At 68.3% G+C, this 115,343-nt stretch carries 101 protein-coding genes, 2 tRNA genes and 2 pseudogenes (1 of these 105 only partly in view); 79 read left to right on the top strand and 26 right to left on the bottom strand.

What is annotated here, in order from left to right; genetic code table 11:
* Nucleotides 1-18: 18 nt before the first annotated feature.
* The 6 genes from AC5RVV_RS02635 (at nt 19) to ndk (ending at nt 7,356) form a co-directional block, all read left to right on the top strand.
* Entirely contained in the window at nt 19-330 is a 312-nt protein-coding gene (locus AC5RVV_RS02635; RefSeq protein ID WP_493999874.1) for a hypothetical protein, read from the top strand.
* Nucleotides 331-440: 110 nt separating this feature from the next.
* Complete coding sequence (locus AC5RVV_RS02630; protein ID WP_493999873.1) at nt 441-1,184, top strand: SDR family oxidoreductase; 744 nt, start codon at nt 441-443, stop codon at nt 1,182-1,184.
* Between the two features lie 500 nt (nt 1,185-1,684).
* A complete protein-coding gene (ileS, locus tag AC5RVV_RS02625; RefSeq protein ID WP_493999872.1) occupies nt 1,685-4,966 on the top strand; it encodes an isoleucine--tRNA ligase in 3,282 nt (1,093 codons plus the stop codon).
* Nucleotides 4,967-4,981: 15 nt separating this feature from the next.
* Entirely contained in the window at nt 4,982-6,334 is a 1,353-nt protein-coding gene (locus AC5RVV_RS02620) for a bifunctional folylpolyglutamate synthase/dihydrofolate synthase (protein ID WP_493999871.1), read from the top strand.
* Nucleotides 6,335-6,342: 8 nt separating this feature from the next.
* On the top strand, nt 6,343-6,864 hold the full coding sequence (locus AC5RVV_RS02615; RefSeq protein WP_493999870.1) for a DUF4233 domain-containing protein: 522 nt from the start codon (nt 6,343-6,345) through the stop codon (nt 6,862-6,864).
* A 75-nt stretch (nt 6,865-6,939) separates the two neighbouring features.
* Nucleotides 6,940-7,356: a nucleoside-diphosphate kinase gene (ndk, locus tag AC5RVV_RS02610; RefSeq protein ID WP_493977451.1), complete on the top strand. Its 417-nt coding sequence runs from the start codon at nt 6,940-6,942 to the stop codon at nt 7,354-7,356.
* Nucleotides 7,357-7,482: 126 nt separating this feature from the next.
* Here ndk and AC5RVV_RS02605 read toward each other — a convergent pair whose 3' ends face one another.
* Complete coding sequence (locus AC5RVV_RS02605; RefSeq protein WP_493999869.1) at nt 7,483-8,157, bottom strand: vitamin K epoxide reductase family protein; 675 nt, start codon at nt 8,155-8,157, stop codon at nt 7,483-7,485.
* A gap of 394 nt (nt 8,158-8,551) precedes the next feature.
* Here AC5RVV_RS02605 and AC5RVV_RS02600 point away from each other — a divergent pair, with 394 nt between their 5' ends.
* From AC5RVV_RS02600 to AC5RVV_RS02545, 12 genes and pseudogenes are all read left to right on the top strand, one after another.
* A complete protein-coding gene (locus AC5RVV_RS02600; protein ID WP_493999868.1) occupies nt 8,552-12,340 on the top strand; it encodes an Rne/Rng family ribonuclease in 3,789 nt (1,262 codons plus the stop codon).
* A gap of 483 nt (nt 12,341-12,823) precedes the next feature.
* On the top strand, nt 12,824-13,132 hold the full coding sequence (gene rplU, locus AC5RVV_RS02595; protein ID WP_493977453.1) for a 50S ribosomal protein L21: 309 nt from the start codon (nt 12,824-12,826) through the stop codon (nt 13,130-13,132).
* Nucleotides 13,133-13,187: 55 nt separating this feature from the next.
* Nucleotides 13,188-13,448: a 50S ribosomal protein L27 gene (rpmA, locus tag AC5RVV_RS02590; protein WP_136785451.1), complete on the top strand. Its 261-nt coding sequence runs from the start codon at nt 13,188-13,190 to the stop codon at nt 13,446-13,448.
* Between the two features lie 125 nt (nt 13,449-13,573).
* Nucleotides 13,574-15,088 (top strand): annotated as a pseudogene (obgE, locus tag AC5RVV_RS02585) (GTPase ObgE); the annotation flags it as partial.
* Nucleotides 15,089-15,101: 13 nt separating this feature from the next.
* Nucleotides 15,102-16,247 (top strand): glutamate 5-kinase, encoded by a 1,146-nt coding sequence (gene proB / locus AC5RVV_RS02580; RefSeq protein WP_493999867.1) that lies wholly within the window; start codon nt 15,102-15,104, stop codon nt 16,245-16,247.
* An 82-nt stretch (nt 16,248-16,329) separates the two neighbouring features.
* Complete coding sequence (locus tag AC5RVV_RS02575; RefSeq protein ID WP_493999866.1) at nt 16,330-17,646, top strand: glutamate-5-semialdehyde dehydrogenase; 1,317 nt, start codon at nt 16,330-16,332, stop codon at nt 17,644-17,646.
* A 122-nt stretch (nt 17,647-17,768) separates the two neighbouring features.
* Nucleotides 17,769-18,002, top strand: a complete 234-nt coding sequence (locus AC5RVV_RS02570) for a hypothetical protein (protein ID WP_493999865.1) — start codon at nt 17,769-17,771, stop codon at nt 18,000-18,002.
* A 45-nt stretch (nt 18,003-18,047) separates the two neighbouring features.
* Complete coding sequence (gene nadD, locus AC5RVV_RS02565; RefSeq protein ID WP_494001261.1) at nt 18,048-18,692, top strand: nicotinate-nucleotide adenylyltransferase; 645 nt, start codon at nt 18,048-18,050, stop codon at nt 18,690-18,692.
* A 34-nt stretch (nt 18,693-18,726) separates the two neighbouring features.
* A complete protein-coding gene (locus AC5RVV_RS02560) occupies nt 18,727-20,178 on the top strand; it encodes a hypothetical protein (RefSeq protein WP_493999864.1) in 1,452 nt (483 codons plus the stop codon).
* 40 nt (nt 20,179-20,218) lie between these two features.
* Complete coding sequence (rsfS, locus tag AC5RVV_RS02555) at nt 20,219-20,605, top strand: ribosome silencing factor (RefSeq protein ID WP_493999863.1); 387 nt, start codon at nt 20,219-20,221, stop codon at nt 20,603-20,605.
* 142 nt (nt 20,606-20,747) lie between these two features.
* A tRNA-Ala gene (locus tag AC5RVV_RS02550) sits at nt 20,748-20,820 on the top strand.
* 71 nt (nt 20,821-20,891) lie between these two features.
* Nucleotides 20,892-20,967 (top strand) — tRNA-Ala (locus tag AC5RVV_RS02545).
* A gap of 225 nt (nt 20,968-21,192) precedes the next feature.
* On the opposite strand, the gene AC5RVV_RS02540 is transcribed toward AC5RVV_RS02545, so the two are convergent.
* Nucleotides 21,193-22,116 (bottom strand): LysR family transcriptional regulator, encoded by a 924-nt coding sequence (locus AC5RVV_RS02540; RefSeq protein WP_493999862.1) that lies wholly within the window; start codon nt 22,114-22,116, stop codon nt 21,193-21,195.
* Nucleotides 22,117-22,761: 645 nt separating this feature from the next.
* Between AC5RVV_RS02540 and nrdH the strand changes: the two genes are divergently transcribed.
* The 5 genes from nrdH to AC5RVV_RS02515 all read left to right on the top strand — a co-directional run bounded on the left by nrdH (nt 22,762) and on the right by AC5RVV_RS02515 (nt 27,595).
* On the top strand, nt 22,762-23,004 hold the full coding sequence (gene nrdH / locus AC5RVV_RS02535; protein ID WP_127513743.1) for a glutaredoxin-like protein NrdH: 243 nt from the start codon (nt 22,762-22,764) through the stop codon (nt 23,002-23,004).
* A 31-nt stretch (nt 23,005-23,035) separates the two neighbouring features.
* Nucleotides 23,036-23,518 carry a class Ib ribonucleoside-diphosphate reductase assembly flavoprotein NrdI gene (gene nrdI, locus AC5RVV_RS02530; RefSeq protein WP_493999861.1) on the top strand — a complete coding sequence of 161 codons (483 nt, stop codon included), beginning with the start codon at nt 23,036-23,038 and terminating at the stop codon, nt 23,516-23,518.
* Between the two features lie 17 nt (nt 23,519-23,535).
* Nucleotides 23,536-25,656: a class 1b ribonucleoside-diphosphate reductase subunit alpha gene (gene nrdE, locus AC5RVV_RS02525; RefSeq protein WP_494001260.1), complete on the top strand. Its 2,121-nt coding sequence runs from the start codon at nt 23,536-23,538 to the stop codon at nt 25,654-25,656.
* A gap of 166 nt (nt 25,657-25,822) precedes the next feature.
* Nucleotides 25,823-26,800 carry a class 1b ribonucleoside-diphosphate reductase subunit beta gene (gene nrdF / locus AC5RVV_RS02520; RefSeq protein ID WP_493999860.1) on the top strand — a complete coding sequence of 326 codons (978 nt, stop codon included), beginning with the start codon at nt 25,823-25,825 and terminating at the stop codon, nt 26,798-26,800.
* A 459-nt stretch (nt 26,801-27,259) separates the two neighbouring features.
* On the top strand, nt 27,260-27,595 hold the full coding sequence (locus tag AC5RVV_RS02515; RefSeq protein WP_493999859.1) for a hypothetical protein: 336 nt from the start codon (nt 27,260-27,262) through the stop codon (nt 27,593-27,595).
* A gap of 128 nt (nt 27,596-27,723) precedes the next feature.
* Here AC5RVV_RS02515 and AC5RVV_RS02510 read toward each other — a convergent pair whose 3' ends face one another.
* Nucleotides 27,724-28,146 carry an arsenate reductase ArsC gene (locus AC5RVV_RS02510; RefSeq protein WP_493999858.1) on the bottom strand — a complete coding sequence of 141 codons (423 nt, stop codon included), beginning with the start codon at nt 28,144-28,146 and terminating at the stop codon, nt 27,724-27,726.
* A gap of 158 nt (nt 28,147-28,304) precedes the next feature.
* Complete coding sequence (locus AC5RVV_RS02505; RefSeq protein ID WP_493999857.1) at nt 28,305-28,979, bottom strand: arsenate reductase/protein-tyrosine-phosphatase family protein; 675 nt, start codon at nt 28,977-28,979, stop codon at nt 28,305-28,307.
* 46 nt (nt 28,980-29,025) lie between these two features.
* On the opposite strand from AC5RVV_RS02505, the gene AC5RVV_RS02500 reads away from it, so the two are divergent.
* Both AC5RVV_RS02500 and AC5RVV_RS02495 read left to right on the top strand, forming a co-directional pair.
* Entirely contained in the window at nt 29,026-29,766 is a 741-nt protein-coding gene (locus AC5RVV_RS02500; RefSeq protein WP_493999856.1) for an aquaporin, read from the top strand.
* A gap of 35 nt (nt 29,767-29,801) precedes the next feature.
* Nucleotides 29,802-29,990, top strand: a pseudogene (locus AC5RVV_RS02495) (ArsR/SmtB family transcription factor); the annotation flags it as partial.
* A 28-nt stretch (nt 29,991-30,018) separates the two neighbouring features.
* Here AC5RVV_RS02495 and AC5RVV_RS02490 read toward each other — a convergent pair.
* From AC5RVV_RS02490 to cmtR, 3 genes are read right to left on the bottom strand one after another with little or no spacing between them, the layout of a single operon-like run.
* Nucleotides 30,019-32,274: a PEP/pyruvate-binding domain-containing protein gene (locus AC5RVV_RS02490; RefSeq protein WP_493999855.1), complete on the bottom strand. Its 2,256-nt coding sequence runs from the start codon at nt 32,272-32,274 to the stop codon at nt 30,019-30,021.
* Between the two features lie 29 nt (nt 32,275-32,303).
* Nucleotides 32,304-32,972 carry a cation efflux transmembrane domain-containing protein gene (locus tag AC5RVV_RS02485; RefSeq protein ID WP_493999854.1) on the bottom strand — a complete coding sequence of 223 codons (669 nt, stop codon included), beginning with the start codon at nt 32,970-32,972 and terminating at the stop codon, nt 32,304-32,306.
* Complete coding sequence (gene cmtR, locus AC5RVV_RS02480; RefSeq protein ID WP_493999853.1) at nt 32,969-33,322, bottom strand: Cd(II)/Pb(II)-sensing metalloregulatory transcriptional regulator CmtR; 354 nt, start codon at nt 33,320-33,322, stop codon at nt 32,969-32,971. The genes AC5RVV_RS02485 and cmtR overlap by 4 nt, the downstream gene beginning before the upstream one ends.
* 432 nt (nt 33,323-33,754) lie before the next feature.
* Between cmtR and AC5RVV_RS02475 the strand changes: the two genes are divergently transcribed.
* A complete protein-coding gene (locus tag AC5RVV_RS02475) occupies nt 33,755-34,372 on the top strand; it encodes a hypothetical protein (protein ID WP_493999852.1) in 618 nt (205 codons plus the stop codon).
* 93 nt (nt 34,373-34,465) lie between these two features.
* Here AC5RVV_RS02475 and AC5RVV_RS02470 read toward each other — a convergent pair whose 3' ends face one another.
* Nucleotides 34,466-34,834, bottom strand: a complete 369-nt coding sequence (locus tag AC5RVV_RS02470) for a cupin domain-containing protein (RefSeq protein WP_493999851.1) — start codon at nt 34,832-34,834, stop codon at nt 34,466-34,468.
* A gap of 92 nt (nt 34,835-34,926) precedes the next feature.
* The gene (locus AC5RVV_RS02465) at nt 34,927-36,000 is read right to left on the bottom strand and encodes a DNA polymerase IV (RefSeq protein ID WP_493999850.1); all 1,074 of its coding nucleotides are present in this window, start codon (nt 35,998-36,000) and stop codon (nt 34,927-34,929) included.
* A 252-nt stretch (nt 36,001-36,252) separates the two neighbouring features.
* On the opposite strand from AC5RVV_RS02465, the gene AC5RVV_RS02460 reads away from it, so the two are divergent.
* The gene (locus AC5RVV_RS02460; RefSeq protein ID WP_493999849.1) at nt 36,253-36,438 is read left to right on the top strand and encodes a hypothetical protein; all 186 of its coding nucleotides are present in this window, start codon (nt 36,253-36,255) and stop codon (nt 36,436-36,438) included.
* A 57-nt stretch (nt 36,439-36,495) separates the two neighbouring features.
* On the opposite strand, the gene AC5RVV_RS02455 is transcribed toward AC5RVV_RS02460, so the two are convergent.
* The gene (locus tag AC5RVV_RS02455) at nt 36,496-36,750 is read right to left on the bottom strand and encodes a hypothetical protein (RefSeq protein WP_493999848.1); all 255 of its coding nucleotides are present in this window, start codon (nt 36,748-36,750) and stop codon (nt 36,496-36,498) included.
* A 107-nt stretch (nt 36,751-36,857) separates the two neighbouring features.
* Nucleotides 36,858-37,757, bottom strand: coding sequence for a ribonuclease Z (locus AC5RVV_RS02450; protein WP_493999847.1), 900 nt, complete (start codon nt 37,755-37,757; stop codon nt 36,858-36,860).
* A gap of 194 nt (nt 37,758-37,951) precedes the next feature.
* Here AC5RVV_RS02450 and AC5RVV_RS02445 point away from each other — a divergent pair, with 194 nt between their 5' ends.
* Nucleotides 37,952-38,557: a DnaJ family domain-containing protein gene (locus AC5RVV_RS02445; protein ID WP_493999846.1), complete on the top strand. Its 606-nt coding sequence runs from the start codon at nt 37,952-37,954 to the stop codon at nt 38,555-38,557.
* Nucleotides 38,558-38,564: 7 nt separating this feature from the next.
* Here the strand turns inward: AC5RVV_RS02445 and AC5RVV_RS02440 are convergent, their stop codons facing one another.
* Nucleotides 38,565-39,188: a uridine kinase family protein gene (locus tag AC5RVV_RS02440; protein WP_493999845.1), complete on the bottom strand. Its 624-nt coding sequence runs from the start codon at nt 39,186-39,188 to the stop codon at nt 38,565-38,567.
* A gap of 152 nt (nt 39,189-39,340) precedes the next feature.
* Here AC5RVV_RS02440 and AC5RVV_RS02435 point away from each other — a divergent pair, with 152 nt between their 5' ends.
* Together AC5RVV_RS02435 and moaA are read left to right on the top strand one after the other, a co-directional pair.
* Nucleotides 39,341-40,120 (top strand): lipoate--protein ligase family protein, encoded by a 780-nt coding sequence (locus AC5RVV_RS02435; protein ID WP_493999844.1) that lies wholly within the window; start codon nt 39,341-39,343, stop codon nt 40,118-40,120.
* Between the two features lie 59 nt (nt 40,121-40,179).
* Nucleotides 40,180-41,289: a GTP 3',8-cyclase MoaA gene (gene moaA, locus AC5RVV_RS02430; RefSeq protein ID WP_493999843.1), complete on the top strand. Its 1,110-nt coding sequence runs from the start codon at nt 40,180-40,182 to the stop codon at nt 41,287-41,289.
* A gap of 141 nt (nt 41,290-41,430) precedes the next feature.
* Here moaA and AC5RVV_RS02425 read toward each other — a convergent pair whose 3' ends face one another.
* The 3 genes from AC5RVV_RS02425 to AC5RVV_RS02415 form a co-directional block, all read right to left on the bottom strand.
* Entirely contained in the window at nt 41,431-42,060 is a 630-nt protein-coding gene (locus AC5RVV_RS02425; protein ID WP_493999842.1) for an MBL fold metallo-hydrolase, read from the bottom strand.
* Complete coding sequence (locus AC5RVV_RS02420; protein WP_493999841.1) at nt 42,057-43,145, bottom strand: S-(hydroxymethyl)mycothiol dehydrogenase; 1,089 nt, start codon at nt 43,143-43,145, stop codon at nt 42,057-42,059. The genes AC5RVV_RS02425 and AC5RVV_RS02420 overlap by 4 nt, the downstream gene beginning before the upstream one ends.
* Nucleotides 43,146-43,309: 164 nt before the next feature.
* Complete coding sequence (locus AC5RVV_RS02415; RefSeq protein ID WP_127512700.1) at nt 43,310-43,567, bottom strand: glutaredoxin domain-containing protein; 258 nt, start codon at nt 43,565-43,567, stop codon at nt 43,310-43,312.
* A gap of 169 nt (nt 43,568-43,736) precedes the next feature.
* Here AC5RVV_RS02415 and AC5RVV_RS02410 point away from each other — a divergent pair, with 169 nt between their 5' ends.
* The 8 genes from AC5RVV_RS02410 (at nt 43,737) to pdxS (ending at nt 53,691) form a co-directional block, all read left to right on the top strand.
* On the top strand, nt 43,737-44,444 hold the full coding sequence (locus AC5RVV_RS02410; RefSeq protein WP_493999840.1) for an SOS response-associated peptidase: 708 nt from the start codon (nt 43,737-43,739) through the stop codon (nt 44,442-44,444).
* A 139-nt stretch (nt 44,445-44,583) separates the two neighbouring features.
* Nucleotides 44,584-45,018, top strand: a complete 435-nt coding sequence (locus tag AC5RVV_RS02405) for an SRPBCC domain-containing protein (RefSeq protein ID WP_493999839.1) — start codon at nt 44,584-44,586, stop codon at nt 45,016-45,018.
* A 257-nt stretch (nt 45,019-45,275) separates the two neighbouring features.
* Entirely contained in the window at nt 45,276-45,590 is a 315-nt protein-coding gene (locus AC5RVV_RS02400; RefSeq protein WP_493977563.1) for a DUF6504 family protein, read from the top strand.
* A 99-nt stretch (nt 45,591-45,689) separates the two neighbouring features.
* The gene (locus AC5RVV_RS02395; protein ID WP_493999838.1) at nt 45,690-49,283 is read left to right on the top strand and encodes a DNA polymerase III subunit alpha; all 3,594 of its coding nucleotides are present in this window, start codon (nt 45,690-45,692) and stop codon (nt 49,281-49,283) included.
* A gap of 156 nt (nt 49,284-49,439) precedes the next feature.
* Nucleotides 49,440-51,452, top strand: a complete 2,013-nt coding sequence (thrS, locus tag AC5RVV_RS02390; protein WP_493999837.1) for a threonine--tRNA ligase — start codon at nt 49,440-49,442, stop codon at nt 51,450-51,452.
* 2 nt (nt 51,453-51,454) lie between these two features.
* Complete coding sequence (locus AC5RVV_RS02385) at nt 51,455-52,033, top strand: HIT family protein (RefSeq protein ID WP_493999836.1); 579 nt, start codon at nt 51,455-51,457, stop codon at nt 52,031-52,033.
* A 7-nt stretch (nt 52,034-52,040) separates the two neighbouring features.
* Nucleotides 52,041-52,652 (top strand): phosphatidylinositol phosphate synthase, encoded by a 612-nt coding sequence (pgsA, locus tag AC5RVV_RS02380; RefSeq protein ID WP_493999835.1) that lies wholly within the window; start codon nt 52,041-52,043, stop codon nt 52,650-52,652.
* A gap of 124 nt (nt 52,653-52,776) precedes the next feature.
* Nucleotides 52,777-53,691 carry a pyridoxal 5'-phosphate synthase lyase subunit PdxS gene (pdxS, locus tag AC5RVV_RS02375; RefSeq protein WP_493999834.1) on the top strand — a complete coding sequence of 305 codons (915 nt, stop codon included), beginning with the start codon at nt 52,777-52,779 and terminating at the stop codon, nt 53,689-53,691.
* 88 nt (nt 53,692-53,779) lie between these two features.
* Here pdxS and AC5RVV_RS02370 read toward each other — a convergent pair whose 3' ends face one another.
* A complete protein-coding gene (locus tag AC5RVV_RS02370) occupies nt 53,780-55,828 on the bottom strand; it encodes a M3 family metallopeptidase (RefSeq protein ID WP_493999833.1) in 2,049 nt (682 codons plus the stop codon).
* A gap of 102 nt (nt 55,829-55,930) precedes the next feature.
* Between AC5RVV_RS02370 and AC5RVV_RS02365 the strand changes: the two genes are divergently transcribed.
* On the top strand, nt 55,931-57,304 hold the full coding sequence (locus tag AC5RVV_RS02365; protein WP_493999832.1) for a CapA family protein: 1,374 nt from the start codon (nt 55,931-55,933) through the stop codon (nt 57,302-57,304).
* A 76-nt stretch (nt 57,305-57,380) separates the two neighbouring features.
* On the opposite strand, the gene AC5RVV_RS02360 is transcribed toward AC5RVV_RS02365, so the two are convergent.
* Both AC5RVV_RS02360 and AC5RVV_RS02355 read right to left on the bottom strand, forming a co-directional pair.
* Nucleotides 57,381-58,103 (bottom strand): type 1 glutamine amidotransferase, encoded by a 723-nt coding sequence (locus AC5RVV_RS02360; RefSeq protein ID WP_493999831.1) that lies wholly within the window; start codon nt 58,101-58,103, stop codon nt 57,381-57,383.
* Entirely contained in the window at nt 58,103-59,398 is a 1,296-nt protein-coding gene (locus AC5RVV_RS02355) for a MurT ligase domain-containing protein (RefSeq protein WP_493999830.1), read from the bottom strand. The genes AC5RVV_RS02360 and AC5RVV_RS02355 overlap by 1 nt, the downstream gene beginning before the upstream one ends.
* Nucleotides 59,399-59,571: 173 nt before the next feature.
* On the opposite strand from AC5RVV_RS02355, the gene pdxT reads away from it, so the two are divergent.
* The 9 genes from pdxT to AC5RVV_RS02310 all read left to right on the top strand — a co-directional run bounded on the left by pdxT (nt 59,572) and on the right by AC5RVV_RS02310 (nt 69,371).
* Nucleotides 59,572-60,237, top strand: a complete 666-nt coding sequence (gene pdxT, locus AC5RVV_RS02350) for a pyridoxal 5'-phosphate synthase glutaminase subunit PdxT (protein ID WP_493999829.1) — start codon at nt 59,572-59,574, stop codon at nt 60,235-60,237.
* A gap of 2 nt (nt 60,238-60,239) precedes the next feature.
* Nucleotides 60,240-60,995 (top strand): YebC/PmpR family DNA-binding transcriptional regulator, encoded by a 756-nt coding sequence (locus AC5RVV_RS02345; protein ID WP_493999828.1) that lies wholly within the window; start codon nt 60,240-60,242, stop codon nt 60,993-60,995.
* Nucleotides 60,996-61,021: 26 nt separating this feature from the next.
* Complete coding sequence (gene ruvC, locus AC5RVV_RS02340) at nt 61,022-61,582, top strand: crossover junction endodeoxyribonuclease RuvC (RefSeq protein ID WP_493999827.1); 561 nt, start codon at nt 61,022-61,024, stop codon at nt 61,580-61,582.
* 164 nt (nt 61,583-61,746) lie between these two features.
* Complete coding sequence (gene ruvA / locus AC5RVV_RS02335) at nt 61,747-62,382, top strand: Holliday junction branch migration protein RuvA (RefSeq protein WP_493999826.1); 636 nt, start codon at nt 61,747-61,749, stop codon at nt 62,380-62,382.
* A gap of 1 nt (nt 62,383) precedes the next feature.
* Entirely contained in the window at nt 62,384-63,469 is a 1,086-nt protein-coding gene (gene ruvB, locus AC5RVV_RS02330) for a Holliday junction branch migration DNA helicase RuvB (protein ID WP_493987107.1), read from the top strand.
* 142 nt (nt 63,470-63,611) lie between these two features.
* Nucleotides 63,612-64,055: a preprotein translocase subunit YajC gene (gene yajC, locus AC5RVV_RS02325; RefSeq protein WP_493999825.1), complete on the top strand. Its 444-nt coding sequence runs from the start codon at nt 63,612-63,614 to the stop codon at nt 64,053-64,055.
* A 111-nt stretch (nt 64,056-64,166) separates the two neighbouring features.
* Complete coding sequence (gene secD, locus AC5RVV_RS02320; protein ID WP_493999824.1) at nt 64,167-65,894, top strand: protein translocase subunit SecD; 1,728 nt, start codon at nt 64,167-64,169, stop codon at nt 65,892-65,894.
* On the top strand, nt 65,895-66,890 hold the full coding sequence (gene secF, locus AC5RVV_RS02315; RefSeq protein WP_493999823.1) for a protein translocase subunit SecF: 996 nt from the start codon (nt 65,895-65,897) through the stop codon (nt 66,888-66,890).
* 270 nt (nt 66,891-67,160) lie between these two features.
* On the top strand, nt 67,161-69,371 hold the full coding sequence (locus tag AC5RVV_RS02310; protein ID WP_493999822.1) for a RelA/SpoT family protein: 2,211 nt from the start codon (nt 67,161-67,163) through the stop codon (nt 69,369-69,371).
* A gap of 58 nt (nt 69,372-69,429) precedes the next feature.
* On the opposite strand, the gene AC5RVV_RS02305 is transcribed toward AC5RVV_RS02310, so the two are convergent.
* The 3 genes from AC5RVV_RS02305 to AC5RVV_RS02295 form a co-directional block, all read right to left on the bottom strand.
* A complete protein-coding gene (locus tag AC5RVV_RS02305) occupies nt 69,430-70,041 on the bottom strand; it encodes a type IV toxin-antitoxin system AbiEi family antitoxin (RefSeq protein ID WP_493999821.1) in 612 nt (203 codons plus the stop codon).
* Between the two features lie 98 nt (nt 70,042-70,139).
* On the bottom strand, nt 70,140-71,720 hold the full coding sequence (locus AC5RVV_RS02300; RefSeq protein WP_493999820.1) for a DUF349 domain-containing protein: 1,581 nt from the start codon (nt 71,718-71,720) through the stop codon (nt 70,140-70,142).
* Between the two features lie 63 nt (nt 71,721-71,783).
* On the bottom strand, nt 71,784-72,575 hold the full coding sequence (locus tag AC5RVV_RS02295) for a peptidylprolyl isomerase (RefSeq protein WP_493999819.1): 792 nt from the start codon (nt 72,573-72,575) through the stop codon (nt 71,784-71,786).
* A 195-nt stretch (nt 72,576-72,770) separates the two neighbouring features.
* Here AC5RVV_RS02295 and hisS point away from each other — a divergent pair, with 195 nt between their 5' ends.
* Entirely contained in the window at nt 72,771-74,120 is a 1,350-nt protein-coding gene (gene hisS / locus AC5RVV_RS02290; protein ID WP_493999818.1) for a histidine--tRNA ligase, read from the top strand.
* An 84-nt stretch (nt 74,121-74,204) separates the two neighbouring features.
* On the opposite strand, the gene AC5RVV_RS02285 is transcribed toward hisS, so the two are convergent.
* The gene (locus tag AC5RVV_RS02285) at nt 74,205-75,455 is read right to left on the bottom strand and encodes an APC family permease (protein WP_493999817.1); all 1,251 of its coding nucleotides are present in this window, start codon (nt 75,453-75,455) and stop codon (nt 74,205-74,207) included.
* Between the two features lie 210 nt (nt 75,456-75,665).
* Between AC5RVV_RS02285 and aspS the strand changes: the two genes are divergently transcribed.
* From aspS to AC5RVV_RS02270, 3 genes are all read left to right on the top strand, one after another.
* Nucleotides 75,666-77,462 carry an aspartate--tRNA ligase gene (aspS, locus tag AC5RVV_RS02280; protein ID WP_493999816.1) on the top strand — a complete coding sequence of 599 codons (1,797 nt, stop codon included), beginning with the start codon at nt 75,666-75,668 and terminating at the stop codon, nt 77,460-77,462.
* Between the two features lie 82 nt (nt 77,463-77,544).
* Nucleotides 77,545-78,156, top strand: coding sequence for a GNAT family N-acetyltransferase (locus AC5RVV_RS02275; RefSeq protein WP_493999815.1), 612 nt, complete (start codon nt 77,545-77,547; stop codon nt 78,154-78,156).
* 51 nt (nt 78,157-78,207) lie between these two features.
* Nucleotides 78,208-79,632 (top strand): replication-associated recombination protein A, encoded by a 1,425-nt coding sequence (locus AC5RVV_RS02270; RefSeq protein ID WP_493999814.1) that lies wholly within the window; start codon nt 78,208-78,210, stop codon nt 79,630-79,632.
* A gap of 50 nt (nt 79,633-79,682) precedes the next feature.
* Here AC5RVV_RS02270 and dtd read toward each other — a convergent pair whose 3' ends face one another.
* Nucleotides 79,683-80,135 carry a D-aminoacyl-tRNA deacylase gene (gene dtd / locus AC5RVV_RS02265; RefSeq protein ID WP_493999813.1) on the bottom strand — a complete coding sequence of 151 codons (453 nt, stop codon included), beginning with the start codon at nt 80,133-80,135 and terminating at the stop codon, nt 79,683-79,685.
* 271 nt (nt 80,136-80,406) lie between these two features.
* Between dtd and rpsD the strand changes: the two genes are divergently transcribed.
* From rpsD to AC5RVV_RS02140, 25 genes are all read left to right on the top strand, one after another.
* A complete protein-coding gene (gene rpsD / locus AC5RVV_RS02260; protein WP_493967703.1) occupies nt 80,407-81,033 on the top strand; it encodes a 30S ribosomal protein S4 in 627 nt (208 codons plus the stop codon).
* A gap of 251 nt (nt 81,034-81,284) precedes the next feature.
* Nucleotides 81,285-81,668 carry a DUF948 domain-containing protein gene (locus AC5RVV_RS02255; protein ID WP_493999812.1) on the top strand — a complete coding sequence of 128 codons (384 nt, stop codon included), beginning with the start codon at nt 81,285-81,287 and terminating at the stop codon, nt 81,666-81,668.
* 18 nt (nt 81,669-81,686) lie between these two features.
* On the top strand, nt 81,687-81,920 hold the full coding sequence (locus tag AC5RVV_RS02250) for a DUF6167 family protein (protein ID WP_493999811.1): 234 nt from the start codon (nt 81,687-81,689) through the stop codon (nt 81,918-81,920).
* 76 nt (nt 81,921-81,996) lie between these two features.
* Entirely contained in the window at nt 81,997-84,675 is a 2,679-nt protein-coding gene (gene alaS, locus AC5RVV_RS02245) for an alanine--tRNA ligase (protein WP_493999810.1), read from the top strand.
* Between the two features lie 8 nt (nt 84,676-84,683).
* The gene (ruvX, locus tag AC5RVV_RS02240; RefSeq protein WP_493999809.1) at nt 84,684-85,256 is read left to right on the top strand and encodes a Holliday junction resolvase RuvX; all 573 of its coding nucleotides are present in this window, start codon (nt 84,684-84,686) and stop codon (nt 85,254-85,256) included.
* Nucleotides 85,253-86,812: an endolytic transglycosylase MltG gene (gene mltG, locus AC5RVV_RS02235; protein ID WP_493999808.1), complete on the top strand. Its 1,560-nt coding sequence runs from the start codon at nt 85,253-85,255 to the stop codon at nt 86,810-86,812. The genes ruvX and mltG overlap by 4 nt, the downstream gene beginning before the upstream one ends.
* Entirely contained in the window at nt 86,809-87,723 is a 915-nt protein-coding gene (locus AC5RVV_RS02230) for a shikimate dehydrogenase (protein WP_494001259.1), read from the top strand. The genes mltG and AC5RVV_RS02230 overlap by 4 nt, the downstream gene beginning before the upstream one ends.
* A 32-nt stretch (nt 87,724-87,755) precedes the next feature.
* Nucleotides 87,756-88,955 carry a chorismate synthase gene (gene aroC / locus AC5RVV_RS02225; RefSeq protein WP_493999807.1) on the top strand — a complete coding sequence of 400 codons (1,200 nt, stop codon included), beginning with the start codon at nt 87,756-87,758 and terminating at the stop codon, nt 88,953-88,955.
* The gene (locus tag AC5RVV_RS02220) at nt 88,955-89,497 is read left to right on the top strand and encodes a shikimate kinase (RefSeq protein WP_493999806.1); all 543 of its coding nucleotides are present in this window, start codon (nt 88,955-88,957) and stop codon (nt 89,495-89,497) included. The genes aroC and AC5RVV_RS02220 overlap by 1 nt, the downstream gene beginning before the upstream one ends.
* On the top strand, nt 89,494-90,591 hold the full coding sequence (gene aroB, locus AC5RVV_RS02215) for a 3-dehydroquinate synthase (RefSeq protein ID WP_493999805.1): 1,098 nt from the start codon (nt 89,494-89,496) through the stop codon (nt 90,589-90,591). Before AC5RVV_RS02220 ends, aroB begins: the two co-directional genes overlap by 4 nt.
* 340 nt (nt 90,592-90,931) lie before the next feature.
* Nucleotides 90,932-91,495 (top strand): elongation factor P, encoded by a 564-nt coding sequence (gene efp / locus AC5RVV_RS02210; RefSeq protein ID WP_493977527.1) that lies wholly within the window; start codon nt 90,932-90,934, stop codon nt 91,493-91,495.
* Nucleotides 91,495-91,914 carry a transcription antitermination factor NusB gene (gene nusB / locus AC5RVV_RS02205; RefSeq protein ID WP_493999804.1) on the top strand — a complete coding sequence of 140 codons (420 nt, stop codon included), beginning with the start codon at nt 91,495-91,497 and terminating at the stop codon, nt 91,912-91,914. The genes efp and nusB overlap by 1 nt, the downstream gene beginning before the upstream one ends.
* 232 nt (nt 91,915-92,146) lie before the next feature.
* Entirely contained in the window at nt 92,147-92,740 is a 594-nt protein-coding gene (pyrR, locus tag AC5RVV_RS02200) for a bifunctional pyr operon transcriptional regulator/uracil phosphoribosyltransferase PyrR (RefSeq protein WP_493999803.1), read from the top strand.
* On the top strand, nt 92,737-93,741 hold the full coding sequence (locus tag AC5RVV_RS02195; RefSeq protein ID WP_493999802.1) for an aspartate carbamoyltransferase catalytic subunit: 1,005 nt from the start codon (nt 92,737-92,739) through the stop codon (nt 93,739-93,741). Before pyrR ends, AC5RVV_RS02195 begins: the two co-directional genes overlap by 4 nt.
* A complete protein-coding gene (locus AC5RVV_RS02190; protein ID WP_493999801.1) occupies nt 93,738-95,066 on the top strand; it encodes a dihydroorotase in 1,329 nt (442 codons plus the stop codon). The genes AC5RVV_RS02195 and AC5RVV_RS02190 overlap by 4 nt, the downstream gene beginning before the upstream one ends.
* Nucleotide 95,067: 1 nt before the next feature.
* Nucleotides 95,068-95,568: a PH-like domain-containing protein gene (locus AC5RVV_RS02185; protein ID WP_493999800.1), complete on the top strand. Its 501-nt coding sequence runs from the start codon at nt 95,068-95,070 to the stop codon at nt 95,566-95,568.
* An 8-nt stretch (nt 95,569-95,576) separates the two neighbouring features.
* Complete coding sequence (gene carA / locus AC5RVV_RS02180; RefSeq protein ID WP_493999799.1) at nt 95,577-96,782, top strand: glutamine-hydrolyzing carbamoyl-phosphate synthase small subunit; 1,206 nt, start codon at nt 95,577-95,579, stop codon at nt 96,780-96,782.
* On the top strand, nt 96,782-100,081 hold the full coding sequence (carB, locus tag AC5RVV_RS02175; RefSeq protein ID WP_493999798.1) for a carbamoyl-phosphate synthase large subunit: 3,300 nt from the start codon (nt 96,782-96,784) through the stop codon (nt 100,079-100,081). Before carA ends, carB begins: the two co-directional genes overlap by 1 nt.
* Nucleotides 100,074-100,949, top strand: coding sequence for an orotidine-5'-phosphate decarboxylase (gene pyrF, locus AC5RVV_RS02170; protein ID WP_493999797.1), 876 nt, complete (start codon nt 100,074-100,076; stop codon nt 100,947-100,949). The genes carB and pyrF overlap by 8 nt, the downstream gene beginning before the upstream one ends.
* A 172-nt stretch (nt 100,950-101,121) precedes the next feature.
* Nucleotides 101,122-101,439 carry an integration host factor, actinobacterial type gene (mihF, locus tag AC5RVV_RS02165; RefSeq protein WP_493999796.1) on the top strand — a complete coding sequence of 106 codons (318 nt, stop codon included), beginning with the start codon at nt 101,122-101,124 and terminating at the stop codon, nt 101,437-101,439.
* Nucleotides 101,440-101,451: 12 nt separating this feature from the next.
* Nucleotides 101,452-102,024, top strand: a complete 573-nt coding sequence (gmk, locus tag AC5RVV_RS02160) for a guanylate kinase (RefSeq protein WP_493999795.1) — start codon at nt 101,452-101,454, stop codon at nt 102,022-102,024.
* Between the two features lie 42 nt (nt 102,025-102,066).
* On the top strand, nt 102,067-102,330 hold the full coding sequence (gene rpoZ / locus AC5RVV_RS02155; RefSeq protein WP_493999794.1) for a DNA-directed RNA polymerase subunit omega: 264 nt from the start codon (nt 102,067-102,069) through the stop codon (nt 102,328-102,330).
* 24 nt (nt 102,331-102,354) lie between these two features.
* Nucleotides 102,355-103,635: a bifunctional phosphopantothenoylcysteine decarboxylase/phosphopantothenate synthase gene (locus AC5RVV_RS02150; protein ID WP_493999793.1), complete on the top strand. Its 1,281-nt coding sequence runs from the start codon at nt 102,355-102,357 to the stop codon at nt 103,633-103,635.
* Nucleotides 103,636-103,779: 144 nt separating this feature from the next.
* Complete coding sequence (gene metK, locus AC5RVV_RS02145) at nt 103,780-104,985, top strand: methionine adenosyltransferase (RefSeq protein ID WP_493999792.1); 1,206 nt, start codon at nt 103,780-103,782, stop codon at nt 104,983-104,985.
* Between the two features lie 5 nt (nt 104,986-104,990).
* Nucleotides 104,991-107,072: a primosomal protein N' gene (locus AC5RVV_RS02140; protein WP_493999791.1), complete on the top strand. Its 2,082-nt coding sequence runs from the start codon at nt 104,991-104,993 to the stop codon at nt 107,070-107,072.
* Here the strand turns inward: AC5RVV_RS02140 and AC5RVV_RS02135 are convergent.
* The 3 genes from AC5RVV_RS02135 to AC5RVV_RS02125 form a co-directional block, all read right to left on the bottom strand.
* Entirely contained in the window at nt 106,994-108,517 is a 1,524-nt protein-coding gene (locus AC5RVV_RS02135) for an HNH endonuclease (protein WP_493999790.1), read from the bottom strand. The genes AC5RVV_RS02140 and AC5RVV_RS02135 overlap by 79 nt on opposite strands.
* Before the next feature lie 688 nt (nt 108,518-109,205).
* Nucleotides 109,206-110,291 carry a glycosyltransferase family 4 protein gene (locus tag AC5RVV_RS02130; RefSeq protein ID WP_493999789.1) on the bottom strand — a complete coding sequence of 362 codons (1,086 nt, stop codon included), beginning with the start codon at nt 110,289-110,291 and terminating at the stop codon, nt 109,206-109,208.
* A complete protein-coding gene (locus tag AC5RVV_RS02125; RefSeq protein ID WP_493999788.1) occupies nt 110,288-111,166 on the bottom strand; it encodes an alpha/beta fold hydrolase in 879 nt (292 codons plus the stop codon). The genes AC5RVV_RS02130 and AC5RVV_RS02125 overlap by 4 nt, the downstream gene beginning before the upstream one ends.
* A 312-nt stretch (nt 111,167-111,478) precedes the next feature.
* On the opposite strand from AC5RVV_RS02125, the gene glpK reads away from it, so the two are divergent.
* The gene (glpK, locus tag AC5RVV_RS02120) at nt 111,479-112,993 is read left to right on the top strand and encodes a glycerol kinase GlpK (protein WP_493999787.1); all 1,515 of its coding nucleotides are present in this window, start codon (nt 111,479-111,481) and stop codon (nt 112,991-112,993) included.
* Between the two features lie 164 nt (nt 112,994-113,157).
* Nucleotides 113,158-115,343, top strand: partial view of a leucine--tRNA ligase gene (leuS, locus tag AC5RVV_RS02115; RefSeq protein WP_493999786.1) — the 5' portion only. It continues 304 nt past the right edge of the window; the window shows 2,186 of its 2,490 coding nt (coding positions 1-2,186); it begins with the start codon at nt 113,158-113,160; its stop codon lies beyond the right edge, outside the window.

Here is a 115,343-nt window from a genome sequence, read left to right as displayed (position 1 = left end):
CCGGGGCAAACCGTGGCGGTGTCAGCGCCGGACGCCGACTGTAACCCGCGGTACGGCAGCGACGCCCAGATCGAAGTGATGGTGGCCGACGCTGCCGGCGCAGAAGTCGTCCGCGAAACCGCTGCCATGAACGACGGCGGCGGTTTCACCTACACATTCACGGTCCCCACCGAAATTGCGGCCGGCGAAGCCTCGGTCACGGCGATGCCCTATAACGTCGACTGGTGCGATGACACCGGCCGGAACAACCGCACCGCAGAACCCCCTGTCATCACCCTGGCGCGGGCGTCGTGCGCGGTGCCCGTGAAGCCCCTCATCATCAGCCGCTAGGCCGGACAGGCGAAACGAGGCCCGCCACCGGTCCGGCCCGGCGCTTGCCTAACCTTCGTTCGCCTGAGACGTTCTTCGGCCTCTCTGTGTCTGCCGTTACGCTGGGTTTCATGACCAAGCGCGCAGTAGTAACCGGAGCAAGTTCGGGTATCGGGGCAGCCACCGTAAGGGCGCTTTGTAGCAGTGGCTGGGACGTGGTGGCGGTGGCCCGCCGCGCGGACAGGCTTGCCGCGCTCGCCGAAGAAACCGGTGCTGTTGCGATGCCCGGCGATGTGACCGACCAAGACTCCGTCGACGAGTTGGTGGCCGAGGTGCTCGAGGGCGGCGGGATAGACGCTCTGGTAAACATCGCCGGCGGCGCCTTCGGAGTGGACTCGATCGCCGAGGGCAAGTTCGCTGACTGGGAGAAGATGTACGACGTCAACGTGCTCGGCTCGCTGCGGATGATCCAGGCTTTCCTGCCCGCCTTGCGAGAGAACGGCGAAGGCTCGGTGGTGCTGCTGACATCCACGGCAGGCATCGTGGCCTACGAAGGGGGCGGCGGCTACGTGGCTGCCAAGTTCGCCCAGCATTCCATGGCCGGCACGCTGCGACTGGAAGAAGCCGAACACAATGTGCGGGTGATCGACATCCTGCCGGGCTTGGTGCAGACCGAAGAGTTCTCGCTCAACCGCCTTGGCGGCGACCAGACGGCTGCGGACAAGGTCTATTCCGGCGTGGAGAAGCCGCTGCTCGCCGAGGACGTCGCCGACGTCGTGGCCTATTCGCTCAACCTCCCGCACCACGTGAACCTTGACCAGATTGTCATGCGCCCGGTGGCCCAGGCGGCCGCGCACAAGCTGATTCGGAAGTAGCAAGCGCCAAAGCCTGGCGATTCCCCTTTTTCTGTACCGTGGACGCCTGGCTCAGGCCCGAAGGTGGCGCTGATCCGAAACCTGACGTCGCTTCACGACCGCGCGCATGGGGGGCGCAAAGACACGTCGGCCAACCGCGGGACAAACACGACATCCGCGAACAAAGCCGGCTTTTCGCCCGCGTTTCGACAGCCGCGCCGCCGGGGCCGTAAACTTGAGTCATCAGCGCTGACCCGGCCATCACCGGTGAGCTTCCGGAAGAACAGCCCAGGCCAACATCCTGGGCCCAGTAGAACCGGACGGGTATGCCCGTCACAGCAGCGAATGAGTGGCTGTCCCTTTGCGCCGGTTCCGGCGCATCAGGCCGGCAAGTGAGGTGGTACCGCGGGTTCCGCCCCGGCAGCACGGTGAGGCTTTCCAGCCGCACCGAGGCACCGGAGCAGGGCACGTCCTCGCAGAAGTACCCACACTTGCCGAGCTGTCTTTCCAGGATGACGAACATGCCACAGATCTATCCCAAGGCTTCCACCGCCGGCGCTGCCGCTGCCGAGAGCTCGCCTAAGTTCCCCGAGATCGAGGAGCTGGTGCTCAAATACTGGCAGCAGGACGGCACCTTCCAGGCCTCCGTCGATGCCCGCGACGCCGGCAGCGACGGCAGCAACGAGTTCGTCTTCTACGACGGCCCGCCCTTCGCCAACGGCCTGCCGCACTACGGCCACCTGCTCACCGGGTACGTCAAGGACCTGGTGGCCCGTTACCAGACCCAGCGCGGCCACAAGGTGGAGCGCCGTTTCGGTTGGGACACGCACGGGCTGCCGGCCGAGCTGGAAGCCATGAAGCAGCTTGGCATGACGGACAAGCAGCAGATCCTGTCCATGGGCATCGACAAGTTCAACGACGCCTGCCGCACCTCCGTGATGAAGTACGCCGACGAATGGCAGAACTACGTCACCCGCCAGGCCCGCTGGGTGGATTTCGAGAACGACTACAAGACGCTCAACGTCGAGTACATGGAGTCGGTCCTCTGGGCCTTCAAGCAGCTGCACGAAAAGGGCCTGACCTACCAGGGCTTCCGCGTGCTGCCGTACTGCTGGCGGGACGAGACGCCGCTGTCCAACCACGAGCTGCGGATGGACGACGACGTCTACAAGATGCGCCAGGACCAGACGGTCACGGTCACCTTCCCGATCCGCGCCGACGGGTCGGACAACGCGCTGGCGGCGGAGCTTGCCGGCGTCAACGCGCTCGCCTGGACCACCACGCCGTGGACGCTGCCCACCAACGCAGCCCTCGCCGTCGGGCCGGAGATCAGCTACGCGGTGCTGCCGGCCGGCCCCAACGGGACGCAGGCCGCGGGGGAGAAGTTCCTGGTGGCGGAGGACCTGCTGGGCTCCTACGCCAAGGACCTGGGGTACGACGACGCCGCTGCCGCCACCGAGGCGGTGACGGCCACGTACCTGGGCTCCCAGCTGGCCGGGCTGCGCTACGAGCCGCTCTGGGACCACTACGCCGACGCCGCGAAGTGGGGCATGCAGAACGCCTGGCAGATCGTCGTCGCCGACTACGTGACCACCACCGACGGCACGGGCTTGGTCCACCAGGCGCCGGCGTTCGGCGAAGACGACCAGAAGGTCTGCGAAGACAACGGCATCCCCGTGATCGTCTCCGTGGACGAGGGCGCCAAGTTCCTGCCCTACTTCGCCGAGGGCCCGCTGGCCGAGATCGCCGGCGTGCAGGTGTTCGAGGCGAACAAGCCGATCACCCGGGTGCTGAAGGCCGACGGCCGGCTGGTCCGCCAAGCCAGCTACGAGCACAGCTACCCGCATTGCTGGCGCTGCCGCACGCCGCTGATCTACCGCGCCATCTCCTCCTGGTACGTGGAGGTCACCAAGTTCAAGGACCGCATGGTCGAGCTGAACCAGCAGATCAACTGGATCCCGGAAAACGTCAAGGACGGCCAGTTCGGCAAGTGGCTGGAGAACGCCCGCGACTGGTCCATCAGCCGCAACCGCTTCTGGGGTTCGCCCATCCCGGTGTGGGAATCGGACAACCCGGACTACCCGCGCCGCGAGGTGTACGGCTCGCTGGCCGAGCTGGAGGAAGCGTTCGGCACCCTGCCGCGCAACCACGACGGCGAGGTCGACCTGCACCGCCCGTACATCGATGAGCTGGTCCGGCCCAACCCGGACGACCCGACCGGCCAGTCCATGATGCGCCGCGTGGAGGACGTGCTCGACGTCTGGTTCGACTCCGGTTCGATGCCCTACGCCCAGGTGCACTACCCGATGGAGAACAAGGACTGGTTCGACAGCCACAACCCGGCCGACTTCATCGTGGAGTACATCGGCCAGACCCGTGGCTGGTTCTACACCATGCACGTGCTCGCGACCGCGCTGTTCGACCGCCCGGCCTTCCGCAACGTGATCAGCCACGGCATCGTGCTCGGCTCCGACGGGCAGAAGATGTCCAAGAGCCTGCGCAACTACCCGGACGTGTCCGAGGTCCTGGACCGCGACGGCTCCGACGCCATGCGCTGGTTCCTGATGGCCTCCCCGATCCTGCGCGGCGGCAACCTGATCGTCACCGAGCAGGGCATCCGCGACGGCGTCCGCCAGGTGATGCTGCCGCTGTGGAACGTGTGGCACTTCTTCAAGCTCTACACCAACTCCGCGAACAACGGGGCAGGGCATGAGGCCGTCTCCGTCCTCGGCGATACCGAACGGATCAAGGGCATGGAGTCCCTGGACCAGTTCATCCTGGCCAACACCGGGGACCTGGTCCGCGACATGACGGCCGCGCTCGATGCCTACGACGTCTCCGGCGCCTGCGACGCGCTGCGCGAGTACCTGGACACCCTGACCAACTGGTACGTCCGCCGCTCCCGCCAGCGGTTCTTCGACGAGGACCGCGACGCGTTCGACGTGCTGTACACGGCGCTGGAGGCAGTCTGCCGCGTGGCGGCCCCGCTGCTGCCGCTGGTCACCGAGGAGATCTGGCGCGGGCTGACCGGCGGGCGTTCCGTCCACCTGACCGACCTGCCCGACGCCGGCGAGTTCCCGCAGCTGGCCGAACTCGTGGAACTGATGGACGCCACCCGGCAGATCTGCTCCTCCGGCTCGAGCCTGCGCAAGGCCGCGAACCTGCGCGTGCGGCTGCCGCTGGCCTCGCTGACCGTGGTGGTGCCGGGCGCCGAGCGGCTCTCCGGCCAGTACGCCGTGATGATCCAGGACGAGCTGAACATCAAGTCGGTCCGGCTGATCGACGCCGCCGACGCCGCCCCGGAAGAGTTCGGCATCTCGCAGAAGCTGGTGGTCAACGCCCGTGCGGCCGGCCCGCGGCTGGGCAAGAACGTGCAGCAGGCCATCAAGGCCGCCAAGTCCGGTGACTGGTCGGTGGACGACGCCGGCGCCGTCACCGCCGGGGGACTGCTGCTCGAGCCGTCGGAGTACTCCCTGGAAACCGTCGTGTCCGGGGACGCGGCGGCCGGCGCGGCGGTGACCATGCTGCCCGGCGGCGGGTTCCTGGTGCTGGATACCACCGTGACCGCCGAACTGGAGGCCGAAGGCGTGGCCCGCGACTACGTGCGCACCATCCAGCAGGCCCGCAAGGATGCCGGACTGGTGGTCAGCGACCGCATCCGCACCACGGTGACGGCGGACCAGTCCGTCCTGGACGCGCTGACCCTGCACCAGGGACTGGTCTCGCAGGAAACCCTCACCGTGGACCTGGTCCTGGTGGCCGGGGACGGCGACGCCGTGTCCGTGGAAAAAGCCGGATCCTGAAGGGGGCACCAAACCATGAGTGATGAATTCGGCGTCGAGAGCGTCTACGCGGAACTGCTGGGCCGCGCCCCGGAAAACAAGATGGAACCGCGCATGGAACCGCTGTTCCGGGCGATGGACATCCTCGGCGAACCGAACAAGGCCTTCGCCAGCATCCACCTGACCGGCACGAACGGCAAGACGTCCACGGCCCGGATCATCGAGGCCGGGCTGCGGGCGCACGGACTGCGGACGGGCCGCTACACCAGCCCGCACCTGTCCAAGGTGACCGAACGGATCAGCATCGACGGGGAGCCCGTTGCCGACGAGACGTTCGTGCGGGTCTGGGACGAAATCCGGCCGTACCTGGAAATCGTCGACCAGGAATTGGACGCCGAGGGCGCGCCCCGGTTGACCTACTTCGAGTGCGTGACCATCCTGGCCATCGCCATCTTCGCCGACGAGCCGGTGGAGGTGGCGGTGATCGAGGTTGGCCTGGGCGGCATCACCGACGCCACGAACGTGGTGGACGGCCAGGTCTCGGTGATCACCCCGATCTCGCTGGACCACACCGACCTGCTCGGCGACACCACCGAGGACATTGCCCGGGAGAAGGCCGGGATCATCAAGCGCGGCGGCTACCTGGTCAGCGCGGCCCAGCCACTGGACGCAGCCCAGGTGCTGCTGGAACAGGCGCGGGACCTTCAGGTGCCCTTCCGCTTCGAAGGCGTGGAGTTCGGCGTCGAGTCCCGCAAGGTCGCCGTCGGCGGCCAGCAGCTGACCATCAACGGGCTGGCAGGCCGCTACCAGGACCTGCTGCTGCCCCTGCACGGCGCGCACCAGGCCCAGAACGCGGCGGTCGCCGTGGCCGCGCTGGAAGCGTTCCTCGGCGGCGGCGAAAAGGAACTCAACGTGGAAGTCCTGCGCGAGGCGTTCCTGGAGGTGACCTCGCCGGGCCGGCTGGAAGTAGTGCGCACAGCGCCGACGATCATCGTGGATGCCGCCCACAACCCCGACGGGATGAAGGCCAGCGCGCAGGCCATCCTGGAGGCGTTCAACTTCACGAAGCTCATCCCGGTGGTCGGCGTCCTGCAGGAAAAGGACGCCGTCGGCCTGCTGGCACAGCTGCGCGAGCAGCTCAGCGACCTCACCGACGAAATCTGCGTCACCGAGTCCAACTCGCCGCGGGCCATTCCCGCCGAGCAGTTGGCCGAGGATGCCTTGGCGGCCGGTTTCCCCGAGGACGCCGTGCACATCGCGCCCCGGCTCGACGACGCGATCGAATGGGCCGTCGGCCGGGCCGAAGCCGACAACGACCTCGCCGGCGGCGTGCTGATCACCGGGTCCATCACCCTGGTCGCCGACGCCCGCATCCTGCTAGGAAAGTAACAAGATCCATGGCCAAACTGACCAAAGCCCAGCGCGAGTGGCGTCCGGACATGCCGAAAAAACGGCGCTCGATCAAGACGATGTTCGCCTCCACCGTGCTGCTGCTGGAAGCCTTCGTCGCCTTCTTCGCCACGCTGGTGGTGTTCGGGCTCTACCGGGACGACGTGCCGCCGGCGCTGATCCTCGGGCTCGGGATCGGCCTGAGCGTCCTGCTCGTGCTCTGCTGTGCCCTGCTCCGCCGCCCGTCCGGCTACGCCGTCGGCTGGGCGATGCAGGTGCTCCTGATCGCCACCGGCATCGTCGAACCGGTGATGTTCGTCGTCGGCGTGCTGTTCGCGCTGTCCTGGTGGTACGCCGTGCGCACGGGCGGCCGGTTGGACCGCGAGAACGCGCAGCGCGACGCGGAACAGGCGGAATGGGAACGCCGCCATGGCCCGGAGGCCGGCACCGGGGACGGCACCGGGGCCGGCGCCGCGGAGGGAACCGCCGGTGGCCCGGAGGCCGGCGCTGCGGACGACGCCGGGCGCTGACCTGCGCTGCCAGCGCGTCCCGTTAGGATTGAACGGGGTTTTCGGAGCTAATCGTGAAGCGAATGAGGAGAAATTGTGAGCGTTGAACGCACACTGGTACTGGTCAAGCCCGACGGCGTGTCCCGCGGTCTCACCGGCAGCATCCTGGCCCGCATCGAGGCCAAGGGCTACACGCTGGTCGAACTGAAGCTGGTCAACGCCACCCGCGAACTGCTGGAGCAGCATTACGAAGAGCACGTCGGCAAGCCGTTCTACGAGCCGCTGGTCGAGTTCATGCTCTCCGGCCCGGTCGCCGCCGCCGTGTTCGAGGGGCACCGGGTGATCGAGGGCTTCCGGTCGCTGGCCGGCACCACCGATCCCACCACCGCCGCCCCCGGGACGATCCGCGGCGACTTCGGCCGCGACTGGGGCGTGAAGGTGCAGCAAAACCTCGTGCACGGTTCCGACTCGCCCGAGTCCGCCGCGCGCGAGATCGGGATCTGGTTCTCCTAGACCCCTGAAGCAGCAGAGGCCGCGGCCCCCGACGGGGACGCGGCCTCTGGTTTATCCGGGTGCAGCCCGGGAAGGCAATCGCGGCGAGTCCAAGCTGTCCCGGCCAGCCCGGGAAGACGGTCCCGGTCAGCCCAGGAAGGCGTCGATGAAGGCCAGGAAGATCGTCCCGGCGGTCACGATCCACAGCAGGGCGGTCAGGGTCCAGGCCCAGCTGCCGGCAAAACGGACCACCGCCGCCGGCGCCTTGATCACGCCGTGCGCCAGGTTCCGCGCCGTGGTGTGCACCAGCATCGGGATCATGGCGGCCCACACGCCCATGCAGTACAGGCACAGGATGTGGATGTCGTAGAGCGCCTGGCTCCACAACCAGACGACGAAGACGAAGCCCAGCGTGACGCCGGCCTGCAGTCCCATCCAGTACCACCGGCGGAACCGCGCCCCCGCAAGGATCGCCACCGCCGTCGTGATGGGAACCGCGAAGGCGACGATCCCGATCAGCGGGTTGGGGAAGCCGAAGAGCCCGGCCTGCCAGTGCAGGAACACCTTGCCGCAGGAGACCCACGGGTTGATGTCGCAGCTGGTCACATGGCCCGGATTTTCGTAGGTGGCCAGCCGCTCCAGGACCAGGATGCCGGACATGATCCAGCCGACAACACCGGTGGCCAGCAGCAGCCACGCGAAGGGTTTCTCCCGGGCAACGCCGGGAACCCCGCTGTCCGGGAGTTGGCCGGGCGCTGTCGCGGCCGGGGATGTGGAGGTCTGCGCGTGGGTCTGCACCGTGTTCCTCGGGCTAGGGGGCATGTGGCTCGATTCTACGCCGGAGAGAACGCCCATTACTCACTAAATCGCACCCGGTGTGAGAGAATGATCGTGGCTAACAGCAGCCCCACATGCTGCTGTTGGTCCAGCGACAGGCTTCCAGGTCCGTCGGCGACGCTTCCCGAACAAGGAGCCCATCAATCCGGATGGGCGCTGGGAATCCGCCGGGCGGCCCTGCCGGTGAAGAGAAGGTTACGGCAGACGGAAAAGCGCCGCTGGTCCCCGGGTGTGCCGCGCCCCACGTGATGGCGCGAGCTCGGGTGATACCAAGACGACTTTCGGTGTCGGGCAGCCCAAGGCACCCGGATACCCGGCTACATGCCCCCAAGGGCACCGGGATGTGGCCGGTGCCGCAAGGGTTGGAGCACAACTTTAAATGGACAATGAACAGGTAATTCCCGCTACCTCCTCTCCGGTCGACGCGCCGGAGGTACCAGCCAAGAAACCGCCGCGGCCCCGCCGCAAGCCCACTGTGTCCGCACCGGCGCAGGACCAGTTGGACGTTGAACTGCCCGCAGCGGCACCCACCGGCCCCAACAACGACGGCGATGCCTCCACCGCTTCCCCCGCGGCCACGGCGCCCGACCCCGCGGTAGCCGCCGGGGAACAGCCGGCGGGGGAGCAGCCCGCAGGCCAGGGCCCCGCAGGCGGCCAGCCCGCCGAGGCCGCCCCGGCGACCACCCGGGCCCGCCGGCCCCGCAAGACCGCCGCCCAGAAGGCCGCCGAAGCGGCGGCCGCCCAGGACACTCCGACGGAAGATGCCGCCGCGGCGGAGTCGGGCACCGTCCCGGCAGCCGCCGGTGAACCCGGCGCCGAGCCGGGCGAAGAAGCGCCGCCGGCCAAGACCCGCACGCGCCGGCCGCGCAAGACCGCCGCCGACAAGGCCGCCGAAGCCGCCGAAGCCGCCGCACAGGAAAGCATTCCCCAGGACGGCGCCGAGGCGCAGCCGGCCGCCGAGGCTCAGCCTGCCGTTGAACCCGCCGAAGCCGAAGGCGTCCTGGCCGCCGGAGAAGCGGCCGAGCCCGCCGAACAGCCGGCCGGCCGACGTCGCACCGCCGCCACCCGCACCCGCCGCAGCAGCAAGGCGCAGGCCACCGCAGCGGCAGCCGCCGAACTCACCGTCGCCGAGGGCGAAGCGCCGGCTACGGCCCCCGCCACCACGGCACCCGCCACCACGCAGTCCACCCCGGGAGCGGGCGAGGGGGACGCCGCCGAAGCCGTCACCGGACACACCGCCGGGACGGAAACCGAAGCCGGAACCACGGCAGGGGAGCAGCCCGCAAAGGCGCCCACCCGCCGTCGTCGTTCCACCGCGGCCGCCGCCGCCCCTGCGGCCGAGGACACCGCCGCCGGCGAGCCGGAGCAGGCCGGCGCCGAAGCGGAGCAGGCAGCCGCCGGGGGAGACCCTGCCGAAGAAACCTCCGCAGACGCGGGACTTGGGGCCGACCCGTTCACCATCCCGTCCTCGCCGGTTTCCCTGCTCTTTCACGCCCCGGACCTGTCCGCCGTCGCTGCCAAGCCCGAACCGGCCGCCGCCGCCGGCGAGTCGGACGAGGACGACGAGGACGGCGGGCGTCGCCGCAGCCGGCGCAACCGCCGCGGCCGCACCCGCAACCGCTCCGAGGCCGAAACCGGCAGCGACGAGGCCGGCAGCACCGAAGAAAGCGACGAGGCCGCCGAAGCCGCCGACGAGGGTGCCGCGGGGGAGAAGGACGGCGTGACCTCGCGCCGCCGCCGCCGCCGCCGCCGCGGGGATGCCGATCTTGAACTCACCGGCGGTGCCGACGACGACCCGCCCAACACGGTCACCCGGGTCCGGGCACCGCGGCCGATCACCGAGACCGCCCCCAGCAACAAGGTGGCCTCGGTCAAGGGGTCCACCCGGCTGGAGGCCAAGAAGCAGCGCCGGCGCGAATCGCGCGAGACGGGCCGCCGCCGCCAGGTCATCACCGAGGCCGAGTTCCTGGCCCGCCGCGAATCCGTCGACCGCCAGATGGTGGTCCGCCAGCGCGACGACAGGATCCAGATCGGCGTGCTCGAAGACGGCGTGCTGGCCGAGCACTTCGTGTCCAAGACCCAGCAGGACTCGCTGATCGGCAACGTCTACGTGGGCAAGGTACAGAACGTGCTGCCCAGCATGGAAGCGGCCTTCATCGACATCGGCCGCGGCCGCAACGCCGTGCTCTACGCCGGCGAGGTCAACTGGGACGCCGCACACCTCGACGGGCAGCCGCGCCGGATCGAACTCGCGCTCAAGTCCGGCGACTCGGTCCTGGTGCAGGTCACCAAGGACCCGGTGGGCCACAAGGGCGCCCGCCTGACCAGCCAGATTTCGCTGCCGGGCCGCTTCCTGGTCTACGTCCCCGGCGGCTCCATGACCGGCATTTCCCGGAAACTGCCCGACGTGGAACGCAACCGGCTGAAGAAGATCCTGAAGGAACATGTTCCCGACGGCGCCGGCGTGATCGTCCGCACCGCGGCCGAGGGCGCCAGCGAAGAAGAGCTGATGAACGACATCAACCGGCTGCGCGCGCAGTGGGAAGGCATCGAATCGCGTGCCGGGTCCACCAAGACGCTGGCCCCGGAGCTGCTCTACGCCGAGCCGGACCTGACCATCAAGGTGGTCCGCGACGTGTTCAACGAGGACTTCTCCAAGCTGGTGGTCTCCGGCGAGGAAGCCTGGGACACGATCGAGGCCTACGTGACCTATGTGGCCCCCGACCTGGTGGACCGGTTGGAGAAGTGGACGTCGGAGACGGACATTTTCGCCGCCCAGCGGATCGACGAACAGATCCACAAGGCGCTGGACCGCAAGGTCTTCCTGCCCTCCGGCGGTTCCCTCGTGATCGACCGCACCGAGGCCATGACCGTGGTGGACGTCAACACCGGCAAGTTCACCGGCTCCGGCGGCAACCTGGAAGAAACCGTCACCAAGAACAACCTGGAAGCGGCCGAAGAAGTGGTCCGCCAGCTGCGGCTGCGCGACATCGGCGGCATCATCGTCATCGACTTCATCGACATGGTGCTGGAGTCCAACCGAGACCTGGTGCTGCGCCGGCTGGTGGAATGCCTGGGCCGCGACCGGACCAAGCACCAGGTGGCCGAAGTGACCTCGCTGGGCCTCGTCCAGATGACCCGCAAGCGCATGGGCACCGGGCTGCTGGAAGTCTTCGGCGAGCAGTGCGAGCATTGCGCCGGCCGCGGCGTGATCACCCACGACGAGCCGGTGGAACACCGCCGCCCCGCCGCGGCCACCGAGCACCACCAGGTCCGCATCGAAAAGCGCTCCGAACGGCAGTCGCGCAGCGAGAAGCGCCGCAACCGCGGCCAGGGCGGGCAGGAGACTGCCGCCGAGGCCCCGGCCGCCGTGGGCCATGACGACGACGCCGAGCGCCGGGCCAAGGCCGAGGCCGCCCGCGCGGCACTGGCCACCATCGCCGCCGCCGCGCACGCCGCCCACGAGGCGGAAGAGCACCCGGAGACGGCCAAGGCCAAACAGCAGGGCGGCGAACAACCCGCCGGCGCCGGCAAGCCCGAAGCGGCGGCGGCCGGTACGCCCGCCGGAGCGTCGGGCCAGCCCTCCGGACGCAAGCGCAGGTCGCGCCGCGCCGACGACCCCGGCGTGGCACCCGCCGTGCCCGCGGCCCCGGCCGGCGACGGACCCGAAACCGCCGTGCTGGAGATCAACGGAGAGACGGTGGCCATCCCGCGCGCCGTGCACAGCCCGGCGACCGCCCCGGAAGAGCCGTCGCTGACCTTGGAGAGCCTCACCGAGGCGTTCAACAAGGTTGCTCCGGTGGAGAAACCGGAGCCCAAGGTTGCTCCGGTGGAGAAACCGGAGCCAGCCGCGGCGGAGACATCCGGCGCTGCTGCCGAACCACAGGCCGCGCACGGTGACGCCCGGTCCACGGCGACCGCCGAACCGCAGGCGCCTGCGCCGGCCGCCGTCCGCAAGCCGCGTCGCCGTCGTGCCGCCAGCAGCCCCCAGGGTGCCGCGGACGCTCCCGTCCAGACGGTGGACGCCATCCCGGCCGAGAACGACGGCGGCCACCGCCACGCAGCCACGGCCCCGGCCGCGTCCGCACTGGCCGAAGCGGCAGCGGACAAGAACGAAGCCGCCGCTCCGGTGGTGCTGGGTGTAGGAGTACCGGCCTCGGAACTGTAGGCAGGGTCGTATGCCCGGGCAGGCCGCGGACCGCATCGGTTCCGCGGCCTGCCTGCGTCTGGCGCGGCTGTGCCTGGTTCCGGGTGGCCCGGTGCCCGCCACGGCTGGCCGCCACGGCTGCCCGCCCGGCAGGTGCGGACACCGTCTCCAGCCCACTTCCCGCAGCGGAATCAACGCACGCCGTGTCGCGGCGGCGAAATGCACGTGCCTGGCCGGCTCGGCCGGTAGTATTGTCAGGTGCGCCCGAGCGGATTGCAGTCCGCCCGTGCCAGGAGAAGATGACGCCAGAGCCCGTCCCGGCACCCCCGGAGCCCGCTGGTTTGCGGCTGATAGCCGTAATAGCGTAATCTAGATCTTCGGTGCGTACGCCTTCGAAGGGTTTCCACCCGCAGGCGCGGATGCACAGTGCTTTCCAGGCCGTTATGTCGTGCCTGCGTATTCGAGCAAAAACTGTAATAAACGTCTAGAGAAGTGAGTTCCCAAGTGGTGTACGCGATTGTCCGCGCCGGCGGCCGCCAAGAAAAGGTTTCCGTTGGAGACCTCGTGACCCTTGACCGCGTCCCCGGCGAGGCCGGTAGCACCATCGAGCTGCCTGCTCTGCTCCTGGTCGACGGCGACAAGGTCACCTCTGCTGCCGATGCTTTGGCCAACGTCAAGGTCACCGCCGAGATTGTCGAAAATCTCCGCGGCCCGAAGATCGTTATCCAGAAGTACAAGAACAAGACCGGCTACAAGAAGCGCCAGGGCTACCGTTCTGCACTGACCAAGGTCAAGGTCACCGACATCGCGTAAGCGGTCGGCTGACTTTTAGTAAACGTTCCTTCAGAAACAAAGGTAGGCAAATCAGATGGCACATAAGAAGGGTGCGAGCTCCACTCGCAATGGTCGCGATTCCAACGCACAGCGCCTTGGCGTGAAGCGCTTCGGTGGCCAGGTAGTTTCCGCCGGCGAGATCATCGTCCGCCAGCGCGGCACGCACTTCCACCCCGGCGCCAACGTCGGCCGTGGCGGCGACGACACGCTGTTCGCCCTTGAGGCCGGTGCCGTTGAGTTCGGTACCCGCCGCGGACGCCGCGTCGTGAACATCGTCGCTGCCGCTGCGGAGTAATCCAAGCAGCTAACAGCTTTCCAGTGAGGCGGGCCGTCGGTCCGCCTCACTGGTGTTTTAACCAGACTAGAATCACTGGTGGGCCGTTTCGGTTCGCGCCCACCGGCACAGAGGAGATCGATCACGTGGCAACATTCGTTGACCGGGTAGTCCTGCATGTATCCGGCGGATCCGGTGGCCACGGTTGCGTCTCCGTCAAGCGCGAAAAGTTCAAGCCGCTGGGCGGGCCCGACGGCGGCAACGGCGGCAACGGCGGCGACGTGATCCTTCGCGTGGACCCCCAGACCACCACGCTGCTGGACTACCACCACGCCCCGCACCGGCACGCCACCAACGGCGGCCCGGGGATGGGGGACTGGCGCGGCGGCAAGAACGGCGCCACGCTGGTGCTGCCCGTCCCCGACGGCACCGTGGTCAAGACCAAGAACGGTGATGTTCTCGCCGACCTCGTGGGCGATGGCGCCGAGTTCGTCGCCGCCGCCGGCGGCCAGGGCGGGCTGGGCAACGCCGCGCTGGCATCGGCCAAGCGCAAGGCACCCGGATTCGCCTTGCTGGGCATTCCGGGCGACGAGCGGGACATCGTCCTGGAGCTGAAGTCCATCGCCGATGTGGCGCTGGTCGGCTTCCCGTCCGCGGGCAAATCGAGCCTGATCGCGGCCATGTCCGCCGCCCGCCCCAAGATCGCCGAGTACCCGTTCACCACGCTGGTGCCGAACCTGGGCGTGGTCCAGGCGGGCGATATCCGTTTCACCATCGCCGACGTGCCGGGCCTGATCGAGGGCGCCAGCGAAGGCAAGGGACTGGGCCACAACTTCCTGCGCCACGTGGAGCGCTGCGCCGCACTGGTGCATGTGCTGGACTGCGCGGCGCTGGAAGCCGACCGCAACCCCCTCTCCGACCTCGAGATCATTGAGCGGGAACTGGAACAGTACACCGTGGACATGAGCTACGCCGGCGCCGACGGGGACGTGGTCCCGCTGAACCAGCGGCCCAAGCTGGTGGTGCTGAACAAGGTGGACGTGCCCGACGGCCGCGACATGGCCGAATTCGTGCGCCCCGAACTGGAAAAGCGCGGCTACCAGGTGTTCGAAGTCTCCGCCGCCACCCACGAGGGGCTGCGCCAGCTCGGCTTTGCCATGGCCGGGATTGTCGCCGCCGCCCGCGCCGAAGCGAAGGCCGCCCCGCCGAAGGTGGCCCCCGCCGTCCTGCGCCCGCGCTCGGTGAACGAGCGGGGCTTCATCATCCGGCGCGAGGAAAAGAACCTGGAACCGCTGTTCCGGGTGCTCGGAGACAAGCCGGAACGCTGGGTCAAGCAAACCGACTTCAACAACGACGAAGCCGTGGGCTACCTCTCCGACCGGCTGGCCAAGCTGGGCGTCGAGGACCAGCTGTTCAAGTCCGGCGCCCGCCCCGGCGACACCGTGGTGATCGGCGAAGACGACGCCGTGGTCTTCGACTGGGAGCCCACCATGGCCGCCGGCGCCGAACTGCTGTCTTCCCCCCGCGGCACGGACCTGCGCCTGATGGAGTACATCCGGCCCACCCGCGAAGAGAAGCGCGAGCAGTACCAGGAGCGGAAGGAGGCCAGGGCCGCCACCCGCGCTGAGCTCGAGGCCGAACGCAAGTCCGGCATCTGGACCGCAGAGGAAGACAATGACGACGACGATGCGCGCTGAGCCGGCCACGGCGGCCGACCGGACCCTGCTGGCCACGGCCGGACGCCTGGTGGTCAAGGTCGGCTCGTCGTCGTTGACCTCGGTGGCGGGAGGCATCTCCGAAGAGGCCCTGCTGTCCCTGGTGCAGGTGCTGGCCGCCCGCCGGAACGCCGGCACCGAAGTCATCCTGGTGTCCTCGGGCGCCATCTCCGCCGGACTGGCCCCGCTGGGCCTGGCCCGCCGGCCGCGGGACCTGGCGACCCAGCAGGCCGCCGCCAGCGTGGGCCAAGGCCTGCTGATGGCCCGCTACACCCAGGCCTTCGGCGCCCGCGGCATCACCGTCAGCCAGGTGCTCCTGACCGCCGAGGACCTGATGCGGCGCCAGCACTACGCCAACGCCTACCGCGCGCTGCACCGGTTGCTGCACCTCGGCGTCGTCCCCGTGGTAAACGAGAACGACACCGTAGCCACCCACGAAATCCGCTTCGGCGACAACGACCGGCTGGCCGCCCTGGTGGCCCACCTGGTCAAGGCCGACGCGCTGGTGCTGCTCTCGGACGTGGACGCGCTCTACGACGGCCCCCCCAAGGACGGCGCCCGGCGGATCCCGCTGGTGGCCCGGCTCCAGGACCTGGACGGCGTGAACATCGGCCGCACCGGCGCCGCGGGCGTGGGCACCGGCGGCATGGTCACCAAGGTGGAGGCCGCCGGCATCGCCGCCGGCTCGGGCATCCCGGCCCTGGTCACCTCCACGCCGAACGCGGCGCGGGCCCTGGCCGGCGAGGACGTGGGCACGTGGTTCGCCGCCAGCGGCACCCGCCGGCCCCCGCGGCTGCTCTGGCTGGCACATCTGGCCTCCGTGCAGGGCAGGCTGGTGCTGGACGACGGCGCCGTGCAGGCCGTGCGAGAGAAGCACCGGTCGCTGCTGCCGGCCGGCGTCGTCTCGGTGAAGGGCGACTTCGAACCGGGGGATCCGGTGGAGCTGGCCGACGGCGACGGCCGCGTGGTCGCCCGCGGCCTCGTCAACTTCTCATCCTATGAGCTCCCGCGCATGCTTGGCCGCTCCACCCGGGAACTGGCCGCGTCGCTCGGCCGGCAGTACGAGCGCGAAGTCATCCACGTCGACGACCTCGTCCTGCTCTGAACCACCGCGCCGACCCGCTGCGGCAGCGTAACGTGACCTCCGTCGTCGTGCTGTGCCGCACCCACGGGCTAAAATCGAGGGTATGACCCAGACAGCCTCTTCCCAGTCCCCGGCCGACGAGCTCGAAGACGGCCGGAAACCGGACGCCGCCGCGGCCGTCGCGGCGATCGCCGGACGGTCCAGGACCGCGGCGCGCCGCATGGCTCGCGCCAACCGGGCATGGAAGGACAAGGCGCTGCAGGAGATCGCCGACTCGCTGATCACCCGGCGCGACCTGGTGCTGCAGGCCAACCGCCAGGACCTGGACGAGGGCAAGTCGAACGGCACCAGCGCCGCACTGCTGGACCGGCTGACCCTGGACACCAAGCGCATCGACGGCTTGGCCGCTGCCCTGCAGAACCTGGCCGCGCTGCCGGACCCGGTGGGCACCGTCATGCGCGGGCAGACCCTGCCGAACGGGTTGCGGCTGCGCCAGGTCCACGTGCCCATGGGCGTGGTCGCCGCCATTTACGAGGCGCGCCCGAACGTCACCGTCGACATTGCCGGCCTGGCCCTCAAGAGCGGCAACGCCGTGATCCTGCGCGGCGGCAGCGCGGCGCGTCACACCAACGTGGCGCTGCTGGGCATCATCCGCGACGCGTTGGACCGGGTGGGCCTGCCCTCCGACGCGGTGCAGAGCGTGGACGACTACGGCCGCGACGGCGCCACCGCGCTGATGCAGGCGCGCGGCCTCGTGGACGTGCTCATTCCGCGCGGCGGCCGCGAGCTGATCCAGTCCGTGGTGAACAACGCGAAGGTGCCGGTGATCGAGACCGGTGAGGGCAACGTTCACATCTACCTGGACGAATCGGCCGGCACGGAGATGGCCGTGGACATCCTGCTCAACGCCAAGACCCAGCGGCCGTCGGTCTGCAACACCGTCGAGACCCTGCTGGTGCACCGCGACGCGGCCGCCTCGGCCGACGTGCTCGCGGCGCTGGCCGGCGCCGGCGTGCGGCTGCATGTGGACCAGCGGGTGGCCGGCATCCTGCCGTCCGGCGTCGAGGCCCAGACCGCGACCGACGAGGACTGGGGCCGCGAGTACATGGACCTGGACCTGGCGGTGGCAATGGTGGACTCCGTTGACGATGCGGTCAAGCACATCCGCACCTGGACGACCGGCCACACCGAGGCCATCATCACCAACGACCTGCGCAACGCCGAGAAGTTCATCGCCGAGATCGACTCCGCGGCAGTGATCGTCAACGCCTCCACCCGGTTCACCGACGGCGGGGAGCTGGGCCTGGGCGCGGAGGTGGGCATCTCCACGCAGAAGATGCACGCCCGCGGGCCGATGGGGCTGCGCGAACTCACCACCACGAAGTGGATCGTCCAGGGCGACGGCCAGGTCCGCGACTAGGCATGTGCCGGCCGGCCCGTCCGGCCGAATCACGGTTCCGCGCCCGGAACGCGTACCATGAGTAGGAAGCCATATCCCGTCCGCCTGCGCGCGGCCGGGCTGAAGAACCGCAAGGGAGAATCATGCTGTCTCAGGTCCTCGACGCCGCACTCGTGGCCAGCGAAGCCGCCCACGTCGAACTACCGGTCCCCGCCTGGGCGATCGGCGCCGGTTTCATGGCCGCCTTCCTGATCATGATGTTCGCCACCATCGCGTTCACCAGCGTCGGACAGCGCCACTCGGCGGTCGAGGAGCACGTTGACCCGCACCGCCAGCATCCGAACAAGCACGATCACGGCCAGGCCGCGCGCCGCTAGCCGTTCGTGTCCGCGCTGCCCGTCAAAGCCCCGCACGCCGGAGACCTGCACCTCACTTACCCGGGGCGCAAGCTCCGGCTGGGCGTCATGGGCGGAACGTTTGACCCGATCCACCACGGGCACCTCGTGGCGGCCAGCGAAGTGGCGTCGGTCTTCGGCCTGGACGAGGTGGTCTTCGTGCCCACCGGCCAGCCCTGGCAGAAGAGCGGACGCGAGGTCAGTCCGGCCGAGCACCGCTACCTGATGACGGTGATCGCCACCGCATCGAATCCGCAGTTCACGGTGAGCCGGGTGGACATTGAACGCCCGGGTCTGACCTACACCATCGACACGCTGCGGGACCTGCGCGCGAGGCGTCCCGACGCGGAACTGTTCTTCATCACCGGCGCGGACGCGCTGGCGCAGATCATGTCCTGGAAGGACATTGACGAGCTGTGGTCGTTGGCGCACTTCGTCGGAGTGACCCGGCCGGGCCACGAGCTGCACGATTTGGGCCGCAAGGATGTGAGCCTGCTGGAGGTTCCGGCGATGGCCATTTCCTCCACGGACTGCCGGGAGCGCGTGGCCGAGAACCAGCCTGTCTGGTACTTGGTGCCGGACGGCGTAGTACAGTACATAGCCAAGTATGGTCTCTACCGGCGCGCGCCGGACGGCGCCGTCGCCCTGAGCCAACTGCAACCAAGCCAATGAAATCAGTCGTTTACTTCTGGGTGATCAGCAAAGCATGAGCAATCAATCCCAGCCGCCGCCCAGCCGCCGGGACATCCGGCGGCAGCGCGACGGCGCCGGTACGGGTCCGGAGAACGCCTCCGGGGATGTCTCCCAGACACCGGATGACCAGGCAGGTGCCACGGTCGATGGCGGGGGAGAAGTTGCCCAGGCGCCGTCCGGCGACAGCCGGACGGAGTCTCGCGAACGCCAGGGCGAGCGGTCTTCGCAGACCCGCGCCCGCGAGCGTGAGGCCCGCCGTGCGCTCAAGACCCTGACCGAGGCGCTGCCCAAGATCCCGGCGCCCGAGCAGGAACAGATTCCCACCCGGCGCCAGCTGCGCCAACAGCAGTTGGAGCGCGAGAACCGCCTCCCCACGTCCGGCGCCCCGACCGGGGACCGGCCCGGGAACCCCAACGGCCCCGCCGCCACGGCGGGCAGCCGCGCGCGCACGTCGGGCGCTCCCGCCGGCGCGCGGGCCCGGACATCCGGTGCCCCGGCCGCCCCGGCAGACGCGCGCGCCCGGACCTCGGACGCGCCGGCGGATGTCCCGTATGAGCCGCAGCGACCGCCGATCGAGGGCGGGCGACGGGCCCGGCGCAGCGGGGACACCGGCCGGCATCCGGTCCAGTCTCCGGCCGCCGCGCCGGACAAGCCGCTCTCGGAGGCCGCGCGCGAGGCCGTCGACGCCGGCGAGATGACCGTTGAGCAGGCGCTGGCCGCCCGCGATCTGCTGATGGGCCAGGCCAAGAACATGGTGGCCATGATGGAATCCCGGCAGGAGCAGGACCCGCATGACGTGGACCTGGAACTGCTGGCCCAGCAAAAGGCCCTCGCCGAGCGTGCCGCCGTCCTGAACCGCAGGGCCGCGGACAAGAAGCGGCTCAGCGACGAAAACGAACAGCGCCGGCACACGGCCATGGAGCGGCCGGCGGCGGACATTGCCTCCGCACCGATGGAATTCGTGGCCGTCCCGGGGACCGACCGGCACGTGCTCCGGCCGTCGTCGACATCCTACGTTCCGGTGGTGACGACGCCGGCTCCAAACCAAGCACCGTCCGCTCCGGCGCAGGCCCCGCCCGGCCGGCAGCAGGTGCCCGCCCGCCGGAAGCCGGCACCCGAAACGGTCAAGCCGCAACCGCCGGCGGCGACCCAGGCTGTGCCGGCAGGATCAGGGAAGCCGGCGGGGCAGGACCGGAAACCCGTTCCGACGCCGGTGGACACGGCCGCGTCGGCACCGCCGCGATCGAAGATCCTGGCCCAGGCCGAAGCGCTGGCCGAAGGGCGCGGTGCCACCATCCATCCGCTCAAGGCCAGCAGCGCCTACGGGCTGGACCCCCTCGACGCCCGGACGGCAGGGCTCGACCGGGTCCGCCGGGTGAGGCTCGCAGTCGGTGGTGCGCTGGTGCTCGGCGCCGCTGCGTTCGCGGCGGGTATCGCCATGATGCTCGGTATTTTTGGCGGCTAACGCCGCCGCTCAATCGCTGGTTCACATTCCAAGGAGACACATGACCGCACCCGAGAGCTCAATCGCCATTGCGCGCACTGCCGCGAAGGCAGCCAGCGACAAAATCGCCGAAGACATCGTCGCCATCGATGTCAGCGAACGGCTGGCGATCACCGACGTGTTCCTCATCGCCTCGGCACCCACCGAGCGGCAGGTCAATGCCATCGTCGACGGCATCGAAGAGGAGCTGCACAAGCAGGACCTGCGACCGGTCCGCCGCGAAGGCCGGTCCGAGGGGCGCTGGGTGCTGCTCGACTACGCAGGCGTGGTCATCCACGTCCAGCATCAGGAAGACCGCGTCTTCTATGCCCTGGAGCGTCTGTGGAAGGATTGCCCGTTCATCGACTTGCAGCTGGACGCGAAGGCCGCATCGACGGACACGGAGTAGCCGGGGCGGATGGGTACTGCCGGCCGGAACCGATCCTCCGCCGGCCGCCCGGAACCATCCGCTGATTTGGAATCCGTGCGAGTCTCTGCATAGAATATTCAAGTTGCTTCGAAGGAAGCGGCGCGGAATCCGCGAGGATAACGGGGCTGTGGCGCAGCTGGTAGCGCACCTGCATGGCATGCAGGGGGTCAGGGGTTCGAGTCCCCTCAGCTCCACTCCGTGAAGCACCATCGGTGATATTCACGCAGCGGAATATATTGCCGTTTTGGCGAATCATTCCATTCCAGGGGCTGTGGCGCAGCTGGTAGCGCACCTGCATGGCATGCAGGGGGTCAGGGGTTCGAGTCCCCTCAGCTCCACCAATCAGCGAAGGTCCGGTGCAAACAGACTGTTTGCACCGGACCTTTTTGTATCCGCCAAGCGCCACAACTCCTTCAAACCCCGGTACTTCAAGGCGAAAGCGCTGTGCTCCTGCCTTTCCTCTGCGGATCTGCGCACAGATTCAGCTGTGGGCGAACGCGCCGTTGCTCCGGTTGGGAAAGAAACAACCTGTGGCGGGACCGGCGGCGCCTGCCCTGGCGAAGCCCTCAGGTGCGCCTGGTCGTGATGCTCATGTCGCGCAGGATCACTGACAGCTGATCCATGAACAGGCCGAGCTGGGCGTTCTGCCGGTCGTTGATCAGCAGCGCAAAGATATTCCGTGCCAGCCGGATTTCCGGGACGTCCAGCACCACGATGCCGTCGGGCCCGTTGTGCATCGCGAGCTCCGGAACCAGCGCGGCGCCCAGACCCGCGGCGGCCATGGCGAGGCTGGCGTTGAAGTCGTCGCAGTAGGCGACCACCCGCGGGTGGAGGTTGCAGCTGGCGAAGAGGCGCTCGATCACGGTGGCGTCCGCCGTGCCGGGATGGTGCATGATCCAGGGCATCTCCGCCAACTGGGAGGCCGTCACCGAAGCCCCGGGCCGAATGCCCCATGATTCGGGCAGTACCACCCTGAAATTGTCGTCGCCGATCCATTGCCGGCTCACCGTGTTGGGCCAGGCCAGCCCGCCCTGGCCGACCTGGAACACCAGAGCGACGTCGAGTCCGCCGCCGGCCCGCAACCCTTGGATCGTCTGGCCCGGCTCGGCGACGGATACCTTGAGGTTGATCCCCAGGCCCGGCCATCCGGGGGCCTGCAGCAACCGGGGGAGTACGTAGGTGGCCAGGCTGGGAAAGATCCCGAGCCTGACCTCCTGCGTGCTGGTGTCCTGGCTGCGGGCGGTGGCAGCCAGCAGCGCATCGATGTCCGTGAGGACCTTGGCCGCGTGCCGGGACATCACCATCGCCGTTTCGGTCGGCTGCACGCTGCGCGCCGAGCGCTCGAACAGCTTGGCGCCCGTCTCGCGCTCCAGCGCGGACATCTGCTGCGAAACGGCCGAGGCCGTATAGCCCAGGTTGGCCGCGGCCGCGGCAAACGACCCGCGCCGGGTCACTTCGAGCAAGGTGCGCAGGTGCACCGTGTTGACCATCAGCCCTCCTGTGGCTCATTCACCCTTGCGCTAAGCCTACCTTGGGCTCTGCGAGAGCCGCGGGCCGCACTTGGAGGAATCCCGCGGGCCGCCACAGCGTTGTGTTAAGGGTGCCGCATTCACGCGAGGGGGAGTGGTTCGAAGCCCGGACGTGCTGCACTGGCAGTCAGGGGGTGAAAGCCGCCCGACCACGGAGCATGGAGCCGCCCGAATGGTCCGGCCGTATCGTCCGGCCGATTGTCCGAGGTGGCCGCTAAGGTCCCGAGCACGGGAGCGGCAGCAGAAAAAACGACGGACGCCGGGACCACAACATCTAGTGGTGCCGGCACTAGGGGCGACACGCCGACGAAACGGCGACACGAGACTTTCCGAAGTTGTGGGCAGCCCATCCACAGGCTGTGGATGGCGCCCTGGAAAGGCCGGAATATCAACTGTTTAACCCCCGAAAATATCCCCATGGGCTGTGGACGAAGGTGGGCACGGAATGACATACTTGTAATACATCATCTTGGGGTTCCGAACGGTTGAGTCCACTAGATGTAGTATTGGAACCGCTGGCGGGCAGCGAGCGCGGGTTCTTCTCAGGGACAGCCGCACAGCCAGAAATCAGCAGAACGCCGTACCGAGAATTAGGGGAGAAGGACCATGACTGTAACGGTTTACACCAAGCCAGCATGCGTGCAGTGCAATGCCACGTACCGGGCTCTGGACAAGAAGGGCATCGCCTACCAGAGCGTTGACCTGTCCCAGGATCCGGAAGCGCTGGAGCGTGTCCGTTCCCTTGGTTACATGCAGGCGCCCGTCGTCGTCACCGAGCAGGACCACTGGTCCGGGTTCCGCCCGGACAAGATCGAGGAGCTGGCCCAGGCCGCTGCCTCGGTAGCCTGAGCGGATTCGTTCGGAACCAGAACCAAACGCCATGACCGAGCTGCTGATGAGTGAGGCCGCCAGGCGTGAGGCGGGTCCGGCAACCGGCGGGACCGCCGAGACGGACCTGATCTATTTCTCCTCCGCCTCCGGCTACACCGACCGCTTCATGCAGAAGCTGGGGCTGCCGGCGGCACGGATCCCGCTGCGCACCCAGCAGGAGACGCTGCACGCGCTCCGGCCGTTCGTCCTGGTACTGCCGACGTACGGCGGCGAATCCGGCCGGAATTCGATTCCGCCACAGGTCATCAAATTCCTCAACCTCGAGGAGAACCGGCGCCTGCTCCGTGGAGTGATCGGCTCCGGCAACACGAACTTCGGCACAACGTACTGCCTGGCGGCGGAGAAGATCGCCGCAAAGTGCCAGGTGCCGCTTCTCTATCGATTCGAACTCATGGGCACGTCCGAGGACGTCGACCGGGTCAAGCAAGGATTGGAACACTTTTGGAAACGACAGTTGCACCCGCAGCCGTAGCCGATGCCAAGGCAGAACTGCCGGCGGCATTTAAGGGACTGGGCTACCACGAACTCAATGCCATGCTCAACCTTTACGGTCCGGACGGGAAGATCCAGTTCGAGGCCGACCGCGAGGCTGCGCGCCAGTACTTCCTGCAGCACGTTAACAACAACACCGTGTTCTTCCATGACCTGGAAGAAAAACTCGACTACCTGATCAAGAACGACTACTACGAGCGCGAGACGCTCGACCAGTACACGATGAACTTTGTCCGGTCGCTCTACGACCGGGCCTACAAGAAGAAGTTCCGCTTCGAGACGTTCCTGGGCGCGTTCAAGTTCTACACGTCCTACACGCTCAAGACGTTCGACGGCAAGCGTTTCCTGGAGCGCTACGAAGACCGCGTCTGCATGGTGGCCCTGCACCTGGCCAGGGGCGACGAGGAACTGGCGAACCGGCTGGTGGACGAGATCATCGACGGCCGCTTCCAGCCGGCCACGCCCACGTTCCTGAACGCCGGCAAGAAGCAGCGCGGCGAGCTGGTCTCCTGCTTCCTGCTGCGCATCGAAGACAACATGGAGTCGATCGCCCGCGGCATCAACTCCGCCCTGCAGCTGTCCAAGCGCGGCGGCGGCGTCGCGCTGTCGCTGACCAACATCCGCGAGCACGGCGCGCCGATCAAGCAGATCGAGAACCAGTCCTCCGGCGTCATCCCCGTCATGAAGCTGCTCGAAGACAGCTTCTCCTACGCCAACCAGCTCGGCGCCCGCCAGGGTGCCGGCGCGGTGTACCTGCATGCCCACCACCCGGACATCTACCGCTTCCTGGACACCAAGCGCGAGAACGCCGACGAGAAGATCCGGATCAAGACGCTCTCGCTGGGCGTTGTCGTCCCGGACATCACGTTCGAGCTGGCGAAGAAGAACGAGGACATGTACCTGTTCTCCCCGTACGACGTCGAACGCGTCTACGGGGTGCCGTTCTCGGACATCTCCGTCTCGGAGAAGTACTACGAGATGGTCGACGACAGCCGGATCAAGAAGACCAAGATCAGCGCCCGCGAGTTCTTCCAGACGCTGGCCGAGATCCAGTTCGAATCGGGCTACCCGTACATCATGTTCGAGGACACGGTGAACCGCGCCAACCCGATCCACGGCAAGATCATCATGTCCAACCTCTGCTCGGAGATCCTGCAGGTTTCCTCGCCGTCGCTGTACAACGAGGACCTCACCTACGCCGAAATCGGCAAGGACATTTCCTGCAACCTCGGCTCGATGAACATCGCCAAGACCATGGACTCGCCCGACTTCGGCACCTCCATCGAGACCGCCATCCGCGCGCTCACCGCGGTGTCGGACATGTCCTACATCAACTCGGTGCCCTCGATCGCCGAAGGCAACCTGCAGTCGCACGCCATCGGCCTGGGCCAGATGAACCTGCACGGCTACCTGGCCCGCGAGCGGGTCCATTACGGTTCCGAGGAAGGCCTGGACTTCACCAACATCTACTTCTACACGGTGCTGTTCCACGCGCTGCGTGCCTCGAACAAGCTCGCGATCGAACACCGTCAGACCTTCGGCGGGTTCGAGAAGTCCAAGTACGCCTCGGGCGAGTTCTTCGACAAGTACACCGAGCAGGAGTGGGTGCCGCAGACCGACCGGGTCAAGGAGCTCTTCGCGCATGTGGAGATCCCCACCCAGGCCGACTGGCGGGAGCTGAAGGCCTCCGTCATGGAGCACGGGATCTATAACCAGAACCTGCAGGCCGTCCCGCCCACTGGTTCGATCTCCTACATCAACAACTCCACGTCCTCGATCCACCCGGTGGCCTCCAAGATTGAGATCCGCAAGGAAGGCAAGCTGGGCCGCGTGTACTACCCGGCCCCGTACCTGACCAACGACAACCTGGAGTACTACCAGGACGCGTACGAAATCGGCTACGAGAAGATCATCGACACCTACGCCGCGGCCACCCAGCACGTGGACCAGGGCCTGTCGCTGACGCTGTTCTTCAAGGACACCGCCACCACCCGCGACATCAACAAGGCGCAGATCTACGCCTGGCGCAAGGGCATCAAGACCATCTACTACATCCGGCTCCGCCAGCTCGCGCTGGAGGGGACCGAGGTAGAGGGCTGCGTCAGCTGCATGCTGTAGCAGACCCGGACAACTGAAAAGTACGACGGCGGGTGCCCGCCCGCCGTCGTACGGGCGCCGACGGGAAGCCGGACATCCGGCCACCACCCGCTGGCCCAGCCGGCCGCACCGCGGCCGGCATTCGGGCACTATGGAACAAGACAGACTTTGGGAAGAAGGGGACGCGATGTCAGCCGAGAAGGTCAAGCTTCTGCACCACGTGGAAGCGATCAACTGGAACCGGATCGAGGACGAGAAGGACGTTGAGGTCTGGAACCGGCTCTGCAACAACTTCTGGCTGCCCGAAAAGGTCCCGCTGTCCAATGATGTGCAGTCCTGGGGCACGTTGACCGAAGACGAAAAGCTGCTCACCATGCGCGTCTTCACCGGCCTGACCCTGCTGGACACGCTCCAGGGAACAGTCGGCGCCGTCAGCCTGATCCCGGATGCGCTGACTCCGCATGAGGAAGCCGTCTACACGAACATCGCGTTCATGGAGTCGGTGCATGCCAAGAGCTATTCGTCGATCTTCTCCACCTTGTGCTCCACCAAGGAGATCGACGAGGCGTTCCGGTGGTCCACCGAGAACGAGAACCTGCAGAAGAAGGCCCGGATCATCGAGGGCTACTACTACGGCGATGACCCGCTCAAGCGCAAGGTCGCCTCCACGCTGCTGGAGTCCTTCCTGTTCTACTCAGGCTTCTACCTGCCGATGTACTGGTCCTCACGGGCCAAGCTGACCAACACCGCGGACCTGATCCGGCTGATCATCCGCGACGAGGCGGTGCACGGTTACTACATCGGCTACAAGTTCCAGAAGGGCGTCGAGGGGGAGTCCGAGGCGCGCAAGCAGGAGCTGAAGGACTACACCTTCGAGCTGCTCTACGAGCTGTACGAGAACGAGGTGCAGTACACCCACGACCTCTACGACGCCGTCGGCCTGTCCGAGGACGTCAAGAAGTTCCTGAACTACAACGCCAACAAGGCGCTGATGAACCTGGGCTACGAGGCCATGTTCCCGTCCACCGTGACCGACGTGAACCCGGCCATCCTCTCCGCCCTGAGCCCCAACGCGGACGAGAACCACGACTTCTTCTCCGGCTCCGGCTCCTCCTACGTGATCGGCAAGGCCGTCAACACCGAAGACGAAGACTGGGACTTCTAGGTCCTCCTCCCTCCCTCTTTCTTCCATTGGGGGATCGCGGCCGTCCCAGCAAGATGGTCGCCTCCGGGTAATATGAACGGCCTATCTGAGCAACGCTCAGGTAGGCCGTTCCTTTAGCTGCCTTCGGGAACGGCCGGAAGTGACTGGGACAGGCGCGCTTGTAACCGGAACAACCATCGATTCCAACTGTGAGGGGCGGAGAATATCTTGGATCTCTTGGGCGGGATGAGCCGCGACGAACTCCGCGTCTTTTCCTGGTGTGCGGCCGCCGTCTTTGCGCTAGTGGCCGGCGCGTGGCGTCCCCGCAGGCTTCATTGGACTGTTCTTGGTTCCGTCCTCCTCTTCGCGGCCCTTAATGCGGTTGCCGGGATCTACGTCCTGAACCATTTCCGTGATTCACGCTGGTCCACAGGGGGAGAACCGCCGCTGAGCGCTCCGTCGCTTTCCGGGACGCCTGTCGTGGGGGAGTTTCTGGGCCCGCTGGACACCGCTCTTGATGGAGTCGTCGGTGGCGTGAACGAGTTCCTGGCCTTCAGGCATGCGCTTCCCGTAGCGCTCGAGTTCCTTGCCGCGTCCGGCTGGGCCCTGATGGTGGCGTTCCCGCTGGGCATCCTCGCGGCCGGCATCAGTTACTCCGTGGCCAGGCGCCGGACGGCGCAGTTCGACCAGTATCGCGTCACCGTTGACCTGCTCAAAGATGAGCTCGAGCAGATCAAGCGGCAAATATCGGCAGGGGCATCGGTCGACACGGTACGCCCTGCCGGGGACGGGGTCACTGACGTGCGGCCTGGCTAACCCTCTGCTTGTGCTTGAGTCCGCAACGGCCCGTCCGGCACCCCTTCCGGACTCGAGACGAGTGCTCTTCGGCTAATGGCGGTGGCCCGGCTGGCGGTCCGCAGGGGGCCGGCGACATACGGGTTGGACTAGTTGGCGGCCGGGATCAGGGATTCGATCAATCCCTCGATGCGGGTCTTGATCTCGTCGCGGATGGGGCGGACAGCGTCCACACCCTGCCCGGCCGGGTCATCCAGGACCCAGTCCTCATAGCGCTTGCCGGGGAAATAGGGGCATTCGTCGCCGCAGCCCATGGTGATCACGACGTCCGACTCCTTGACGGCCTCGGCGGTGAGGACCTTCGGGATCTCGGCGGACATGTCGATGCCGAGTTCGGCCATGGCCTCCACTGCGGCCGGGTTGACCTTGTCAGCGGGCTGGGAGCCGGCCGAGCGGACTTCGATGGCGCCTTCGGAGAAGGTGGTCAGGAATGCCGCCGCCATCTGCGAACGCCCTGCGTTGTGGACGCAGACGAAGAGGACGGAAGGCTTTTTGATGGTACCGGTGCTCACGGGTTTCTCCAGTGGTTCGAACGGTGGTGGTTTTGCTTGGGTGTACAGCCGCTCCATCGCTGCACCGACTCCGCATTGATGCCTGTCGATGTGGGCAGCATCCGGCCCCCATATTGATGATTGTCGATATTTGCAATGCGCTTGTTCTGCCCGGCTGGTCAGGCGGCGCGCAGGCGTGGCGCGAGATCGCTGATGCGGTTGGAGATGTCGAGGAAGGCGTGTTCGAAAGCGTCGTTGGTGTTCGATCGGACGGGGTCCGGAACGGACCAGTGAATTCCTTCCAGGCTCGGCAGTTCCTCGTGCGCGTTGTCGCACACGGTGACGATAAAGTCGTCGCTGGTTGCAACGTCAGTCAGTTGGCGCGGACTTGCGTTCCCGAGATTGACGCCGTGACGTTGCGCGATATCGATGGCCCCCTGGGCGACGCGGTCTGCCGGCTGCGTGCCCGCCGACGTCGCCGGAATTTTACTCACGCGCCGCCATAGGGCAGTCGCCAGCTGAGACCGTGCGCTGTTGCGCGTGCAGACGAAGAGGACGCGGCGCACGCCGTGTTCACGCCGGGGCGACAGCCCCTCCAGCGCCCCGGAGGTGAGTCTGATGTAGCTGCGCCGCTTATCCGCCTCCGAGCGGCGGCGGGTCGCGAGGCCGGCAGCTTCCAAGGTGCGCAGGTGGTGGGACAGCAGGTTGGAGGGGATGCCGAGCTCCGCCTGAAGCTCCGTCGGTGAGTAGTCTCCGAGCGTCAGCAGATCGACAATCCGCAGGCGGGCAGGGTCTGCGAGGGCGGCATGTTTTGCAACTCGCGCCTGAAAGTCCCCGTTTAGCTCAATAGTCATTGATTCAATTTTGACTGAGTTAATTTATTCGGTCAAGCTGGATCTCATGACTTCACACCTGCCGCCCTTGTGGCGCCGCGCTGTCGCCGAGCTGCTCGGTACGGCACTGCTTGTTTGCATCGTCGTCGGCTCGGGCATTGCCGCGCAGCAACTTTCCCCGAACGATGTGGGACTGCAGCTGCTGCAGAACAGCACCGCCACGGTGCTGGGCCTCACGGTTCTGATCCTCATGTTTGGACCGGTCAGCGGCGCTCACTTCAATCCCATGGTGTCGCTCGCGGACTGGCTTCTGGGCAGGCGCAGCCGCACCGGCTTGACCCTTCCGGAATTGGGCACGTATCTGGTGGCGCAGATGGTCGGTGGGATCGGCGGCAGCGTACTCGCCAACGCCATGTTTGAAGTGGGTACGACCGTCTCGACCAAGGATCGAGCAACTTCGGGAACGCTGCTGGGCGAGGTGGTTGCGACGGCCGGGCTCATTCTGCTGATCTTCTCCCTGGCTGCCACTCGAAGGGGTATCCTTGCGGCTCCCGCTGTGGGTGCGTACATTGGCGCGGCGTACTGGTTCACGTCCTCGACGTCTTTCGCCAACCCTGCGGTAACGGTCGGCCGAATCTTCAGCGACACGTTTGCCGGCATCGCTCCGAGCTCCGTCCCCGGATTCGTGTTGGCGCAGATCATCGGTGCGGCATTGGGTATCGGCCTCCTTGTGCTCCTCTTCCCTGCGGCGTCGCGCATGGCCGACGACGTTGTTGTCCCGCACTCTTCCCAGAAGGACGGATCCTGACCCTCAGAGCATGAGTTGCGCGCCCGCCGGAATCGGCCTCCGGCGAATCGTGCGTTTGCGATCTCACCGAACCCTTGGACCTCGGCCAGCCCACCGTCTCCCACCACCTGAAAATCCTGGTGGATGCCGGCCTGCTAAACCGCGAAAAGCGGGGCATCTGGGCCTACTACTCGCTGGCACCCGGAGCCTCGGACAAAGCCGCGGGTATCCTGCCCGACCTCTGAGTGCCACAGTAGCGTGCCCACGGCTGGGTCAGGGGTCCGTCTGAATCGGCAGGACGATGCCGGCACCGCCGTCGACGGTGACGCGTTGTCCTGTCCGAAGCTGGAGGGTCGCGTCTCCCGTTCCGACGACAGCCGGTATGCCGAATTCCCGGGCGACCAGAGAGGCGTGAGCCGCCAGGGTGCCGCCGTCCGTGACGACCGCTGCCGCACGGGCGAAGAGGGGTGTCCACGCGGGCGCCGTCGACTTAGCGACCAGTACCTCACCGTCGAGGAAGGTGTCGAAGTCCTCCGGCCCATGCATGACACGGACGATAGCTGTGATCCGGCCAATGCTCGCCGGCTGGCCTAGGATGGCCCCTTCCGGCAGGTGAGGAGAACTTCTTGCTGCTTCCACTGCGCGGGCGATCGGATCGCCGATGAACTTGCCGGGATCGCCCAAGGTCAGCGGTGCAACGAGTTTCCGCTGCCGTTGCCAAGCGCCGCGTCGGCTGGCCACGGGCGGCCGCGCACCCGCAGACGGTCGGGTGACCTCATCCAACCTCAGGAAATGCAGGTACGATGCGTCTTCGATGATTCGGCTGGCGACCGACAGTTCGCCGAGGCGGCGGGCGCAGCGGCGTAGCACCGGCCAGCCCAGGCTTAGGTCGCGAGACTGTTCTTCCCGCAGAACCGCGTAGTGTTGGGCCACTTCAACGAGGGCATTGAAACGTGCGAGTACTTTTGGTTGATCCTGGAGTGCCTTGCGTGCCGTTGCTTCGGTCTGGGCACGCTGAACGCGAAGAGCTTTGGTCTTCCCGGTAGCCGGCAGTTGTTCAACGCTCCGGTGCTGGGGCATTGCTTCTCCGGCGGTGGGGTGGTACCAGTCCAGGGAGTAGACCGCGTGGGGAACCTGTGCTGGTGCGGTCCCCGCCAGACCGCGAAGGAGCGCCTGATGTCCGGTTTCTCCTGCCGCCGTTCCGTGCAGAGGCGCGGCCAGATGCTTCTGCCAGAACCGGGCGAGTGCGGTTTCCATCTTCCAAGCAGATCCGCCGACGACGGCAAGTGACCAAAGATAGATTCCGGCCCGGCGGCACAGGGCATCCACGAGTTCGACAATCCCGGCTCGGGATGCTGAATCGACCTCCTGTTCAGCTTTCCGCACGAGCTCGCGGTAATCGGGCAGCAGCTGGTTGCGCCACCGCAGTTCCAAGCCATGGAGAACTGCGTGATGCGCTGCGGCAGGATTGGTGGAGACGCGGATGAGAGTGTTGAACAGGAACCAGGGTGCCCGGCCGTGGCTGTCGAAAATTGCTTGTGCGAGAAGCCTTAGCGACGGCACCGGCGGGGAGTTGTAGTACCACCCGTTGACGGAGGCATATCGGAAAGGCACCCGCACGCGGGCGTCGGCCTGCATGCCGTCAAGGTATCCGGACTCAATCCGGGGCAGGAGCCAGTCCTGGAACAGCGGCGTCATCGGTTCCGGCAGCCATTCACCGAGGCGGAAGTTTCGTGACCACAGGCCTTTGCCTGGCGCCACCCAATCGACAACCTCCGGCATGGCCGTCATGGGGCGGGCCTGCAGAAGGAACAGCACGCCCGCCGGGTCGATGGCCCATTCAATGTCCTGCGGGACTCCGGCACGGGCCGCGACATTGCGGGCCAGCTCCGCTACTTCCCGTGCCTGAACTCGAGTGAGGGTGCCGGCGTTCCGCGTACAGACGGCGTCCTGAGCCCGGACAGTCCATTGTTCCCCGACGGCGTCGCCGGCCACGAGGGATTCCCCGAGTCCTTGGACGGCAGTGATGATGGTTTCGTCTCTCTCCCCGGTGAGGGGATTGGAGGTGAATGCGACGCCGGCGGCCAGCGGCTGGACCATCTGTTGAACGAGCACCGCCATGGAAGCGGCCGCCGGTTGTGGCTGACCTGACGCTCCGCGTGCTGACTCATATGCCGCCACCCGATAGTGCGCAGCGGACGCCAGGCAGCGCCTGATTGCACCCTCGAGATCATCCCGTGCGACGTTAAGGTACGTCTCGTAAAGGCCCGCATACGAGGCGCCGGGCAGGTCCTCGGCAGGCGCGGAGGACCTGACCGCAAAGGGCCCCGGACCAATCAGGTCGGCGGCGTCCTGCAAGGCGTTGGCGATGTCGTTCCGGTCGGAGGCCTCTGAGGTAACCACGAAGCCCGGCGGAACATTGAATCCCTCCGCCGAGAGGGCATCGAGCACGGCCGCTTTGGTGCCCAGCACTGCCGGCCCCGCGCTGACTGCACCAAGCCGCGGAAACGTTTCGTTGATCCCCATCATCGGCCTTCTCCATGAGCCCCTCATCCTGGTTATTCTCGGTCTGCTTCTTCGTCGTCGCGGAGTTCTTCGAAGACCTCGAATGGCGACTCGACATCTCCCCTCCATGCCTCGATGCCTTCGCGGACGGCAAGGGCTGCAACCACGAGAGCCGCGATCGAATCTGCCCAGGTCCACCCGAACAAGGTGTTCAGAAGTAGACCAATCAGCACAGTCCCGGACAAGTAGATGCAGAGCAATAGTTGTTTGGCATCTGCCTGAACGCTCTTCGAGTTCAACTCACGCCCGGTCCGGAACTCGAACCACGCGAGCACGGGCATCACGATGAGACTCAGTGAAGCGATACCGATGCCGAGGGGGCTGTGCTCGACCTTTTCAATGCCCGAGAGAGCCAGTACTGCGTCTATGGTGACGTAGGCCGCTAAGGCGAAAAAGGCAATCCCGATTGCGCGGACAGTCACTTTCTCCCAACGTTCGGGATCTTTGCGTGTGAACTGCCAGGCGACCGCTGCCGCGGAGAGAACCTCGATGATGGAATCGAGGCCGAAGCCGATGAGCGCGGCAGACGAAGCCATGGAGCCGGCCCAGATCGCGACAATGGCTTCGATCAGGTTGTACGTGATGGTGGAAGCGACAATGAGTCGCACACGGCGGTGCAGTACTAAACGCCGCTCGGCAGAGAGCGCAGTTGGTGCTGTCATCGGGACCCCTCGCAGCACCCGGGCAGCGGGCATGCAGGGTCGGCGCAGGGTTTGTTTTCGTCCACCATCAGTGTCACTTCAACGAGGGCCCGTAGAGCGTTCGCCAGGTGGGGGTCGGCGATCTCGTACCGGGTTTGCCGACCTTCAGGTTCGGCAATGACGATGCCGCAATCACGAAGGCACGTCAGGTGATTGGAAACATTCGAACGCGTCAAGTTCAGGCTGCGCGCGAGGACGGCAGGGTAGCTTGGCCCCTTGAGCAGGGTCATGAGGATGGATGCTCGGCTTGAATCGGCCATGGCCCGCCCTAGGCGATTCATGACATCCAGCCTCGAAGTTATAGTCAGCATGGACTGACTATACAGTTGTTGCTGAACTATCGCACAACCAAAAGGGGTGCCTCTGCTCGGATGGGCAATAACTCGAAGAATCTGGTGCGGGAAATAACCTTAATTCGGGCATCGACATCGCTTCCGCCCCTAATGCTCACCTTTGGATGTGACGTTATCGCCTGCCTCCTGATATCCCATTCGCAACTGGGAGAAACGGTGCATTTCTTTTTGCACGGTTTTATACACCCTTAATGAGAGAGGGTAGTGGGACTGCGTCAGAACTCGTTGACAGTCGCAGAACCGCAGGCGTAGGTTGACCGCACTGTGCGCCTGGCTGGGGGAGGAACGCAGGGACCGTGGTTCACTCAACGGACCTGTCGCCACTACGGCATCCAACGCATCTCCCTGCAGGATGAGCGAGAAGCCTCCTGCCCGCCCAGGAGCCCCATCATGATCACCAAGAAGACACTGCGCCTGCCCATTTTCATTGCTCTTGCCCTCGCCGCGGGGACCGCGCCGGCCATTGCAACGCCCCAGGAGGAAACCCCCGCCCCTTGGCCGCCCGAGGACACTGGGGGGCACTACCTGCCCGTCCCCGACGATTACTACGCTCCAATAGAGATTGAGGTGTGCGGCACGACCGTCACCCTGGAAGCTGGAGACGTCCGGGATGTCCACTACAAGGCCTGGGTAAAAGAGAACGGGTCAACGGTGGTGAAGTTCCGGGGCGGGTCCACCGTGGACCTGACGCGCGCCTCGGACGATGCCTTCATCGATGAACTCGACGTCTCCGGTCGTATGGTTCAACATTTCTCGGCCGATCGGCTGACCGTCACGGATTCACTCAGGGGTCCCTCGATTATTTACCCCTTAAGCGACGTTGACGCCGCGGCTCTGGCCGAAGAAGGCTTCCCGGAGTTTTTCTATTATGACCGGGGGTGGCTGAGTATTCAGGCCCACCTGTCCGAGGACCCCGAAGAAGAGCCAACATCGGTGGATATCCTGCTGAACACCACGCGGCACGTGCACGATCTGTGCGAAATGCTCGACGAGGCGGCCGGGAAGTAATACGTTCTCCTCCCCGGGCCGGGGAGGAGGAACCGAGGATGGCGCCTTAGAGGGCGTCAGTCGTGCCAGCTGCGGGGACGCGAGGCGGCGCTCTTAGTCCTGTCGCTTGGCGTAGTCACTGTATCCGTGCCAATCAAGGACCACGCACTGCTCATCGCCTACGACCCAGGCATCGTGACCGGGCGGAACCGACATAAGGTCGCCGACAGCGAACTCGTTTTCCTCGCCGTCGTCCATGACGATCTTGAGTCGTCCGGACAACACATAGCCGGTATGGGCCACCTGACAGCTGTCCGTCTTAGCGATGGGTTTCACGTGCTTGGACCACTGCCAACCGGGTTCGAAAACCGCTCGCCCGACGGGGCCTGACTCGAGATTGATCAGATCCAGCTTCCCCTTACCGTCCTCGAAAGGCCGGGTTTCTTCGGGCTCGTCCAGACTCTTGCGGATCATGGGTGACATGAGGGTCTCCTTTGAACCAACCTGCCCTGCACACACAAGTGTGGCAGCACGCCGGGAACAGGGTCAACGCGTGTCGGCATGGCCAGGGGCCGTCACCAACCGCCGCGCGTCGGCGTATGTCCCTGTCGGGCGTCATCGGGCATCGCCATTTCGGCACGCAGGCCCAAGAGCCGGATGGGACGACCCCCTTCGATTCCGGCTGCGAGGTCCAGGGCCCGCGCGAGGATTTCGTTCCGGTCGAATGTCTCGGGAATCTTCCTAGCGTGGGTCTTGGTGAAGAAGGGTGCGTACCGGACCTTCAGCGTCAGCCCGACAACGGGCCGTCCCTCGGCCACAACGTCCTCAAGGACCCGCGCTGTCAGCTCCCTGACGGCGCCGTCGACCTCGGCGGGCTCAGTCAGGTCCCGCTGGAAGGTGGTCTCCCGGCTGTGCCCCCGGGCAACCCACGGGGTGTCGTCCACGACGCTGGCGCCGTCCCCGCGTCCGAGTTCCGCGTACCAGGGCCCCATCTTAGGGCCGAACTCCGGCACCAGCTCTTGGGGGTCGGACGCGGCGAGCTCGGCAACGGTGTTAATGCCGAGCTTGGCCAGCCGGCCCGACACCTTGGTGCCGACGCCCCACAGGTCCTTGGTGGGCCGGCCGCCCATGACGTCAAGCCAGTTCCCGGCGGTGAGACGAAAGACGCCGGCCGGCTTGCCGAAACCGGTGGCGACCTTGGCGCGGACCAGAGTGTCGCCGATGCCCACGCTGCAATGCAGCTGCGTTCGCTCCAGTACGGCGGCCTGCACCTGCCGGGCGTAGGCTTCCGGATTCTCTGTCTCGACGCCGACAAAGGCTTCATCCCAGCCCAGCACCTGCACGGTGGCGCCTGGCTGCGCTCGCAGCGTATTCATCACCGCTTCTGACGCCGCGAGGTACGCCTCGTGATCGACGGGGAGGATGACGGCGTCGGGCACTTTCCGTGCCGCCGTGCGCAAGGGCATTCCGGAACCGACGCCGAACGCCCGGGCTTCGTAGGATGCGGTCGACACCACAGCCCGTTCCGTGGGGTCGCCCCGGCCGCCGACAATGATCGGTTTGCCCGCAAGCTCCGGCCGTCGGAGCACTTCGACCGCAGCGATGAACTGGTCGAGATCGACGTGCAGCACCCACGGGATTCCGCTCACGCCACCAGTCTGCCCTAAACGCCCTTGGCAAGCATCGGCCTGCCACCGGTATGGCCGTCTCCTTGGCCTTCTCCCTTGTCATCGGTTACGGCGCCCCAGCAATCTTCAGCCCGCCCAAAGTCCTCGACGTCATCGTCGAATTGCGATGACGGAGGGCGGACCCTCAGCGTGCATGAATCCGCGCGAAAACGGCCCTTGGCATCCGCCGCTGACCGGAGGACGATTAAAGGACCGACACGAAGGAGGTTCGTGATGTGCTACGCCTCGAATAGGGACTCCCGCTGGGGCTTCCGCAAGGAAGCCGCGACCACGCCGGAAACCCGCCGCGAAGACAAGGACACCGGGCGCGAAACCTGGACGAAGACTGATGACTCCGAAGTGATTGCCTTCCTTGACAAGTCAACAGTGGAAGAGCCAGCCAGCGACCGAACCACGTAGCCGAAACCGTACGGGACATGTGAAGCCCCGCAGTAACTCTGCGGGGCTTCACTGCGCCTACTGGCTCGGCGATTCATCCGGGTCGAAGTCCTCCAGCGGGGCTCCCAACCGGTCGTCCGCCATGCCGCCCTCGAGCGGATCGGACAGGGTTTCGTCCACGGGACGCTCGGAGTCCGTATCGATCCCGGCGTCCACCAGTTCCGGCGGCACCGCGTCGGCGCCCTCATCCGGGATGACTGGGTCTTCACCTTGGACGTTCAGTTCGGGATCCGGCAGGTTCTGTTCGTCCTCCGGGCGGTTCTGCTCGCTCATTGCAGCCTCCTTCGATCGTGATCCACCTTGCGTTGAGATTGCCACCGTAACCCGGACGAGCCCTGAGGGAAACAGGCAGGGCAGCCGGAAAAGCGGCCGGTGCGTGCTTACCGCCCGAAGCCGGACCGCCGGCGTTGCGGAAACGGGATCAGGTCCAGGTCCCGGGCGGCAACCACCTCGGCCCCTCCTGCCCGCGCCCTGGCCTGTTCCTCGAGCGGGGCCAGGTTGGGATAGCGCGAGGAGAAATGGGTCAGCACCAGCGTGCCCACACCGCCGCCGGCGGCGAGTCCGCCGGCCTGACCGGCGGTGAGGTGGCGGTGCCGGACGGCAAGAGCCCCGTCGTCGTCGCTGAAGGTGGACTCGGCCACGAGCAGGTCGGCGCCGTCGGCCAGTTCCTCCGCCCCGGCGCAGACCGCGGTGTCCATTACGAAGGCGAAGCGCTGTCCCGGGCGGGCCACGCTGACATCCTGCAGCCGCACCCCCTTCCAGGTTTCTTCCCGCTGCAGGCGGCCCACGTCGGGGCCGGAAATCCCGGCGGCAGCCAGCCGGTCGGGCAGCAGGGTGCGGCCGTCGGGTTCGACCAGCCGGTAGCCGTAGGCCTCGATCCGGTGGTCCAGGGGTCGCACCTCGAGGCCGTCCGCGATGGCCCCGGCGCCGCCGTGCGGGTGCAGGCGCAGGTCAAGTCCCGGGGAGGCGAGTGAGACCAGGGCCCGGACCACGTCCCCGCCGGAGGCCGGGTAGTGCAGATGAACCGGATGCTCAACGCCGTCCAGGACCATGCGCGAGAGCACGCCGGGCAATCCGTAGCAGTGGTCGCCGTGCACATGCGTCAGACAGATACGCGTGATCCGGCTGGCCGAAACTCCGGCGAGGATCATTTGCCGCTGCGTTCCCTCACCCGGGTCGAACAGCACTCCCTCGCCGTCCCAGCGCAGCAGGTAGCCGTTGTGGTTGCGGCTCCGGGTAGGAACCTGCGAGGCGGTGCCCAGGACGACAAATTCGCGCATGCGGCCGAGTCTGCCATCGCGGATGCGCCGGCGGCCACCGCTGAAGCGCGCCGGCGCGGCCGGACGGGGAACCTGCGATCGGCGCATGAACGACGGCGACGCATTGCTGGCTCGCAACGGGGCTGGGAAAATGTCAGGAAAAGCCCGGTGGCCGAGCATCGGGCCCAAGTCGTACCGGAGGCGGTGTCTGACGAGTGAACAGCAGGGCAGCGGGTGACAACGGCCGGCGGCTGGAACGCGCCGCGGAGCTGCGGGCGTCACGCGAACGCGGGCCGGCCGACGCGGAGGAAGAGGAGCGGGCGGAGGCCGAAGAGGAGAAGCACCGGAAAATCCGGGAGCTGGACACCTCCCGGCGCGCGGACTACCTGATCCGGGATGCCATGGCCCGCGGGGATTTCGATGACCTGAAATACGCCGGAAAACCGATACCCAACCTGGGCAACGGGTATGACCCCGACTGGTGGCTTAAGGGGCTGATCGAGCGCGAGAACCTTACGGGGCTGGGCCCCGAAGCCCTGCTGCTGCGGACCGAGGACGCCGAGCTGGACGGACGCCTGGACCAGCAGATCTCTGACCGGCGGGTGCGCGAAATCCTGGAGGACTTCAACGCCCGGGTGGTCAACGCGCGGCGACAGTTACAGGGCGGCCCGCCGGTGATCACCAAGACCCGGGACGTGGAGTATGAACTGGAACGCTGGCGGGAACGCCGGGCGGCCAGGGCGGCCGCGGCGGCACGCGAGGAACCGGAGCCCGAGCCCAAGCGGCCATGGTGGCGCCGGATGTGGGACGTGACCGAATAGCCGGGCGCTACTTCCGCTGGGCGGCCGGTGTCCGGCGCAGGGCGGCCAGCTCCCTCTTCACCTGCCGCTTGGCGACAGGGCGAAATCCCGCCGCCACATAACGGTCGCGCACGGCGCGCTCGGAACGGAAGATTGCCCAGCCCCGCTTGAGCAGGAACGGCAGTGGCTTGCGGTGCTCCCGCAGGTCGCGCACCAGGCGGCGCACCGCCGTCGTGATGGGGGAGACCCTTATGAAGATGGGGTCAACCTCCGCCCCGAGGCCGCGCAGCCGACCGAGCACGGCGTCGGCGAAGATCCCCTCGGCAATTACCGGCCCCTCCGCGAGTTCCACGGTGCGGTGCCCGCTGTAGCTGGAGGTGGCGATGGAGTAGTTGGGGATCCGGGTGCTGCCAGTCTCCAGCAGGTCCATTATGGCGCCGGCCGCGGCGCCGCTGTTCCAGGTGTCGGCATGGTCCCAGTCGATTTCCCCGTACGGGGTGAGCGGCATGGGGGACGCGCCGGTGTGCTCGCTGATCTCCCGGTAAAACGCGTCGAGCTCCACATGCGGACGGCCGAACCGCGCTGCCAGGTAGGACTTACCGGAGCCGGAGACGCCGCCGAGCAGCACGAGCGGTGTTTGGGGAGAAGTCACATGGCTATTATTCCGTGTCCGGCACGGTGGCAAGGTCCCCGAATGCCCGGACCCGGAACGGACGGCACTTTATGGCCCCGGGCCGTAAAATGGCAGGGGCATCCGCCGCGACCGGCGGCGCGGATCAGCAAGTTCAGGAAGCAGGCGACATTTTGGAGCACTCAGCGCAGGGCCCTGGCGGGCTCGACTGGGTCCGCCAGCCGGAGTCGTTCGGCGCGGAGGCGGACCTGCAGTTTGGACTGGAACTGCTGGCCGCGGCCAAGCAGGGACGGCTCGGCGCTACCGTGCGCCTGTACCGTCCGGCACCCACGGTGGCGTTCGGGCAGCGGGACGCTCATCTGCCCGGCTTTCAGGAGGCGGCCCGCCGCTGCCGCGAACGTGGATTCGAACCGCTGGTGCGCAAGGCGGGCGGCCGCGCGGCCGCATACCACGAAGGCTGCCTGGTGCTGGACCATGTGGAGCCGCTGGCCGATGCCATTGCCGGCGCGAAAAAGCGTTTCGGCCGGTTCGGGGAGCTCATCGCCGGCGGCTTGCGGGCCACCGGGCTGGAGGCAGGCGTGGGCGAAATCCCCGGGGAGTATTGCCCGGGCGAGTTCAGCATCCACGGCGCGTACCCGGTCGAGCCCCAGCGCCGGATCAAGCTGGTGGGCACCGCGCAGCGGGTCGTCGCCGGTGCCTGGCTGTTTTCCTCCGTCGTGGTGGTCGAGGATGCGGCGCCGCTGCGCGAGGTGCTCACGGCCAGTTATGACGCACTCGGCCTGGACTGGGATCCGGCAACGGCCGGCGCGGCCGAGGACCTGCTGCCCGGCCTCGGCGTGGACTCGGTGGAGCGGGCGCTGCGCACGGCGTACGCCGGCTACGCCGACGTGGCGGAGGGGTCTTTTGCCGACCTGCTGGCCCGCGTGCAGGTCCCGGAACCGGCCCCGTTGTAGTCGACGCCCGGCCCGCCTAGTCTGGAGGGGACTTCGAGTCCCGGCAGCGGAGGCACACCATGGACGGGCCAGCGCAGCACGGTCCGGATACCCTCGACGACGCACTGGGCCGGCCCCTGCGGGATCTGCGGATCTCCGTCACCGACCGGTGCAACTTCCGCTGCGTCTACTGCATGCCCAGGGAAGTATTCGGCCGCGACTTCGTGTTCCTGCCCAAGGACCAGCTGCTGACCTTCGACGAAATCGTCCGGGTGGCCCGGATCGCCGCCGCCGAAGGGGTGGAAAAGCTGCGGCTGACCGGCGGCGAACCGCTGCTGCGGCGGGGAATCGAGGACCTGGTCACCGGGCTGGCCGGGCTCCGCACGCCCGAAGGCCGTCCGCTGGACCTGGCGATGACGACCAACGGCTCGGCGTTGGCCCGCAAGGCCGAGGCGCTCAAGGCGGCCGGGCTGTCCCGGGTGACCGTCTCGCTGGATTCGGTTGACGACGCCACCTTCCGCGCGATGAACGACGTCGACTATCCCGTCGCCGCGGTGCTGGAGGCCATCGAGGCCGCGGCCGCGGTCGGGCTGGGCCCGGTCAAGGTCAACATGGTGGTCAAGCGCGGCCAGAACGACGGCGGCGTCCCGGCCATGGCGCGCCACTTCCACGGCACGCCCCACATCGTCCGGTTCATCGAATACATGGATGTGGGCACGACCAACGGCTGGAACCTGGCGCAGGTCGTCCCGTCGGCCGAGATCGTGCGGCGGATCGATGCCGACCTGCCGCTGGAACCGCTGGCCCCCCGGTACCCCGGCGAGACGGCCACACGCTTCAGATACCGCGACGGCGGCGGCGAAATCGGGACCATCTCCAGCGTCACGCAGGCGTTCTGCCACGGCTGCACCCGCGCCCGGCTGAGCACCGACGGGAAGCTTTTCACCTGCCTGTTCGGCACCGGCGGGACGGATCTGCGCGCCCTGCTGCGCGGCGGCGCGGACGACGGCGAACTGACGCGCGTGCTCTCCGGCGTCTGGCGGGGCCGCTCGGACCGCTACTCGGAACTGCGCAGCGCCGAGACCGCGGGCGTGGCCGCCGGAAACGGGACCGGTCGGGCGCCGCGCGAGGCGCCCCCGGCCACCGGCTGGCCAGGGCAAAGGGTCGAGATGCACTACATCGGCGGCTGATCGGACGGCCGCACCGCAGCCGCGCGTGGAACCGATGGCGCCACCGCCGGCAAGCCGGATCCGGCCCCGGACAGCACACCGCCCGCACCCGAACCGGAATACGGTCGGACGCGGGCGGTGCGGGACTGGGCCCGGACTTACTCAGTGGCCGCGGGCAATCCACTCGTCGAGCTGCGGCGCTTCGGCGCCGATGCTGGTGGAATCGCCGTGACCGGTCTTCACCGTGGTCTCGGGCGGCAGCGTCAGCAGCCTGCCCTTGATCGACTCGATGATCGTTTCGAAGCTGGAATAGCTGCGGCCGGTGGCTCCCGGACCGCCGTTGAACAACGTGTCCCCGCTGAACAGCACGTTCTGCGATGCCAGGTGGAAGCAGACCGATCCGGGGGAGTGGCCCGGAGTGTGGATGGCCTGCAGCCGCGCTCCCGCGATCTCGAAGGTGTCGCCGTCCTCGATTGCGTGGTCGGGTGCGCTGTCCGGGAAGACCGCGTCCCAGAGCATCCGGTCGGCGTCGTGCAGGTAAACAGGTGCCTTCACCAGGTCCCGGAATGCACCGACGGCGCGGATGTGGTCGTCGTGACCGTGCGTGAGCAGGATGGCCTTCACGCTCCGGGAGCCGACGGCGTTGGCAATGGCCTGCGGATCATGTGCCGGATCGATGACGATGACCTCGGTGGCATCGCCGACGATCCACACATTGTTGTCCACGTCCCAGGTGCCGCCGTCCAGCGAGAACGTGCCCGAGGTGACCAGGTTTTCGATTGCGGCGCTCATGCGACCTCCACCACCGAACGCAGCACCTTGCCCTCGTGCATCTTGTCGAACGCGGCCTCAACCTCGTCGAGCTTGATCCGCTCGGTGACGAAGGCGTCCAGGTCCAGGTTGCCCTGCTTGTAGTGGCTGACCAGCATCGGGAAGTCGCGGGACGGCAGGCAATCGCCGTACCAGGAGGACTTCAGCGAGCCGCCGCGACCGAACACGTCCAGCAGCGGCAGTTCGATCTTCATGTCCGGCGTCGGGACTCCCACCAGGACCACGCGCCCGGCCAGGTCGCGGGCGTAGAACGCCTGCTTGTAGGTTTCCGGACGTCCGACCGCTTCAATCACGACGTCGGCGCCGTTGCCGCCGGTGAGCGCCCGGATGGCCTCCACCGGGTCCTGTTGCTTCGAGTTGATCCCGTGCGTGGCACCCAGCGACTTGGCCAGCTCCACCTTGTTGTCATCGATGTCGACGGCGATGATCGTGGTGGCGCCGGCCAGCTTTGCGCCGGCGATGGCGGCGATGCCCACGCCGCCGCAGCCGATCACGGCCACGGATTCGCCGCGCTTGACCTCGCCGGTGTTGATCGCCGCGCCGATGCCGGCCATGACGCCGCAGCCGAGCAGTCCGACCGCCGCCGGGTCGACGTCGTCGTCCACCTTGGTGCACTGGCCGGCGGCCACCAGGGTCTTCTCGGCAAAGGCACCGATGCCCAGGGCGGGGGAGAGCTCGGTGCCGTCCTCGAGGGTCATCTTCTGGGTGGCGTTGTGCGTGTTGAAGCAGTACTGGGCTTCACCGCGCCGGCAGGCCCGGCACTCGCCGCACACTGCGCGCCAGTTCAGGATGACGCGGTCGCCGGGCTCAAGATCGGTCACGTCGGGGCCGACGGCGCTGACCACGCCGGTGGCTTCGTGGCCGAGCAGGAACGGGAAGTCGTCGTTGATCCCGCCCTGCTTGTAGTGCAGATCGGTATGGCAGACGCCGCAGGTGAGGATGTCCACCAGCGCCTCGCCCGGGCCCGGATCGGGAACCAGGATGGTTTCGATGGAGACCGGAGCATTCTTTTCCAGGGCCACTACTGCCCGAACCTTGTGAACCATGCGGGAGTGATTCCTTCCTAGCGAAGTCTGGCGAGGCCGTCGTCGGCCGTCCTGCCCCATCCTAGGAACAAAACAGGGGCGCCACAATTTCCAAAACGATTGTTATGGAAACTGCGGCGCCCCGTGGCCTGCGGTCCGGATTCCGCCGGTGGAGCCTGCCGCTGCTAGACGCCCAGGCGTTCCTTGACCAGGGAGAGCGGCGGGTTCGTGGCGCTGCTGCCATCCGGGAAGAGCAGGGTGGGAACCGTCTGGTTTCCGTCGTTGAGCTTCTCGACGAGCTCCGCGGTGCCGGGGACCTCTTCGATATTAATCTCGGTGTAGCCGATGCCCTGCGCATCGAACTGGGTCTTCAGGCGGCGGCAGTACCCGCACCAGGTGGTGGAGAACATGGTGACGGTTCCGGCAGCAGGTGTGTAATCCAAGATGGCTCCTTCTGGTCTGAAAGCTTGTGTACATGTCAACGTCTCACCGGGCGCGGTCATTCCCGGCGCCGGCCGCGGCGGCTGCCGGGCGGGGAGTACCGCCGGGGTGCGAGGCCGTTTAAGGGCCGCGCGCCGGGCTTCCGCCGCGCGGCTGGACCATAATGGAGGCATGTGCGGCAGATACGTCATGGCCCGGAGCACCGGCGACCTCGTGGCTTCCTTCGACGTCGATGAGTCCTATGTCGAAGAGATCCAGCCTTCCTACAACGTGGCTCCGACCGACAAGGTCCCCTTGATCATCGACCGCAAGCAGGCCGACGGCGAGGGAGTGTCCAGGAAACTCATCCTGGCCCGGTGGGGCCTCGTGCCGCCGTGGGCCAAGGACCCCCGCTCCGGCGCCCGCCTGATCAACGCGCGGATGGAGACCGTGACGGAGAAACCCTCGTTCCGCAAGGCGGCGGCCAGGAAGCGCGGATTGCTTGTTGCCGACGGGTATTTCGAATGGCAGAAGACCGAGGGCGGCAAGATCCCGACCTACCTGCACGGCGAAGGCGACGAGGCGCTGGCTTTCGCGGCTTTGTTCGAGAACTGGCCCGACCCGGCCCTGCCCGAAGACCACCCGGAGAAGTGGCTGCGCACCTGCACCATCATCACCACCCAGGCGGCCGATGCGCTCGGGCATATCCACGACCGGACACCGCTGATCGTTCCACCCGGCCTCTATGCGGACTGGCTGGATCCGGAAACAACATCCGAGGCCGACGTGCGGCAGCTGCTGGAGGCCATGCCCGAACCGCATCTTGTCCCGCGGCGGGTCAGTTCGAAGGTCAACAACGTGCGCAACAACGGGCCCGACCTCATCGACGAGGCAGCATGAGCGCCGCCGGGCGCCCCGGAATCGGGATCGTTCCCTGAGCGGCATCCCCGCAGCCATTGTGCGCCGGCCCCGGCTGCCGGAAGCTGGGATGGAGTAACCGCGCCCGCGCCGCCACGGCGGGAACCAGGGGAGGAAGCCAATGTCCGGACGGTACGTGGCCAGTTCGACGGCGACCATTGCGGCGCCGCCGGACCGTGTCTGGTCCGTGATCACGGACCCCGAGGCCATCAGGGGATTCATGTTCGGCACCGAGGTGCAGACCGATTGGAGCGTTGGCGGGCCCATCCGATGGCGGGGCGAGTGGGAGGGCGAGGCGTACGAGGACAAGGGCCAGGTGCTGGAGTTCGAACCCGGACGGCGGCTGGTCGTCACCCACTTCAGCCCGCTGTCCGGCCGGGAGGACGTGCCCGAGAACTACCACCGTCTCGTCTGGACGCTGGAGGAAGTTCCGGGCGGCACGGAGTTCACGCTGTCGCAGGACAACAACGAGACCGCCGAGGCGGCGGAACACTCCAAGCTGATGTGGGACAAGCTGGTCCACGACGTGAAGTACCTCGCCGAGCACGACGGCTAGGCTCCTTGGCCGCCGCACGGCGCGCGCCTGGCCGTCCTACTGCAGTAGGCAGTGCTGCTGCGCTTGGCCGCCGTACGCTGCACGCTGAGCCGACGTCGGCGGGCGGCCCGATTTTGTCAGTGCCCGAACCTAGGCTTGATCTTGGATTCGAATACATATTCGAATAGAATAAGAGGGTCAAGTTCTTCGGCGGGCGTGTTGGCAGGGGCGCTCGCCAGGGATTATGACCCGTTGTCCAGATGAAAGGCGACTGGGACATGGGTGTTTTCAGCGAAGCAGTTGACGTTGTGTGTTCCCCTGCCGGACAGCCGCTCCGGCTGCGCTGGCAGGGCAGGAGCTACCGCATCGTCGCGGAACCGGTGCGTTGGTACGAACGCCGCAAATGGTGGGCGGAGGAACTGCGTGCGGAACGGGGCCGGGGCGCGGGACTGGTGGACCATGAGATCTGGCGGGTGCAGGCGCGGCTGAATGGCCGGTCGCAGATCCGCACCTTGGACCTTTCCCATCAGGTGGACACCGGACGCTGGCGCCTGATCCGCGTCCATGATGCCGTCCGGGAGCTGAGCGCCTGACCGCGCCACGGTTCCCGCCGGCCTTTCTGTCAGCCCCCGGTTCGCCCCGGCAGTCCGCCGGATGCCGATCCCGAGACCCGACCGTTGTTTGGAATGTCCATGAGCTTTACCCACCTGCACGTATCCACGGCGTACAGTGCCCACTACGGTGTCTCCTGGCCGGAGGAACTGGCCGCAGCGGCCGCTTCCTTCGGAGCCGACGCCTTGGCCTGCACCGACCGGGACGGTCTCTACGGCACGGTCAAGCACCTGAAGGCATGCCTGGCGACGGGGATGGATCCGATAGTCGGCGTGGACCTGGCCGTCCAAGACGGCGGCGGCCGGGACACCGGACGCGTTGTGGTGCTGGCCCATGGAGGGAACCAGGGCAGCGGCTACCATGCGCTCTGCCGCCTGGTCTCGGAAGCCCACGCCGGCACGGCTGCCCGCGGGCGTTCCGCCAGCCGCCGGACGCCCGGCGTGACGGTGGATCAACTCGCCCGGCATGCGGGCACCTCGGACGGCGGACCGGCCCTGACGGTGCTGGTGGGTCCTTTTTCCGACGTCGGACAGGCGCTGCGCCGCCGCAGCTACGCCGAAGCCCGCCGGCTGGCCGGACGCTGGCGCAGCGGACTGCCGGCCGGGGCGCTCGCAGTGGAAATCGTCTCCCACCTGAGTGCCCCGGGGGAGAACCTCAGTACCGCCCACGCGGTGCGGATGCTTAACCTGGCCGGGGAGTTGAATCTTCCCGCAGTGCTGACCAACGCCGTGCGCTACTGCGAAGAGGACGGCGCCGCCACTGCAGATGTGCTGGACTCGGCGAGGGCGCTGACAGCCTTGTCCAAGCTGCCGGATCTGCAGCCGAGCGCCCAGGGCTGGTTGAAATCCCCCGACCGGATGCAGGCCCTGGCGCGGGAAATCGTGCAGGCAGCCGGCGGCGGAAGCAAGGACGTCATCCGCCTGCTGGCCACGACGGAAGCGGTGGCCGACCGGTGCCGCATGGATCCTTACCGGGACATGGGGTTCAAGCGCCCGGTGGTCCCCGAAGCCTCCGTCATCGGGATCGACGGGGATCCCGTGGCCGAGCTGGTCCAGCGCTGCGAAACCGGCATCGCCGAACGGTTTGGCGGAATGTCCGGACGGGCGGAAAAGGAACTGCGGGACCGGCTGGCCCATGAGCTGGGCATCATCTCGCGGCTGGGCTTCGCCTCCTACTTCCTGACGGTGGCCGAAGTGTCGCGCATGATCACCGGGATGGGCGTGCGCGCCGCGGCCCGGGGGTCGGGTGCCTCGAGCCTGGTGAACTATCTGCTCTACATCAGCCACGTGAACCCCCTGGACCACGGGCTGATCTTCGAGCGCTTCCTCTCCCAGGACCGTTCCACCCTGCCGGACATCGACATCGATGTGGAAAGTGCAGAGCGGCACAACGTCTACCAAAAAATCTTCGACCGTTTCGGCAGCCAGCGGGTCACCCTGATGAGCATGCAGAACGGTTACCGTGCCCGCGGGGCGGTCCGCGACGCCGGCTTGGCGCTGGGCCTGCCGGAGGAGGAGATTTCGGGCATCGCCAAACAGCTCTGGCGGTTCTCCGCGCGCCAGTTCCGTGAGGCGATGGCGGAGAAGCCGGAGCTGCGCGCGTTTTCCGCGCAGGTGGAGCAGAACCAGCAGCTGGACCTGCTGGTGGATTTGACCGAACGGCTGGACCGGCTGCCCCGGCATATCTCCATGCACCCCTGCGGCGTGATCCTGGGCGACAGCTCGCTGTTGGACCGCACCCCTACCCAGCCAAGCGGGCTGGGTCTGCCGATGAGCCAGTTCGACAAACACGACATGGACCCGATGGGCATGCTCAAGCTGGACGTGCTGGGCGTGCGGATGCAGAGTTCCATCGCCTACGCGCTCAAGGAAATAGCCCGCATCCATCCGGGCAAGGACGCCGTGACGGCAGCGGGCCGGCATCCGGTGGGCGAGGACGGAACCGGGCCCGACTACATTGCCGCGGACGGGACCATCAACCTGGAACAGGTCCCGCTGGACGACGAGCCGACCTATGAGCTGATCCGCAGCACCCACACCCTGGGATGCTTCCAGATCGAATCGCCGGGCCAGCGCGAGCTGGTGGGCAAGATGGCTCCGCGGGACTTCAACGACCTGATTATCGACATTTCGCTGTTCCGGCCGGGGCCGATGCAATCGGATATGGTCCGGCCGTTTTTGGAACACCGCCATGGCTGGGCGCCGGAGCGCTTCCCGCACCCCGATTTGATTCCGGTCCTCAAGGAAACCCACGGCGTCACGATCTTCCACGAACAGGTCCTGCGGACCTTCGACGTATTCACCGGTTGCGGACTGGCCAAGGCGGATGAATTCCGCCGGCTGCTGGGCAACGAGGAAGCCGAACCCGCGGTGGAGGAATACTTCCGCAGCGCCTCGCTGGACCGGGGGTATCCGCCGGAGGTGGTCGAGACGGTGTGGGGCACGCTGAAGTCCTTCGGCAGCTTTGGCTTCTGCAAAGCCCACGGGGCCGCCTTCGCGGTGCCCACCTACCAGACGGCCTGGCTGAAGGCCCACCACCCCGAGGCGTTCCTGGCCGGGTTGTGGCAGCACGATCCGGGAATGTACCCGCTGCGCCTGCTGGTGGCCGAAGCGCGGCGGCTGGGCATCCCGATCCTGCCGCTGGACATCAACCGCAGCACCGACCGCTACCAGGTGGAACGCGTTCCCTCCGGCAGCGGCGAAAAGCTGGGGATCCGGCTGAGCCTGACCGGCATCTACGGGCTCTCGGCGGCCGAGCTCAAACGCATCGTCGCCGGCCAGCCGTACGAATCGCTGGCCGACCTGCGCGCGCGGGCCAAGGTCGGCAAACCAGCGCTCAAACGCCTGGCCCAGCTGGGCGCCTTCGACGAACTGAACCGCAGGACCGGCCAACGCGGCGGCCGGGCGGCCAGCCGGACGGATCTGGTCTACCATCTGGACCAGCCGGACACCCGCCCGGTTCCCCAGCGCTACCAGCCCACCGAGGGCCAGCTGTCCCTGCCGCTGGGGGACCTGGAGCTGCGCCATCTGGTTCCGGTCTTCCCGGAACCGACCACGGTGGACAAGGTGCGCACCGAACTGGATCTGCTCTCGATCGACGCCAGCTCCCACCTGATGGAGAGCTACGCTCCGCTGCTGGCCCAACTCGGAGTCACCCAGGCCAAGGACCTGCTGCAGATGCGCAACGGGAGCGAAGTAATGGTGGCCGGCATCCGTGTGGCCACCCAGACACCGCCCATGCGCGGCGGCCGTCGGGTGGTTTTCATCAGCGTGGACGACGGCACCGGCTGCGTGGACGCCACCTTCTTCCAGGAAGCCCAGGAACGATCCGGCCCGTTGCTGTTCGGCACCGAGATGCTGCTCATCCGCGGCCTCACCCGGCGGACCGGCCCCAGGGGAATCGGGCTTCAGGCGCTGGAGGCGTGGGACCTTTCGGACACCGCCAGCCTGCCGCTGTCGGGGCACCCTGTTCCTTCCGGGGCCGCTGCAGGACGGGGGCCGGCAACACCGGCGGCAGGACGAGGGCCGGCAACACCGGCGGCCGGCAGGACCGCCGCCCGCCAGGAAAAGCCTGGAACTGGCGAACTTGCCCGCCGCATGGCAGCCGAAGGACTGGATCACCGCGTTCCGGCCGGGTCCTGGCTGGCCGGTAGCCACGGGAACCGGGCAGGATGATGCGCGGCCAGAAGCGGCTCGCCGGCCCCAGCGGGCGCGCAGCCCCGCCGCGGCGGTGTTGGTCGGGCTTCGCGTCAGCGGATACGATCGTAGAGGCTTGCAGCGCCCAAGTATGTCGCTGCAGTAACGGCTTACATCCACCATAAGGAGACCTCTGTGTCAGCGCCCCAGAACATCACCCTCATCGTCGACGGCGAAGAGAACCAGGTGACCGAGGGCACGACGGGAGCCGACCTTTACGGCGCCCGGCGGGAGGTCGTCGTCGTCCGCGTCGACGGCGAACTGAAGGACCTGGACCAGCCGATCCCGGCCGGGGCCAAGGTCGAAGCCGTGACTATCGACTCTCCCGACGGGCTCAACGTGCTGCGCCACTCCACCGCGCACGTCATGGCCCAGGCGGTCCAGCAGCTGCGGAAGGACTCCAAGCTCGGGATCGGCCCGTACATCACCGACGGTTTCTACTTCGACTTCGACGTCGATGAGCCCTTCACCCCGGAGGACCTGAAGCAGCTGGAGAAGATGATGCTCAAGATCGTCAACTCCAACCAGCGCTTCGTCCGCCGCACCGTCTCCGAGACCGAAGCGCTCGCCGAGATGGCGGGGGAGCCGTACAAGGAAGAGCTGATCGGGCTCAAGGGCCACTCCGACGAGGCCGGCGAGGGCGCCAGCATCGAAGTGGGCGCCGGCGAACTGACCATCTACGACAACGTGGACGCCAAGAGCGGCGAAGTGGTCTGGAAGGACCTCTGCCGCGGGCCGCACCTGCCCAACACCAAGCTGATTTCCAACGCCTATGCGCTGACCCGCTCGGCCGCCGCCTACTGGCGGGGCAACGAAAAGAACAAGCAGCTGCAGCGCATCTACGGCACCGCCTGGCCCACCAAGGAAGACCTGAAGGCCTATCAGGAGCGGCTGGCCGAGGCAGAGCGCCGCGACCACCGCCGGGTGGGCGCCGAACTGGACCTGTTCTCCTTCCCGGATGAACTCGGCTCCGGCCTGCCCGTCTTCCACCCGAAGGGCGGCATCGTCCGCAAGGCGATGGAGGACTACTCGCGGCAGCGGCACACCGAGGCGGGCTACGAGTTCGTCTACACCCCGCACATCACCAAGAGCAACCTGTACGAGGTCTCCGGCCACCTGGACTGGTACCGGGACGGGATGTTCCCTCCCATGCATGTGGACGAGACCCGCGACCCCGAAACCAACGAGGTCGTCAAGCCCGGCCAGGACTACTACCTGAAGCCGATGAACTGCCCGATGCACAACCTGATTTTCCGCTCGCGCGGCCGGTCCTACCGCGAGCTGCCGCTCCGGATGTTCGAATTCGGCTCCGTCTACCGCTACGAAAAGTCCGGCGTAGTCCACGGCCTGACCCGAGTGCGCGGCATGACCCAGGACGACGCCCATATCTACTGCACCCGCGAGCAGATGAAGGACGAGCTGACCACCACGCTCAACTTCGTGCTGGACCTGCTCAAGGACTACGGGCTCGACGACTTCTTCCTGGAGCTCTCCACCAAGGACCCGGAGAAGTACGTGGGCGCCGATGAGGTCTGGGACGAGGCCACCCGCACCCTGGCCGAGGTCGCCGAGGCATCCGGCCTGGAACTGGTGCCGGACCCGGGCGGAGCGGCCTTCTACGGCCCCAAGATTTCGGTACAGGCCCGCGACGCGATCGGCCGCAGCTGGCAGATGTCCACCATCCAGCTGGACTTCAACCTGCCCGAACGGTTCGAACTCGAATACCAGGCAGCCGACGGCAGCCGCCAGCGCCCGGTCATGATCCACCGCGCCCTGTTCGGGTCGGTAGAGCGCTTCATGGGCCTGCTGATCGAACATTACGCCGGCGCCTTCCCGGCGTGGCTCGCCCCGGTCCAGGTGGTCGGCATCCCGGTGGCGGAGGCGTTCAACGACTACATGCTGGAGATCGTGGCCAAGCTGCGCGCTCAGGGCATCCGCGCCGAGGCCGACCTGGGTTCGGACCGCTTCCCGAAGAAGATCCGGACCGCCAGCAAGGACAAGGTTCCGTTCGTGCTGATCGCAGGCGGCGAGGACGCCGAGGCCGGAGCCGTCTCCTTCCGCTTCCGCGACGGCAGCCAGGACAACGGCATCCCGGTGGACGAGGCCGTGTCCCGGATCGTGCAGGCCGCCGCCAGGCGCGGCAACTGACGATGGCCGAGACGACCGAAGCCATGACCGACCGGACCGGCGACGAGGTGACGGACGGCTTTGAGCTGCCCGGCGTGCCGGATGCCTTCCAGCGGCTCTGGACGCCGCACCGCATGGCCTACGTCAAGGGCGGCCAGGGCCAGTTCAAGAACAAGGACGAGTGCCCGTTCTGTGTGGCTCCGGCCCGCCCCGACGAGGAATCGCTGATCGTCCACCGCGGCGAGTTCGCCTACGTGGTGCTCAACCTGTTTCCTTACAACCCCGGGCACCTGCTGGTCTGCCCGTACCGCCACGTGCCCGACTACACCGACATCACCGCGGAGGAGACCGCCGAGTTCGCCGAGCTGACCCAGACGGCGATGCGGGTCCTGCGGAAGGTGGCCAACCCCAGCGGCTTCAACCTGGGCATGAACCAGGGCGAAGCCGGGGGCGCCGGGGTGGCGGCGCACCTGCACCAGCACGTGGTGCCCCGGTGGGGCGGCGACGGGAACTTCTTCCCGATCATCGCCCAGACCAAGGCGATCACCGAGACCCTGGACGAGGTCCGCAAGCAGGTATCCCAAGCCTGGCCGGCACGGTAGCGCGGCGATGCTCAACAAGTACGCGCGCGGGTTCTTCGGAAAGCTGTTCTCGCCGCTGGCCCGTGCCCTGATCCGGATGGGCGTCTCGCCCGACGCCGTCACCATCGTGGGCACCCTCGGGGTCTCCGTGGGGGCGCTCGTGTTCTACCCGCTGGGGGAGCTGTTCTGGGGAACGGTCTTCATCACGGCGTTCGTCTTCTCCGACATGGTGGACGGCTTGATGGCGCGCATGCTGGAGCGCAACAGCCGCTGGGGCAACTTCCTGGATTCCACCCTCGACCGGCTGGCCGACGGCGCGGTGTTCGCCGGCGTGGCCATCTGGTTCTTCACCGGCGGAGAGAACACCGCCATCGCCGTCTCCGCGCTCGTATGCCTGCTGCTCGGGTCGTTGGTCTCCTATGCCAGGGCCAAGGCCGAGTCGCTGGGCTGCACCGCCGCGGTGGGCCTGGCCGAACGCTCCGAGCGCCTGGTTTCCGTCCTGGTTTTCACCGGCCTGACCGGACTGGGCCTGCCGGAGGTGGTCCTGCTGGTGGTCCTGGTGCTGCTGGCCGCCGCCAGCCTGCTGACCGTGGCCCAGCGGATCATGGCCGTCTACCGTCAGACACAGCAAACCGCCTGATCCGCCCCGGACCGCCCAGGCCCCCGGTTGGGGCCCCGAGGAAGGTTACGTCATCGGTGACCCAGCGCACCGGGCCGGACGTATGATGAGGTGTACGTTTCCTACCGACTCCTAGGGGCTTCTAGTGTCCAGCAGTGAAGAAACTTCAACTCACGCGCCCGTGACCGGCAGCAGCCGCGTCAAGCGGGGCATGGCCGAGATGTTGAAGGGCGGCGTCATCATGGACGTCGTGACTCCCGACCAGGCCCGCATCGCCGAAGACGCCGGTGCGGTGGCCGTGATGGCCCTTGAACGCGTTCCGGCGGATATCCGCGCCCAGGGCGGCGTGTCCCGGATGAGCGATCCGGACATGGTGGACGGCATCATCGACGCCGTCTCCATCCCGGTGATGGCCAAGGCCCGCATCGGCCACTTCGTCGAGGCGCAGGTGCTGCAGTCCCTCGGCGTGGATTACATCGACGAGTCCGAGGTGCTGACCCCGGCCGACTACACCAACCACATCGACAAGTGGAACTTCACCGTTCCCTTCGTCTGCGGCGCCACCAACCTGGGCGAGGCCCTGCGCCGCATCAACGAGGGCGCGGCCATGATCCGTTCCAAGGGCGAAGCCGGCACCGGCGACGTCTCCAACGCCACCGGCCACATGCGCCAGATCCGCTCCGAGATCAAGCGCCTGTCGGCAATGCCCGAAGACGAACTGTACGTGGCCGCGAAGGAACTGCAGGCCCCGTACGAGCTGGTCAAGGAAATCGCCGCCACCGGCAAGCTGCCCGTGGTGCTGTTTACCGCCGGCGGCATCGCCACCCCGGCCGACGCCGCGATGATGATGCAACTGGGCGCCGACGGCGTGTTCGTCGGCTCCGGCATCTTCAAGTCCGGCAACCCGGCCGAGCGCGCCGCCGCGATCGTCAAGGCCACCACCTTCCACGACGACCCGGACGTCATCGCCAAGGTCTCGCGCGGGCTGGGCGAGGCCATGGTCGGCATCAACGTGGACGAAATCCCGCAGCCGCACCGCCTCGCCGAGCGCGGCTGGTAAATACCGACGACGGCGAACGCCCGGTCCCGCACGACAGTGGAGTACCGGGCGTTCGCCGTTTCCGGGGGCTGCCCTTACGGGGCCGCCGTTACCGGACGTCCCCGCGGCCGGCCGGGGCGCTGTCGTCCCGGTCGAGGCCGCGCCGGGCCAGCAGCGGCGCCAGGTCGGCGTCCCGGCCGCGGAAGCTCCGGTAGGCCTGCAGCGGGTCGATGCTGTTGCCCCGTGAGAGCAGCTCGCGGCGGAAACGGTCTCCGTTGCCGCGCCGCAGTCTGCCGTTTTCGCCGAACCAGGCGACCGTGTCGGCGTCGAGGATTTCGCTCCACAGGTAGGAGTAATAGCCCGCTGCGTAGCCGCCGGCGAAGATGTGCTTGAAGTAGCCGGTGCGGTAGCGCGGCGGGACCAGGGGCAGGTCGATGCCGGCGTCGGCCAGTGCCTGCCGTTCGAAGGCCAGCGGGTCCTCGACCCGCTGCCCGGCGGCCAGGCTGTGCCAGGCCAGGTCCAGCACACACGCGGCCAGGTACTCGGTGGTGGCAAAGCCTTCGCCCCACAGCTGCGCAGCCTTAATGCGGTCCACCACCTCCCGGGGCAGCGGTTCGCCGGTCAGGTGGTGCCTGGCGTAGTTGCCGGCGACCTCCGGCTCCAGCATCCACATCTCGTTGACCTGCGACGGGTATTCCACGAAGTCCCGGGGCACGTTGGTGCCCGAGAGGCCGGGGTACTCCACCCGGGACAGCAGGCCGTGCAGCGCATGGCCGAACTCGTGGAAAAGCGTCACCACGTTGTCGTAGCTGAGCAGGGCCGGCTCGCCGGGAGCGGGCTGCGGGATGTTCAGGTTGTTCATCACGACGGCGCGCTGTCCCAGCAAGCGGGACTGCTCGACCAGCGAATCCATCCAGGCACCGCCGTTCTTCGTGTCCCGGGTATGGAAGTCGCCGATGAACAGACCCAGCCCGGCACCGTCGTCGTCCGTCACTTCCCAGATCCGGGCCTGCGGATGGTAGGCGGCGAGGTCCGGCCGGGCCTCGAACCGCAGCCCGTACAACCGGTTGGCGGCGAAGAACACGCCGTCGGTGAGCACACGTTCGAGCTCGAAATACTGCCGCAGCCCGGCCAGGTCCACGCTGTAGTCGCGGCGGCGCACAATTTCCGCGTAGAAGGCCCAGTCCCACGGCTCGAGGGGGTGGCCGGCCGCCTCGGCGAGGATCTCCGCCTCGGCGCGGGCGTTGGCGACGGCCGGCGGGACCAGCCGCGCCAGCATGTCCTGGACGGCCGCGAGCGAGGGCGCCGTCTGCCCGTCCAGCACATACTCGGCATGATTGGCGAAGCCGAGCAGCGCGGCCCGCTCGGCCCGCAGCTCCGCCGTGCGGGCCGCCAGCTCCAGCGTCCGGTGGCCCGCTTCGCCGCGGCCCACCGATGCCTCATGCAGGCGGCGGCGGGTGCCGCGGTCGGCAAGGGTCTCCAGCGCCGGCTGGGCGGTCGGCAGGGTCAGGGCCAGCAGCCATCCATCGTCGTAACCGGCGTCCCGCGCCGCCAGTTCGGCGGCGGCCAGATCGTCGTCGGCGAGCCCGGCCAGTTGTCCGCGGTCGGTGACATGTACCGCGGCGGCATTGCCGGCGGCCAGCAGTTCCCGCGAGTACTCCGCGTCCAGCTCCGACAGCTCCACGTTCATGGCGCGCAGCCGCTCCTGGTCCGCCGGGGGGAGCTGGGCGCCGGCCCGGCGGAACTTCTTGCGCAGCTCGGTGAGCAGGCGCAGGTCTTCGCCCTCGAGCCCTTCGGCGGCTTCGTCGACCGCCGAGACCCGCCGGTAGAGCGCCGCATGCAGGTAGATGTTGTCCCGGTGGGCGGCCCGCTGCGGGGCCATCTGCTGCTGCAGCTCCATCACGTCGTCGGTGGCGTCGGCGGCGGCGAAGTTGTCCAGCACGGCGCTCACCCGGTACAGCGTGCGGCCGGACCGTTCGAAGGCGACGGCGGTGTTCTCGAACGTCGCCGGTGCCGGATTGGCCGCGATCGCCTCGATTTCCGCCAGTTGCTCGCGGAACCCGGCCTCGAACGCTTCCGGATAGTGTTCAAGTCGGATCGCGGCGAAATCGGGCAGCTCATAGGGGAGGACACTGGGTTCCAGGAAGGGGTTGGCCATGCCACCACTTTGCCATGGGTACCCGGCGTCCCCGCCGTACCTGCCGGGGGCACGCCGCCGCGCCACCGTGGTGCAGGGCACAGCCGGACTTACACTGGCGGCATGAACAGGCAGCCGCCCGACGGGCCGGCCGGTTCCCCGGTGCGGGAAGCGGGCCGATGCATACACCGGGCAGCGGTGGCGCGGACTCCCGCACCGGCGGCGGCGTTGGCCATCGCGGCCCTGCTGCTGGCCGGCTGCGGCCCGGGGCCGGAGGCCGCCGGACCGCCCGGCACCGCACCGGCCGCGACTAAGCCGGCGGCTGCGCCCTCCGGATCCGGCCCACCGGGGAGCGGCGGCGCGGGGGAGGCGCCGCCGTCGACCTCCGCACCGGAGCCCGCCCCGGAGCCGGCGGCGACGGCCGGCGCGGGCCCGACGTGCCCGGGAATCCGCTGCGCCACCGTGGCCCTCACCGGCGACCTGCTGCTGCACGAGCCGCTCTGGGAGCAGGCGGCCGCCGACGCCCGGCGGACCGGGAAAGGGGCCCTGGACTTCGAGCCGATGTTGGCGGCCCAGGGGCAATACCTGGACACCGCCGACCTCGCCGTCTGCCAGCTGGAAACCCCGCTGGCCGGCGACGACGGACCGTACTCCGGCTACCCAGCGTTCAACGCGCCGCCGCAGATCCTCGACGCCGCCGCCGCCGTGGGCTACGACGCCTGCACCACCGCCAGCAACCACGCGTTCGACCACGGCACCGCCGGCCTGGAACGGACCCTGCAGGCGCTGGACGCGCGCGGCCTGGAACACACCGGCACCTACGCCAGCGCGGCCGAGGCCGAGGAGGTATTGGTTTTGGACACGCCGGCCGCGCGGATCGCGGTCATCACCGGCACCTTCTCGCTGAACGGGCTGGAGCCGGACCGGCCCTGGCAGGTGGACGTGCTGGATCCCCCGGCGATGATCGCCAAGGCCAGGAAGGCCCGGGCGCAGGGCGCGGACATCGTCTTGGGAGCGGTGCATGCCGGGGACGAATACACCGCCTACGCCAGCCCGCAACAGCAGGAGGTTGCCCACGCGTTGGCCGACAGCGGCGAGTTCTCCTTGGTGTACGGGCACCACAGCCACTCCGTCCAGCCGATTGAGCGCTACGACGGCACCTGGATCGTCTACGGGCTGGGCAACACCCTCGCCGCGCATGCAACCCCGAACATCCTCAACACCGAGGGGTTGATGGTTCGGGCCAGGTTCAGCCAGGCCGGCGACTACGGCGCCTGGGAGGTGGCGGGGCTGGACTGGCTGCCGGCCACGTTCGACGGACCCGGGCACCGCTGGTGCCCGGTGGCAGCGGATGCGCTGGCGGCAGCCGCGAAGTCCGGGGACTGGTGCGTGTCCGAACAGGCGGACGCGGCCAGCCGGCTACGGACCAAGGCGACCGTCGAGTCCATGGGAGCCCCGACGGACGTCGCCCGCGAGTGGCTGCTCAGCGGCGATTGACGCCGCGGGCCGTCGTCCGAACTGGCTTAGCGACGGCCTGGCCTCAGTGGCTGCCAAGCGTCAGCGTCCGCCGGCGTCAGCGCGGACGGGCGGCCGCGTCGGCGCGGGCTTCGGCCTCATGCGGAATGTCCAGCGGCACGTCGTTGAAGCTGCCGTAGCGCCGCTCGACGGCGTGGCGGATCAGGTAGTCGGCCACGGCCGGGTTCTTGGGCAGCAGGGAACCGTGCAGGTAGGTGGCAATGACGTTCCGGTAGCGGGCTCCCTCGGTGCCGTCGGTGCCGTTGTTGCCCTGGCCCTTGGTGACCCGTCCCAACGGCCGGACATCGCTGCCGAGGGTGGTCAGTCCGCTGTGGTTCTCGTACCCGATAACCGTGCCGAACTCGCCGCTTTCGAGCACGGTGTTGCCGATCAACCGGGTGGGCCCGCCCACGGTTTCGGCATCGAGCAGCCCGATGCCGGTGATGACCTCGCCGGTGTGGGTGGTGAACCGGTGGCCGAACAGCTGGTAGAGGCCGCAGACCGCCAGCATCGGCAGGCCGTCCTCGGCCAGCTCCCGCAGCCGGCCGCCCTGGGCCAGCAGGTCGGCCTGGATCTTGTTCTGGCCGGAGTCCTGGCCGCCGCCGCCCACGATCAGGTCCACCTGCTCGGGGAACGCGTCGCCGGGGTTGTACTCGTGCAGCCGGACGTCGTAGCCGCGCAGCTCCAGGCGCTTGCGCAGCACCAGGACATTCCCCCAGTCGCCGTAGATGTTCATGTCCCGCGGGTAGAGCTGGAGCAGGTCGATAACAGGAGCGTCCATCAGGAGACCACTTCCACTTCGGTCAGTTTGCCGAGCTCGCGGCGCAGCGCCAGCATGGCGGTGTAGGTGCAGTAGATGCGCTTCGGCGTCTCCGGACCGCCCGCAATGAACCGCTGCAGCGAGGCATTGAGGTCGGTGTCCACCCGGTCCACCGGAACGTCCTCGTAGAAGAGGCGCAGCCCCATGTCGCGTGCCCGGACCCCGGAGACCTCGGCCACGCCGGTGTCCCGCAGCGAATCGAAGTCGACGTCCCACAGCCAGGACATGTCCCGCCCGTCCGCGTAGTTGTCGTTAATGGCGATCATGGTCCGGTAGCCGGCGGCGGGGAAGGACTTCAGTGCCAGCCGGAAGCCGGCCGGGTTCTTCACCAGCACCAGGTCCAGCGGCTGGCCGTTGACGGTCAGCGATTCGCCGCGGCCGAAGGCCGGCGTCACGTTCTCCAGCGACGCCAGCAGTTCCGGCTCGTCCACCGCGGGGCCCAACACGGTCCGCGCCAGCACCAACGCCGCGGCGGCGTTGAACACGTTGTAAACGCCGGTCAGCTTCAGCTCGACCTCGAGCTCGCGGCCGTCCAGCTGGAAGGTTGCGGCGGGCCCCTCACAGGCTGAGAGCACGACGTCGGCGCTCGGCCGGCCGGAGTCGGCGGCGGTGGCGCCGGAGGGGTCGGCGGAGGCGGCGGACCGCATTTCGTCGTCATGCGGAAACATGTGGCGCAGCTGCGGCGCCAGGCCGAAGTATTCGACCCGCGGCGCGGCCACGGCGCCCGCCAGCGCCGCGATGCGCGGGTCTTCCCGGTTCAGTACCACTGCCTCGGTCGTCGCCGCGGCGATCTGCCGGAGGAAACCCGCGGTCGTTTCGATTTCGCCAAAGCGGTCCAGCTGGTCGCGCATGACGTTGAGCAGCAGGCTGTAGCGCGGGGCCACCAGTTTGACGAAGTGAACCGCGTGGGCCTCGTCCAGCTCCAACACGGCAATGTCCGCGTCAAGCCGGCCCCGGGCGTCGGAGTCGCCCAGCACGGCAGCGACCACGCCGCGGGTGAAGTTGCTGCCCGTCCGGTTCGTGAACACCTTCAGGCCCTGCCCCTGCAGCAGCTCCACCACCATCTTGGTGGTAGTGGTTTTGCCGTTCGTCCCGCTGATCACCACGACGCCGCGCGGCAGCTCGCCGAGCGTGCGCGGCAGGAACTGCGGATCGATTTTTTCGGCCACCAGGCCGGGCAGTGCGGAACCGCCGCCGCGGAGCCTGGCTACCGCCTTTACGGCCTTTCCGGCAACGGTCGCAAGGAGGTGTCGCATGAGTAGAGACTATACAAGCCGCCGTGCCCCGGCGCCGTCGGCCCGGGCCGAACAGTGTCGGTCACCACAGGGGAGGGGGCACCGTTTAACACCGCCGGACCGGTTGGCACTACTGTTTTTCCGTACGGCCGCCACTGAGGCGGCCCCGATGCGAACTCCGAGGAACCGTCACCGTGGTCACGATTGGTGTGCTTGCCCTGCAGGGCGATGTCCGCGAACATCTATCCGTCCTGCAGCACAGCGGCGCCGCGGCGGTGCCGGTGCGCCGGCCGGCGGAGCTGGCGGCCGTGGACGGCCTGGTCATCCCCGGCGGTGAATCCACGACGATCGACAAGCTCACGCGCATCTTTGAGCTGGCCGACCCGCTGAAGGGGCGGATCGAGGCGGGCATGCCGGTCTACGGTTCGTGCGCGGGCATGATCATGCTGGCCCGGGAGATTGCAGACCCCGCCACCGACCTGAAGGGCGAACCGCAGCAGACACTGGGCGGCCTGGATATAACGGTGCGTCGGAACGCCTTCGGCCGACAGCGCGAATCGTTCGAGTCCGACCTGGACTTCCGGGGCCTGGAGTTCAGCGCGGCGTCTCCCGGCCAGGACCCGGCGCCGGTCCACGCCGTGTTCATCCGTGCGCCCTGGGTGGAACGCGTGGGCAAGGGCGTGGAGGTCCTGGCTGCCGTCCAGCCGGAGGAGGCCTCCCACACCGACACTTTGCACGGGACAGCTAGAATAGTGGCAGTGCGTTCGCGGCATCTGCTGGCGACATCCTTCCACCCGGAGATTACGGGGGAGCGCCGCATCCACGAACTTTTCATCCGCATCGTCAGAGGAGAGGCGTAAGCATGGCCGGACACTCCAAGTGGGCAACCACCAAGCACAAGAAGGCCGTGATCGACGCCAGGCGTGCCAAGTCGTTCGCGAAGCTGATCAAGAACATTGAGGTAGCGGCGCGCAACGGGGGAGCGGACATGTCCGGCAACCCCGCGCTGGAACTGGCCGTCCAAAAGGCCAAGAAGACCTCGGTTCCCAACGACAACATCGACCGCGCGGTCAAGCGCGGTGCCGGCCTGACCGGCGAAACGGTGGACTACAGCGAAATCATCTACGAGGCCCGCGGGCCGCAGGGCTCCGCTGTGCTGATCGAGTGCCTCACCGACAACAAGAACCGGGCCGCCTCGGAGGTTCGCCTGGCCATCACCCGCAACGGCGGCACCATTGCCGACCCGGGGTCGGTGTCCTACATGTTCTCCCGCAAGGGCGTGGTGTCCCTGCCCAGGAACGAACTCACGGAAGACGACCTTCTGATGGCGGTGCTCGAAGCCGGCGCGGAGGAAGTCAAGGAGCAGGGCGACAACTTCGAGGTCCACGCCGATCCCACGGACCTGCGCGCCGTCGTGGCCGCACTGGAAGAGGCCGGCATCGAATACGAAACCGACGAGATCGAGTTCGTGTCCTCGATGGCCGTGGAGCTCGACGCGGACGCGGCCCGGAAGTTTATGAAGCTGGTGGATGCTCTCGAGGACCTGGACGACGTCCAGAACGTCTATTCCAACGCCGACATCAGCGCGGACGTCCTCGCCGAAATCGAGAACGACTGACACCGGTCCGGCCGTCGGCGCCCGCCATGCGCGTGCTGGGAGTGGACCCGGGCCTGACCCGCTGCGGCCTGGGCGTGGTCGATGTTGAACCGAACCGGCGCTCCTCCCTCGTGGACGTCGGTGTGGTGGGGACCACCCCGGACATGGCGCTGGAGCTGCGCCTGCTGAAGATTGCCGACGCGATCGACGAATGGCTCGACGCGCACACCCCGGACGTGCTCGCCGTCGAACGCGTCTTCAGCCAGACGAATGTCAGTACCGTGATGGGCACCGCGCAGGCGTCCGGGGTGGTCATCGCGGCGGCGGCACGGCGCGGGATCGCCGTCGCGCTGCACACGCCCACCGAGGTGAAAGCGGCGGTCACCGGCAACGGGCAGGCGGACAAAGCCGCCGTGACCAAGATGGTGACCCGGATCCTTCGGCTGGACACCCCGCCGCGCCCGGCCGATGCCGCGGACGCCCTGGCGCTGGCGATCACCCATGCCTGGCGCGGCGGAGCTGCGAGACCGGCTGCCGGCGGTGGGATGACGACGGCGCAGCGGCTCTGGGCGGAGGCCGAAGCGAAGGCCAAGCGCACCCGCCGCTGACGTGGGGCCGGCGGCGGCCGCCGGAACCGGTGCCACGGTGTGGCGGTGGCCGGCAATGTCCGTGCTGCCCCGTAAGCTATTCGTAGATATGTTCGGACAATCCGCCGCCGTGCTGCCCGCGGGGCGGACTCCGGGCCGCAGTGCCGGAATTGGGAGTTGAGTTCATGATTAGCTCGTTGCGCGGCGTCGTCGCCCACGTGGGATTGCAATCGGCCGTGATCGACGTCAACGGATTCGGCATGCTCGTCCAGGCGACGCCGCAGACCCTGGGTACGCTGTTCGTGGGGCGGGAGGCCGAACTGGCCACCACCATGATTGTGCGCGAAGACTCCATGACGCTGTTCGGCTTCGAGGACGCAGCGCAACGGGAAGTTTTTGAGACCCTCATCTCGGTCAGCGGGGTCGGCCCGAGGCTGGGCCTGGCGGCGCTGTCGGTGCACTCGCCCGAGGCGCTGAGGGTTGCCGCCGCGGAGGGGGACAGCAAGGCGTTCACCAAGGTTCCGGGTATCGGGCAGAAGCTCGCCGGCCGGATCGTGCTCGAGCTGGCCGGGAAGTTGATCCCCACCGGCGAGCAGGCCCCCCAGCAGAAGGGCGGCTGGAAGGGACAGGTGCAGGAGGCCCTGGCCGGCCTGGGCTGGTCCGAGAAGGACGCCGCCGCGGCGGTGGACACCACCGCCGAGGAAAATCGGGAGGCGGCAGCGGCAGGCAACGTGGGCGACTTGCTGCGGCTGACCCTCCGCAGGCTCGGCCAGGACGGCGCCCGGACCGGCGCGTCCCGGCGGACCGCGGGAGTGAACTAGCGTGGCGGAGGATTCCGAGAACAACCGGCTGGTCGCCAACACGTCGGAAACCGAAGAACGGGCGATCGAATCGGCGCTGCGGCCCAAGAACCTGGACGATTTCGTGGGCCAGGCCCGGGTCCGCCAGCAGCTGTCGCTGGTGCTGGAGGCGTCCCGGATCCGCGAACGGACAGCCGACCATGTCCTGCTGTCCGGCCCGCCCGGACTGGGCAAGACCACGCTGGCCATGATCATCGCCGCGGAAATGAACGCGCCGCTGCGGATCAGCTCCGGACCGGCGATCCAGCACGCGGGCGACCTGGCGGCGATCCTGTCGTCGCTGACCGAAGGGGAGATCTTCTTCCTGGATGAGATCCACCGGATGTCGCGGCCGGCAGAGGAAATGCTCTACATGGCGATGGAGGACTTCCGGGTGGACATCGTGGTGGGCAAGGGCGCCGGCGCCACCGCCATCCCGCTCGACCTGCCGCCGTTCACCCTCGTCGGGGCCACGACCCGGGCCGGGCTGCTGCCGGGGCCGCTGCGCGACCGGTTCGGCTTCACCGGGCACTTGGAGTTCTACGCCGTCGCGGAGCTTGAGCTGGTGCTCCGCCGCTCGGCCATGCTGCTGGACCTCAAGGTCAGTTCGGCCGGTTTCGCCGAGATCGCCGGGCGCTCCCGCGGCACGCCCCGCATCGCCAACCGTCTGCTGCGCCGGGTGCGGGACTGGGCCCTTGTGCACAAGATCGAGGAGATCGATGCGCGTGCGGCAGCCGCGGCGCTCGATATGTACGAAGTCGACGAACGGGGACTGGACCGGCTGGACCGGGCGGTGCTGACCGCCCTGATCACCAAGTTCGGCGGAGGGCCCGTCGGTTTATCCACCCTGGCCATAGCCGTCGGCGAGGAAACCGAGACGGTGGAGACGGTGGCCGAGCCCTACTTGGTCCGCGAAGGGCTGCTCGGCCGGACGCCGCGCGGACGGATCGCCACCGCCGCGGCCTGGCAACACCTGGGGCTGGCGGTGCCGGATCACCTGGCCGCGGGACAGACCGAAGACCTGCTCTCGGAACTGCTGGAGCCGGACACGGATTTCGCCGAAAACTGAAGCTTGACCGTGTCAGGGCGGTCACCGCGTAGAATGGTAGGAACGTGCGGAGTGCGCCGTCCCTCACGGGACGCGGCAGGCTGCGTACACGGTCCGGATTTTCCTACCGGTCCGCTCCAGACTTCTAGGACGGAACTTCCCTGTGTTCGTAAATCTCTTCACCGGCACCACTCCCCAGCAGCAGTCGGGCGGCATCGACGTGATGACCATCGCCCTGTTCGCCGTTTTCGCGCTGATGATCTTCTTCATGTTCCGCAAGCAGAAGAAGGTCCAGGCGCAGATGCGCGAAAAGGCCGAGCGCATCAAGGAGCAGATGGTGCCGGGCACCGAAGTGATGACTCAGTTCGGCCTCTTCGGCACCGTCGTTTCCCTCGACCCCGACAACAACAAGGTGGTCCTTGAACTGTCGCCGGGCAACACCGCCACCGTGCACACCCAGGCGGTGAACGAAGTCGTGACGCCGGAGGCCCCCGAGGTTCCCGACGACGCCTCGTCCCTCACCGCGGAAAGCGCTACCCGCCCGGAGGAATCCGCCGAGGACACCCTTAAGCGGCTCAACGAAGAGCAGAACAAAGACACCAAGTAGGCCAGCGACGGCTTAGCCGTATAGGCGTGCAGTGGCGGGGCATGCCCCGCCACTTCGCCATGTACCGGCCGGTTCCTCCGGCCGACTGAGCCGATGAGAGAAAGATCTTCCATGGCACGATCCGGTTCCACCAGCATTGCGCGGCGGACACTTATCTGGCTCGGTGTGCTCCTGGCCGCCGGCACCGTCATCCTGGGCAGCGGTGTATTCACCGGCCAGGCAAGCTGGGCGCCCAAGTTGGCGCTCGACCTTGAGGGCGGCACCCAGATGATCCTGGCTCCGCAGGTCCAGGGCGGCGGAGGCGAGATCACCGCCGAGCAGCTCAACCAGGCCGTGGAGATCATCCGCCAGCGCGTCGACGGCTCCGGCGTGGCGGAGGCCGAGATCACCACGCAGTCCGGCCGCAACGTGGTGGTCAGCCTGCCCGGTGTCCCGGACCAGCGGACCCGCGAACTGATCCAGGCGTCAGCCGCCATGGAATTCCGCCCGGTGCTCACCGTTGCACCGGGTTCCGCCGTTCCGGAGGAGGAGCGGACGCCCGAAGCGGACCTTCCGAAACCGGCGGCCGAACCGAAGAACGCCAGCGACCTGAACTGGATCACCCCGGAGCTCTACCAGGAGTTCGAGGCGCTGGAGTGCCTTGACCCGGCCGCGGCCGCAGAGGAGACCGAGCCGGCCGACCCGGCCAAGCCGACGGTCGCCTGCGAACCGGATACCGGCATGAAGTACATCCTGGGCCCGGTGGAGGTGCCCGGCACCGACATCGCCGACTCCAGCTTTGGCCAGGTGCGCGGCACCCAGGGACAGACGCTGAACCAGTGGGCGGTGAACATCGAGTTCAACAGCGAGGGAACCGCAACCTTCAAGGAAGTGACCGAACGGCTGTTCGGACTCTCCGGCGCCCAGAACCAGTTCGCCATCGTGCTGGACGGCGAGGTGATTTCCGCTCCCACGACCAACGCGGTCATCCCCGACGGCAAGCCGCAGATCACCGGCAACTTCACGGAAGAATCGGCCCGTGTGCTCTCCGAGCAGCTGAAGTACGGCGCGCTGCCTATCAGCTTCGAGATCCAGAGCGAGCAGCAGATTTCCGCCACCCTGGGCGCCGACCAGTTGCGGATGGGCCTGATCGCCGGACTCATCGGCCTGGCGCTGGTCGCCGCCTACTCGATCTTCCAGTACCGCATGCTCGGCCTGGTGACCATCGCGTCGCTGGTGGTGGCCGGCATTTTGACCTATCTGGCGATCGCGATCCTGGGCTGGACCGAAAACTACCGGCTGTCGTTGGCCGGGGTCGCCGGCCTGATCGTGGCGATCGGCCAGACCGCCGACTCCTTCATCGTCTACTTCGAACGCATCCGCGACGAACTGCGCGAGGGCCGGGGCCTGGTCTCGGCCGTGGACAACGGCTGGAAGCGTGCACGGCAAACCGTGCTGGCTTCCAAGGCGGTCAACCTGCTGGCCGCCGTCGTGCTCTACTTCGTGGCGGTGGGCAACGTGCGCGGTTTTGCCTTCACGCTGGGCCTGACCGCGGTGGCCGACCTCCTGGTGGTCTTCATGTTCACGCACCCAACCATGCAGCTGCTGGCACGCACCAAGTTCTTCGGCGAGGGCCACCGCTTCTCCGGCCTGGATCCGCGCCTGCTGGACGCGGTGCCGCTGTACCGCGGGGCGGGCCGGATCCGCCAGCCCGGCGAACGCAAGGTGCCGGTGCGGGCCAAGAACGCCGCGGCGGCTGCCGAAGCCGACCGCCGCCAGACCATCGCCGAACGCCGGGCGGCCGAGAAGCAGCGCGCCACCAGCGGCGCGGGCCGCGGGTCCGACAAGGAGAGCAACTAAATGGCCAACTTTGCTAAGTGGGGCAACGATCTCTACACCGGCAAGCGCTCCTACGACTTTGTCTCCAAGTACAGGCTCTGGTTCGGCATTGCCGCCGCCGCGATCCTCCTGTCCATCGTGGTGCCGTTCGTCAAGGGCGGGTTCAACCTGGGCATCGACTTCCGCGGCGGCTCCGAGTTCACCGTGTCCAACGTGGAAAACACCGACGTCGGTCCCGGCGAGGCGGCCGTGGCCCAAGTCGCGGCGGATGCCGATCCCCGGGTGACGAACATCGCCCCGGGGACCATGCGGATCCAGACCGAGCGCCTGGACGACGACCAGACCCTGGAACTGCGCGACGCCCTCGTCGAAGCCTACGACGTCGAGTCAGACGAGGTGACGTCCTCGTACGTCGGTCCCACCTGGGGTGCCGACGTGACCCGGCAGGCGATCTGGGGCCTGGTGGTGTTCGTTGTCCTGGCGGCGATCATGATGGCGCTGTACTTCCGGACCTGGAAGATGTCCGTCGCCGCGCTCAGCGGCCTGGTGGTGGTGCTCATCGTGACCGCCGGCATCTATTCGCTGAGCGACTTCGAGGTGACGCCCTCGGCGATCATCGGCTTCCTGACCATTTTGGGGTACTCGCTGTACGACACCGTGGTGGTCTTCGACAAGATCCGCGAGAACACGGAAGACCTGGACAAGTCCACCAGGAGGACCTTCGCGGAGGAGGTCAATCTCGCCGTGAACCAGACCCTGGTCCGGTCCATCAACACCTCCGTGGTCGCCGTCCTGCCGGTCGCCGCCATCTTGTTCATCGGCGCGTTCCTGCTCGGCGCCGGCACGTTGAAGGACGTGTCCCTGGCACTGTTCATCGGCATCGTCATCGGCACCGCCACCACAATCTTCATTGCGGCGCCGATGTATGCGCGGCTCCGGGCCAAGGAACCGGCGCTGCTCAAGCAGGCCAAGAAGGTGGAAGAACGGCGCCGCGCCGAGGCCGCCCCCGTCGGGTGACGCCGCACCGGAACGCCCGGGCCGCCGGACGAGCATAGAATGGTTTGCGGAACAGTGCTGGGCTGTGCGCCGCTGCCTTGCGGGCTGTAGCGTCGGTTCCAGGACTCATCGGGAAGGCGGGAAGGATTGGCCGAACACCTCAGGTCGACAGACCAGGCCAGTGACGCCGGTGTGACACCGGATCCTGGTCCTTCTGTTGTGCCCGCGGCCGCCGAAGTCCCGGGCAACGCACCGGTCCGCCATGCCTTCCCGGGGCGCCGGGAACGGACGATGTCCCGGCTTGCCCGGCTGGCCGGCCGGGGCGGGACCAGCTACTCGCCCATCCTGGAGCCGCTGCTGCGCACCGTCCGGGCCAACAACCCGCGCGAGGACTTCGACCTGATCCACCGCGCCTTCGTGGTGGCCGAGCGCAGCCACCGCGGGCAGAAACGCAAGAGCGGCGACCCGTACATCACCCACCCGGTGGCTGTGGCCACGATCCTCGCGGAACTGGGCATGACGGGCACGACGCTGGCCGCCGCGCTGCTGCACGACACCGTCGAAGACACCGAGTACACGCTCGCCGACCTGAAGGCGGAGTTCGGTCCGGAGATTGCGATGCTGGTGGACGGCGTCACCAAGCTGGACAAGGTGCAGTTCGGCGACGCGGCCCAGTCCGAGACCGTGCGCAAGATGGTCGTGGCGATGGCCAAGGACATCCGCGTCCTGGTGATCAAGCTGGCCGACCGGTTGCACAACGCCCGGACCTGGCGCTTTGTCTCGCCGGAGTCGTCGGCGAAGAAGGCGCGCGAAACCCTGGAGATCTTCGCCCCGCTGGCGCACCGGCTGGGCATGAACACCATCAAGTGGGAGCTGGAAGATCTTTCCTTCGCGGCCCTGCACCCGAAGGTCTACGAAGAGATCGTGCGGATGGTGGGGGAGCGCACCCCCGAACGGGAGAAGTACCTGACGACGCTGCGCACCAAGATCGGCGACGACCTGCGCGCGGTGAAGATCAAGGCCACGATCACCGGCCGGCCCAAGCACTACTACTCCATCTACCAGAAGATGATCGTGCGGGGTAAGGACTTCGACGACATTCACGACCTGATGGGCATCCGGGTACTGGTAGACACGGTCCGCGACTGCTACGCGGCACTCGGTGCCCTGCATGCGCGCTGGAACCCGCTGCCCGGCCGGTTCAAAGACTACATCGCCATGCCCAAGTTCAACATGTACCAGTCGCTGCACACCACGGTGATCGGCCCGGGCGGCAAGCCGGTGGAAATCCAGATCCGCACCCACGAGATGCACCGCCGCGCCGAGTACGGCGTCGCGGCCCACTGGAAGTACAAGGACATCGCCCGCGGCGGGACGGCCGACGGCGGCGACATGGGCTGGCTGCGCAGCCTGGTCGACTGGCAGCAGGAGACCAGTGACCCCGCCGAGTTCCTGGACTCCCTCCGGTTCGAAATCAACGCCAAGGAAGTCTTCGTCTTCACGCCCAAGGGCGAAGTCATGGCGCTGCCGGCAGGATCAACGCCGGTGGACTTCGCCTATGCCGTGCACACCGAGGTCGGCCACCGCACCATCGGTGCGCGGGTCAACGGCAAGCTGGTCCCGCTGAACAGCGAACTCAGCCACGGCGACTGGGTGGAGATCTTCACCTCCAAGGCGGAGGGCGCCGGTCCCAGCCAGGACTGGCAGGGCTTCGTCAAGAGCCCGCGGGCACGGAACAAGATCCGCCAATGGTTCACCAAGGAGCGCCGCGAAGAGGCGATCGAAAAGGGCAAGGACCAGCTCACCCGCGCCATGCGGAAGCAGAACCTGCCGCTGCAGAAGATGATGACGCACGACGCGTTGATGTCGGTGGCACAGGAACTTCACCATGCCGACGTGTCGGCGCTGTACGCTGCCGTGGGCGACGGCCATACGTCCGCCCAGAACGTGATCGAGCATTTGGTCGGCCTGCTCGGCGGACGCGAGGCGGTCGAGGAGGCCGAGCCGTCGCTCCCGACGACAGTCAGGCGGCCGAAGCATCCGGACTCCGGCGTCACCGTCGTGGGGGTCGGCGACGTCTGGGTCAAGCTGGCCCGGTGCTGTACCCCGGTCCCGCCGGATCCCATCATCGGATTCGTTACCCGGGGCTCGGGCGTCTCGGTGCACCGGTCCGACTGCCGCAACGTGGCGGAACTGCGCGAAAGCCCCGACCGGATCGTCGATGTCGCGTGGGCGCCCACCCAGTCCAGCGTGTTCCTGGTGGAGATCCAGGTCGAGGCGCTGGACCGCAAGAGCCTGCTCTCCGACGTCACCCGGGTGCTCGCCGAGAACCATGTCAATATCCTCTCCGCCACGGTGCATACCTCGAGCGACCGGCTCGCGATCTCGCGGTTCTCCTTCGAGATGGGCGACCCGAAGTACCTCAGCCATGTGCTCAGCGCGGTCCGGCGCATCGACGGCGTCTACGACGTGTACCGCACCTCGGGGTCCCAGCGCCCCTGATCCGCCCGCCCGCGGGGAAACGCCACTCCGCGGCCGCCGCGCAGGAACGTTTCCGCCGTCAGGCCGTACCCGTCGCCGAGTCCAGGCGCTGCAGGGCCCGGGCCTTGCCCGGCAGCCTCGGCCTCGCCTCGACCGCCTGCCGGACGGCGTCCAGCGGGCAGCCGAGCCCGCTGGCCCCGGCCAGCGCCCGCAACACGGGGATGGCCTCTTGGTCCGGAACGTGCAGGGCCACGTCCAGCGCGGTCCTCAGCGGCGTGCTCACCGGGACCCCGCCGATGGTCACGGTATCGAGGGGGCCAAGTGTCACTTCGTGGATCAGGGCAAGGCGGTACCGGCCCTGCGACGTGGTCCTGTGCCGGTGGTCCAGCAGCACCGAGAGTTTCTGCGGGGCCGGCGCGCAGCCGTAGACCCATGCCGCCGTCATCCTCCCCAGCACCACTTTCCGGCGGACATGCCCGGGCAGGCTGAAGTACGCCGCTGCCGCACGGTGTCGGGGCGTGATCGGCTCCCATGGCAAGGCAAACCCCGGACCGTAGACGTTGACTAAGAGGCCCTCCAGGCGCATGCACTCAAGTTCGCTGCGGCTGAACGGATGCCCCGGCCGCAGTACCGCCGGCGCGGCCTGGGCGGTACGTTCAGCCGCCATGGCGGCGGGATGTAGACGGGCCATGCAGACAGCATGCCAAACGGGCCGGGACAGCCGAAGGGCCCCCGAACGCCTTGTGGAAAGCCGTTCGGGGGCCCTCGGGTTGTGTAGGGCTTAGTCCTCTAGGAGAAGTCCTCCGCTGAGCGCTGCAGCGTGTCGAGCCACTGGCGGCGCGCCTCCAAGGCCTCCCGGGCCTTGGCGATCCGCCGCTGGTCGCCGGCCTTTTCGGCCTGAGCCAGGTCATCCTCGAGCCCGGCGATGGCCGACTCGAGCTGGGACAGGGCACTGTTGGTGCGGGCCTTGGTCTCCGGATTCGTCCGGCGCCAGTGATCGTCCTCCGCGGCCTTGACCGCATCCTCGACCTTGCGCAGGCCGGCATCGATCCGCTGCATGTCGCCGCGCGGAACCTTGCCGGCTTCCTCCCAACGATCACGGATGGACTGCAGGGCCTTCTTGGCTGCGGACAGGTCGGTCACTGGCAGCAGCGCCTGCGCCTCGGCGACCAGCGCTTCCTTGACCACCAGGTTGGCGGCGAACTCCTGGTCGATTGCCTCGTTGGCGGCCTGGCGTGCCGCGAAGAACCTGTCCTGCGCCGCCCGGAACCTGGCCCAGAGCGCGTCGTCGTCCTTGCGGCTGGCGCGCTTGGATGCCTTCCAATCGTCCATCAGCTTCCGGTACTCGGCCGCGGTGTGGCCCCAGTCCGTGGAGGTGGAAAGCTCTTCGGCCCGGGCGATCAGGGCTTCCTTGGCGGCCTTTGCCGCGGCGTTGTCGCTGTCCAGTTGGCTGAAGAACGCGCGGCGGTGCCGATCAAAGACCGTCCGTGCCGAGCGGAAGCGTTTCCACAGTGCGTCCTCGGTGCTGCGGCCCAGCCGGATGCCGTTCTTCTGGGCGGCCTTCCACGCGTCGAAGAGTTCGTTCATGCGGGCGCTGCTGGTTTTCCACTGCACCGACGACGGGTCCTTGCCGGCGATCTCCTCGGCTTCGGCGACGATGGCTTCGCGGGCCGCCAGTTCTGCGGCTCGCTGGGCTTCCTGGTTTGCCTTCTCGGCCTTCTGCAGTTCGCTGATGGCTGAGCCAAGTTTCGCCAGCCGGGACTCGAGCGCGGGCACGTCGCCCACCATGTGCCGCTCGGCCACCTGGGCCTTCAGATGCTCAAGGGTCTTGTGCATGTCGTTGGAGGGAGCCTTGGCTTCGACCCGCTGTTCCAGCAGGGCAGCCTGGGCCGCCACGTCGTCATACTTGCGCACGAAGTAGGCCAGCGCCTCGTCCTTGCTGGCGTCCGGGTACTGTCCGACCGGATGTTCCTGCCCGTCGACCAGCAGGAAGACGTGGCCGTCGTCGGTGACGCGGGCCCACTTGGACGCCTCGGACAGCGGTGTGGAGGCGACCGCCGGAACAGGGATGACGTGCTGTGCGGGGGCGGCGGCAGCAATCTTTCCCGGCATGGCCGCCGGCGTGGGCTTGCGGCCCGGGGCGGGCTTCGGGGCCGGTTTGCCTGCCGGCTTCGGGGCACTGGGGGAGGGCGCGGCCGGGGCCTGCTCGGTTGCCGGCTCAGCGGGTGCCGCCTCTGCGGCAGGCGACTGGCCGGCTGCCGAGCCGTTTGCCGTTTGGTTGGTCGGAACCTGTTCCGCTGCCAAACCGTTTGCGGCTTGTTCGGTCTCGGCGGTCTGGGCTGCTTCGTCGGATTGCTGACTGGGTGTCACCGCTAGAACTCTTTCGCTTGTGCCTGGGGCCGCGTATTCAGCGGCACCATCGTGGTGGGGTGCTCACTGGAGGGTGAACGACTCTATTGTTACCGGTATCTTAGGCGGGCCGTCCTGGCTGTCGGCATCCTCGACGCCTCCGGCCGCGATCTGCTCGATGACGTCCAGCCCTTCGGTTACCTTACCCATAATCGTGTAGCCGCCGGTATCTTGCGGGATGGTGGAATCTTTCCACGCAATGAAGAACTGCGTCCCGTTGCTGTAGGTATCGGCACCGCGGGCGACGGCGATTGTGCCGGCCGGATACACGCCGTCTTCGGGGGTGTTCTCCACCGGGCCCCACTGGTATGCGGGATCGCCGCCGCCGGCCCCGTCCACGGAACCGCACTGCAGCACGCCCATGCTGGCGGCGGTGGTGAGCCGGTGGCAGTTCTTGCCCTCGAAGAAACCGTCCCGGGCCAAGGTGCTGAAAACCGCTGCCGCCTGCGGCGCCACGTTGCCGTCCAGTTCCACACCGATGTCGCCCTCGTTCGTGGCGATGGTGCCGTTGAAGACCTTTCCCTCGGCGATCTCCGGCGACGGGATGCCGGCCGCGTTCGCGGAGGGCGGCGGCGAGGCGACGCCTTGCGGGTCTTCGAGGCCTCGGCGGACCTGTTCCACCTCGGACGGAGTGGGGTTCGAGGCGAACACGGTCATCTGCACGATCACGCCGCCGGCTACCAGTGCCGCCAAGGCTGCGCCGCCGATGATGTTGTCGCGCTTGCGCCGCGCCGCCTGCTGCCGGCGCAGGTCGCGTTTGGCCTCCATCCGGGCAATGCGGCGCCGGGTTTCGCGGTCGTGACGGCTCCGGGCCAAAGCTCCTCCTGGTCGTTGCGCTGAACGGCTCCGCCCGGCGCCGGGGCGGCGCCCGGCAGCTCGTTTGGTTCCGCTGCCGTGGCAGGCCTTAAACTGGTCCAGCAGCCAGTCTAGCGATCCAGTGCCGCAGCACTGCCGCCGGCTTCAATGCACCCGCCTCATCCTTACCCCTCATCTACTAGGAGATACGTCCGTATGGCACGCAAGGCCTCCCTGTCAGGCTTCCCGGAATGGCTTCCGCAGGAGAGGCTTGTGGAGCTGCATGTTCTGGATTCCCTGCGCCGGACGTTTGAGCTGCACGGTTTCTCCTCCATCGAGACCCGCGCCGTCGAAACCGTGGCCCAGCTGCTGCGCAAGGGCGAGATCGACAAAGAGGTTTACGGCCTGCACCGCCTGCAGGCCGACGAATCCGAGGGCAAGTCCGAGGACAAGCTGGCCCTGCACTTCGACCTTACGGTCCCGTTCGCCCGCTACGTCGTGGAGAACGCCGGCCACCTGGCCTTCCCGTTCCGCCGGTACCAGATCCAGAAGGTCTGGCGGGGCGAGCGTCCGCAGGAGGGCCGGGCCCGCGAGTTCACCCAGGCAGACATCGACGTGGTGGGCGACGGCGAGCTGCCCTTCCGCTACGACGTGGAGCTGGCGCTGGTCATCGTCGAGGCCCTCAGCGCGCTGCCCATCCCCGAGTTCAAGCTGCGCGTGAACAACCGGAAGCTGGCCGAAGGCTTCTACCGCGGGATCGGGCTGACCGACACCGCCGGGGTACTGCGCAGCATCGACAAGCTGGAGAAGATCGGTCCCGAGAAGGTTGCCGCGCTGCTGCAGGAAGAACTGGGCGCCACCGACGCACAGGCGCAGGCCGCGCTGAAGCTGGCATCCATCCGCACCGAGGACACCTCCTTCGTAGACCAGGTGCGGGCGCTCGGAGTCCGGCACGAGCTGCTGGAGACCGGCCTGGCCGAGTTGGAGGAAGTCATCGGCGAGGCGCACCGGCGCGCCCCGGGCAAGGTGCTGGCCGACCTGAGCATCGCCCGCGGCCTGGACTATTACACCGGCACGGTCTACGAAACCGTCCTCGTGGGCCACGAGCAGCTGGGATCCATCTGCTCCGGAGGCCGTTACGACGCGCTGGCGGCCAAGGGCAACCGGACCTTCCCCGGCGTCGGCCTCTCCATCGGCGTGACCCGGCTGGTCATGCGGATCCTGGGACAGGAGTTCGCCGTGGCGTCCCGGCAGGTGCCGACCACCGTGCTGGTCGCACTGGCCAACGAGGACAGCTGGTCGCAGGCCCAGGACGTGGCGGGGGTGCTGCGTTCACGCGGCATCAGCGTGGAGGTGGCCGCGAAGGCAGACAAGTTCGGCAAGCAGATCAAGTACGCGGACCGCCGCGGCATCCCCTACGTCTGGTTCACCTCGGTGGCCGACGACGGCAGCCTCAGCCACGAGGTCAAGGACATCCGCTCCGGCGACCAGGCCGCCGCGGATCCGGCGGTCTGGACCCCTCCGGCGGAGGATCTGGCCCCGCAGATCACCGCGGCCGCCAACTAAGGGCGGCCGCGGTCGGGCGGCCCTGCTCAGCGGCCGCGGTTGGCGGCAACCCCACTCAGCGGCCGCGGTTGGCGGCAACCCCGCTCAGCCGCCCGGACGGCGGCGGACCGGCGCCAGCGCCGCGCGGCCGACCACGCCCGCGCCGAGCACGGCCAGCATCATCACCACGGACGTGACCGGCAGGGTGAAGGCCAGCAGCAGGCAGCCGAGGAGCCCTGCGACATTCAGCAGTTTCGGCGCGTGCCAGGGCCGCTCGTCGAGGGTGAGGGCGGCCGCATTCGTGACGCTGTAGTAAATCAGCACGCCGAAGCTCGAGAGCCCCACCACGGCGAGCACATCCTGGGTGAGCAGCAGGAAAATGACGACGGCGGCCACCACCAGGTCCGCCGCCCACGGAACCTTGAACCGGGTGCCCACCGTGGCGAAGACGCGCGGCAGGTCGCCTTCCCGGGCCATGGCGAACGTGGTCCGGCCGACACCGGCGATCAGCGCCAGCAGGGCGCCCAGGCTGGCGAGGGCGACTGCGATGCCCATGGCCGTGGTGCCCACGCCGCCGCCGACCTCCTCCATGACGGCGCGCAGCGGGGCGTCGCTCTCCGCCAGCAGCTCGGGTCCCAGGTAGCGCAGCAGTCCCAGGCCGATCAGCACGTAGAGCACGAAGGTGATCAGCAGCGCGGAGAAGATAGCGAGCGGAATCAGCTTCTTCGGTTCCCGGATCTCTTCGCCCATGGTGGCGATCCTGGCGTAGCCGGCGAAGGCGAAGAAGAACAGCCCCGCGGCCTGCAGCACACCATATGGGGACGTGGCGATCTGCCCGCCCGGGACCCCGACCGGATCGGCGTCGAAGGCCACAACGACCGCGAACACCAGCACGGCGGCCACGAACGACACGATCCACCGGGTCACCCAAGCGGTCCGGGTGATGCCCAGCAGGTTGATCGACGTCAGCACGACGACGGCGGCCACGGCAGCGGCCGTGGCATACTCCGGGAAAACGTAGAGGCCGAAGGTCAGGGCCATGGCCGCGCAGGAGGCAATCTTGCCGGTCACGAAGCTCCAGCCGGCCAGGAAGCCGGGCCATTCGCCCAGCCGCTTCCGTCCGTAAATGTACGTGCCGCCGCTGGTGGGGTAGAGGGCGGCCAGTTGCGCAGTCGCCGCCGCGTTGCAATAGGCCACGAACGCCGCGATGCCCAGCGCCAGCGGCAGCCACGAACCGGCCGCGGCGGCCGCGGGACCAAACACCACGAAGACGCCGGCACCGATCATGGATCCGACGCCCACGGTGGTCGCGTCGACCCCGCCGAGGCGGCGTTCCAGCGACGATTCACTACTCACAGTTGCTCCAGCTCCTTGCCCGCTGCGCCCCGCGCCGGCCGGCCGGTCCGGGCCATTTCCCCTCGCGCGGCGGCAGCCGAGGTCCGGGGCGCAGCTTGATCAACGGTAAACTCGTCTACATCTCCACTCACCATAGCCGTACCCGCCGCCGCACCAGGTAAACAGCGGGCGGCGAACAGATGAGCGAATCGTTCTACCGGAAGGACTGTTGTGCTGCGCACACACGACCTCGGCACCCTCAGGGCCGAGCACATCGGACAAACCGTTACCCTCGCCGGCTGGGTGGCCCGCCGCCGCGACCACGGTGGTGTGGCGTTCCTGGACCTGCGCGACGCCTCCGGTGTGGCGCAGGTAGTAGTCCGCGAGGAGGACGTGTTCCATTCGCTCCGCAATGAATACGTGCTGCAGATCAAGGGCACCGTGGAGAGGCGCCCGGAGGGCAATGAGAACCCGGCCCTCGCCACCGGTGAGGTGGAGGTCATGGCCGAGGACGTCGTCGTCCTCAACACCGCCGACCCGCTGCCGTTCCAGGTGGACGAGCATGTGGAGGTGGGCGAGGAGGCCCGCCTCAAGCACCGCTACCTGGACCTGCGCCGGCCGGGCCCCTCGAAGGCGCTGCGGCTTCGCTCGGAAGCCAACCGGGTGGCGCGCGAGCTCCTGCACGGCGACGGATTCGTGGAGATCGAGACCCCGACGCTGACCCGCTCGACGCCCGAAGGCGCCCGCGACTTCCTGGTCCCGGCGCGCCTGGCCCCGGGGGCCTGGTACGCGCTGCCGCAGTCCCCGCAGCTGTTCAAGCAGTTGCTGCAGGTGGGCGGCTTCGAGAAGTACTACCAGATTGCCCGCTGCTACCGCGACGAGGACTTCCGCGCCGACCGCCAGCCGGAGTTCACCCAGCTGGACATCGAGGCCAGCTTCGTGGACCAGGACGACATCATCGCCCTGGGCGAGCGGATCGTGCAGGCCCTGTGGCGGCTGATCGGCGTCGAAATCAGCACCCCGATCCCGCGGATGACCTACGCCGAGGCGATGGACAAGTACGGTTCGGACAAGCCGGACCTGCGGTTTGGCCAGGAACTGACCGAGCTGACCGAATTCTTCAAGGACACCACGTTCCGAGTCTTCCAAGCGCCCTACGTGGGTGCGGTGGTGATGCCCGGCGGGGCCTCGCAGGCCCGCCGCACCCTGGACGCCTGGCAGGAGTGGGCCAAGCAGCGCGGCGCCAAGGGCCTCGCCTACGTGCTGGTCCAGGAGGACGGGGAGCTGACCGGCCCGGTGGCCAAGAACCTCACCGACTTCGAGCGCGAGAACCTCGCGGGCACCGTAGGCGCCAACCCCGGCGACTGCATTTTCTTCGCGGCCGGCGACCGTGCCGCCTCCCGTGCGCTGCTGGGTGCGGCGCGCGTGGAGATCGGCCACCGCACCGGCCTGATCAACGAGGGCGACTGGGCGTTTGTCTGGGTAGTCGACGCGCCCATGTTCGAGCCTGCCGAGGCGGCCGTCGCCTCCGGCGACGTGGCCGTGGGCGGCGGCAAGTGGACGGCCGTGCACCACGCCTTCACCTCGCCTAAGCCGGAGTTCATGGACACGTTCGACACCGACCCGGAGTCGGCGCTGTCCTACGCCTACGACATCGTTTGCAACGGCAACGAAATCGGGGGAGGCTCCATCCGTATCCACCAGCGTGACATGCAGGAACGCGTGTTCAAGGTGATGGGGCTGGACAAGGAGTCCGCGCAGACCAAGTTCGGCTTCCTGCTGGAGGGCTTCAAGTACGGCGCCCCGCCGCACGGCGGCATCGCCTTCGGCTGGGACCGCGTGGTCGCCCTGATGGCCGGCGAGGAGTCCATCCGCGAGGTCATCGCCTTCCCGAAGACCGGCGGCGGCTACGACCCGCTGACCGCGGCGCCGGCACCGATCACGCCGCAGCAGCGCAAGGAAGCCGGCGTCGACGCCAAGCCGCAGCCCAAGGACGCGGCCAAGGAGGCCGGGGCCAAGGCGGAGTAGCCGGGCACTGATCCGTCCCTGACGTACGACGGCGGGCGCGCACCCCTTGCGGTGCGTGCCCGCCGTGCTGTCTGCTGGGAGCATGCAGACAGCTACCGGCGCCGGCGTCGCCGTCGTCCCGGCAAACCAAGCCTCCTGGGAGGACCTGCAGGCAGTCTTCGGCACCCGCGGCGAAGCGGCGCGTTGCCAATGCCAGTGGTTCCAGACCCCGGCGGCCCGGTGGCGGGAGGAGCTGGTCGAGGAACGGGCTTTCCGGCTCCGGGCCGAAACCCGATGCGGTGATCCAGAGGCCGGTTCCACCAGCGGCTTGGTGGCCTACCTGGACGGCGAACCGGCCGGCTGGTGCGCCGTGGAACCCCGGACGGCCTACCGGCGCCTGCGCACCAGCAGGGTGGTGTGGGCCGGACGTGACGAAGACCCCGACGACGGGACGGTGTGGGCGGCGGTGTGCTTCACCACCAGGACCGGCTTCCGGCGCCGCGGCATCAGCCGGGCCCTGGCTTCCGCGGCCGCCGCTTGGGCGAAGGAGAACGGCGCCCGCGCCATCGAGGGCTACCCGCTCATTCCCAAGCCCGGGCAGCGGCTGACGTGGGGCGAACTGTACGTGGGCAGCCACAGCATCTTCAGCGCGGCGGGTTTCCGCGAGGTCACCCGCCCGACGCCCCGCCGCGCCGTGATGCGCATCGACTTTTAGGAATGGCGCGGCCGGTCCCCGGGCGTCAGGGTGCAACGATAGCCTTGACGTGTGAGTGACTTGTTCAGTGCCGCCGCGGGCGACGATGAAGACTACGACGGCGACGGCCGGGGACCGGATTCCAACGGCGAGGCCGACGCCGGATCCGGGCGTCCGCGCAGCCCGCTGGCGGTCCGGATGCGGCCGCGCACGCTGGACGACGTGGTCGGCCAGCAGCACCTGCTCCAGTCGGGATCGCCGCTGCGGCTGCTGGCCGCCGGCGGTGCGGCCACCGGACCGGCGGGACCGTCCTCGGTGATCCTGTGGGGCCCGCCGGGCACCGGCAAGACCACCCTGGCGCACGTGATCGCCCGCGGTCCCGGCCGCAAGTTCGTGGAGCTTTCCGCCATCACCGCCGGCGTCAAGGACGTGCGCCGGGTGATGGACGAGGCCCTGACCGCCCGCGACCTGCACCGGATTACCACCGTGCTGTTTCTGGACGAGATCCACCGCTTCAACAAGGCGCAGCAGGACGCGCTGCTGCCCGGCGTCGAGAACCGCTGGGTGGTGCTGGTCGCCGCGACCACCGAGAACCCGTCGTTCTCCGTGGTCTCGCCGCTGCTGTCCCGCTCGCTGCTGCTGACGCTGCAGCCGCTGACCGCCGCCGACATCGAGGCCCTGCTGGTGCGCGCCGTCGGGGACGAGCGCGGGCTGGCCGGGCGGGTTGCCCTGAGCGACGAGGCACTGGAACACCTCGTGCGGCTGGCCGCCGGTGACGCGCGCCGCGGCCTGACCGCGCTGGAAGCCGCCGCCGGAGTGGCCTGGGGCGAGTCCGGCGGAACCGGCGAGGACGGCGCCCCGGTCCTCGTCGAGCTCGCCCATGCCGAGCGTGCCATGGACCGTGCCGCGCTGCGCTACGACCGGGCCGGCGACCAGCACTACGACATCACCAGCGCCTTCATCAAGTCGATGCGCGGCTCCGACGTGGACGCGGCGCTGCACTACATGGCCCGGATGCTGGAGGCGGGGGAGGACCCGCGGTTCGTGGCCCGCCGGATCGTCATCCATGCGTCCGAAGACGTCGGCATGGCCGACCCCACCGCGCTGCAGACGGCCGTCGCCGCCGCCCAGGCCGTGCAGCTGATCGGCATGCCCGAGGCCCGGCTGGTGTTGGCCCAGGCCGTGGTCCACATCGCCACCGCACCGAAGTCGCCGGCCTGCTACCTGGCGATCAACGCGGCAGTGGCGGACGTGCGCGCCGGCCGCGGCCAGGGAGTTCCCGTGCACCTGCGCGACTCCCACTACGCCGGCGCCAAGGGGATGGGCCACGGGAAGGGCTACGTGTACTCGCACGATGCCCCGCACGGGATCGCCACCCAGCAGTACGCACCCGACGACCTGGTGGGCCGGAACTACTACGAACCGACCACCAACGGCGCCGAGCGGGAGATCTCCGCCCGGGTGGACCGGCTGCGGAAGATCATCCGCGGCCAATAACGACGGCGGTGCCCGGCCTCCAACGACGGCGCTGCCCGGCGCGGCACACGCTAATCGCGGCGCGGCTTGCCGAAGTCCTCCGTGTCCAGGCTGACGGTGAACGGGCCCGAATTCACCAGCTCCAGCTCCATCATCGCGCCGAACACGCCGGTTTCGACCTGCGCGCCGAGCACCCGCAGCGCCGCCACGAAGTCCTCCACCAAGGGTTCGCCGACCGCCGCCGGGGCGGCCGCCGACCAGGACGGCCGCCGGCCGCGACGGGTATCGGCGTACAGGGTGAACTGGCTGACCACCAGCAGCGGGGCGCCGGCAGTGGCACACGACTGCTCGCCGTCGAGGATCCGCAGCTGCCAGGTCTTCTGCGCCAGCGCCACGGCGTCGTCAGGGGTGTCGGTGTGGGTGGCGCCGACCAGCACCACCAGCCCGGGACCGGGCAGGGCGCCCACCACGGCGCCGTCGACACTGACGCTGGCGCGGCTGGCGCGCTGCAAAATGGCTCGCATGGACCCAGCCTAGGCAAAAGCCGCCGCTGCACACGAATGGCGGCGGCCGGAAGCCGGCACCCGGACGCGTGCGGCAGCAACCCGAGCTGCTGCTAGAATGGTTGGCTGACTGGCAAGCCGTTCTTCACGCGCCGTCAAACCCCGGATCACATCAGAGGTGGGGCCAGACGCGTGCCGCGAACGGACTGTAGCTGAAGGTAGCGGTTGACCAACGCTCTCCGATACATGGAGGCCAGCAAACCATTGCACCGCACATAACTGGAAGGACATCGTGGCTAACAACACACGAGCCCGCCGCAAGGTCCGCATTTCGCGTGCCCTTGGCATTGCCCTGACGCCCAAGGCTGAGAAGTACATGGAGCGTCGCCCGTACGGCCCCGGCCAGCACGGACGCGCCCGCCGCAAGCAGGACAGTGACTACGCCGTACGTCTGCGCGAGAAGCAGCGTCTGCGTGCCCAGTACGGCATCCGCGAAGCACAGATGACCCGTGTCTTCGAGGAAGCCCGCAACACCGCCGGCCTGACCGGTGAAAACCTGATCGAGCTGCTGGAAATGCGTCTTGACGCCCTGGTGCTGCGTGCCGGCTTTGCCCGCACGATTGCCCAGGCCCGCCAGCTGGTGGTGCACCGCCACATCATGGTTGACGGCAAGCGCGTGGACCGCCCGTCCTTCCGCGTTTCCGAAGGCCAGCTGATCCACGTCCACGAGCGCTCCGAGAAGATGCCCCCGTTCCAGGTGGCAGCTGCCGGCGCTCACCGCGACGTGCTCCCCAACGTTCCGGCGTACCTGGATGTCGCTTTGGAGAAGCTGCAGGCCCGCCTGGTCCGCCGCCCCAAGCGCTCCGAGGTCCCCGTGACCTGCGAAGAGCAGCTGGTGGTCGAATACTACGCTCGCTAGGCCCGTTGTCCCGGGCGTGAAACCCCGGGACAGCACCTGCGAGATGCCGTCCCCGTGCGCGGGGTCGGCGCAGAACAGCCCGCGGCATCGCCGCGGGCTGTTCAGTAGGTAAGGTGTTGTCAGTGGCGGTACGGTGCCTGCGTCCAGGTGCGCCCCGCCGTCGTTAGCCGGAACCCGCAGCCGATGGCCCGCCCATGCCGCGCGCGGAACCGGAGTACGCCAAGAACCAACAAATAGGAGCGTTTGAGCCCATGTCAGGTGGAGATATCGCCGGTCTGATCGCCGCGGGCGTGTTCGCGGTGCTGGTGGCCCTGCTGGCCATACCGGTCTGGAAGCTCGGCAAGGTGTTTGACGAACTGCGCCAGGCAATCCGGGACATCAGCGACGGCACTACGCCGCTGATCGGCGAAGTCACCACCACGGTGAGCACCACCAACGAACAGCTCAGGAAGGTCGACGGGATCTCCAACCACGTCTCGGACGCCTCCGCCAACCTGTCGGCCCTGACCTCGCTGGTCTCCGCGACCCTGGGCTCGCCCCTGATCAAGGTGGCCGCCTTCTCCTACGGCGTGCGCAGCGCCTTCAATTCCGCCGGCAAGGGCGCGCCCGAGGGCAAGCGCCGCCGCGGCCGCTGACCGGAAAGAGGAACCGACATGAAGCGAATGATCTGGATGGCCGCCGGCGTGGCGATCGGCGTGCTCGCGGTACGCAAGGTGTCCCAAACGCGTGACGCCTTGGGCCCGGCGGGACTGAACCGCGCCCTGGCGCAGGTGGCCGATTCCGTGGCCACCTTCGCCGACGCGGTCCGCGACGGCATGCAGGAACGTGAAACCGACCTGCGCCTGGCCCTGGGCATCGATTCCGCCGACGACGTCCGCAAGCGATAAGTTTTTTTACGGTCACCGAAGCCGCAGCCCGGCGCCCACAACCGTATTGCACCCCGGAAGGTAAGACACAGGCACCATGAAATCCCATGAGATTGTCCGCCGCTGGCTCGACTTCTTCGAGAAGAAGGGCCATTCCGTGGTCCCCTCCGCGTCCCTCGTGTCGCCGGATCCCTCGCTGCTGTTCACCGTGGCCGGCATGGTGCCGTTCATCCCGTACCTGACCGCCCGCGAGACGCCGCCGTACCCGCGCGCCACCAGCGTGCAGAAATGCATCCGCACCGCGGACATCGAAGAGGTCGGCAAGACCGTCCGGCACGGCACGTTCTTCCAGATGTGCGGCAACTTCTCCTTCGGCGACTACTTCAAGGAACAGGCCATCGCGATGGCCTGGGAACTGCTGACCAGCCCGGTGGAGCAGGGCGGTTACGGCCTGCCGCCGGAGAAGCTCTGGATCACTGTGTACGAAGAGGACGAGGAAGCACTGGCCATCTGGCGCGACCAGGTGGGCGTTCCGGCCGAGCGGATCCAGAAGTCCGGCAAGAAGGACAACTACTGGTCCACCGGCCAGCCCGGCCCGGCTGGCCCCTGCTCGGAAATCTTCTACGACCGCGGCCCGGAGTACGGGATCGAGGGCGGTCCGATCGCCGACGAGACCCGCTACATCGAAATCTGGAACCTGGTCTTCATGCAGTACCAGCGCGGCGCCGGCATCGGCAAGGAAGACTTCGAAATCCTGGGCGAATTGCCGCAGAAGAACATCGACACCGGCCTTGGCATGGAACGCCTCGCGATGATCCTGCAGGGCGTGGAGAACATGTACGAGACGGACCAGGTCCGCCCCGTGCTGGACAAGGCCGCGGAGATCTCCGGCAAGGAGTACACCAGCGCCGAGTCCGACGACGATCCGCACCACGGCGACGACGTGCGAATGCGCGTGGTGGCCGACCACATCCGCTCCGCCCTGATGCTGATCTCCGACGGCGTGACCCCCTCCAACGAAGGCCGCGGCTACGTGCTGCGCCGGCTGATCCGCCGCGCGGTGCGCGCCATGCGCCTGCTCGGTGTGGAACGCGCCTGCCTGCCGGACCTGCTGCCGGTCTCCCGGGATGCGATGAAGGGCACCTACCCGGAAGTGGCCGAGGACTTCGAGCGCATCAGCCGGATTGCCTACGCCGAGGAGAAGGCGTTCCTGCGCACCATTGCCTCCGGCACCGCGCGGCTCGAAGAGGCCGTGAAGGAATCCAAGGCCGCCGCCAAGCCGATCTCCGGCGAGGACGCCTTCACCCTGCACGACACCTACGGCTTCCCGATCGACCTGACCCTCGAGATGGCCGAGGAAGCCGGCCTGCAGGTGGACGAGGCCGGATTCCGCACGCTGATGGCCGAACAGCGCGAGCGCGCCCAGGCCGACGCCCGCGGCAAGAAGCTGGGCCACGCCGACGTGACCGTCTTCCGCGAGATGCTCGCCGATGGCGAGACCGTCTTCACCGGCTACGACGAACTCACCACCGAATCCACGGTGCGAGGCATCGTCCGCGGCGGCGAAGTGCGCGGCTTCGCCGGCCAGGGCGAGGAAATCGAACTGGTGCTCGACGCCACCCCGTTCTACGCCGAGGCCGGCGGGCAGGCCGCGGACGTCGGGCTGATCACCGGCGACGGGTTCGTGGTCGAGGTGCTCGACGTGCAGAAGCCCGTCAAGGGCCTGAGCGTGCACAAGGCCGTGGTGCGCGAGGGCGAACTGCCCTCCGGCGCCACGGTGCAGGCCGCCGTCGACGCCCAGCGCCGCCAGGCCGGCGAGCAGGCGCACACCGGCACGCACATCATCCATGCGGCCCTGCACCAGATCCTGGGCCCGGAGGCGCTGCAGCGCGGTTCCTTCAACAAGGCCGGCTACCTTCGCTTCGACTTCTCCTGGGGCGAGGGCCTCTCCGACGCCGCCAAGTCGGAGGTCGAAGAGGTCTCGAACCTGGCCATCCGCAACAACTTCGAGGTCCAGACCCGCGTCATGCCGCTGGCCCAGGCCCGCGAGCTGGGCGCCATGGCGCTGTTCGGCGAGGCCTACGGGGACACCGTGCGCGTGGTGGAGATCGACGGCGCGTGGTCCCGCGAACTTTGCGGCGGCACCCATGTGGAGGCCACCTCGCAGATCGGTTCGCTGACCCTGCTGGGCGAGGCATCGGTGGGTTCGGGCAACCGGCGCGTGGAGGCGTTCGTGGGCATGGAGGCCTTCCGCCACATGGCCGCCGAGCGCGCCCTGGTGAACGAACTCTCCGAAATGCTGAAGGTGCCGGGGGCGCAGCTGCCGGAGCGGATTTCCGCCACCCTGGCCAAGCTCAAGTCCGTGGAGAAGGAGTTGGACAAGCTCCGCAAGGAACAGCTCGCCGCCTCGGCCGCCTCGCTGGTGGCCCAGACCCAGGACGTGGCGGGGGTCCGGCTGCTGGCGCACCATGCCGGCGAACTCAGCGGCGCGGACGACCTGCGCAGCCTGGCCCTGGACCTGCGGACGCGGCTGGGCTCCGACCCGGTCACCGTGGCGATGACGGGGGTGGCCAACGGCCGACCCCTGATCCTGGTGGCCACCAACGAAGCCGCCCGTGCCGCCGGTGTCAAGGCCGGCGCCCTGGTCAAGACCGCCGCCGGAGTACTGGGCGGCGGAGGCGGCGGCAAGGACGACGTCGCGCAGGGCGGCGGGTCCGATGCCACCAAGATCGACGAGGCACTGGCCGCCGTGACGGCCGCGGTCGCCAACCGCTAGGGCATCCGGTGTCTGTTCCCGATTATCCGCACGGCACCAAGCTTGGTGTCGACGTCGGCGCGGTGCGCGTGGGCGTGGCCAGCTGCGATCCGGACGGGATCCTGGCCACCCCGGTGCGCACCCTGAAGCGCGACGCCAAGAAAGACAGCGACGTCAGGGTCCTGGTGCGGGAGGCCGCCGAGCGGGACGCCGTGCAGGTGTTCGTTGGGCTGCCGCGCACCCTCTCCGGCGGCGACTCGGCGTCCACGGACATGGCCCGCGACTACGCCCGGAAGCTGGCCGCAGCGCTGGCCGGGGCGGGGTCAGCCGCCCGGGTCAACCTGATCGACGAGCGCCTGACGACCGTGGCGGCGCACCGCGGACTGCGGGAGGCTGGTATGGATACACGTCAACATCGTAAAGTAGTTGATCAGGTAGCCGCAGTGGGTATACTGCAGCAGGCTATTGACATGCAACGGGCCCAAGGGCAGGACGTGGGGACACCTGTCGCACCGCCCGCCGGCAGCCATGTGCCGGCTGCCAGCCATGAGGAGCCGACGATTTCGCACGGACATGACCGAAGCGGGGACCCCGGGACATGAGCAAGCACCCCGACGACTGGAACAACCTGCCGTCCCGGCGCGCCGCACGCGGCCGCCAGGCCGCTGACCCGCGCTTCGACGACACCGTCCCGCCGTATTGGGACGACGACGCCGTACCCGAATGGGAGGAAGCGCCCGCGGACGAGGCATGGCCTCCTCCGCCCGCCCACCCCGCCGCGCCCGCGGCCCCCGTCGCCGCGGCTCGGTACGAGCCGGAACCCGGCGTCGGGGACGCACCGGTTGCGGCCGGCTGGGACGAGCCGGAACCCATCCTCGAGGACGAACGGTCCGCCGCCTGGCATGAACCGGAGCCGGCCACCGTCGTCCAGCAGCAGGTTCCCGCCGAGGAAGGCGAAGCGGAGCAAAACTGGGACGTGGCCGACGACGCCGTCGTGTACCAGGACGACGGACAGGTCTACCACGACGGCCGGCTGGACTTTTTCGAGGACGAGCCGGCGCCCGGCCGCAAGGGCCCGCCCCGCAGCAAGCAGCGGGCCCGCCGCCGGCGCAACACGATCATGCTGGTGGTGTTCGGGGTCTTCGCCGCCGGCCTGGTCGGCGTCGTGCTGTTCCTGCAGAACCTGCTCGGCATGGGCGGCGGCCCCGAAGACTACGCCGGCCCCGGGGAGGGGCAGGTGACCTTCACCGTGGAACAAGGCGCCGGCCCGCTGGCCATCGCCAGTTCCCTCGTGGAGCAGGACATCGTCTCCAACAGCGAAATATTCCTCGGCGAGCTGGCCAGCCAGGCCAACGGCCGGGAGGTCCAGCCCGGCGATTACGAGATGCAGTACAAGCTGCCCGCCGCCGACGCGGCCGCCATCCTGCTCGCGGACGTGGGGGAGAAGGTTTCCTACGTTGCCATCAACCGCACGTGGCGGCAGAACGAGGTGTTCGACGCCCTGAGCAAGGGCACGAAGATCCCGGCCTCCGAGTTCGCGGAGCTGGCCAAGAATCCGCAGCAGTTCGATTTGCCCAAGGACGCACGGAACCTGGAAGGGTACCTGTTCCCCGGAGAATACCGCTGGCCGCTGGACGCCACCGCGGAGGACATCATCTCCGAACTGGTCGCCAACACCAAGGAGCGGCTGACCGCGGACGGCATCACCGATCCGCAGGAACAGTTCCGGGTGCTGACCATCGCGAGCATCATCGAAGCCGAGGCCGGCGAGGCCGACTACGCCAAGGTCGCCGGGGCCATCCAGAACCGGCTCAAGCCCGACAACACCGAAACGAACGGCCTGATCCAGTCCGACGCCACGGTCACCTACGGGCTGGGCCGGAAGGGCTACGACATCACGCCCGAGGAGAAGGCCGACAAGTCCAATCCGTACAACACGTACGCGCACACCGGACTGCCGGCCGGGCCGATCAACTCACCCGGCGGGCCTGCCATTGACGCGGCCGCCAACCCGGCCGACGTCCCCTACTACTACTGGGTGACGGTCAACCTGGACACCGGCGAGACCAAGTTCGCCGAGACACTGGCGGAGCACAACGCGTACACCAAGGAATACCAGCAGTGGTGCAGCGAGCAGGAAGAGGGCCGGTGCAGTTGACCGCCCGTCCCGCGGACGGCGTGCCGGCCGGCACGCCGCCCGCTTCCCGGCAGTACCAGGCGGCGGTGCTCGGCCATCCGATCGACCACTCCCGGTCGCCGGCCCTGCACCGCGCGGCCTATGAGTTGATCGGCTTCGACTGCAGCTACCGGGTTATCGATCTCACGGCGGACCGGGTGCCGCAGTTCGTCCGGGACCTGCGCGCGGAGCGGGACTGGGCCGGGCTGTCGGTGACCATGCCGCTGAAGGCCGCCATGGTCGGCCAGATGGACCGGGTCAGCGAACTGGTGGACGTGCTGGGGGTGCTCAACACTGTGGTTCCCGAGTACGACGGCGGGGGAGGCGTGACGCTCTCCGGCCACAACACCGACGTGGCCGGCATCGTCGGCGCGCTGCGCCACGGCGGCGTCGCAGAGGGCGAGCCCGCGGTGATCCTCGGCGGCGGCGGCACCGCCGCCGCGGCCGCCGCCGCGCTGGGGGACCTGAAACCGTCCGAGGTGACCCTGTGCCTGCGGAATCCGGCCAACGCCGGGGGCGTGCAAGGCATCGCCCGCCGCCTCGGCCTGCCGCTGCGGGTGGCCGGGTGGGACCAGGCGGCCGCCGCGCTGCGGCAGGCCGGGACGGTGGTCTGCACGCTGCCGCCGCGCGCCGCCGATTCCCTGGCCGCGGAGCTGGCGGCGGAGGCCGGAACGGACCGGAGGGGACGAGTGCTGCTCGACGTCGCCTACGATCCCTGGCCCAGCGACCTGGCAGCAGTGTGGCAGCGTCAGGGCGGCTCGGTGGTCCACGGTTTGGAAATGCTCATCTACCAGGCCGTGGAGCAGGTGCGCTTGTTCGCCGGTGATCGCTTCACCGACGCCGCCGAAGTCACAAATGTGATGTGTGACGCGGTAGGTGCACCGCGGCGCTAAACAGCCCGCCGATGCATGGCAGTATTGAATCCATGTTGCGTTGGTTAACCGCCGGTGAATCCCATGGTCCGGCCCTGGTAGGCATTATCGAAGGCGTCCCTGCCGGCGTCGAACTGACCGCGGCCGAGGTCCAGGATGCCCTGGCCCGGCGGCGTCTCGGCTACGGCCGCGGCGCCCGGATGAAGTTCGAAAAGGACCAGGTCACCCTGGTGGGCGGCGTCCGCCACGGCCTGACCCAGGGCGGCCCGGTGGCCATCGAGGTGGCCAACACCGAATGGCCCAAGTGGGAAACCGTCATGTCCGCCGACCCGGTGGATCCGGCGGCCCTGGCGGACCTGGCCCGCAACGCCCCGCTCACCCGGCCCCGGCCGGGCCATGCCGACTTCACGGGCATGCAGAAGTACGGCTTCGACGAAGCCCGCCCCGTGCTGGAACGGGCCAGCGCCCGGGAGACCGCGGCCCGCGTGGCCCTGGGAACCGTGGCCGCGAAATTCCTCGCCGCGCTGGGCATCCGACTGGTCAGCCACACCACCGCGGTGGGCCGGGTCTCCGTGCCCGAAGGCTGCCCGCTTCCCGGGCCGGGCGATGTCCTGGCCCTGGACGAAGATCCGCTGCGCTGCTTCGACGCCGAGACGTCCGAGGCCATGGTGCTGGAAGTGGACCAGGCGCACAAGGACGGCGAAACCCTGGGCGGCGTGGTCGAGGTGCTGGCCTACGGCCTGCCGCCGGGACTGGGCAGCTACGTGCACTGGGACCGCCGGCTGGACGCCCGCCTGGCCGCCGCCTTGATGGGAATCCAGGCCATCAAGGGCGTGGAGGTCGGCGACGGCTTCCTCACCGCCGCCCGCCGCGGATCGGAAGCCCATGACGAGATCGTCCGCGACGAAGACGGCACCATCGTGCGGGCCAGCAACCGGGCCGGCGGCATCGAGGGCGGCATGAGCATTGGGGAGACCCTGCGCGTCCGGGCGGCCATGAAACCGATCGCCACGGTGCCCCGCGCGCTGTCCACCATCGACGTCACCACCGGAGAGCCCGCCAAGGCCCACCACCAGCGTTCGGACGTCTGCGCGGTGCCGGCATCCGGCGTCGTCGCAGAAGCGATGGTGGCCCTGGTCCTCGCCGAGGCCGTGACCGAGAAGTTCGGCGGCGACTCCGTGAGCGAGACGGCACGCAACCTCCGGTCCTACCTGGCGGCGATCCCGGAGTCGCTGGATTCGATCGGCCGCTAATGGCAGCCGGGCAGCCGCTCAAGCTGCGGCGCCACCTGGTCCTGATCGGCCCGATGGCGTCCGGCAAGTCGACGCTGGGCAGCCAGTTCGCCAGCCGGCACGGCCTCGCCTTCGCCGACAGCGACAAGCGGCTCGTCGAACGCCACGGTCCGATCACCGCGATCTTCGCCTCGATGGGCGAGCACGCCTTCCGCGAGCTCGAGGCCCGCGAAGTGGCCGCACTGCTGGCCGCCGGCCGGCCGCCCGCCGTGGTCTCGCTGGGCGGCGGCGCCATCCTGGACACCGGCACCCAGCAACTGCTGGCCGACTGCACCGTGGTTTTCCTGGACATCGACGTGGATACCGTGCGGCCGCGCATCATCAAGGACACCGGCCGGCCGCTGCTGGCCGGCGACCCCGTGGGCCGCTGGATCGAGACCTTCGGACAACGCCGGCCGGTCTACGAGCGGCTGGCGGACCTGGTGCTGGACACCCGCGGCAAATCCCAGCAGCAACTGCTGGCCGAACTGAGACAACTGCTTGATGAAAGGCACGAACAGTGAGCAACACCGCCGAGGCAACCACCATCCCGGTCACCGGGAACACGCCCCAGGAGGCGTACGACGTCGTCGTCGGCCACGCGCTGCTGGGCCGCCTGCCGCAGGTACTGGGGGAGCGGGTCCGCAAGGTCCTGGTGATCCACCCGCGCGCGCTGCGTGCCACCGGCGACGCGGTGCGCGAGGACCTGGCCGCCAACGGGCTGGAGGCGCTGACCGCCGAAATTCCGGACGCCGAGGAGGGCAAGCACATCCAGGTGGCCTCGTTCTGCTGGCAGGTGCTGGGACAGAACGACTTCACCCGCTCGGACGCCATCGTGGCCGTGGGCGGCGGCGCGGTCACCGACGTGGCCGGCTTCGTGGCCGCCACCTGGCTGCGCGGCGTCAAGGTGGTGCACATCCCCACCAGCCTGCTGGGCATGGTGGACGCCGCGGTGGGCGGCAAGACCGGCATCAACACCGCCGAGGGCAAGAACCTGGTCGGTGCGTTCCACCCGCCGGCCGCGGTGCTGGCCGACCTGGACGCGCTGCAGACGCTGCCGCCCAACGAACTGGTCACCGGCCTGGCCGAAGCCGTCAAGTGCGGCTTCATCGCCGACCCGGCCATCCTGGAGGTGATCGAAGCGGACCCCAAGGCCGCCAGCACCGCCGGCACGCCGCAGCTGCGTGAGATCATCGAGCGGTCCATCCGGGTCAAGGCCGGGATAGTCTCTTCCGACCTGCGCGAATCGGGCCGCCGGGAGTTCCTGAATTACGGGCACACCCTCGGCCACGCGATCGAGCTGGCCGAGCGCTACCAGATGCGCCACGGCGCGGCCGTTTCGATCGGCCTGGCCTTTGCCGCCGAGCTGTCCCGGATGGTGGGCCGGCTGGACGACGCCACCGCCGACCGGCACCAGGCGATCCTGACGTCGCTCGGGCTGCCCGTGACCTACCGCCGCGACCGCTGGGCCGCGCTGCTGGACGGGATGAAGCGCGACAAGAAGGCCCGCGGCGACCTGCTGCGGTTCGTGGTGCTCGACGGCCTCGCCAAGCCCGGGATCCTGGAGGTGCCGGACACCTCGCTGCTGTTCGCCGCCTACCAGGAGATCGCCGAGTAGCCCCGACGCCGGCGCCGGAGGTGGCGCAGGGGTCCGGCGCGCCTTGGATCCGCTCCCACGTTTGGCTGGGCGGCCCATACATCGCCGCACGTCAGGGCCCTTCACGCTGCCAAGACGTGGGCAGTTAGGGCCAAACGTGGGACTCAACCGCCCACCCTGTCCGCGGCAGCGGCTGGCGTTGCCGGCCGCCAGGGCCGCTCCGGGCCAAGGCGCGGCCAGCCCGTCCGCAGGGCCCGTCTTCGGGCGGCAACCCGCCAGCAGGTAGAATGTCTGCTGGACTTCGCTCCGGGCCGGGCGGACTTTCCGCCCGCGGCCCGCCATCATCGACGAAAGTGAAACTGTGGCCACGACCAACGACATCAAGAACGGCACCGTGCTGAAGCTGGACGGCCAGCTGTGGAACGTCATTGAGTTCCAGCACGTGAAGCCGGGCAAGGGCGGCGCGTTCGTGCGCACCAAGATCAAGAATGTCGTCAGCGGCAAGATCCAGGACAAGACGTTCAACGCCGGCCTGAAGATCGAGACCGCCACGGTTGACCGCCGCGATTACACCTACCTGTACAAGGACGGCGACGACTTCGTCTTCATGGACGTGCAGGACTACGACCAGGTCACCGTTCCCGGCCCGGTGGTCGGCGACGACGAGAACTTCCTGCTGGAAAACATCAAGGTCAACATCGCCATGCACGACGGCATCCCGCTCTACATCGAGCTGCCCGCCTCCGTGGTCATGGAGATCACGTACACCGAGCCCGGCCTGCAGGGCGACCGTTCCACCGGCGGCACCAAGCCCGCCACCGTGGAGACCGGCTACCAGATCCAGGTTCCGCTGTTCCTGGAGACCGGCACCAAGGTCAAGGTCGACACCCGCACCGGCGACTACCTGGGACGAGTCAACGACTAGTGAGTGCTCCCACTTCTGCCCGCGGCAAAGCCCGCCGCAGGGCCGTCGACGTCCTCTTTGAAGCCGAACAGCGCGGCGTGTCCCCGGCCGATGCGCTGGCCGGTCGCGGCAACACCGACCAGGTGATCAACCCCTACACCGCCCAGATTGTGGAGGGGGTCGCCGCCCTGCAGCCGACCATCGACGAGTTCCTGGCCACCTACGCCCAGGGCTGGACGCTGGAACGGATGCCCGCGGTGGACCGGATTATCCTGCGGGTCGGCTCCTGGGAACTGCTCTACAACGACGACGTCCCCGACGGCGTCGCGGTCAGCGAGGCCGTCGAGCTGGCCAAAACGCTCTCGACCGACGAGTCGCCGTCCTTCGTCAACGGGCTGCTGGGCCGGCTGCAGCAGCTCAAGCCCACGCTCCTGGCCTGACCCGGCCCGCAGCCACCATCCCCACGCGCGACGGCGGGTGCCCGCATTCCGGGCACCCGCCGTCGCCGCGTCCGGCACCTCCGCACCGCGCAGGTGAGCTTGCGCACATCGTCCGCGCATCGCCGTCGCACAGCCGTCACGAACGGCAGGAGCGGAGGCGGGCATGGTAATTTTGAGGGCGCAAGCAACCTTTAAATTCCGTCCAGTGAGGCGGGGAAGGAGGCGGCAACAGATGAACACGGACCACCCGGCGCAGCCGGCATCGTCGCGCGTTGTACTTGCCGAAGCGGACATCAACCGCGCATTGACCCGTATTGCCCACGAGATCCTCGAGGCGAACAAAGGCTCCCAGGACCTGGTCCTGCTGGGCATCCCGCGCCGCGGTTATCCGTTGGCCCGGCGGCTGGCCGCCAAGATCGCCGCCGCCGACCCCTCGGTTGCCGCCGACAAGATCATCGGCCAGCTCGACGTGACCATGTTCCGCGACGACCTGCGCCGGCATCCCACGCGTTCGCCGCTGCCCACCCAGCTGCCGGCCGAGGGCATCGACGACAAGGTCGTGGTGCTGGTCGACGACGTGCTCTATTCCGGGCGCACCATCCGCGCCGCCCTGGACGCCCTGGTGGATCTGGGCCGGCCACGGATCGTGCGGCTGGCCGTGCTGGTGGACCGCGGGCACCGCGAGCTGCCGATCCGCGCCGACCACGTCGGCAAAAACCTTCCCACCTCCTCCAAGGAGAAGGTCCGGGTCCGGCTGGCCGAGACCGACACCAACAACGGCGCACCGGCGGCCGACGAAGTAGTAATCGAGGACGTCAGCGCATGAAACACCTGCTCTCCACCGCGGACCTGGCCAAGCAGGACGCGGTGCAGATCCTCGACACTGCCGAGGAGATGTCCGCGGTCTCCCAGCGCGAGGTCAAGAAACTGCCCGTGCTGCGCGGCCGCACCGTGGTCAACCTCTTCTTCGAGGACTCCACCCGCACCCGCATTTCCTTCGAAGCCGCCGCCAAGCGGCTCTCCGCCGACGTCATCAACTTCGCGGCCAAGGGATCCTCGGTCTCCAAGGGCGAATCGCTCAAGGACACCGCCCAGACCCTGGAGGCGATGGGCGCCGACGCCGTCGTCATCCGGCACTGGGCCTCCGGGGCACCGGCGCGGCTGGCCGGGTCGGGCTGGATCGACGCCGCCGTGGTGAACGCCGGCGACGGCACCCACGAACACCCCACCCAGGCGCTGTTGGACGCTTTCACGCTGCGGCGCACCTGGGCCAGGCTCACGGGCACCGCCTCGGCCGGGAGCGACCTGGCCGGCATGAAGGTGGCCATCGTCGGGGACATCCTGCACTCCCGGGTGGCACGCTCCAACCTGTGGCTGCTGCGCACGCTCGGCGCCGAGGTCACCATGGTCGCCCCGCCGACGCTGCTGCCTGTGGGCAGCCGCCAGTGGCCGTGCACGATCAGCTACGACCTGGACGCCACGCTGGCCGAGGGCACCGACGCCGTCATGATGCTGCGCGTGCAGGGGGAGCGGATGAACGCCGCCTACTTCCCGTCCACGCAGGAGTATTCGCGCCGCTGGGGGTTCGACGACCGCCGCCTGGCGGCGCTGGACGCCTCCGGCCGCGCCGGCACCATCATCATGCACCCCGGCCCGATGAACCGCGGGCTGGAAATTTCGTCGGCGGCAGCCGACTCGCCGCGGTCCACCGTGCTGGACCAGGTACGCAACGGTGTTGCCGTGCGGATGGCCGCGCTCTACCTGTTGCTCTCCGGCGGCACCGAATCCGCCGCCCCCGCTCCCACCGCCACCCAGGAGGCCAAGTGACCGAGTCCAGCGAAACCACCTACCTGATCCGCGGGGCTTCGCTGACCGGCGGCGAGCGTGCCGACCTGCTGCTCCGCGGCGGGAGAATCGCGGAGGCGGGCACCGGCCTGAGCGCGGCCGGCGCCGTCGACATCGATGCCGACGGGCTGATCGCGCTGCCGGGCATGGTCGACCTGCACACGCACCTGCGCGAGCCGGGCCGCGAGGATGCGGAGACGGTGGAGACCGGCACCCGGGCCGCGGCCCTGGGCGGCTTCACGGCCGTGCACGCGATGGCCAACTCGACGCCGGTCGCCGACACCGCCGGCGTGGTCGAGCAGGTATACACGCTGGGCCGGACCGCCGGCTGGGCCGATGTCCGCCCGGTGGGCGCCGTGACCGTGGGCCTGGCCGGCGAACGGCTCGCCGAACTCGGCGCGATGGCCGACTCCCGGGCCCGGGTCCGGGTCTTTTCCGACGACGGGATCTGCGTGTCCGACCCGGTGCTGATGCGCCGCGCGCTGGAGTACGTCAAGGCGTTCGACGGCGTGATCGCCCAGCACGCCCAGGAGCCCCGGCTGACCGACGGGGCGCAGATGAACGAGGGAACCGTCTCGGCGGTGCTGGGCATGACCGGTTGGCCGGCCGTCGCGGAAGAGAGCATCATCGCCCGCGACGTGCTGCTGGCCCAGCACGTGGACTCCCGCCTGCACGTCTGCCACGTCTCCACGGCCGGATCGGTGGAACTCATCCGCTGGGCCAAGGCCCGCGGGATCAAGGTCACCGCCGAGGTCACGCCGCACCACCTGTGGCTGACCGACGAACTGGTCCGCAGCTACGACCCGGTCTACAAGGTCAACCCGCCGCTGCGCACGGACGAAGACGTGCAGGCCCTGCGCGCCGGCCTGGCCGACGGCACCATCGACGTCATCGGCACCGACCACGCACCGCACCCCTCCGAGGCGAAGGAGTGCGAATGGGCGCAGGCAGCCATGGGCATGACCGGGCTGGAAACCGCACTGTCCGTCGTGCAGCACACCATGATCGAATCCGGCCTGATCGGCTGGGCCGACTTCGCCCGAATCACCTCCGCCATGCCGGCCCGGATCGGCCGGCTGCCCGGCCAGGGCCAGCCGCTGGCCGCAGGATCGGCCGCCAACATCACCCTGGTGGACCCGGCGGCCCGTTGGACGGTGGACCCCTCGGCCATGGCCACCAAGGGCAGGAACTCGCCGTTCGCCGGCCGGGAGCTGCCCGGCCGCGTGGTTGCCACGTTCCTCAACGGACACCCCACGGTGCTGGACGGCGCCCTGAACACGCCGGCACGCCCGGCAGGGGAGGCCTGAGATGAACCAGATGCAAGCGGGCCTGGTGATGCTCGCCGTCGCCGTCGTGCTCATGGTGCTGGTGGGCGTCGGCTGGCGCAACCGGGTCAAACGGCAGCGGGACATCGCGCCGTTGCCGCAGGTCCCGGCGGACACCGCCAACCCGACCGGCTACTACGAAGGCATGTACGTGGTCACGACGACGGCGGGGGACTGGCTGGACCGCGTCGCCGTCCACGGCCTCGGCATCCGGACCAAGGCGGCCCTGCGGACCTATCCGCATGGCGTGCTGATCGAGCGGCCCGGTTCCACGGACCTCTACATTCCGGCCGAAAGCATCTCCGACGTCCGCACCGAGAGCGGCATGGTGGGCAAGTTCGTGGAGTCCGAGGGCCTGGCCGTGATCACGTGGAAGCTGGGGGAGCGCGAGGTCGACACGGCCTTCCGCACCCGGCAGGCCGCCGACAAACACCCGCTGCTGGCGCAGCTGCAGACATACCTACCCGCCGTACAGGAAGACTAGGACCTATCGTGAGCGCAGAAACAACTTACCTCTCCGCACCGGCGCTGCTGGTGCTCGAAGACGGCCGGACCTTCCGCGGCCGCAGCTACGGCGCGCAGGGCACCGCGCTGGGCGAGGCGGTCTTTTCCACCGGCATGACCGGCTACCAGGAGACCATCACCGATCCGTCCTACGCCCGCCAGCTGGTGGTGCAGACCGCACCCCACATCGGCAACACCGGCGTGAACGACGACGACGCGGAATCCCGCAAGATCTGGGTAGCCGGCTACGTGGTCCGCGACCCGGCCCGCCGTCCCTCCAACTGGCGCTCCGAGCGCAGCTTGGACGACGAACTGGTCAACCAGGGCATCGTGGGCATCCAGGGAGTGGACACCCGCGCCCTGACCCGCCACCTGCGCGAACGCGGCGCCATGAAGGCCGGCATCTTCTCCGGCGACGCGGCCGCCCGCCCCGCGGCGGAGCTGCTGGCCGAGGTCACCGCGCAGCCGGCGATGGAAGGCGCCCGGCTCGCCGAAGAGGTCAGCGTCACCGAGGCCTACACCGTAGACCCGGCCGACCACGGCTGGGACGGGGAGCCGCGGTTCACCGTCGCCGCCCTCGACCTGGGCATCAAGGCCATGACCCCCGTCCGGTTCGCCGAGCGCGGGATCCGGGTGCACGTGCTGCCCGCCACTGCCAGCTTCGAGGACATCCAGGCCGTCGCGCCCGACGGCATGTTCATGTCCAACGGGCCCGGCGACCCCGCCACGGCCGACCGCCAGGTGCTGCTGCTGCGCAAGGTGCTCGACGCCGGCCTGCCGTTCTTCGGCATCTGCTTCGGCAACCAGATCCTGGGCCGCGCCCTGGGGTTCGGCACCTACAAGCTGCGCTACGGCCACCGCGGCATCAACGTGCCGGTCATGGACCGGAGCACCGGAAAGGTCGAAATCACCTCGCAGAACCACGGCTTCGCCGTCGACGCCCCGCTGGACGGGCCCACCCTGGCCCCGGAGGAGCGCTTCGGCCGGGTCGAAGTCAGCCACGTCTGCCTCAACGACGACGTCGTCGAGGGCCTGAACTGCCTGGACATCCCCGCCTTCTCCGTCCAGTACCACCCGGAGGCGGCCGCCGGACCGCACGATGCGGCGCCCCTGTTCGACCGCTTCACCGACCTGATGAACTCCCGCCGTAACCAGACCGGGACCGCTTCCGAGACCATGAAGGAAAGCAAGTAATGCCCAAGAGAGAAGATCTGAAGTCCGTCCTGGTCATCGGTTCCGGTCCCATCGTGATCGGACAGGCGGCCGAGTTCGACTATTCCGGCACGCAGGCGCTGCGGGTGCTGAAGGAGGAGGGCCTGCGGGTCATCCTGGTCAACTCCAATCCCGCCACGATCATGACGGACCCCGAGTTTGCCGACGCCACCTACGTGGAGCCGATCACCCCGGAGGTGGTCGAAAAGATCATCGCCAAGGAGCGCCCGGACGCCGTGCTGCCCACGCTGGGCGGCCAGACCGCCCTGAACACCGCCATCGCGCTGGACAAGAACGGTGTGCTGGACAAGTACAACGTGGAGCTGATCGGCGCCAACATCGCCGCCATCGAACTCGGCGAAGACCGGGAGAAGTTCAAGGGCGTGGTGGAGCGCTGCGGCGCCGAGTCCGCCAAGTCCGTGATCGTGCACTCGATGGACGAGGCCTTCGCCGCGGCCGAGGAACTGGGCTACCCGATGGTGGTGCGCCCGTCCTTCACCATGGGCGGCCTCGGCTCCGGGATGGCCTACAACGCGGATGACCTGCGCCGGATCGCCGGGGCCGGCATCCAGTACAGCCCCACCAGCGAGGTGCTGCTCGAAGAGAGCATCCTGGGCTGGAAGGAATACGAGCTCGAGATGATGCGCGACAAGAACGACAACGTCGTCGTCGTCTGCTCGATCGAGAACTTCGATCCGGTGGGCGTGCACACCGGCGACTCCATCACGGTCGCCCCCGCCATGACGCTGACCGACCGCGAGTTCCAGAAGCTGCGCGACATCTCCATCGCGGTGATCCGCGAAGTCGGCGTCGACACCGGCGGCTGCAACATCCAGTTCGCCATCGAACCCGACACCGGCCGCGTCGTCGTAATCGAGATGAACCCGCGCGTCTCCCGGTCCTCCGCGCTGGCCTCCAAGGCCACCGGTTTCGCGATCGCCAAGATCGCCACCAAGCTGTCGCTCGGGTACACGCTGGACGAGATCCCCAACGACATCACCCAGCAGACCCCGGCCGCCTTCGAACCGACGCTGGACTACGTCGTCGTCAAGGTTCCGCGTTTCGCGTTCGAGAAATTCCCGGCCGCCGACCCGACGCTGACCACCACCATGAAGTCCGTCGGCGAGGCGATGGCCATCGGCCGCAACTTCACCGAAGCGCTGCAGAAGGCGCTGCGATCGCTGGAGCAGAAGGGGTCGCAGCTCGAGTTCGACCCGGTCAACGACTACGATGTGCCCGAACTGCTGGCCAAGTCCAGGGTCGGGTCCACCGAGCGGCTCTCGATGGTGCAGCGGGCGCTGCTCGGCGGTGCCACCGTCGAGCAGGTCTTCGAAGCCACGTCGATCGACCCGTGGTTCCTGGACCAGCTGCAGCTGATCAACGAAGTGGCCACCGAAATCCGCCGGGCGCCGGCACTGACCGAGGACATCCTGCGGCTGGCCAAGCGGCACGGCTTCTCCGATGAACAGATCGGCAAGCTCAGCCACACCAGCGAGGCAGTGGTCCGCGGGGTCCGTCACGCGCTGGGCATCCGTCCGGTGTTCAAGACGGTGGACACCTGCGCCGCCGAATTCGCCGCCTACACCCCGTACCACTACTCGTCCTACGACGAGGAGGACGAGGTCGAGCTGCACGCGAAGCCGTCGGTGATCATCCTCGGTTCCGGCCCCAACCGGATCGGCCAGGGCATCGAGTTCGACTACTCCTGCGTCCACGCCACCATGGCGCTGCGCAAAGCCGGGCACGAGACGGTCATGATCAACTGCAACCCGGAGACCGTCTCCACCGACTACGACATCTCCAACCGCCTGTACTTCGAGCCGCTCACGCTCGAGGACGTGCTGGAGGTCATCGCGGCGGAGGAGCGCACCGGCGGCGTGCTCGGCGTGTTCGTGCAGCTGGGCGGCCAGACGCCGCTGAAGCTGGCGCAGGCGCTGGCCGACGCCGGCATCCCGATCCTCGGCACCTCGCCGGAGGCCATCGACCTGGCCGAGCACCGCGGCGCCTTCCAGCGGGTGCTGGATTCGGCCGGGCTGGTAGCCCCGAAGAACGGCACGGCCGTTTCCTTCGAGGAGGCGAAGAAGATCGCCGACGAGATCGGTTACCCCGTGCTGGTCCGCCCGTCGTACGTGCTGGGCGGGCGCGGCATGGAGATCGTCTACGACGAGGCCAACCTGTCGCGCTACATCGCCAACGCCACCGAGATCACGCCGGACCATCCGGTGCTGGTGGACCGCTTCCTGGAAGACGCCATCGAGATCGACGTCGACGCCCTCTACGACGGCAAGGACCTCTACGTCGGCGGCATCATGGAACACATCGAGGAGGCCGGGATCCACTCCGGCGACTCCGCCTGCGTGCTGCCGCCGATCACCCTGGGCGCCGACGTGCTGGATCGGGTGCGCAGGGCCACCGCCGCCATCGCCGAGGGCGTGGGGGTGCGCGGCCTGATCAACATCCAGTTCGCGCTGGCCGCCGACGTGCTCTATGTGATCGAGGCCAACCCGCGCGCTTCCCGCACCGTCCCGTTCGTGTCCAAGGCCACCGGCGTGCAGTTGGCCAAGGCCGCGGCGCTGATCGGTACCGGCGTGGACATCGACATGCTGCGCAGCGTCTACAAGGTGCTGCCCGAAACCGGCGACGGTTCCCGGCTGCCGCTGGAGGCACCGGTGGCGGTGAAGGAAGCGGTGCTCCCGTTCAGCCGCTTCCGCACGCCGGAGGGCACCGTGGTCGACTCCCTGCTCGGCCCTGAAATGCGCTCCACCGGCGAGGTGATGGGCATCGACAAGTACTTCGACACTGCGTTCGCCAAGAGTCAGGCCGCGGCCGGCAGCGCCCTGCCCACGTCTGGCAAGGTCTTCGTCTCGGTGGCCAACCGCGACAAGCGCTCCATCATCATGCCGGTGAAGCTGCTGGTGGACCTGGGCTTCGAGATCCTCTCCACCGGCGGCACGGCCGAGGTGCTGCGCCGCAACGGCATCCAGTCCACCACGGTGCGGAAGGTCGCCGAGGGACGGTCCGACGACGGCGAGGGCACCATCGTCGACCTGATCACCGAAGGCCAGATCGGACTCGTCCTCAACACCCCCTCCGGCGGCCAGGCCCGCGGCGACGGCTACGAGATCCGCGCGGCGGCGACGTCGGTGGGCACGCCGATCATCACCACGGTGTCCGAGTTCGGCGCCGCCATCCAGGCCATCGAAGCGATGCGCCAGTACGAGTGGGACGTCACCAGCCTGCAGGAGCACGCGGAGAACCTGAAGGCCGCCTTCCATGCCTGAGCCGCACGCCCGGCCGCAGCGCGCCGCCTTCGGGCAGCGGCTGCGGACGGCGATGGAGGCCCGCGGGCCGCTGTGCGTGGGGATCGACCCGCACCCGTCGCTGCTCTCCGCCTGGGGACTGAACGACGACGCCGGAGGGCTGGAACGCTTCTCCCTCACCGTGTTGGACGCGGTGGGGGAGCAGGCTGCCGCCCTCAAGCCCCAGGTGGCCCTGTATGAACGGCATGGTTCGGCCGGCCTGGCGGTGCTGGAGAAGCTGCTGGCGGCCGCGGCCCAGGCCGGTGCCCTGACCATCGCCGACGCGAAGCGCGGCGACATCGGCTCCACCATGGCCGCCTACGCGGACGCGTGGCTGCGGGACGGCTCGGCGCTGGCGGCCGACGCCGTGACGCTCAGCCCCTACCTTGGGTACGAATCGCTGCGGCCGGCGCTGGACCTGGCGTCGGCAACCGGCCGCGGGGTGTTCGTGCTCGCGCTGACCTCCAACCCGGAGGGCGCCAGCGTGCAGCACGTCGGCGGCGCCGAGTCCGTGGCCGCCCGGATCGCGGACGCGGCCGCGGCGGACAACGCCGAGGCCGGGCGCGTCGGCGAGCTGGGCTCCGTGGGCCTGGTGGTTGGCGCCACGGTCCGTGCCGAGGTGATGGAACGGCTCGGGCTGGACCTCGCCGCGGTCAACGGGCCGCTGCTGGCCCCGGGGCTGGGCGCCCAGGGTGCCACCGGGGCGGACATCGCGGCGGCCTTCGGCTCCGCCGTCGGGAACGTCCTGGCCACCTCCAGCCGGGACATCCTCCGGGCGGGCCCGGACACCGCCGGCTTGCGCGCCGCCGCGGACCGCACCTTGGCCGGCCTGGCGGGCCTCTCGGGTTGAGCAGCCGGCCGGGCAGCCGGCCCTCGTGCGGGCCGGCACGAGGCTGCCCGGTCCACACCTCCTGCGCCGGGCAGCGGCCTCAGCCGCGGTGGTGCCGTTCTGGTAAGTTCAATTCATGCCCAATATGCCCGCCCGGCATCTTGTCCGACGGGCCGGATTGTCTGGAGGAGCTGTGGGTCTTCGACCGCTGACGGAGAGCGAACGCACCACCGCCCGGCTGAAAGCGACGGCCGCCCGGGTCGAGCGCGCGGAAATCAAGGCCAAAGTGAAATCCGGCGCCATGACCGTCGCCGAGGTAATCGAGGCGGCCGGGTCGATGGAATCGGTCGGCCGGCTGCGCGTGGCCGACCTGCTCGAATCGTTGCCGGGCATCGGACCGGTCCGCGCCGCCGCCATTATGGAGGCGGTCCGCATCGCGCCCAGCCGCCGGCTGCGCGGGCTCGGCATCCACCAGCGGCGAGCCCTGATAGACCACTTGGAATCCCAGTAACAGATGGAAGATATGTCCGACAAACCCCGCCTGACCGTTCTCGCCGGCCCCACCGCCGTCGGCAAGGGCACCGTTTCCACCTATATCCGCGACAACTACCCCGACGTCTGGCTTTCCGTATCCGCCACCACCCGGGAACCGCGGCCCGGCGAGCAGGACGGCGTCCACTACTTTTTCGTCGGCCCCGAAGAGTTCGACCGCCTGGTGGCGGCCGGCGACATGCTGGAATGGGCCCTGGTGCACGGCCGGAACCGCTACGGCACGCTGCGGCGCACCGTGGAAGAGGCCATGGCAGACGGAAAGTCCGTGCTCTTGGAGATCGACCTCCAGGGCGCCCGGCAGGTCAAGCAGTCCATGCCCGATGCCACGTTCGTGTTTCTGGCCCCGCCCAGCTGGGAGGAAATGGTCCGCCGGCTGGTGGGGCGCGGCACGGAAACACCCGAGGAACAGCAGCGCCGGCTGGAAACCGCTAAACTGGAACTTGCTGCCGAGCCCGAGTTCGATTTCACCGTCGTGAATGACGATGTCAAGCGGGCGGCAGACGAGCTCGTTTCATTGATGGGACTTGTTCCGCACCCGCGCTGAGCGGGCCCCGAAGAACACGTCCCGGAACCCATTGGAGATTTTGTGTCGACCAACCTCGAAGGCATCATCAACCCGCCGATCGACTCCCTGCTGGAAGCAACGGATTCGAAGTACGCGCTGGTGATTTACGGTGCCAAGCGTGCCCGCCAGATCAACGCCTACTACTCGCAGCTGCACGAAGGCCTGTTCGAGTATGTAGGCCCGCTGGTGGACACCAAGCTGAACGAGAAGCCGCTGTCCATCGCACTGCGCGAAATCAACGAGGGCCTGCTGGTCAGCAAGCCCGTCGAAAAGGTTGCAGAGTAACCAGCGTCTAACACCGGGGCAGGCATGCGGATCATTTTGGGCGTAGGCGGCGGGATCGCCGCCTACAAGTCGGCATCCCTGCTTCGGTTGTTTAAGGAAGCCGGCCACGAGGTGACGGTCATCCCGACCGACGCCGCCGAGAAGTTCGTTGGCCGCGCCACCTGGGAGGCCCTCTCCGGCAACCCGGTGAGCAACAGCGTGTTCGATGCCGTCGAGTCGGTCAACCACGTCCGCCTCGGCCAGGAAGCCGACCTCGTGGTGGTATGCCCGGCCACAGCGGACCTGTTGGCGCGCGCCGCCGCCGGCCTGGCCGGCGACCTGCTCACCAACACCCTGCTGGTGGCCACCGCGCCGGTGGTCTTTGTGCCGGCCATGCACACCGAAATGTGGCAGCACCCGGCCACCGTGGCGAACGTGGCAACGCTGCGCGGCCGCGGCACCACGGTGATGGACCCGGCCATCGGGCGGCTCACCGGCAAGGACACCGGCCCCGGCCGGCTGCCCGAACCGGCGGACATCTACGACTTCATCACCGCAGCCCTCGCAGACGGGACTTTGCAACCGCGGACGACGGCGGAGGCCGGCTGGCCGACGGACGCGTCCGCGCGGGTCCTCGCGGCTCCGGAACCCGGTCCGCTGGCCGGCAAGCGGGTCCTGGTCACCGCCGGCGGTACCCGCGAACCGCTGGACCCCGTACGCTTCCTGGGCAACCGGTCCTCCGGCAAGCAGGGCGTGGCACTGGCCCGCGCCGCTGCGGCCGCGGGAGCGGAGGTTGAACTGATCGCCGCCCACCTTGAGGTGGATATCCCGGACGGGATCAAGTCCAGCTCGGTGGAAACCGCCCTGGACCTGCGCGAGGCGACGCTCGAAGCGGCGGCGCGCTCCGACGTCGTCATCATGGCAGCCGCCGTGGCGGATTTTCGTCCGGCTGAAGTGACCGACACCAAGATCAAGAAGCGCGACGACGCCGACGACCCTGTGATCACGCTGGTGCGGAATCCGGACATCCTGGTGGAGGTCGTGCAGCAGCGCGGCTCCGGCGATGTGCCGCTGATCGTCGGTTTCGCCGCGGAGACCGGCGACGACCGCGGCGACGTGCTCGACTACGCGCGCAGCAAGCTCGAGCGAAAGGGCTGCGACCTGCTGGTGCTCAACCGCGTGGGCCGCGACCTGGTGTTCGGGCAGGATGACACCGAGATCACGGTGCTGGCGCGCAGCGGCGTCGAACTGCAGACCCACCGCGGCAGCAAAGACAGCGCGGCGGCCGTGGTCGTCGAGCGCATCACCGCCGAACTCTCCCGCTGAAACTGCGCGCGGGCGCTTCCGGCCGGCCGCGGGAACCGGCCCGCCCGTGACCCCCTGTGTACTACCGTTTCGCTCCATGACCCGGCCTTTCGAGGCCGCCTCAACCGTTCCGTGGCGGTCCTCGCCAGCAAGTAAGGTATGTCTGTGACTTCTTCTGACAGCAATCTGCGGCTCTTCACGTCCGAGTCCGTGACCGAAGGCCATCCGGACAAGATCTGTGACCAGATTTCCGACGCCATTCTCGACGCGCTGCTGCGCGAGGATCCCGAGTCGCGGGTAGCCGTAGAGACGCTGACGACGACCGGCCTGGTACACGTGGCCGGTGAGGTCACCACGAAGGGCTATGTGGAGATCCCGCAGATTGTCCGCGACACCATCCTGGAGATCGGGTACAACTCCTCGGATAAGGGGTTTGACGGCGAGCGTTGCGGCGTGTCGGTTTCGATCGGGCAGCAGTCGCCGGAGATTGCCTCCGGGGTCTTTAACTCGTTCGAAACCCGCGAGGGGACCGGCATCGATGCGCGCGATGCCCAGGGTGCCGGTGACCAGGGCATCATGTTCGGCTATGCCAGCGACGAGACCGACGTCTTGATGCCCGCACCGATCTGGCTCGCGCACCGGCTGTCCGAGCGTCTGACCGAGGTGCGGAAGGACGGGACGCTTCCGTATCTGCGGCCCGACGGCAAGACGCAGGTGACCATCGGTTATGACGGCGACAAGCCGGTGTCGGTTAACTCGGTCGTGATTTCCAGCCAGCATGAAGGCGGCGTGGACCTCGAACACCTGCGTGCTGACCTCGCCTCGCGCGTGATCGAGCCGGTGCTTGCGGCCAGCTCCCTGGATGCCACCAACGTGCGCTACATCCTCAATCCGGGCGGCGACTTCGTGATCGGCGGGCCGGTGGGCGACGCCGGGTTGACCGGACGCAAAATCATCGTGGATACCTACGGCGGCATGGCCCGTCACGGCGGCGGCGCATTTTCCGGCAAGGATCCGTCCAAGGTTGACCGTTCCGCTGCCTATGCCATGCGCTGGGTGGCCAAGAACGTGGTCGCCGCGGGACTGGCCCGGCGCGCCGAGATCCAGATCGCGTACGCCATCGGGATGGCGCGGCCGGTCGGCATCTACGTCGAAACCTTCGGAACCGAGACCGTTGACCCGGCGCGCATCGCCCAGGCGATCGAGGAAGTCTTCGACCTGCGTCCGCTGGGCATCATCGACGACCTGCAGCTCAAGCGGCCCATCTACAAGCAGACCGCGGCGCACGGCCATTTCGGCCGCGAACATCCCGACTTCACGTGGGAGCGAACCGACCGGGCCGACGCGCTGCGCAGCTACTTCAACGCCTGAGCCTGATGGGCTCTGATCCGCACCAGCTGAGCCTGCTGCAGGGCTTCGGTGCCCCCAAGCAGGCGCCGGGTACCTCGCCGGCGGCGGCGAACGACCCGGTGGCGCAGGTGCTGATCGAAACGTCGCTGCCACATCTGGACCGGATCTTCGACTATCTCGTGCCGGAGAATTTGGACGACGACGCTGTTCCCGGCGCGCGGGTCAAGGCTCGTTTCGGCGGCCAGGAAATGAGCGGGTACATCACCCGCCGCACGTCGGAGGTGCCGGAAGGGGTCAAGCTGGCGCCCTTGGCCAAGGTGGTTTCCGCGCAGCCGGTGCTGACCGAGGAGCTGCTCCGGCTGGCCACGTCCGTGGCCGAGCGCTACGCAGGGAATGTCAGCGACGTACTGCGCGCCGCCATCCCGCCGCGCGTCGCCAAGGTGGATAAGGAATTCGCCGCCCGGGAGGCGGGCCAGTCGGCTGACCCGGCACCTCCGGCTAGCACCGGGCCTCCGGCTACCGCGCCGGCTCCGGATGGCGCGGAGCAAGCCTTCGCCGGTTATGACGGCGCCGGTGATTTTCTGGCCCGGCTGGCGTCGGGTGCCGCCCCGCGTGCCGTGTTGGCCAGCCACAAGTCCTACGGTCCTGCTTCGTGGACAGCCCAGATAGCCCACGCCGTGGCGAGCGTACGGCAGAGCGGCCGCGGCGCCGTCGTCGTTGTTCCGGACGCCAAGGATCTGGCGCGGCTGGAAGCCGAATTGGAGCGCGTCCTCGGCGCGGACCAGTATGTCCGCCTGACTGCCGAGGACGGGCCGACGCCCCGCTACCGGAACTACCTGCGGTTGCTGCATGGCGAAGTGTCCGTGGCCGTGGGGACGCGCTCGGCCGCCTTCGCTCCGGTGCAGGATCTGGGACTGGTGGCGATGTGGGACGACGGCGACGACCTGTTGCTGGAGCAGCGTGCCCCGTACCAGCATGCGCGCGAGGTGTTGTTGCTGCGCACGGCACAGGCCGGTTGCGCCGCCCTTTTCGCCGGTGTCTCGCGCAGCGGCGAAACACAGCGCCTGGTTGAGAGCGGCTGGGCGTCGGCGCTCACACCTGCCCGGCCGTTCCTGCGCCAGGCGACCCCGCGGATCCTCAATACCGCTGATTCGTTCCAACAGGAACGCGATCCCATGCTGCGCCATGCCCGCCTGCCGCATGCCGCGTGGCTTGCCGCCAAGGAAGGCCTGGAGCGCGGTCCGGTGCTGGTCCAGGTGGCGCGGACCGGCTTTTCACCTGCCCTTGCCTGCCAGGACTGCCGCACGCCGGCCAGATGCACCGACTGTAATGGGCCGCTGGCGCAGCCGGGCCGGTCCGCGGCGCCGGCTTGCCGGTGGTGCGGCCGATTGGCCACGAACTACTCCTGCCCCGAATGCGGGTCCCACAGGCTCCGGGCCTCTGCGGTCGGCGCCCTGCGCACGGCGGAGGAACTGGGACGTGCGTTCCCAGGGGCGACGGTCGTGTCTTCCTCGGGGGAACACATCAAGTCTGTCGTCGAATCACGTAAAGCCCTGGTGGTCGCGACACCGGGAGCCGAGCCGGTGGCGCCCGATGGGTACGCCGCGGCGTTGCTGCTGGATGGCAACGCCATGCTCAGTCGCGAGTCTCTGCGCACCCCCGAAGACGTGCTGCGCCGGTGGTTCCGCGCCGCGTCGCTGGTGCAGCCGTCGTCCGAAGGGGGGCTGGTGGTAGTCACCGCCGACCAAGACGCGGTTGTGGCGCCCTTGGTACGGTGGGACCCCTCCGGCGCCGCAGCCCGGGAAATTCAGTTGCGGCGTGAGCTTCAGCTTCCCCCAGCCGTCAGGATCGCCGCCCTGACCGGGAAGCCCTCAGGCATTGAAGCCTTCATGGCGGACTTTGAGCTCAGCGGCAGCCTTCGATGCGTCGGGCCCGTTGAGCTTTCGGCCCGATCCGGGGAGAGCAGCGAGCACCGCCTGCTGCTGTTCTTCAGCTATCAGGACGGACCCCGCGTGACTGCCGCGCTTCGTCACCGCAAGGCGGCGCTGTCCGCCAAGCGCGTCCCCGACCCGGTGCAGGTGCGCTGCGATGGGACCGACCTGCTGTAACCTTCCGCACGCGCGGTCCGGCGGCGGGCGCGGGACGCAGGGGCTGCTTTTGCTTCCGCCGGCGGAGTGCCTGGTAGTGGTGGCGGGGTGGAGGTGTAGGTGTGGCCGGTGGGTGTGGTGGTTTCCACCACATGGCCGGGTCCATCAATCGTGCGGCTGGACCAGCCTTCGGCTTCCTTTGACTGGTTGCATTGTTCGCACAGTCCCTGGCCGTTGGCCATGGTGGTTTCACCGCCTTGCGTCCAGGGCACGATGTGGTCGATGTGCCGGATCGGGGCGTCGCACCAGGGCCTTGCGCAGACCGCGTCGCGGGCGTGGATCATCCGGCGCATCCCGTCCGGGAATCTCCGGGCGGCCGAGTCCATCCCCAGCAGCTGCCCGGTTGCAGGGGCGGTGTAGAGGCGGCGGATCCAGACGTCTTCCACGCTGGCCTGTTTCAACACCTTGTTGCGTTGGGCCTGCTCGCGGGCGGTCTTCCACCCCGGTTCGGTCCCGGCCGGCGGCGCCTTCTGCCCCGCCCCGCCCGGCGGGCTGCCGCCGGTTGCTGCCAGTGCTGGCGCCGGTGCCGGCGGTTGCGGCGGACGGGTGAGGTTGCGGGCGTAACCGGCAGGGACGACGCTGTGCCCGGTCAGCCAGGCCGGTTCGGCCTCGCCCCGGAGCAGGGCACGGTCGGTCATCACCAACTGGATTTCCAGCCGGGCCGGGTCGGCGGTGCTGCGCCCGGTTACGCGTTCGAACACGGTATCGGCCATCATCTGGCCCCGCGACCGGGGGTCCCCCGTGCTGCGCAGCCGGTCCGCTTCCTTGTGCAGGGCAGCCATCACCGCCACCCCCTGGACCACCGGCAGCAGGGTCCGGACCGAGACCATCGTGTCCGGCTCGGGCCGGGAGGACACATGCCGGTCCGCTTCGGCCTTCGCCGCCCGGTCCACCACCGAGCGGGGATCGAGCCGGTAGGCCAGGCGTTTGGCTTCGGCCCGCAGCGCCCGGTTCCCGAGCCCGTGCAACCGCTCCCGGTTCCCGGCCAGTTCCCGGTCCACGCGGGCCCGGTGCTCCGGGGACAGGCAGCCGGTCTCCTGGGCCAGGATCTCGGCCCGGTATTCGTTCAGGCTCCCCGCGGCGAGGGCGGCCAGGGTGTGCGGCATCTGTGTGACCAGGGTCCGGGACAGGTTCAGCAGGACCGCGGCACGGTGCGGAGACTCGTGCCGGGCCAACCCGATCTGGGCGGCCACCCCGGCGCCCTGCCGGTCTTTCGGAATCCCGGCGCAGGTACGGCGGGCACGCACCGACTTCTCCAGCGCGACCTGGACCCTGGCCTGCGCGGCCGCCGCTGCAGCCTTCAAACCCTCCAACGCCGTAAGCTCCTCCACCAACTCCCGCTCCGACGCACCCACGTCGATGCCCTCGAGGGCATCGGCCGCAGCGCGAACAGCGGCAGACCGCATCGGACCCGCCGCCGGCCCGGCACCCCGCAACAAACCGCTGCCGGCAGACGGGGCTGTGGCAGGTGGTCCTGCTTCTGATGCTTGGGCGGGCGGGGCTGTGGCAGACGGGGGTGCGGCAGGTGGTCCTGCAACAGGCGATGCTGTGGCGCGTGATCCGGCGGCGGGAGATGCTGGGGCGCCCGGGGCTGCGGCAGGCGGGGCTGCGGCAGACGATCTGGGCGCAAGCACCGCTGCGGCGGGAGAATCGGGTACGGCCGGATCAAACATCTCAGCGTCTCAATCTTCAGCATGCATACTGCATGGCCTCGACTACGAGCGGCCACGAACCCTGGACGGATCCGCAGACGCCGCCGGCAAACCCACTGCCAGGCGGCCAACGATGGTGCTCAACTGCTACTGAAAACAGACTATTGGCCGCCACTGACAGTTTCGGAGGGTGCGGCCTCCGCATCCGCCTCCGCCTCCGCTGACGGAGACGGTGTCGGTGACGATGACGGCGATGGTGCAGGTGACCGCAGCACGGCAGACTGTGGAGTGGCCCTGCTCGAAGGCGCCACATTGAAACGGAAGTCCGCCGTCAGCAGCTCCACCCGCTCGCGCGGTGTGGAAAGAAGAAATGAGTCGACGTGTCGATCGGGCGCTTCAGGAACGACATCCAACGGCTCCTCTCCGCCTGCCGGCCACCAAACTACCGGGACCGGCCCCGCCGTCGTTCCAGCACTTCCTCGGCGGCGGCGACCAGCTGCTTGGCCGACTCGTTCCAGTCGTAGGCCGCCGCTCGACGGATGCTGGCCTCCGACGCCGCGCGGAAGGCACCGGGCTGGTCGAGTGCCGCCACCGCCGCTGCGAAGTCTGCGGGCTCGTCCGGGTCCACGAGCGTGACGGCGCCGCCACCGACCTCCCGGAAGATAGGAATATCGCTGGCGATCACCGGTGTTCCGGCGGCCATGGCCTCGATCAGCGGCAGGCCGAAGCCTTCGTCACGGGAGAGGGTGACCAGCGCGGTGGCCCGTTGCAGCAGCTGCTGATACCCGTCGTCGGAAATCCCGTTGTGGAAGACCAGCCGGCGAGGGTCGACGGCCCGCGCCTCCAGTTCGGCCTGCCGATCAGGACGCACCGGGCTGAGCAGATGGAGCCGGTAGTCCGGCAGCAGCGCCATGGCGTCAACGATGGTTTCAACGTTCTTGTACGGCATGAACGAGCCCATGTAGAGCAGGGTCTTGTCGCGGCCGCCGGCGGGATCACGCGGCGCTCCCTGCGGCTGGGCGGCGTTGGAAACAATCCGGATCGGCCTGCGGGTGAGCCGGTGCCGTTCCATCAGCGCCTGCGTGGTGTGGCTGATGGTGGCCACCGTGTCCGCGCGGTTCAGCAGGAGACGCTGCGGCCAGTAGGCCTTGTGGTAAAGCCGCCACAGCCACTGCACCGACTTGGGCAGGAATCCCGGCGGTGTGGGGTGGGAGTAGTAGATCAGGTCGTGCAGCGTCAGGATCAGCCCGTATCTGCGGCCGAAACTGCCCATGGTTTGCATCGGGCAGACGACGACGTCGGCGCCCAGCTTGTTCACGCGGCGCGCCACGAAGAGTTCGGCGGGGGAGAGGGGGCTGTTGATCTTGACCCAGGGCACGTCGGGCAGGAACTGCAGCTGCCGCTCGTCGTTGATCAGCATGCTCACGTCCGCCAGCCTGGACGCGGCTTCGATGAGGCTGGCGCCGTAGCGGCTGATGCCGTCCAGCTGGTCGGTTCGGGTGAACCGGGCGTCAATCAGGAGTTTCATGCACTCATTCCGTCGATGAAGTCCCGGATGAAGGCGGCGGCCGCTGCCGGGGTTTCGTAATGGATCAGATGCCCGACGGCGGGGATCACTTCCAGCCGGGAGTCCGGGATCATCGCCGCGAGCCTGCGCTGGCTCGCCACGGAACCGATGTCGTCCCGTTCGCCGGCGATCAGGAGGACCGGAAGCTCCAGCAGGCCGGCGACCTGCGCCACATCGGCGGAGATGGACGCCCGGAAGGCCTCCAGCACCACCCTCCGGTTCGCGAAGGCGCTGAAGTAGGCGTCGTGCTGCCCGTGGATGTAGGAACGCAGCTGCGGGTCGCGGGTTTTCGCCATCATGATGCTCATGCCCCGGACGATCAGCCGGTGGCGCAGCAGCCAGAGACCCAGCCGCTCGGGCAGCTTGGCCCCGGCGAAGTAGTAGAACCCGGCGAGCCGGGAGGGGATCGCCTTGGGTCCCTGCAGCGCGGGTTCGCTGATCGGGTTGACCAGGATGGCGGCCCGGAAGCTGCCCGGATGCGCCGCCAGGTAGTGACTCACCACGATGGACCCGAAGGAGTGTCCCAGGATGTAGGTGTCCGGGCCCAGCTTGAGTTCGCCGGCCAGGGCGTGCAGGAACCGGGTGTAACCCTCGATCCCGTGGCTGCCGGCAGTAAGCGGCTCCGATTCGCCGAAGCCGGGAAGGTCGGGGGCGATCACCCGGTAACCGGGCAGCCGGCCCACCACGAGTTCCAACCCGTGGTGATCACCGCGGAAGCCGTGGATGACCAGGAGGGTGGGCGCGCCGTCGTCGTCCGCGGGATATTCCCAGTAGCGCACCCGGGCGCCGTCGAGCAGAAGTTCGCGGCGCACCGCACGGTCGGCAACGGCGGTCACGCCGGGGTCCTTCCTGATTTCATGCCTTCGACTCTACCGACCTGCGGGCGCGTTGCCGCGCAGCGCGGCCGATGTTGCCCAGGGCCGACGACGGCGACCGCCGCGGGAGCGGCACAGGTGAGGGCACAGCCGGGGCTGGCATCGGACAGGCGCGGGGCGCAGATACGGAGGCAGGCGCCGGCTGGCACACGCCGCAAGCGGGCCGCACGGCGGACGACGGCGAGGCGAGCTCGATTGACGCTGCCGTGCGCCGCCGGTTAGGTTCGACAGCAGCCGGGCACCGAGGCCCGGATCGGAGCGTGGAGGACACAGATGGCGGAGTTCGTGCTGGCGATCGACCAGGGGACCACCTCCACGCGCGCGATTATTTTCGACCACTCCGGGACGCCGGTCTCCACCGGCCAGCGCGAGCACCGGCAGATCTTCCCGCAGCCGGGCTGGGTGGAACACGACCCGCTGGAAATCTGGGACAACACCCGCGAGGTGGTGGGCACGGCGCTGTCCCGGGCCAGCCTGACCCGGCACGACATCGCCGCCGTCGGCATCACCAACCAGCGCGAAACCACGGTGGTGTGGGAGAAGAGCACGGGCCGGCCGGTGTACAACGCGATCGTCTGGCAGGACGTGCGCACGCAGCAGATCTGCGACGAACTGGCCGCCGACGGCGGCGTGGACCGCTTCCGCGAGCAGACCGGACTGCCGCTCGCGCCCTACTTCGCCGGCACCAAGCTGGCCTGGATCCTGCGCAACGTGGTCGGGGCGCGGGAACGGGCCGAAGCCGGCGAGCTGCTGTTCGGCACCACCGACAGCTGGGTGCTGTGGAACCTGACCGGCGGGCCGGACGGCGGCACGCACGCCACCGACGTGACCAACGCCTCCCGCACCCTGTTCATGGACCTGCGCACGCTGCAGTGGGACCGGCAGATCCTGGGCGCCTTCGGCGTGCCCGCCGCGATGCTGCCGGAGATCCGCTCCTCGTCCGAGCCCTATGCGACGGTGCACGGCTCGCAGCTGCTGCGGCACGTCCCGGTCGCGGGCATTCTCGGCGACCAGCAGGCGGCCACGTTCGGGCAGGCGGCCTTCAACCCCGGCGAGGCCAAGAACACGTACGGCACCGGGTGCTTCGTGCTGGTCAACACGGGCGAGGAGATCGTCAGGTCATCGCACGGCCTGCTGACGTCCGTGGGCTATCAGCTGGGCAAGGCGGCGCCGCACTATGTGCTGGAGGGGTCGATCGCCGTCGCAGGGTCGCTGATCCAGTGGCTGCGCGACAACCTGGGCCTGGTCGCATCCGCCCAGGAGGCGGAGCAGTTGGCGGGCACGGTCGAGGACACCGGCGGCTGCTACTTCGTGCCCGCCTTCTCGGGCCTGTTCGCCCCGTACTGGCGGCAGGACGCCCGCGGTGCGCTGGTGGGCCTAACCCGCTTTGTGACCAAGGCGCACATTGCCCGGGCCGCGCTGGAGGCCACGGCCTTCCAGACCCGGGAGGTCCTGGACGCGGTGAACGCGGACGCCGCGGTGCCGCTGACCGGCCTTAAGGTCGACGGCGGGATGGTCGCCAACGATGCGCTGATGCAGTTCCAGGCGGACATCCTGGGCGTGCCCGTGAGGCGGCCGCGGGTCACCGAGACCACGGCGCTGGGAGCGGCCTACGCCGCGGGCCTCGCCGTCGGATTCTGGGAGGACACGGACCAGCTGGCCCGGAACTGGGTGCAGGACAAGGTGTGGGAGCCGCAGATGCCGGCGGAAGAGCGGGAACGCAGGCTGCGTTTGTGGAAGAAAGCGGTCACCCGGACCTTCGACTGGGTCGACGACGATGTCCTGTGAACGTGCGGTAAAGTGGTCCCATGTTCGCACTGCTCCTTAGCTAGCCGCTGCCGCGGGGCCCAGGCCCTGCTTCAGCGGCCCGCCCCTCCGATGCCGAGGGGCTTTTGTGTGTCTAGGGGAGTCAGGCCAGTGCGCAGTACAGACAAGAGGACGAGGCAAGCACAGTGAGTACGCAGCCGGGAACGGAACAGCACGAGTACAGTTTCTCCGCCATGGAGGCCAAGTGGCCGGCCGTGTGGGAGGAACTTGATGTCTTCGCTCCCGCCGACGACGGTTCCCGCGAACGCCGCTACGTGCTGGACATGTTCCCCTACCCCTCCGGCGACCTGCACATGGGCCACGCCGAAGCCTTCGCCATGGGCGACGTCGTGGCACGCTACTGGCGGCTGAAGGGCTACGACGTCCTGCACCCGATCGGCTGGGACTCCTTCGGCCTGCCGGCCGAGAACGCCGCGATCAAGCGCAACGCCCACCCCAGCGAGTGGACCTACGCCAACATCGACACCCAGGCGGCGTCCTTCAAGCGCTACGCGATCAGCGCCGACTGGTCGCGCCGGCTGCACACCTCCGACCCGGAGTACTACCGCTGGACCCAGTGGCTGTTCCTGCGGTTCTACGAGCGCGGCCTGGCCTACCGCAAGAACTCGCCGGTCAACTGGTGCCCGAAGGACCTGACCGTCCTGGCCAACGAACAGGTGGTCAACGGGGCATGCGAACGCTGCGGCACGCCCGTGACCAAGAAGAGCCTGAACCAGTGGTACTTCAAGATCACCGAGTACGCCGACCGGCTGCTGGACGACATGGACGAGCTCAAGGGCCACTGGCCGGAGCGCGTGCTGGCGATGCAGCGCAACTGGATCGGCCGCTCCGAGGGCGCGCACGTCCGTTTCACGGTGGAGGAAGCGGGCGGACGCCCGGCCCAGGACGTCACGGTCTTCACCACCCGCCCGGACACCCTGAACGGCGCAACTTTCTTCGTGGTCGCGGCCGACGCGCACCTGGCGCTGGACCTGGTGGCCCCGGAACACCACGATGCGCTGATGGCCTACCGGGAGCAGATCAAGGCGCTCTCCGACATCGAGCGCCAGTCCACCGAACGCGAGAAGACCGGCGTGTTCCTGGGCCGCTACGCGATCAACCCGCTCAATGGCGAAAAGCTGCCGGTCTGGGCCGCCGACTACGTGCTGGCCGACTACGGGACCGGCGCCATCATGGCCGTCCCGGCGCACGACCAGCGCGACCTCGACTTCGCGAAGGCCTTCGACCTGCCGGTCCGCGCCGTCGTCGACACCGGGGAAGGGGATCCGGCCGAGACCGGGATCGCCACCAGCGGCGACGGCACCCTGATCAATTCCGGCGAGCTGGACGGCCTGTCCAAGACCGAAGCCATCGCCCGCGCCATCGACCTGGTGGAGGCGGCCGGCACCGGCGAGAAGACCGTGAACTTCCGGCTGCGCGACTGGCTGCTGTCCCGGCAGCGGTTCTGGGGCGCGCCGATCCCGATCGTCCACTGCGACGAGTGCGGCGAGGTCCCGGTTCCCGATGACCAGCTGCCCGTGCGGCTGCCCGACGACCTGCGCGGCGAGGCCTTGTCGCCCAAGGGCACCTCGCCGCTGGCCTCGGCCGCGGACTGGGTCAACACCGACTGCCCGAACTGCGGCAAGGCCGCCCGCCGGGACACCGACACCATGGACACGTTCGTGGATTCGTCCTGGTACTACCTGCGCTTCGCCTCGCCGGACTACGCCGAGGGCCCGTTCGAGAAGGACGCCGCGGCCCGCTGGCTGCCGGTGGACCAGTACGTCGGCGGCGTCGAGCACGCCATCCTGCATCTGCTCTACAGCCGGTTCTTCACCAAGGTGCTCAAGGACATGGGCCTGATCGATTTCGACGAGCCGTTCCGTGCGCTGCTGAACCAGGGCCAGGTGCTCAACGGCGGCAAAGCGATGAGCAAGTCGCTGGGCAACGGCGTGGACCTGGGCGAGCAGCTGGACAAGTTCGGCGTGGACGCCGTGCGCCTGACCATGATCTTCGCCTCGCCGCCCGAAGACGACGTGGACTGGGCGGACGTTTCCCCCTCCGGCTCGGCCAAGTTCCTGGCCCGCGCCTGGCGGCTGGGACAGGACGTCGCCTCCGCTCCGGGCACAGGGTACGACGACGGCGACCGCGCCCTGCGCTCGGTCACCCACCGGACCGTTGCCGACGCCGCCGAACTGCTCGACGCCGGCAAGTTCAACGTGGTCATCGCCCGGCTCATGGAGCTGGTCAACGCCACCCGCAAGGCCATCGACGCCGGACCCGGTGCCGCCGACCCGGCCGTCCGCGAGGCCACCGAGGCAGTGGCCATCAT

This window comes from Arthrobacter sp. MDT2-34-1 (genome assembly GCF_059091365.1).
Note: the sequence above shows the minus strand (reverse complement) of the source record. Positions and strands in the feature narration are given on the sequence as shown.

What these genes read in the sequence shown, in the direction of transcription:
- AC5RVV_RS02630 (WP_493999873.1), top strand. Translation starts at nt 441, where the DNA reads ATGACCAAGCGCGCAGTAGTAACCGGAGCAAGTTCGGGTATCGGGGCA.
- ileS (WP_493999872.1), top strand. Translation starts at nt 1,685, where the DNA reads ATGCCACAGATCTATCCCAAGGCTTCCACCGCCGGCGCTGCCGCTGCC.
- AC5RVV_RS02620 (WP_493999871.1), top strand. Translation starts at nt 4,982, where the DNA reads ATGAGTGATGAATTCGGCGTCGAGAGCGTCTACGCGGAACTGCTGGGC.
- AC5RVV_RS02615 (WP_493999870.1), top strand. Translation starts at nt 6,343, where the DNA reads ATGGCCAAACTGACCAAAGCCCAGCGCGAGTGGCGTCCGGACATGCCG.
- AC5RVV_RS02605 (WP_493999869.1), bottom strand. Translation starts at nt 8,157, where the DNA reads ATGCCCCCTAGCCCGAGGAACACGGTGCAGACCCACGCGCAGACCTCC.
- AC5RVV_RS02600 (WP_493999868.1), top strand. Translation starts at nt 8,552, where the DNA reads ATGGACAATGAACAGGTAATTCCCGCTACCTCCTCTCCGGTCGACGCG.
- rpmA (WP_136785451.1), top strand. Translation starts at nt 13,188, where the DNA reads ATGGCACATAAGAAGGGTGCGAGCTCCACTCGCAATGGTCGCGATTCC.
- proB (WP_493999867.1), top strand. Translation starts at nt 15,102, where the DNA reads ATGACGACGACGATGCGCGCTGAGCCGGCCACGGCGGCCGACCGGACC.
- AC5RVV_RS02575 (WP_493999866.1), top strand. Translation starts at nt 16,330, where the DNA reads ATGACCCAGACAGCCTCTTCCCAGTCCCCGGCCGACGAGCTCGAAGAC.
- AC5RVV_RS02570 (WP_493999865.1), top strand. Translation starts at nt 17,769, where the DNA reads ATGCTGTCTCAGGTCCTCGACGCCGCACTCGTGGCCAGCGAAGCCGCC.
- AC5RVV_RS02560 (WP_493999864.1), top strand. Translation starts at nt 18,727, where the DNA reads ATGAGCAATCAATCCCAGCCGCCGCCCAGCCGCCGGGACATCCGGCGG.
- rsfS (WP_493999863.1), top strand. Translation starts at nt 20,219, where the DNA reads ATGACCGCACCCGAGAGCTCAATCGCCATTGCGCGCACTGCCGCGAAG.
- AC5RVV_RS02540 (WP_493999862.1), bottom strand. Translation starts at nt 22,116, where the DNA reads ATGGTCAACACGGTGCACCTGCGCACCTTGCTCGAAGTGACCCGGCGC.
- nrdH (WP_127513743.1), top strand. Translation starts at nt 22,762, where the DNA reads ATGACTGTAACGGTTTACACCAAGCCAGCATGCGTGCAGTGCAATGCC.
- nrdI (WP_493999861.1), top strand. Translation starts at nt 23,036, where the DNA reads ATGACCGAGCTGCTGATGAGTGAGGCCGCCAGGCGTGAGGCGGGTCCG.
- nrdF (WP_493999860.1), top strand. Translation starts at nt 25,823, where the DNA reads ATGTCAGCCGAGAAGGTCAAGCTTCTGCACCACGTGGAAGCGATCAAC.
- AC5RVV_RS02505 (WP_493999857.1), bottom strand. Translation starts at nt 28,979, where the DNA reads ATGACTATTGAGCTAAACGGGGACTTTCAGGCGCGAGTTGCAAAACAT.
- AC5RVV_RS02500 (WP_493999856.1), top strand. Translation starts at nt 29,026, where the DNA reads ATGACTTCACACCTGCCGCCCTTGTGGCGCCGCGCTGTCGCCGAGCTG.
- AC5RVV_RS02490 (WP_493999855.1), bottom strand. Translation starts at nt 32,274, where the DNA reads ATGATGGGGATCAACGAAACGTTTCCGCGGCTTGGTGCAGTCAGCGCG.
- AC5RVV_RS02485 (WP_493999854.1), bottom strand. Translation starts at nt 32,972, where the DNA reads ATGACAGCACCAACTGCGCTCTCTGCCGAGCGGCGTTTAGTACTGCAC.
- cmtR (WP_493999853.1), bottom strand. Translation starts at nt 33,322, where the DNA reads ATGCTGACTATAACTTCGAGGCTGGATGTCATGAATCGCCTAGGGCGG.
- AC5RVV_RS02475 (WP_493999852.1), top strand. Translation starts at nt 33,755, where the DNA reads ATGATCACCAAGAAGACACTGCGCCTGCCCATTTTCATTGCTCTTGCC.
- AC5RVV_RS02470 (WP_493999851.1), bottom strand. Translation starts at nt 34,834, where the DNA reads ATGTCACCCATGATCCGCAAGAGTCTGGACGAGCCCGAAGAAACCCGG.
- AC5RVV_RS02460 (WP_493999849.1), top strand. Translation starts at nt 36,253, where the DNA reads ATGTGCTACGCCTCGAATAGGGACTCCCGCTGGGGCTTCCGCAAGGAA.
- AC5RVV_RS02455 (WP_493999848.1), bottom strand. Translation starts at nt 36,750, where the DNA reads ATGAGCGAGCAGAACCGCCCGGAGGACGAACAGAACCTGCCGGATCCC.
- AC5RVV_RS02450 (WP_493999847.1), bottom strand. Translation starts at nt 37,757, where the DNA reads ATGCGCGAATTTGTCGTCCTGGGCACCGCCTCGCAGGTTCCTACCCGG.
- moaA (WP_493999843.1), top strand. Translation starts at nt 40,180, where the DNA reads ATGGACGGGCCAGCGCAGCACGGTCCGGATACCCTCGACGACGCACTG.
- AC5RVV_RS02425 (WP_493999842.1), bottom strand. Translation starts at nt 42,060, where the DNA reads ATGAGCGCCGCAATCGAAAACCTGGTCACCTCGGGCACGTTCTCGCTG.
- AC5RVV_RS02420 (WP_493999841.1), bottom strand. Translation starts at nt 43,145, where the DNA reads ATGGTTCACAAGGTTCGGGCAGTAGTGGCCCTGGAAAAGAATGCTCCG.
- AC5RVV_RS02410 (WP_493999840.1), top strand. Translation starts at nt 43,737, where the DNA reads ATGTGCGGCAGATACGTCATGGCCCGGAGCACCGGCGACCTCGTGGCT.
- AC5RVV_RS02405 (WP_493999839.1), top strand. Translation starts at nt 44,584, where the DNA reads ATGTCCGGACGGTACGTGGCCAGTTCGACGGCGACCATTGCGGCGCCG.
- AC5RVV_RS02400 (WP_493977563.1), top strand. Translation starts at nt 45,276, where the DNA reads ATGGGTGTTTTCAGCGAAGCAGTTGACGTTGTGTGTTCCCCTGCCGGA.
- AC5RVV_RS02395 (WP_493999838.1), top strand. Translation starts at nt 45,690, where the DNA reads ATGAGCTTTACCCACCTGCACGTATCCACGGCGTACAGTGCCCACTAC.
- AC5RVV_RS02385 (WP_493999836.1), top strand. Translation starts at nt 51,455, where the DNA reads ATGGCCGAGACGACCGAAGCCATGACCGACCGGACCGGCGACGAGGTG.
- pgsA (WP_493999835.1), top strand. Translation starts at nt 52,041, where the DNA reads ATGCTCAACAAGTACGCGCGCGGGTTCTTCGGAAAGCTGTTCTCGCCG.
- AC5RVV_RS02370 (WP_493999833.1), bottom strand. Translation starts at nt 55,828, where the DNA reads ATGGCCAACCCCTTCCTGGAACCCAGTGTCCTCCCCTATGAGCTGCCC.
- AC5RVV_RS02365 (WP_493999832.1), top strand. Translation starts at nt 55,931, where the DNA reads ATGAACAGGCAGCCGCCCGACGGGCCGGCCGGTTCCCCGGTGCGGGAA.
- AC5RVV_RS02360 (WP_493999831.1), bottom strand. Translation starts at nt 58,103, where the DNA reads ATGGACGCTCCTGTTATCGACCTGCTCCAGCTCTACCCGCGGGACATG.
- AC5RVV_RS02355 (WP_493999830.1), bottom strand. Translation starts at nt 59,398, where the DNA reads ATGCGACACCTCCTTGCGACCGTTGCCGGAAAGGCCGTAAAGGCGGTA.
- AC5RVV_RS02345 (WP_493999828.1), top strand. Translation starts at nt 60,240, where the DNA reads ATGGCCGGACACTCCAAGTGGGCAACCACCAAGCACAAGAAGGCCGTG.
- ruvC (WP_493999827.1), top strand. Translation starts at nt 61,022, where the DNA reads ATGCGCGTGCTGGGAGTGGACCCGGGCCTGACCCGCTGCGGCCTGGGC.
- ruvA (WP_493999826.1), top strand. Translation starts at nt 61,747, where the DNA reads ATGATTAGCTCGTTGCGCGGCGTCGTCGCCCACGTGGGATTGCAATCG.
- secD (WP_493999824.1), top strand. Translation starts at nt 64,167, where the DNA reads ATGGCACGATCCGGTTCCACCAGCATTGCGCGGCGGACACTTATCTGG.
- secF (WP_493999823.1), top strand. Translation starts at nt 65,895, where the DNA reads ATGGCCAACTTTGCTAAGTGGGGCAACGATCTCTACACCGGCAAGCGC.
- AC5RVV_RS02310 (WP_493999822.1), top strand. Translation starts at nt 67,161, where the DNA reads ATGTCCCGGCTTGCCCGGCTGGCCGGCCGGGGCGGGACCAGCTACTCG.
- AC5RVV_RS02305 (WP_493999821.1), bottom strand. Translation starts at nt 70,041, where the DNA reads ATGGCCCGTCTACATCCCGCCGCCATGGCGGCTGAACGTACCGCCCAG.
- hisS (WP_493999818.1), top strand. Translation starts at nt 72,771, where the DNA reads ATGGCACGCAAGGCCTCCCTGTCAGGCTTCCCGGAATGGCTTCCGCAG.
- AC5RVV_RS02275 (WP_493999815.1), top strand. Translation starts at nt 77,545, where the DNA reads ATGCAGACAGCTACCGGCGCCGGCGTCGCCGTCGTCCCGGCAAACCAA.
- dtd (WP_493999813.1), bottom strand. Translation starts at nt 80,135, where the DNA reads ATGCGAGCCATTTTGCAGCGCGCCAGCCGCGCCAGCGTCAGTGTCGAC.
- AC5RVV_RS02255 (WP_493999812.1), top strand. Translation starts at nt 81,285, where the DNA reads ATGTCAGGTGGAGATATCGCCGGTCTGATCGCCGCGGGCGTGTTCGCG.
- AC5RVV_RS02250 (WP_493999811.1), top strand. Translation starts at nt 81,687, where the DNA reads ATGAAGCGAATGATCTGGATGGCCGCCGGCGTGGCGATCGGCGTGCTC.
- alaS (WP_493999810.1), top strand. Translation starts at nt 81,997, where the DNA reads ATGAAATCCCATGAGATTGTCCGCCGCTGGCTCGACTTCTTCGAGAAG.
- mltG (WP_493999808.1), top strand. Translation starts at nt 85,253, where the DNA reads ATGAGCAAGCACCCCGACGACTGGAACAACCTGCCGTCCCGGCGCGCC.
- aroC (WP_493999807.1), top strand. Translation starts at nt 87,756, where the DNA reads ATGTTGCGTTGGTTAACCGCCGGTGAATCCCATGGTCCGGCCCTGGTA.
- AC5RVV_RS02220 (WP_493999806.1), top strand. Translation starts at nt 88,955, where the DNA reads ATGGCAGCCGGGCAGCCGCTCAAGCTGCGGCGCCACCTGGTCCTGATC.
- pyrR (WP_493999803.1), top strand. Translation starts at nt 92,147, where the DNA reads ATGAACACGGACCACCCGGCGCAGCCGGCATCGTCGCGCGTTGTACTT.
- AC5RVV_RS02195 (WP_493999802.1), top strand. Translation starts at nt 92,737, where the DNA reads ATGAAACACCTGCTCTCCACCGCGGACCTGGCCAAGCAGGACGCGGTG.
- AC5RVV_RS02185 (WP_493999800.1), top strand. Translation starts at nt 95,068, where the DNA reads ATGAACCAGATGCAAGCGGGCCTGGTGATGCTCGCCGTCGCCGTCGTG.
- carB (WP_493999798.1), top strand. Translation starts at nt 96,782, where the DNA reads ATGCCCAAGAGAGAAGATCTGAAGTCCGTCCTGGTCATCGGTTCCGGT.
- pyrF (WP_493999797.1), top strand. Translation starts at nt 100,074, where the DNA reads ATGCCTGAGCCGCACGCCCGGCCGCAGCGCGCCGCCTTCGGGCAGCGG.
- gmk (WP_493999795.1), top strand. Translation starts at nt 101,452, where the DNA reads ATGTCCGACAAACCCCGCCTGACCGTTCTCGCCGGCCCCACCGCCGTC.
- AC5RVV_RS02150 (WP_493999793.1), top strand. Translation starts at nt 102,355, where the DNA reads ATGCGGATCATTTTGGGCGTAGGCGGCGGGATCGCCGCCTACAAGTCG.
- AC5RVV_RS02140 (WP_493999791.1), top strand. Translation starts at nt 104,991, where the DNA reads ATGGGCTCTGATCCGCACCAGCTGAGCCTGCTGCAGGGCTTCGGTGCC.
- AC5RVV_RS02135 (WP_493999790.1), bottom strand. Translation starts at nt 108,517, where the DNA reads ATGCGGTCTGCCGCTGTTCGCGCTGCGGCCGATGCCCTCGAGGGCATC.
- AC5RVV_RS02130 (WP_493999789.1), bottom strand. Translation starts at nt 110,291, where the DNA reads ATGAAACTCCTGATTGACGCCCGGTTCACCCGAACCGACCAGCTGGAC.
- glpK (WP_493999787.1), top strand. Translation starts at nt 111,479, where the DNA reads ATGGCGGAGTTCGTGCTGGCGATCGACCAGGGGACCACCTCCACGCGC.